Consider the following 111,492-nt stretch of genomic DNA (forward strand, 5'->3'; position numbering starts at 1 on the left):
GAGCCGAGGGCATCATCCTGGGCTGCACCGAGATCGAACTGCTCATCTCGGCCGCGGACGCACCTGTTCCGGTGTTCCCGACGACGGCGCTGCACGTCGACGCCGCGGTCGATCTCGCCCTCGGGAACTCGTCCACGCCGTGAGTGCCCGGCGGAGGCGACGCGGCTCGGCCCCGTCACCCCCGCCGGACGGGAGTTCACTCAGCCCTTCGCACCTTTGCGGGGCTTCAGGAACTCGTCTGGTGCACTCTTCTCGCGCTTGGCCGCACGCTTCTCCTTGAGCGTGAGCTGCGGCGCCTTCTTGCTTCCTCGACCCTGGATGGACTTGCCTGACATGGTTGCTCGCTTCCCCTTCTGTGGCTGGCGTAACCTCTGACCATAGCCCGTTGCCTGTGGAAGTCAAATTACTTTCTGACCGGGTTGTTTTTGCTACACTGGACACCGCTGAGAACGACGTGGACACAGCGCTGCGACGGGGACGACCCCGGGCCGCGGTCACCAGTCGGGGACGACCCCACCTCGAAGGAGTCCAGCGATGTCACGCACAGAGCTCAGACAGTTGATCAGCGGCACGGACGTCGTCCGCATCGTCCTCGGATGGGGTGCCTTCGCGGCTCTCCTCCTGCTGCACCCGGTGTTGGCCGCCCCCGTGGCCGCCCCGGTCCTCGTGATCGCCCTGGGCGCGATCATCGCCGTGATCCTCGTGTGCGCGTTCGGTGTGGTGAAGCAGGCCGAGGCCCTCGCCCATCGACTCGGCGACCCCTACGGCTCGCTCGTCCTGACGCTGTCGATCGTCCTCATCGAAGTCATCCTGATCTCGGCGGTCATGCTCGGCCCGGGAGAGCACGCCACCATCGCGCGCGACTCCGTCATGGCGGTCGCGATGATCATCCTGAACCTCGTGATCGGGCTCGCCCTCCTGCTCGGCGGTCTCCGCCACCGCGGCATGGCGCACAACCGCACCGGCACGTCGGCGTACCTGTCGATGCTCATCGTCCTCATCGCGCTGGCCTTCGGCCTCCCGGCCCTCATCGGCACGGACGGATCGTTCACGACCGCGCAGGAGATCCCGATCATCATCCTCACCGTCCTGCTGTACGCGTTCTTCCTGTACCTGCAGATGGGTGCGCAGGCGAGCGACTTCACCGAGGTCGACCCGCGCCTGCCGCAGAGCCCGCAGCACCCGGAAGAGTCCGAAGCCGGCGGGGGCATCCGACAGGTCGTGGCCGAGCACCGCACCGAGGTCCTCGTCCGCCTCGCGCTGCTGGTGGTCACCGTCATCCCGATCGTGCTGCTGTCGCACGACATGGCGGCACTCCTCGATGACGGTCTGGGTCGCCTGGGCGCCCCGGTCGCCCTCGCCGGAGTGCTCATCGCGGGCATCGTCTTCCTCCCCGAGTCCATCACCGCCGTGCGAGCGGCCCTCGGCGGTGAAGCCCAGCGGGTGAACAACCTCTGCCACGGCGCCCTGGTGTCCACGGTGGGACTCACCATCCCCGCGGTGCTGATCATCGGCATGTTCACCGGCCAGACCGTGGTCCTCGCTGAGTCGCCGGCGAACCTGCTGATGCTCGCCGTCACCCTGCTGCTCTCGGTGACGACCTTCGCTGCCCGGCGCGTGACCGCGATGCACGGTGCCGCACACCTGGTGACGTTCGCCGTCTACCTCGTCGTGCTGTTCAGCTGAGGCGTCGACCACCGATCGAACGGACCTTCCACCTAGACTGGCCGCTGTGAGGGCGACCCAACCACCATCGGCGTCTGCCACGATCGGCGCCGTGACGTGGGGACGCCTCTACTTCGCCGTCCAAGCCGCCGCCGGCGCCGCCTGGTGGGTCGCGGTGTTCGCCCTTCCGGCCGTCCGCACCGCGACACTGGGCACGCTCGACTTCCGGATCGTCGCCGCACTGGACATCCCGTTCTTCGTGATCGCGTCGGCCCTGGTCGCGTGCGGTGTCCGGAAGGCCGTCTGGATCGCGGCACCGTGGACCGTGCTGGTCGCGATCGGAATGGTCGGGTACGCCACGGTGACGGCGACCGCGGGCTGGGGTGCCCTCCTGATGGTGGCGGCCGCGGCGGGATCGACCGCTGCCGCGGTCGTCCTCTTGCTGGGGCGCGTGCCCTCGGAATGGCTGCTCATCGGGCCGTTCCGGTTCCGCCCGGCGGCGGAGGCCAGTGCCAGGACGCTCGTGTCGAAGACCACGCTCCAGACCCTCGTCTTCTCGGCGACGTTCCTCGTGGCTCTACCCGCGATCATCGTGGGCCTGGAGTGGCGCTGGGGACTGCATCTCGCCCTCCCCCCTGCCGTCCGCGTCGGCGGAGCCGTACTGTTCGTCGCGGCGTTCGCGCTCTCGACCTGGTCCTCCACCGCGATGGCTGTGCAGGGAGCGGGCACGCCGTTGCCGTCGTCGACGCCCCGCCGGCTCGTGATCACGGGCCCGTACCGCTTCGTCCGCAATCCGATGGCGATCGGCGGGATCGCGCAGGGCGTGGCCATCGGTCTGATGGTCGGCTCCTGGCTCGTGATCGTCTATGCGCTCAGCGGCTCCCTCGTGTGGAACGCGCTGGTCCGCCCGCTGGAGGAGGCCGACCTCGAGGAACGATTCGGATCGGCGTTCCGCACCTACCGCGACCGGGTCTCCTGTTGGATCCCGCGACGACCGCTCATCGCGTCCGCGGGCTGAGCGGTACCGAAGCGCCGCCGACCGATCAGAAGTCCGCCCGCGAGGAGGAGCAACAGCCCGATCCCGGCGAACAGAGTCGCGGAAGGCCCATCGAGACCCGTCGACGGCAAGCCGCCGCCACCTCCCTGATCCGGATCCGGAGGCAGGACCGGATACACGTTCGTGATCGCGGCGATCTGCGAGAACGGCGGTTCCGCTCCCTCCGTGGCGGGCGTGGTGATCGTCACAGTCTGCCCGTCGTTGATCCGGGAATCCTCTCCGAACGCGCCGACCGCTCCGGTCTCGGAGACCTGACACACCGACCCGAGAGGAAGTCCGTCCAGACGCGTGCGCAGGTCGCTCGCGCTCGAGACGCTGAGGACGCCGTCGTCCGGCAGCACGAGCGGGACCCCGGCGACCGTGCACTCGACCAGGAACTCGAAGACATCCGGCGCGCGGTCGGCGTCACCGGCCACGACCTTCTGCACCGCGAGGTCGCCGTCCAACAGCGTCACCCCGGCCTGCACAGGGGCCACGGAGTACTCGCGCCCGCCCGCATCCGTCCCCACGGCGCCCATCTGGTTCCACGCGAAACCGCCGGCGTCGGGAACGGTGATCGGAGCGAGGTCCGGGTACGCGGTCGACTCCGGGACGTTCTGCGTCTCGTAGTGCAGCGCAAGCACCTGACCCGGCGCGAACGCCCCCTGGGCGGTGCCCGTGAAGTCGATCGTGACCCGGATACCGGTGACCTCCTCCCACGCTCCCGTGTACGAGAGCACCGGCACCCAGGTGGCGGTGGTCTCACAGAGCAGATCGCCGAACCACGCAGAGCTCGAGCCGGTCCCCACGCACGGCGACGCGGACGTCGTGACGTCGAGCGTCAGGGTCGCTCCGCTGGGGAGGACGTTCGCGGCGAGCGACTCCGGAAGGAGCACCGGGTCGAACGTGCTGTTGCGTGCGCCACCCGTCGCGAGCATCCGGTCGCCGATGCGCGGCAGGGGATCCACGATCGACACGGTCTCGAAGCCGACGGTCCCGCTGTTCACGACGGACAGCCGCCAGTCGTCGGTCGCGCCGACCGCCGTGTAGGCAGCGCACGGCGTGCGGGTGTATCCGTCGGGGTCCAGCGGGCAGGCCGCGTCGGGGTTGTTCAGGTTGACCTGACCGTCGACCAGATCACCGTAGATCTCACCCTTGACGTACTTGTACGCGGCGAGGGATCCGCCCGGCGACGGCTGCACGTAGTTGGTCGTGCCGCACTGATCGGGGTCCAGGTCGGGCACCGTGCCCTCGCCGTTCCCGGACGTGTTGGTGCACGCGGTGAGCTCTTCCTCGGTGGTGACGACGAACGTGTTGGTCGTGAAACCGTCGAGAGCGAGTCCCGGAGCGAGCACGAGGTTCACGGTGATCGTGAAGACCTCACCGGGCGACATCCGGTTCCCGCCGTCCGGCCAGGTGAACGTCACGTTCTTCCCGGTGTCGTCGATCAACGCGGACACGTCGGTCGACAGCGTTCCGCCTGCCGAGGTCTGGTAGATCGGAGGCGAGAAGTCCCAATCGAGGTACTCGGGGAGCGTGTCCTCGAGCTGGTCGATCGTGAGGAACCCCGTCCCGGTGTTCGTGAACTGCAGCGTCCACGGGAGGCTCGCGCCGATGGAGACGACGTGACTCGATCCGGGCTGCGACTTGACGACGTCGATCTCGTGCGTACCGGGGTCGATCGCCAGTTCGGCGTCGGCGTCGGCATCTGCGTCGGCGAACAGCCCATCGAGCCTCTCGCTCACGACCGTCGCCGCGTTCGGCAATGCGGACGGAAGAACGAGCGCGGATCCGTCGCGCTGGGTCGCCAGCACGACGACGTCGAAGGCGAGCTGCGCGGTCCAGTCCTCCGGAGGGGCCGTTCGCGAGAAGACCTCGCCGGCGGCGTTGCGGAACACCGCCCGGAGACCGATGATCTGCGCCGGGTCCGTGCCCGCGGGGAGTGCCGCGGTCGCCGCGAACGCCCCTTCCACCCAGGTGGCGCCCACGAGCGCATCGACCCGCACCTGATCGGCGCCGGCGGGCAGCACGGTGCTCAGCGCCGGGTCGGGCGCGAGCTGCACGCCGTTCCAGAAGTCCGCGTCGGCGTCCGTGATGGTCACCTGCTGGGTGGCCGCGGTCGACGCGCCATCCGTCGCCTCCAGCGCCACGGTGACGGGGTCGTCGAGCTCGGTCTCGAGGATCGCATCCGGATCGATGGTCTTCGCCAGGGTCGCGTCGAGCAGACCGCTGATGAGGACCACCGTGTCGTTCGCCGTGTCGCTCGGAGTCGAGGCGTTGCCGGAAGGCGTCAGCACGGGGTCGTAGGACTGGGCGATGACGTCGTTGGCGACGGTGCCGGGCTCGACGAGCTGATCCGCATCCGAGCGCTCGAACTGCCGCACCTTGGTGACGATCTCGATACCCAGATCCTCGCCGGCACGGATGCTGCCGCCCTCGGTCGCCGGATCGATGCCGTGGAAGACGACGCTGACCCCGACCACCGTCGCGAGCGCATCCGTGGCGAGCGCTCCCGCGTCGGTGAGGGAGAGCGTGCGGGTGCTGAGCGTACCGTTCGCCGCGCGGTCCCACAGGGTGACGGTCGAGGCGTCCGGATCGACCTGCTCCGCCGGGTAGGTGAAGGAGAGCGACTGCACGTCGACCCGCTCGTACGGGTTGGTGTCCGGGTCGTAGTCCGCACCGTCGAACGGATCGTCCGCCCAGGCATCCGGTGCGCTCACACACTGGTCCGCTGCACCGGCGACACAGGGGATCGGATCGGTCACCCGCAGGTAGGAGGCGCGCGCCGTGCTGTCGTTCCTCGCCTCGATGTCGAAGGTCACGTTCGGATAGTTCGCGGGATCCACGTCGGCGGACTCGGGAATCGTCACGGTCGCGGGGGTGACCGTCTTGTCCACCGAGACGAGGGGAGGCTGGTCGATGAGGGTGATGTTGTCCTGCTCGATGTCGCTACCGTTCCCCGCCGCCGACGTCCAGTCGCCGCGCAGGCTGTTCCAGATGATCCCGGGGTCGGGGTCGTTGAAGTTCTCGTCGGCGCTGACCCAGCGGTCGGTCGTCACGCTGTCGTCGCGCACGACGTTGCGCAGCTCCCAGGTGAGGAAGGTCGTCCGGTACTGCCCGACGGCGGAGGTCGCGAGACCGGATCCGGGCTCCGGTCTCGTCGGGTCCGTGCTCGCGGCGCGCGCGGCGTCGTCGGGTGCATAGACCAGGCGCACTCCCGTCGTGCCGGCGGACTGCTCGGGGGAGAGCGTGTAGCCGAGGAAGCCGTCCGGCCCCATCCACGATCCGCCAGGAGCGGCGATAGGGGTCCACACGCCGTCGACGAACAGGGAGACCTCGGTGATGTCATCCCAGGCCAGCAGGGGGTCGTCGGCGAGGGTGACGGGGTCGATGCTCAACAGGTCGAAAGCCTGGAACACCGTCGTGGCCACGCCGGGCGGGTCATCGCCGGGGGCCGTCGCCGGATCGGACAGGGTGAGGCTCTCGATGCCCGGAGTGCCGGTGCGCCATTCATTGCGTGTCGAGACGATCGCCCCCGATTGGGCGTCGAGGAAGTCGACGTCGGTGGTCCTGTCGCCGCTCTCGACCCACCGCTTCTGGACGTCGATGCCCTCTCCCTCACCCGTGGCGGGGATCTGCACGCCGATCGTGTCCTGATCGGTGACGACGTCACTTTCGATGCCGTCCGGAAGGCCGTCGACCTCTCCCCGGCTCTGCGCGCTCGCCTCGTTCTCGTAGACGGTCGGCTCCTGCGCCGACTGCTCGTCCTCGGGATCGTCGCGCAGGTCCGTGGGACCGGTGCCGTCGCGGAGATCGGCTCGCGCCTCGAACACGATGTTCGGCACGACGCTGAACCCCTGGGGGAAACCGTCCGGATTGTCGAAGGTGAAGCGGATACCCGTGACGTCGGACGGCACATCGGGCGGGGTGAGCGCGGCGGCGAACTCGGCACGACTCATCTGGAACGTCTCCGCCGTCGCGCCCGTGCTCACGGTCGCGAGCGTGACCCACGAGCCGTCCGGACGCTGATACTCGACCGTGGCGGTGGTGTTGGGCGGAACCTGGGTCGGCGCGATCGCGACGATGTCGAAAGCATTCCAGAAGTCGTCGGACTGACCCTCGCGCCACGTGTCCTCGACCACGATCTGCGTCGGGTCGACCTGGGCGACACCCGTCTGCGTGGTCGCGGTCAGGCCCGCGACGACGCTGTTCCCCGGTTCGACCGCACCGCCGGGAGTGATCTGCTTGTCGAGGATGACGTCGATCTGGGGGTAGTAGACAGTGATGTCGTCGGAGGCGTCGTCCTCCGCCGTTCCGACATCGTTCGAGGCGGTGACGTCGATCGTGTTCGTCCGCTGATTCGTCGGCGTCGCCTCGCTCACGAGCGACAGGGACGGCTCGATCGCCACGTCGACCGTCGCCACTGCGTCGGCGGGGATCTGACCCGTGAACTCGATCTCGAAGCCGGTGACGGTTCCCGCCGGTGGGGCGGGCGTCTCACCGTCCGCGAAGGGAACGGGCGCCTGCGCCGCGCCGTCGATGTACCAGACGATCGTGGCCCCGGTGGCGCCCGTCGGATAGTCGATACCGGAGGGGAAGCCGCCGAAGACCATGTCGGCGTCGAAGAAGTCGAGGTCCGAGATCGTCAGGCTCTGCACCGGGCCGTTCGAGGTGTTCGTCGCGGTGAGTTGGGCCGTAGCCTCTCCGCCTGCCGGGAGCTCAGCCGGGGTGATCGTCTTCCCGGCGACGACGTCCACGGTCAGGGGACCGATCTCGTACGGAGCCGTCGCGTTGTCGCTGGCCGTCGCGTCGCCGGGGGCGTTCACGGTCGAGGTGATGTCGTTCGTGACCGTGTCGCCGGTGGCGAGCGAGCTCGCGTCGTTGCGGTCGGTCTCGCGCTGTTCCACGGTGAAGCCGGTCGAGGCGGCGGCATCGGATGCGATCGTGCCGCCGGCGTAGGTCATCCGGATCCCGCCGACGTCCTCGGGCGCGACCCCTGCGGGCAACTCGGGGTTCGCTCCCGGAGTGCCCGTCTGCCAGCCCCACGTTCCGGTTCCTTCGTCGTAGACATAGACGTCGACCTGGACGGTGGTGGCATCCGGGGGCAGTGTCGTGGACCCGAACCCCTGGAAGTCGACGATGCGGAACGGGTTGTCGGTGCCGAGCGTCGCCGCCCCGTCGACCGCGCTCGTCGGCTCCTGGATCACGAGGGAGTCACCACCGATGTTCGACTGGTTCTGCGCACCCACTGTGATGGTCGATGTCGCGCCGGGATCGAACTGCTGCGACGCGGGGGTCCAGCTCTTGCTGGCTTCGACGCCGATGACGGTCTCGACCGTGACGACGGCGTCCGCACTGTCCTGGATCGTCGCCGGGAGGTCTCCTGGTCCGTTGTCCCAGTCCGCCGTTGCGGTGTTGGTGACGGTGTCGCCGTTGTAGGCCCAGTCGGCCGGAAGATCCAGTGGCGCACGCAGCACGACGCTCAGCTTCAAAGTCCCGCCAGCTTCGAGTCCGATCCCGCCGTCCACCGGCTGCTGGAAGACGACCTGGACCGTGCAGTCGTCGCTGACCTCGACCGGCACGCCGCCTTCTTCGACGCACCCGGCGGTCGTCGCGGTCAACGGGAGCGTGGAGGGCGTGTACGAGGAGCCGACGAACTCGAAGCCCGCGAATTCGGCGGGGAGCGTGTCCGTGAGGACGACGTTGAGGCAATCCACGTCGTCACAGACCAGGTCGACCGTGTACGTGAACTCGTCGCCTGGTTGGAGAGTGTCCTGCGTTTCCAGGTCGTCGACGCGCTTGTCGATCCGCAAGGACGATTCCGCGGCCTGTGCGGCGAGGGGAACGGCGAGCCCGGCCCCGATGAGACCGAAGACCGCGACGAGAGCGAGCAGGAGGCGGCGCAGTCGGTGTTCAGCGGGTCGAGACGTCGTGGACATGGTGCTCGATTCGTGGGGAAGCCCCGCAGGGGCGACGAAGGAGTGCGTGTCGTCTGGAGTTTAGGAGCAGAAATGGTTCTCTACCAGGGGTTGTGGACGCTCTCTCACCCGGCAGGGGTGAGGGCGCCTTGAAGCGCGAGAAACAGTTGCCTCAAGCAACTGAACTGATATCGTGCAATTGTGGCCGTCCACGACGAGAACAGTGAGATCGACGACATCCGCGACGCCCTCGTACGTGTGGTCGCCGAATGGACCAGTGGCGAGCTGCAGGTCAAGGTCGCCGCGACGGTCGACGATTCGCTCGACGCCGCCGAGACCCGCGCCCTGTACCTGGTCGGCATGAACGGCGGAGCGCTGGGCTTCGGCCAACTCGCCGAGCGCGCCGCCCTGTCCAACCCGACCACGTCGAAGCTGATCTCGCGCCTGTCGGCGCACGGTCTGGTGGACCGGGTCCGATCCGGTCGCACGGTCGAGGTGCTGCTGACGGCCGCCGGCGCCGAAACCTATGCGCGACTCGTCGCCGCGGGCCAGCAGATGGTCGGCGGCGCTCTCTCCGGCTGGGAGCCGGAAGAGATCACGCAGTTCCATCTGCACCTGAGCCGCTTCGTCGCCGCTCTGCCCCGGGCGACCCGCGCGGCCGCGTCACCTACCCCGCCCGAGCCCGTCTCACCCCTACAGGAGGAATCATGACCCGCACCTTTGTCGTCACCGGCGCCGCATCCGGCATCGGAGCTGCGACCGCCGAACTGCTCCGCTCGCACGGGCACACCGTGATCGGTGTCGACCTGGCCGGCGTAGAGGTCTCCGGTGATCTGTCTACCCCCGAGGGCCGTGTCGCAGCAGCCGAAGCCGCGATCGATCAGAGCGGAGGCAGCATCGATGCCGTCATCGCGTGCGCGGGAGTCGCGGCACCGATCGCGAAGACCATGGCGATCAACTACTTCGGCGTCACCGAGTTCCTCACCGCACTGCTGCCGAAGCTCAGTCTCGCCGACCAGCCGCGTGCTGCGGTGGTCTCTTCGATGGCATCGCTGCAGCCCGTGTCGGCCGAGCTCGTCGATGCCGCCCTCAGCGGTGATGAGGCACTGGCGCTGGAGATCGGCGGTCAGCTCGCGGCGACTCCGGAGGCCGGATTCCTCAACTACTCGTCGAGCAAGCGTGCCCTGTCCCGCTGGGTTCGCCGTGAATCCGTCTCGGCGGCCTGGGCCGGAGCCGGCATCCCCCTCAACGCCGTCGCACCCGGCACCGTCACGACGCCCATGACCTCAGGCCTGCTCGCGAGCCCCGAGGGCCTCGCCCAGGTCGACGCCGCGGTGCCGATGCCGCTCAACTACCACCAGCCGGCTTCGTCGATCGCCGAGCTCCTGGTGTGGCTGACGAGCCCGGCGAACACACACATGGCCGGCCAGACGATCTACTGCGACGGCGGGGCTGATGCCGTCCTGCGTGGAGACGACATCTGGTCCTGGAACGACACCCCGCGCGGGTGATGTCGCTTGATCGATCCTGGGTCAGCGACACGAGGTGGCTGTGGGTGAAGTGAAGATCGAAGTGGTCGATCCGCAGGACGACGCTCGACTCCTCCGATGGAACGCTCTCCTGCGCGAAGGCTACGCGAGCGGCCGTCGGCACGTGTGGTCCCGCAGTGACGATGCGACGCGACTGCAGTTCCAGAACCCGCATCCGACCCGCCGATCGGTGCTGTTGCTCGCAGGCATCGACGGGGTCGCGGTCGGCGCGGCCGAAGCGCACGTGCACCCTGGCGATCCCGCCTAGGTCGAGATCGCTGTCCGCGATGACCGCCGGCGGCGCGGGGTCGGCCGGGCACTGCTTCGCGCCGTGAGCGAAGCGCTGCGATCCTCGGCCACGGTGATCCGCGCCGAGACGTATTCCGATGACGGAGTCTCTTTCGCCTTGTCCGCTGGACTGAGGGCCGGCAGCCGCGAAAGCCGGCAGATCGTCGGCCTTCCGATATCCGAGGGAACACTTGCCGAACAGGACGAACGTCCTGACGACATCGACATCCGCTCGTGGTCCGGGCCCTGTCCCGATGAGTTGCTCGAAGGGTGGGCGCGACTCCGATCACGCATGTCGGACGAGGTGCCGATGGGCACTCTCACCCGCTCGACGATGCGCCCTGATGTCCAAGCCGTCCGCCGCAACGAGCAACGTATGTCCGAACAGGGATACATCCTGGTGCGGAGTCTGGCGCGTGCGGGCGAGGAAGCCGTCGGGTACACGGAGATCCTGCTCTCCCGCTCTGATCCCGAGATCGTGCATCAGGACGACACCTTCGTCGAAGAGCGGGTTCGCGGTCGCGGCGTCGGACGCGCGTTGAAAGTCGCCAACGCCCGTCTGCTCATGAGCCTTCCGGAAAGCGCCGGATCACGGATCCTGCAGACCTACACCGAGCCGACGAACACACCGATGCTCGCACTCAATCGCTCCTTCGGCTTCGAGGAGGCGGATGTGCTGACCGTGCTCGAGGGCCCGCTCGCCTGAGACCTCGTCGCCCGTTGCAACCTGCTGACGTTCCGCGGGTTGCGGGGATCTGGAGCGCGTACGCCAGACCGCGGTGACCTCTAGCGCCAGAACGAAGCACCGTACCCCGTCAAGGCGACGAGGAAGAGCAATGCCGCCAGTGTGAACAGAACACGGCGAGCAGCTGCGTTCCGGGCCAGAAGCGTCACGACCGGCGACAGAACGACGACGGCCGGCAGGAGGAAACCGAGTGTCGTGACGACCGTGAGCAGCCCGGATCCCGACGAATCGTGGATGGCGCCCACCGCCAGCACGACCGCTGCGCCGATGAGGATCGCTCCCACATCACCGAGCAGAATGACCGCGACGCGACGCGAAAATCGCGTGATCAGCCCACCCAATGCTCGTATGCCTGCTCCGGCAGCGAACGCGGACATAGCCGCAGTCGCTGCCGACGAGTAGGCGGTCAACGGGGCCCCGGCCGCCGCCCAGCTGACGAGGCTGATCACGCCCGCAAAGATGGCGACGGTCGCCCCCGCGGTGAGAACATGCTCCGCATTCGAGAGCTGTGGATGTGGCCGGAGTTCACTCACGCTCATCAAACAGTGCCCTCATTCCCCTCTGCCACCATCAACTTGCTCCGGAGCCAGAGACCAAGACTCGCGCCAAGACTATGCACCCGATGCTTACCGCGACCGCGACGAGAACGAGCACCGTCGTCAGCCGCAATAGGGTCCGACGCGTCCATTCCGCGTTCCGCCACGAGACGCGGCCACCGGCGAAAACCATCACGAGCGGAACCACAGCGGCGATGAACGCTGCCAGGAGCCCTGCCACTTGTGCGTCCGTCTCCACCCCGATTCCTGCGAAACCGAAGTACAACCATGCGACGGGCAACGTCAACACGCCCAGCACACCCGCGCTCACGGTGATAACGGCATGGCTTTTCGACGTGCGAGGCTGCGACGCGCTGAGCAAGGTACCTGCCGCCGCGAGCGCGAACCCGACAATGTATGGCCACGCCGCCAACGGGTTGATCCCGGAAAGCGCGAGAGACGCTGTTCCGCCGAGCACAAGGTGCACGGAGACAAGGATGCACCCGAGGAGCGCCGCGGTGGGGGCGGATTCCGAGACCATGGTCCAGCTTTCGCGGGGGTGTTCAGGTGAGGAGTCCATCATCGGCGTCCTCTCTGTCAACCTCCCCTCGCGCGCGAGGGCATCACGACTGCGCTACTGGAAAGCTCCCGGCATACCGCATGGATCATCGGAAACCTCGCCCGAGGAATAAACATAGGCACCGGGCACCAGGTCACTTACCTGCACAGACGGGAAGCTCTGCTCCACCCGCTCTTGCTCTCCGGCGATCTTTAGAAACACCGAAAGTTCACCCTTGAGCGTGGAAACCTTAACACGCTCCTCATTTGTTCGGTGGAACTCGCCTTCCAGCGTTTCCGCAGTGACCGGCTGCTTCGCAGGTATGGTCGCAGCGGGGGTGCCACCTGAGTCGGCCGAGATCAGACGCCAAGTTTCGCCGTCGGACACCGTTTCATCATGGATTGTCAGATTCACTGCGTATACGTCTAGATCTGCTTCAACACACTGCACGAATGCGAGCGAATCATCAACAACCGTTAATGACACTGGTCCGGATAAGTCTGGCCGCGACGGCACCAGTCCACACGAAGTTAATCCGACCAACAGGACGACGAGACCAACCGGGACAACGAGTACGCGCCCCGCTTTACGCCTAGCCACCGCAATATGCACTATAGCCACCCTCTAGCATCCCTGCATCATGTTCGAAGAAGTTCCCACACGCTACGTCTCCCGTCGTGATCTGGGAGAAAAGCATTTCGCCAGAATAAGCCAGCGCGAACGAAAGGTTCCCGTAGCCCGCCCATTGGGATGCGTGCCGACTTTCATGTGCGAGCGTCGCTTCATCATCTGCTTCGCCATCCAGCACAGACTCGAGCGCTGCCTCACCACCGGTCACGAGGAAAACGCTCCCTAGTGTCGTCCCACCACGAGCTGGGATCTTGCTACCCGAGCAGACGAGGAGTGCGGCAGTGTCGCTGTACCCGCACTTCCCTCCGGCTAGCACTGCACTCCAATAGGCCACCGAGGAAGCTGGGAGATTGGCAATGTCTCGGAGGCCCTTGTTCTGCCCCATGAAATCGGTCATGAGAGTACCGAACCACGCGTAAATCCTCAGCCCAGGCCGAACGAGATCGTCCCTTGCCTCACAAACGCGGGGATTGAAGGCTCGGCAGGGATCGACTTGCCCGTTGATGATTCCGTCTTTAGCCAACGGCGAGGACGCTCCACGACAATCTGGAGACCCCCACTTACACCCGGTGCCTGTCGTCGTGACCGTTCTAGCGGGTTTCTGCGCGGCAGGTGGACGGATCCAGTTTCCGTGGTCGTCTGTGATCATCGGCCTCAAGCCACTGGGGTCGGACAGTGTGACTGGGTTGTTTGCGGAGTACGTGTACCCCGTGTTCTGCTGCGGAAGGTTCGCGTCGATGACAGGGTCGACCGAGAGGAACTTGCCGAGCACCGGGTCGTAGGTGCGTGCCCCGACCGTAGTGAGCGCCGAAGACGCAGTGACCGGCTTGTTCATGTAGCCGTTTCCATCCGCCCACATACCGCCCGCCATCGTGATGGGAGCACCGTAGGGATCACGGTAGTTGCGCTCGGTGACGCCGGTGTTGGCGACGGTCTGCGTGTCCACGCTGCCCTCCAGGTTGGTGAACAACCAGGTCATGGTGGTCCCTGTGGTTCCGGTCTTCGCTGAGCGCTGGGCGATGGGCTTGCCCTCCGCACCAGAATAGGTCCGGTAGCCGGCGACCACACTTGAACCGACAGCTTGAGACAGAACCGTGTCCCCGACGGTGAGCGAAGCGCCCTCAGTACTGCTCACGCGCAGCAGCAGCGACCCGTCTGCGTGATAGATGTTCGTCTGCGTGGCGCTGCCGGTGGCGACCTTGCTGACCTTGCCGACCTCGCTGAACGTCGCCTGCTGGCCAGGCCGTGTGGTCATGTTCCCGGCATCGTCGTACCCGTAGGTGCCCGGGTTGAAGCTGGCAGGCCCGGTGACCCCCGTGACCGCGTGTGGCCGAGCGGCTCCAGCTGCCGGGTACGTGTACGAAGCCGTGGAGACCGAACCTGTGCTCGAGTGTGTCGTGACGCCGGTCCGGTTTCCGGTCTGAGTGTCGTAGGCGTAGTCGATCCACATCGGAGCCAGGCCGCCCATCTTCGTTGCCATCGGAGCGGCATCGCAGGCTGTGGACGCGTTCGGTGTCCATGCTCGCGTGAGTTGACGGAGCCCGTCGTAGGTGTAGCAGGTCTTCTGTGTGGCCGTCGTCGGCAGCAGGGAGTCAATCGTGGAAGAGGTCACGTTGCCCGCCTTGTCACGCGTGTAGGTGCGGTCCGCGACGTAGTGTCCGGTGCCTCCGAACACCGCGTTGTCCTTGATTGCCATGACCTGGCCAGTCGCCTGGTCATAGCCGTAGGTGGAGTAGCCGCTGTTGCTGCCGTTGAGCCTATTGAACTGCGTCAGCTGACCGACGGGCGAGTACACCGTATTTGCGAGCACGATGGACGAGCCACGAACGCCGCTGAGCTGACCCAGAGAGGTATAGCTGTAGCGGATAACCTCTGAAGGGAGTCCGCCCATTGCCGGCACGGTCTTCGCCTGAAGAGTCGAGTCGGGGAAGTAGTAGAAATCGGTCTTGTAACTAGTACCCGCGAAGGCGGGTGCCCCTGCAGGGATCGACAGATTCGTGTTGAGCGGATTGCCGGCGGCGTCGTAGGCCCCGACTGTCGTCGTGTAGGCCTTGCCCGGTGTTCCAGGTGTGGAATCGGTGTACGAGGACGTGGTGGTGACGAGTCCTTTACTAACGGTGTCGTAGGTCCATGAGGCGAGCTTCGAGCCCGATGCGGTCCCGGCGTACGTGGCCGTCTTTCGATTGAGCTCGTCGTACGTCGTGGTGACGGTGACTCCGCGGGCGTCGATCGTCGATGTCATGTTGCCGACAAGGTCGTACGTCGCTGTGGACACTCCCGAATCCGCATCGTCTTGCTCGATCCGGTTGCCGAGCAGATCGTATGTCCAGGCCCATTCGTTGCCGGCTGGGTCGGTCATGCTCTCCATGTGTCCTGCGCCATCGTATGTGTAGGTGGTTGCCTGTCCGGTTCCGGAGATCGCACCGGAGAGGTACTGCACAAGTTTCGTCTTCTGCCCCAGCGAGTTGGTGAAGGTGCTGGTCGCAGTTCCGCCCGCCGGCGGAAAGGTGTCAACCCGGTCGGCACCGGAGTACGTGTTGACGGTCTGAGAGTGCAGACTTCCCACGTTGTTGAGCTTCGACGTCAGCGCGCGACCAACGGCGTCATAGGTCGTGATGACCTGCGACGGGATGTTGTTCTCACTGGTCGGAGTGAAAAACGCGGTGCCGGGCGTGATGGAATCGGTCCAGTAGTCGTTGTCGACGAAGTACTCGCGGCCTTGATGGTCGTAGTTCGTGGTCTTGATTACCGAGCCGCCACCCGAAGCTGCGGATTGGGTCTGGGTGGGGCGTGCGAGACCGTCGAATAGCTCGTACTTTGTGACAATGCCGCCACCGGTGAGGGTGTCAGTCTTAATCGCGTTCGGCGCAGTCTGTGACAGCGTGTACGTGAACGAGAGAGACGGCGTGGATGCACCCGTTTGCAGCGGCAACCACACCCTGCTGGTACGACCTAGCGCGTCGACCGTGATGGTCGTAGTGGAGCCGTTGGGGTCGACGATGGAGGTCTTCGCCCCGGTTGTCGGTTCGTAGGTGGTGGTCGTGTTCCACGAGAACGGGGCCGTGTTCGTCTCGACGGTGCTGAGCATGGGCGTCTTGGCTGCCGGCGTGTATGCAGTCGTGTTCGTGCGACCGAGAGCGTCCGTTGTCACCAGCGGGCGCCCGAGGGCGTCATAGGTGACGGTGCCGGTTATAGCCCAGTGAGGCTGGCCATTGTCGTAACGGTCCACCTTCTGCGTGTTGGTGGGCAGGCCACGGCTGGCCGCAGTTCCCCACGCGGCACCGTCGTACGTTGTCTTCTCGTCAGTTATCAAGTCCTGTGGGAACTGAGCCGAGCTAGCGTCGGCGCACGTCTTCGCGACAGAGCGGACCTGGCTGGGCAGCCCGAGCAGCCACTTCGTGGTGTTAGCGGCGGCGTAGGTCGTGGTCGTACATGTGCCGGGTGCGTCAGACGGGATGGTTGAGACGGTCAGCGGGTACCCGTACGTGTTGTCGAAGGTCGTGCGAGTTTCGAGGGTGCGGTTGCCACCTGTGGAGACCGGTTCGGTGGTGACCGTCTTCTGCACATTCGTCATCCGCGCGTTGCGGCTTCCGTCGTTCGATGTGATGGCGGACGCCCCGCCTCGCCCGCGGCGGAAAAGGCCGCGGTGACGGCGCCGGCAACGCCTTCGAAACCCTCCTCGCCACCCTCGGCATCACCCAGAAGAACGGCAAACCGTTCAAACCCACCACCCAAGGCAAAATCGAACGCTTCTGGCAGACACTGAAGAAGCACCTCGACGCACACCCGGCCACCTCACTGACCGAACTCCAAACCACCCTCGACCGGTTCCGCGACTACTACAACCACACCCGCCCCCACCGCGCACTCGGACGGAGAACACCCGCGTTCGCCTACCAACTCATCCCGAAAGCCGCCCCCACACCCACCAACGACCCGAACATCTGGCGCGTTCGCTACGACACCATCGACAACGACGGCAAAATCACCCTCCGCCACCACGGCAGACTCCTCCGCCTCGGCATCGGACGCGCCCACACCCGCACCGAGATCATCTGCCTCGTCCACAACGACGACGCCACCATCATCACCCTCGACACCGGCATCACCCTCGACACCGGCGAACTCCTCGCAGAATTCACCCTCAACCCCACCAAGAACTACCAACGCAAAAACGGCTGAACCCCCGAAACCGGGGGTTCAGCCGTTCACGATGTCCTGAGACATCGCACTGTGCGCGAGGGGGGACTTGAACCCCCACGTCCTTACGGACACTGGCACCTGAAGCCAGCGCGTCTACCATTCCGCCACTCGCGCGAGTGTCTCGTTCCGAAGAACTCAACTTCCCGAGGATATCACGCGATTTCACCCCCTGTTGCACACCCCGGAAGGCGGATCGGCGGCGTTCCCCCAGGACACCTGGCTACGATGTCCCTACCGGTCGGCATGCCAGAGGAGCCCAGTGGGACTACTTGACAGCTTTGAGAAGGGTCTCGAGCGCGCAGTGAACAGCGCGTTCGCGAAGACCTTCCGCAGCGGCATTCAGCCCGTGGAGATCGCTTCTGCGCTGCGGCGCGAAGCCGATACGAAGGCGGCTGTCGTGAGCCGCGATCGCATCATCGCGCCCAACAGCTACGTCGTGCGCCTGAGCGCGGACGATGCGGAGCGGATGCGCGGGCTCGGCGGCGCCCTGACCGATGAGCTGCTCGCGCTGCTGACCAAGCACGCCACCTCGCAGGGTTACAGCTTCGCCGGGCCGCTCGCGATCAACCTCGAAGCCGACGAGAAGGTCGCCACCGGTACCGTGCGCGTGAACTCGGGTTCGGTCGAGGGACGCGTCAGCTGGCAGGCCGTGATCGACGTCGATGGTCGCCGCCACGCGATCACCCGCGCCCGGACGGTCATCGGTCGCGGCTCGGATGCCGACATCACCATCGCGGATGCCGGGTCGAGCCGTAAGCACGTCGAGATCCTGTGGGACGGCGAGCGCGCCATGATGCGCGACCTCGGGTCCACCAACGGCACGAAGGTCAACGGCCAGAAGCTGCGCGAGGCCGCCCTCCCCACCGACACCACCATCACGATCGGACGCACCGACCTGGTGTTCCGCATCGTCCCCGTGGCCGCCCCGTCGCGCCCTGCGCCTCGCGGTGACGACGCCACCCGAGCGTTCGGAGCCCTCGGTTGAGTGAACTGATCCTCCTTCTCCTCCGCATCGGGTTCCTGGTCCTGATGTGGTTCTTCGTGTTCGGGGTCGTGTACTCGCTCCGGGCCGACCTGTTCGGGGTGCGCGTGCGCAAGCTCCCGGCCGAGGCGACCGCGGGAGCATCCGCCCCCGCACCGACACCCGCACCCACGTCGAAGCCGGCATCGTCGCGGGCCTCGACCGGTCCCGCCACGGTCGCGACGGCCAAGCGCCTCGTGATCACCTCAGGACCGAAGGCGGGCCTCGAGCTTCCGCTGAGCGCCGACTCCCTCACGATCGGTCGTTCCAGCGAATCCGCCCTGGTGATCCGCGACGACTACACGTCCAGCCACCACGCCCGGCTCATGCTCCGCGGCGACGCCTGGGCGATCCAGGACCTCGACTCCACCAACGGCACCTACGTCGCGGGCCAGCGCGTGAGCGGATCGCCCGTCGCCCTCTCGCTCGGCACACCCATCAAGGTGGGCGCCACGACCTTCGAGCTGCGAGCCTGACGCCGGCATGGTCTTCGAAGGCTCGAGCGTCGCGATCTCCCACACCGGGAAGGTCCGCTCCAACAACCAGGACTCCGGATACTCCGGGGCGAACCTGTTCGTCGTCGCCGACGGCATGGGCGGCCACGCGGGCGGAGACGTCGCCTCGAGCATCGCGATCCAACGCCTGGAGCCCCTCGACCAGCCGTACGAGTCGGCCGAGGACGCCCAGGCCTCGCTGCAGGCCGCTGCGACCACCGCGGCAGGCGACCTGATCCGCGCCGCGAAGGATCGTCCGGAACTGGCCGGCCTCGGCACGACCCTCAGCGCAATCATCATGGTCGACGAGTACGCGGTCATCGGCCACATCGGCGACTCCCGCATCTATCTGTACCGCGACGACGCACTCACGCAGATCACCGCAGACCACACGTTCGTGCAGCGCCTCGTCGACTCGGGCCGCATCACCCCGGAGGAGGCGCGCTACCACCCGCGTCGCTCGGTCCTCATGCGGGTGCTCAGCGACATGGACTCCGATCCCGAGCTCGACATGTTCGTCATGCACACGCAGCCCGGTGACCGCTGGCTGCTCTGCTCCGACGGACTCTCCGGCGTGGTCGACGAACCCCACATCCTCAAGGCGATGCAGCTCGGCCTCGCGCCCGGTCGCACCGCAGACAACCTCCTCAAGCAGGCCCTCGACGGAGGCGCGCCCGACAACGTCACGATCGTGCTGGTCGACGTGGGCGGACAGCATCCGATCCACTCGGGCACGCCCACGATCGTCGGCTCGGCGTCGAACCCCGACGGCGTCTATGTGCCTCCGGTACGCCCTCCGCGCAGCAACTGGCTGCACCCGGTGCGCCAGGCCGCGAACGAGCCCAGCCACTTCGAACCGGCCCCGGAGTACCTCGAGGAACTCATCGAAGAAGACCGTCGGCGCGCGAAACGTCGACGTGTCGGATGGATCGCGGCCGCGCTGCTGGTCGTCGCGATGCTCGCCTTCGCTGCGTTCGCGGCCTACAGCTGGACGCAGACGCGCTACTTCATCGGCGCCGACGAAGACAGCGTCGTGATCTTCCAGGGCGTGCAGCAGAACATCGGCCCGATCACCCTGTCGACACCGATCGAAGACACGGACATCCTCCTCGCCGACCTCCCGCCCTACCAGCGCGCCTCGGTCGAGCGCACCATCACCGCCCGCTCCCTGTCCGACGCCATGGCGATCGTCGACCGCCTCCGCACGGGCGCCGAAGCGAACGTCATCCAGCAGACCCCTCTGCCCACACCGATGCCCACACCGAGCGAGACGCCCGCCGGAGGTGAGGGATGAGCACCGACGTCCAGGCGGACACCACCGTCATCAAGGCCCTCAAGCGCCTCCGCATGCCCCAGACGCAACGCAATCGCGAGTTCTGGCTGCTGCTCTTCGCCTGCGCGATCAGCGGCGGCGCCCTGACGCTCGTGCAACTGGGCGCCCTGGGTGTGATCGACCCGATGATCCTCGCGATCGGCGGTGGCCTCGCCGCCCTCGCCTTCGCGCTCCACATCGTGCTGCGTTTCGTGGCCTCGGACGCCGACCCGTTCGTGGTCCCGATCGCCACGCTCCTCACCGGCCTCGGCATCGCGATGATCTACCGGATCGACATCGCGTTCAAGAACACCGGCTGGGACGCCTACTCCACCAAGCAGCTCGCGTGGACGGCGATCTCACTCGCCGGCGCGATCGCGGTCGTGATCCTGCTGCGCAACTACCGGATCCTGTTCCGGTACACGTACATCTTCGGTCTGGCCGGAATCCTCCTCCTGCTGCTGCCGTTCGTCCCGGGGCTGCGGATCGCCGATGCCAACGCGGCCGTGTGGGTCTCGCTCGGCGGCATCTTCGCCTTCCAGCCCGGAGAGCTCGCCAAGATCTGCCTGGCGATCTTCTTCGCCGGGTACCTGGTGCGCACTCGCGAGAGTCTGACCTCGGTCGGCAAGCGGGTCCTCGGCATCACCTGGCCCCGCATGCGCGAGCTCGGGCCGGTCCTGGTGGTCTGGCTGATCTCGCTCGGCATCATCGTCTTCCAGCGGGACCTCGGCACCGGAACCCTGATCTTCGGGATGTTCGTCGCGATGCTCTACGTCGCGACCGGCAAGACGAGCTGGGTGCTCATCGGCCTCGGCCTGGTGGTCGCGGGCGTCGCACTCGCGACGCAGATCCTCAGCTACGTCCAGGGCCGCTTCACCAACTGGCTGTTCCTCTTCGATGCCGGCCGCGTCGACCCGGACGGCGCCGGCTACCAGCCGATGCAGGGCCTGTTCGGTCTCGCGCGCGGTGGACTCATCGGCACCGGATGGGGGCAGGGACGCCCCGAGGTCACTCCGCTCGCCCACAGCGACTACATCATCACCAGCCTGGGTGAAGAGCTCGGCCTGATCGGGCTGTTCGCGATCCTCTGCCTGTACATGGTGTTCGTCAGTCGGGGCATGCGCATCGGCCTCGCCGGCCAGGACGACTTCGGCAAGCTGCTCGCCACCGGGTTGTCGTTCACGATCGCGCTGCAGGTGTTCATCATGGTCGGCGGCGTCACCCGGCTCATCCCGCTGACCGGCCTCACCACGCCGTTCCTCGCCGCGGGCGGATCCTCGCTCGTGGCCAACTGGCTCATCGTCGCGCTGTTGCTGCGCATCTCCGACGGCGTCCGCCGCCAGCCGAGGGTGGTGATCGGATGACCAAGGAATTGCGCCGACTCAGCATCCTGATGCTGTTCATGTTCGTCGCGCTGTTCGCCGCGACGAGTTGGATCCAGGTCGTCGAGGCCGACAGCCTCGCTCAGAACAGCCACAACAAACGCACCCGGCTCGACAGCTACGAGATCCAGCGGGGCGCGATCATCGTCGACGGTGCCACCATCGCCAACTCGGTGCCCAGCGACGACCAGTACCAATTCCAGCGGGTCTACACGGATGCGCCGATGTGGGAGCCGGTGACCGGCTACTTCAATGCGGCACTCGATTCACGAACGGGCATCGAGCAGGCGATGAACGCCGACCTCTCCGGCACCGGGGCGAACGCATTCCTCGGTGAGGTCGAGCGCATCCTCTCGGGCCAGCCGCAGCGCGGCTACAGCGTGGAACTGTCGCTGAACACGGCGGCGCAGAAGGCCGCTTTCGACGCACTGGGCGATCTCCAGGGTGCCGTCGTCGCGATCGAGCCGAAGACCGGCCGGATCCTCGCGATGGTCTCGAGCCCGGGGTTCGACACCAACCTGATGGCGACCCATGATGCGGACTCGGCGAACGCCACGTACGAGCAGCTCAAGGCGGACCCGTCGAAGCCGTTGTCGAACCGGGCCATCGCGGGCGACCTCAACCCTCCCGGCTCGACGTTCAAGGTCGTCGTCGCCGCGGCGGCCTACGCGAGCGGGGACTGGACCCCGACCTCGACCCTCCCCAACCCCGTGTCCTACACGCTCCCCGGATCCTCGAACCGGGTGTCCAACGCGTGGGGCGGAAAGTGCGGCCCGGGGACGACGGTCACGATCGCAGAGGCGATCCGACTCAGCTGCAACATCCCGATGGCGGAACTCGCGGTCGAGCTCGGCGACGACACGATCCGCGAGATGGCGGAGAAGCTCGGGTTCAACAAGTCCTTCGAGACACCGCTGGAGTCGACGCCGTCGAGCTACCCGCGGGCGCTCGACGACGCGCAGACCGCACTGACCGGATTCGGCCAGGGCCAGGTCACCGCGACGCCGCTCCAGATGGCGATGGTCTCGGCCGGCCTCGCCAACGATGGTGTCGTGATGAACCCGCGGATGGTGGATGCCGTCATCGGTAACGACCTCTCGGTCATCAAGGCTTTCGAGAACAGCGAGTTCGGCCAGGCGATGGATGCCGACGTGGCGAACGACGTCACCGCAGCGATGGTCGCGAGCGTCGCTACGGGCGCGGCCCAGGGTGCAAGAATAGACGGGATCGACGTGGCCGGTAAGACGGGCACCGCAGAGAACGGAAACAGGCCGCACACGTTGTGGTTCACCGGTTTCGCACCGGCGAACGACCCCGCGGTCGCAGTAGCGGTCGTCGTCGAAGACGGCGGCGGACAGGGACAATCAGGAAGTGGCGACACCATCGCCGCTCCGATTGCGAAGAAGGTCATAGAGGCGGTGCTGGGCAGATGAGGCCGACGCAGGGTGTGTCGTTCGGTGGTCGTTACGAGCTGCAGTCGCGTATCGCGATCGGTGGCATGGGCGAGGTGTGGGAAGCGACGGATCACGTCATCGGACGTACCGTCGCCATCAAGATCCTCAAGGACGAGTACATGGGGGACCCCGGGTTCCTCGAGCGCTTCCGCGCTGAGGCTCGGCATGCCGCCCTTGTCAACCACGAGGGAATCGCCAGCGTCTTCGACTACGGCGAGGAGAACGGCAGCGCCTACCTCGTCATGGAGCTCGTGCCCGGCGAGGCGCTCTCGACCGTGCTCGAACGCGACGGCGCGCTGAGTGCCGACAAGACGCTCGACATCGTCGCCCAGACGGCATCCGCTCTGCAGGCGGCCCACGCGGCCGGCCTCGTGCACCGTGACATCAAGCCGGGAAACCTGCTCATCACGCCCGACGGCCGCGTCAAGATCACCGACTTCGGCATCGCGCGCATCGCCGACCAGGTCCCGCTCACCGCGACGGGCCAGGTCATGGGCACCGTGCAGTACCTGTCGCCCGAGCAGGCGTCGGGTCACCCGGCCTCTCCGGCGACCGACACCTATTCACTGGGTATCGTCGCCTACGAGTGCCTGGCGGGCAAGCGTCCGTTCACGGGTGAGTCGCAGGTGGCGATCGCCATGGCGCAGATCAACGAGCAGCCTCCGCCGTTGCCGCCGACCGTTCCGATCCCGGTGCAGAACCTGGTCATGGCGATGATCGCCAAGAAGCCCAGCGACCGCCCGTCCTCCTCCGCGACGGTGGCGCGTGCTGCCCAGGCGCTGCGTCGCGGTGACCTGAACTCCGCCGCGATCGCCGTCCCGGCCATCGCGACCGGTGGCATCGCCGGAGACGACGACGCCACCCGGATGCTGACGGCTTCCGGCGACGACGGCACCACCCGCATCCTTCCCACCACCGCTCAGCTCCCCACCGAGGAAGCCGCGGAGGAGGAGAAGAAGAAGCGCAGCCCCTGGACCTGGCCGCTGATCGCGCTGATCGCGCTGCTGGTGATCGTCCTCGGCGGCACGGTGTGGGCGATGCTGGCGAATCAGCAGGGCGAGGCGGATCCCACGGGCTCACCGACGCAGAGCTCCACCCCGCCGAACACGCCGTCGGAGTCTCCGACGCCCGAGGTGACGCGCGTCAACGTGACCGCACTGAACCTCGTCGGCATGGACTGCGCGACGGCGACGTCCACGCTCACCGAGGCCGGTTTCGACAAGGTCACCTGCCCGGAAGGCGACGCGGCTCCCACCGACGCCGAGGTCGGCAAGGTCTACGACGTCTCCCCCCGGGGGAACGTCGAGACCACGCAGCCGATCACGCTCACGATCTACGCCGGTCGCGCCGCCCTGCCGACCCCGACCGACGCTCCCACCATCACCGGTGATCCGATCGCCGGCAGCACCGTGACGATCGCCTGGGGCACCGGCTTCACCTGCCCCAGCGGCACGACGCTCTCGGGCTACGTGGTCTCCCTCCAGAACGGCACGTTCGTGTCGGGCGGGCCGAACTTCCAGCCCACGCAGCGCAACACCCAGGTGAAGGTCGCGGACGCCGTGGGCCAGCAGCTCATCGTCACGTACCAGGGGTTGTGCTCCGGCGGCGACCAGCGCACGTCGGCCGCATCGCCCCCGCTCTCGGTCCCGATCGTCGCGGCACCCGATCCGGGCGACGGTGATGAGGGCGGCGATTCCGCCGAGTAATCTGTAGTTCAGCGCAGTAGCAGTCGTTTCCAGGGGGGTAGTACGTGTCCACAGAGCCACGAGTCATCGCGGGACGTTACCGCGTCGACGAGCTCATCGGGCATGGCGGTATGGCCAAGGTCTACCGCGGCTACGACCTCACCCTCGGGCGCGAGGTCGCGATCAAGATCCTCGACGCCGAGCTGGCCCGCGACACCACGTTCCGCACACGCTTCCGCCTGGAGGCGCAGGCGGCATCGAGGATGTCCCACCCCTCCATCGTGCGCGTGTACGACGCCGGGGATCCGTCCGCGACCGACTCCTCGTCCGACGAGCCGCCGTACATCGTGATGGAACTCGTCAAGGGCACCCTCCTCAAGGACATCATCTCCGCCGGCCCCGTGCCGGTGGAGGACGCGGTCCGCTACGTCGACGGCATCCTCGAAGCTCTGGACTATTCGCACCGAGCAGGAGTCGTCCACCGCGACATCAAGCCGGGCAATGTGATGGTGACCGACAAGGGTCAGGTCAAGGTGATGGACTTCGGTATCGCCCGAGCCGTCTCCGACTCGTCGTCCACCGTGGCCGAGACCACCCAGATCATCGGGACCGCCGCCTACTTCTCGCCGGAGCAGGCCAAGGGCGAGCCCGTCGACGCGCGTGCCGACCTCTACTCGACCGGCGTCGTCCTGTACGAGTTGCTCACGGGACGCCAGCCGTTCCGCGGAGAGTCGCCGGTGGCGGTCGCCTACCAGCACGTCAGCGAGACACCGGTCCCGCCGACCGAGGTGAACGAAGACGCCCCCGGCGCCCTCGACCCGATCGTCCTCCGTGCCCTCGCGAAGGATCCCTACCAGCGCTACCCGGATGCCGCGCACTTCCGCGCCGCCCTCGACGCCGCCGTCGCCGGAGACGCACCGACGCGCAAGCAGCTCGGAGCGCTCACCAGCGAGCTGTACGGCCCGAGCCCGCGACAGGCACAGGAGACGGCTCGATCCCTGCGCCAGCTCAGCTCCGACACCACGATGACCCGTACCCAGTCCGGCCCTCCGGTGGCGTGGATCTGGGCGGGGGTCGCCCTCCTCGCGGTGCTGCTGGCGTCCGTGCTGTTCTGGGTCGTCACGATCAGCATGCGACCGCCCGAGGTGCCCAGCACTTCGCGCATCATCCCCAACCTCGAGAACGTCTCCGCGGAGCGCGCACAGGATGAGCTGGCGAAACTCGACCTGACCTCGAAGATCGTGATCGAGTCGAGTCCCGAGATCAGCGAAGGCAACGTCATCCGCACCGACCCCGAAGCCGGCGTCTCGGTGGAGGAGGGCACCACTGTGACCCTCCACGTGTCCTCCGGCGTCGAGACGGTCACCGTCCCGAAGATCGAGGGCATGGGATTGGACGACGCCACGAAGGCGTTGACGGCGGCGGGCCTCGAACTCGGTACCGTGGTCCAGCGCAACGACAAAGCCCTGGCCGAGGGCACCGTCATCTCCGCCAGCGAGAAGGCCGAGACCGAAGTTTCTCCGGGCACAGTGGTGAACCTGGTCGTGGCGAGCGGGAAGGTCACGCTGACCGATGTCGTCGGCTGGACCGTCGACGCCGCCACGACGAACCTCACCGACCTCGGTCTCAACCCGGTGGCGGTGGAAGACGCGGAGTGCCCCGCCACCGAACCGACGACCGTGAATTCGATGTCGGCGGCTCCGGGCGATGTCCCGGTCGGCTCCACCGTCGAACTGCGTTACTGCAGCGGCAGCTGATCGGGTTCCGAGGCGTCGGCGCGCCGACCTCAGCGTGAGAGCGGGTGCAGGCGCTCCGATCGGGCGACCGCGTTCGTCGCACCGCACAGCTCCAGCCAGTTCGCCAGAAGCCGGTAGCCGCCTTCTGTCAGCACGCTCTCGGGGTGGAACTGCACGCCGTACAGCGGCAGCTCGCGATGTGCGAGCCCCATCACGGTGCCGTCCTCGGTCCATGCGGTGACCGTGACCTCCGGAGGAAGGTCGGCCTCCGCGAGCGTCAACGAGTGATAGCGGCCGGCGGAGAACGGTGAGGGGATGCCGGCGAACAAGGCGGATCCGTCGTGCCTGACGGCCGAGACCATCCCGTGCATGAGCTCCGGCGCCGCACTGACCGTCGTGCCGAGGGCTTCGCCGATCGCCTGGTGCCCCAGGCACACGCCGAGCGTCGGTACTCCGAGCCGAGCGGCGATGCGGACCGCGGCGATCGATGCCCCGGCATCGGCCGGCGCTCCGGGTCCGGGCGAGAGCAGCAGGGCGTCGTGCGAGAGGAGCATCGACTCGAGGGCCTCGGAGTCCAGGGAATCGGACTCGACCATCAGGGTCTCCGCCCCCAGCTCGTGCAGATAGCCGACGAGGGTGTGCACGAAGCTGTCGTGGTTGTCGACCACGAGCACTCGGGTCATTCGACGTCGACCTCGCCGGGGGCGACGATCGGGCTCACCCACGGGAAGACGTACCAGAACAGGCCGTACAGGACGGCGGCGATGACGACGAGCAGGATGAGCACGCGCAGCCACCACGGGCCGGGCAGCAGGCGCCAGAGTGCGGCGTACATCAGTCTTCTCCCTCGAGGATGTCCATGATCACACCGACGGTGCGGCCGGCGGAGGCGGCGGGTCGGTCAGAGCCTGGGGAGGCCCCTCGGCACGAGGCTGGAAGCTCTCGAACACCCCGTAGGCGACGATGCGCTCGGCGAGCGAGTACAGCGGGGAACAGGCGGTGAGCGTGATGTACTGCTCTCCGGTCTGCTGCTCGGGCATCTGCGGCACGTCGGCGAGCACGTCGGTCTGCGTCGGCTTGACGTACTCCAGCGTCCGGAAGCGGTAGGTGTACCAGCCGTCGGGCGTCTCGACGACGATCGCATCGTTCAATTGCAGCTTGTCGAGCTGATTGAAGGGCTTGCCCCATGTCGTGCGGTGCCCGGCCATCGAGAAGTTGCCGACCTCGCCCGGCATCTTGGAGTCGGTGTAGACGCCGATCCCCTTCTGGTCGAGGGTGCGTGCACGGGACGTGCCCCCGTAGATTCCGAAGTTGTAGTCGGCGCCGAATCGCGGGATGTGCATCTGCCCGAACCACTCCGCGTCGGCGGGCGCCGCCGGCACCGGCGGAACGTAGGTCGTGGTGCCGTCCTCCGCCTCGACGACCGGGGGCAGCGCGGGGGCTTCGGCCTGCGCGAGCTCTCTCGAGATCTCCGCGCCCTCTTCGTTCTTCTGCGCACTGATGATGATGTCGCCGATCCACATCTGCCAGGCGACGAACAGCAGGACGATGACTCCTGCGGTCAGCAGCAGCTCGCCGAGCACACTCGCGAACGTCGCGCGAGAACGTGGTCTCGCGCGACGCGGGCGTCGCCCCCCAGGCACGACGGAAGCAGTCATGGCGCGATCATATCCGGGATCGCTGAACGCATGCCGGTGATCGAGCGATGTGGGCTCGGCAGCTCATGGGTGTCCCGGGTACAATGACGGCATGGCACGTGACCGCAAGACCGAAGAACCCGCCGTCGAGCGCGCCGAAGGCGAAGCCGCTCCCAACGCCGTCTGGTTCAAGCCGGTGATGATCGGCTTCATGCTGCTCGGTCTCGCCTGGATCCTGGTCTTCTACATCTCGGGTATGCAGTTCCCGATCCCGGGACTCGACAACTGGAACCTGGCGATCGGTCTGGGCATCGCGCTCATCGGCTTCCTGATGACCACGCGCTGGCGCTGACGCCCCCGACTTTCGACGAAGGCCCCCTCGCATCGCGAGGGGGCCTTCGTCATGTCCGGAGCGAAAGGCGAGCTGTGCCGCGAGGGACGGGGTTGTTCCCGGAGCGAGCATCGGGAGGGACCCGCGAAGCGGGAGGGCACCCGTTCTGCGAGCGAAGGGAACAACCCCGCCCCGACCCGACCCCACAAGGTCACCGAGAGCGAAAGTTATCCACAGCCCCCTCCACAGCCTGGGGAGAATTACACCGGTGTTATTCACAGGGGTTAGCAACCCTGTTAACAACTTCGGATCAGGACAAAAGGATCAGCGGTGGTACGAAAGCCACGACCACGATCAACAGCACGACCAGCGCGGACAGCAGGATGATCTGCAGGGTCCGCTGCTCTCGACGCTTCGTCTTGACGTAGATCAGAGCGACCAGCGCTCCGACGACGGCACCGCCGAGGTGCGCCTGCCAGGAGATTCCCCCGACGAAGAGACCGAACGCGAAGTTGATTCCGAGGATGACGAGGATTCCCGTCACGTTGGCGCCGATGTGGCGACCGATGATCAGCAGCGACGCCAGGAGCCCGAAGATCGCCCCGGATGCTCCGACCGTCCACGAACCGGGCGCGAGGATGGCGACCATAACCGATCCCCCGAGGCCGCTGATCAGATACAGGGCGAGGTAGCGGGTGCGGCCGAGCATGGGCTCGAGGCTCTGCCCCAGCATCCACAGCGCGAGCATGTTGAGTGCCAGGTGGATGAAGCTCCCGTGCACGAGCAGCACGGTGAGAAGACGCCAGGGCTCGAAGGGCACGGCGAAGAGATTCGGGTACAGGAAGGGGGCGAAGAACCCCAGAGCCTGGATGAGCGGGTCTTTGAACCCGGGGATCAGCTGCACCAGCCCGATGAAAGACGTGATGGCGAGCAGCGCGTAGGTGACGACGGGTCGCCCGCCGCGGGTCACGGCCAGGGCACCGCCCCGACCACCGCGCCAACGACGTTCGGCCTTCTTTTGCGCGGGCGTCCTGTTCTTCCGCTCGGCGTTCATGCACTCCGGGCAGATGACGCCGACGGGTGCCTGGGTCTGGCACTCGGGACAGATGGTGCGCATGCACCGCTGGCAGAGCACGAAGCTCTGCCGATCCGGATGGCGATAGCAGAAGTTGTCGCGATTGCTCGTGAACTCAGGCGTGGTCATCCGGATCGGCCGCAGCTGTCGTCAGGCCGCGACGATGTCGATCGACTGCAGCACGACCGGCTCGACCGGGCGGTCGCCGGGGCCCGTCTGCACGGCGCCGATCGCGTCGACGACAGCCTTGGAGGCGTCATCGGCGACCTCGCCGAAGATGGTGTGCTTGCCCTGCAGCCACGGCGTCGGGTCGGTGGTGATGAAGAACTGCGAGCCGTTGGTGCCCTCAGGCTTGCCGGTGATGGCGTTGCGGCGGAGGCCGGCGTTGGCCATCGCGAGGATGTAGGGCTCGTTGAAGTTGAGCTCCATGTTGATCTCGTCGTCGAAGTTGTAGCCGGGGCCTCCGACGCCCTGTCCGAGCGGGTCGCCGCCCTGGATCATGAAGTTCGGGATGATGCGGTGGAAGATGACGTCCTTGTAGAGAGGACCCTCGCCAGGCTTGCCGGTGGCGGGATCGGTCCACTCCTGAGTACCGTCGGCGAGGCCGACGAAGTTCTTGACCGTCTTGGGGGCGTGGTCGCCGAAGAGGTTGATGACGATGTCACCGTGGTTGGTGTGCAGGGTTGCGACGTGGGAAGCGTGAGCCATGTCCCCATTCTCGCAGAGCTTCCGGTGAGTTCGCCCGGTGTACCGCGGATCCGATGATGGCGCAAGGGTCCGGTGATTCCCGCCCGGCATCCAGGCTCTCGTGGCAAGATGGGGAACCCGTACTCCAATGGACAGGAGAGCATCGTGAGCCTCAGCCGCAAGCGGAAGAAGGAACTGCGTCGTCTTCAGAAAGACGCGAACCAGCTCTGGGAGAACCAGCAGGTGCTCGTCGGCCACGCCGCCGAGGTTGCACGCGAAGCCGGCCGTCAGCTCGGCAGCATCAATCGCGAGCAGGTCGTGCCTGTCATCCAGGACACGTACAACCGTCGTGTCGCACCGGTCGTCGACCGTGGCGTCAAGATGGGTCGGCACGTCGTCGACGACAAGGTCGTCCCGATCGTGGGTGGAGTCGTCGGCTCCGCGCTGACCGCCTGGGACGTCGCGAACGCCAAGCGCTACGGCGTCACGCCTCCCGCTCCGCGCGGCGCCTTCGGCAAGAAGCAGAAGTCGGGCCCCGGCCTCGGATCGGTCATCGCGATCGTCCTCGGTGCCGCTGCCGCCATCGGTGTCCTCTACGCCGCATGGCAGACGCTGCGTGCCGATGACGAGCTCTGGGTCGCGGACGACCCGCTCGCAGCCCCCGACGCGTGAACACTTCGGCTCCCGCCTCCGTCGCCTCCGGTGGCGGAGGCGGTCCGCATGCGCGGGTGCGTGAGGCCGCGCAAGCCCGCGGTCTCGACATCGAGATCCGCGAGCGTCCGGCCGCCGGCAGCCTGTTCGAGGCGGCGGAGCTGCTCGGCATCCCCGCGTCCGGCATCGTGAAGACCCTCGTGGTGAAGCGCTCGGACGATACCTTCTTGTTCGCCCTCGTGCCGGGCGGACGTTCGATCTCGTGGCCGAAGCTGCGTGCGCTGGTCGGAGTCAACAAACTACGGCTCCCGGAACCAGAACTCGCCCTCGCGGCGACCGGCTACGAACGAGGCACCATCGTGCCGATCGGCAGCACCACCGACTGGCCCATCTACGCCGACGAGTCCATCGTCGGACAGCGCATCGCGATGGGCGCGGGGACGCACGGATTCAGCCTGTTCGTCGAAGCCGACGACCTCATCGCCGCATACGGGGCGACCGTCGCCGACATCTCCGTCCCCGAAGAGCGCTGACGCTCGGCCTCGGCTCAGAGGAGGCCGGCCATGCGCATCGCGATGTCGACCAGCTTGACGCGCTGCAGCTCGGCGACGGAGGTCAGCGGGAACCACTCCGCCATGTCGGTCGAACCGTCGGTCTCGAACCGGAGCTTGCCGCCGGTGACCGCGCCGCGATAGACGATGCGCAGGGTGTGCAGCGGCTCGGCGGCCTTGTGCACACGCCGGCCGGCCGGGATCACACGGGAGTGGATCCCCAGGAGTTCGCCGACTTTGATGCTGTAGCCCGTCTCCTCACGGAGTTCGCGCCGCACCGCGTCTTCCGGCGACTCCCCGGGCTCGAGCCCGCCACCGGGCATCGTCCACGCCACGCGCCGTCCTTCGGTCCAGCGCGCCAGGAGCAGGCGGCCGTCGTCATCGGTGACGACCGCATACGCCGCGACACGCAGGTCCATGCGTCACACACTATCCGCCGACGAGGGCGGTCGATGACCGCGTGTCAGACGACCCGCGCACCCGCCAAGTAGGTGGACGTCACCTGCGTCGCGGCGAGGTCTTCAGCGGAAACGGTGACCGGGTCGCGATCCACGACGATGAAGTCCGCGAAGAGTCCGGGGGCGAGGACGCCCACCTCCCGCTCGCTGAAGAGCTGCCAGGCGGCGTTCGCCGTGTGCGCGAGGAGCGCCTGATCCCTGGTGACCGGTGTACCGCCGGGCATCCGATACCCGTTGCGGGTGGTGCGGGTCTCGGCGACCGCCATGTTGCGGAATGGCTCATTCGGGGTGACCCACCCGTCGTTGTGGAACGTCACGCGATGTCCGGCTGCGAACGCGGCGCCGGCATCCGCCCAGGCACCCCCGTGCTCCGGACCGAAGAGATCATCGACGAGCACTTCGCCCCAGTACGTGATGTGGTCGACGAACAGGCTCACCGTGACCCCCAGCGATGCGGCGCGCTCGAACTGCACCGACGTCATCGCGCCGCAGTGCTCCAGCCGGAACCGGTGATCGGTGAGCCCGTGCCGCGCGATGATCTGCGCGAAGACATCGAGGGTCGCGTCGATCGCCAGATCGCCGTGCGCGTGACACGCCAGCTGCCACCCCGCACCGGCATAGGGCTCGGCGATGGCCGACAGCTCGTCCGAGGTGTAGTTCGCCCGGCCGATGTGGTGCGGCTCGAGTCCGAGCGCACGGGTCGCCGGGGTGTCGAGGTACGGGAAGGAGGTGGCGATGTTGCCGACCCAGGGAGAGCCGTCCGACCACGTCTTCACTCCCGTCTGCCGGAAGAACGGGTCGTCGCCGCCTCGTGCGGAGGGGATCCCGCCCGGACGGGACATCTCGTACCACCGGAGGCGCACCGGCATCTCACCCTTCGCACGCAGGGCGTCGATGAGCGGACCGAGTCCGGGGTTCCACGACAGGTCGGCCACGGTGGTGATGCCCCGCGAAGCCAAATCGCGCAGGTGTGCAGGAAGGATGCGGGGGAGCTGCTCCTGTGCCTTCGCGAGCATCGGAGCGACGACCATCTCGACCGCGGCAGCCTCGAGGGCGACACCGGTGAGCTCCCCGTCGGCGTCCCGTCCGAACGAGGCACCGGCGGGGTCGGGGGTGGTCCGGTCGAGGCCTGCGGCGAGCGAGGCAGCGGTGTTGAAGTAGACGGAGTGGCCGGAGTTGTGGATCACGACGAGAGGAACGCCACCGGCCAGCTCGTCGAGGAAGTGGATGTCGGGATCAGGGAGTCCGCGCTGCAGCAGCGAGTCCCAGCCGTTCGCGAAGACGGCTTCCCCGTCGGCCTCCGCGACCGCCGTGCGCAGAGCTGCCAGCACGCCCTCGGCCTGGGGAACGACCACGGGCCGGAGGTCGACGACCAGGTCGGACAGCAGGATCGCCGCGAATCCGGGATGCCCGTGCGGCTCGATCAGCCCGGGCATGACCCATCCGTCGAGCGCGATCACGTCGGCGTCGGGGTGGTCGCGGCGAACCTCTTCCGCCGAGCCGATGGCCACGATGGTGGCGTCGTCGACGGCCATGGCTTCGACCTGGATGTCGGTGCTCGGCGCGAAGGGACGTATGCGGCCGGTGAAGACTGTCGTCATGGCGTCAGTCTGTCAGGCGTCTGCGCCACGGCGAGGATCGATCAGGAATCGAGAAGCACGCCCGCGTCTCTCCTCCGTAGTGTGAAGTCCATACCGGCAGCACACCGAGAGGACCGAAGATGGCCGAGAAAGAGAAGAACTTCAGCGCCGAAGAACGCGAGGCGATGCAGGCCGCCGCGAAGGAGGCCCGCACCCGACGTTCCCGGGCGAAGAAGTCACCGGAAGAGCTGCGGGCAGCCGGGGAGGCCGACATCACGGAGGCCATCGAGAAGCTCACCGCCGAGGATCAGGCTCTGGCGAAGAAGCTGCACGCCCTCGTGTCGGAGGTCGCCCCGGAGCTGGTGCCGCGCACGTACTACGGGATGCCGGCGTGGGGTCGTGACGGGAAGGTGCTCTGCTTCTTCCAGCCCGCGAGCAAGTTCAAGGTGCGCTACGGCACCTTCGGCTTCGAACCGATCTCGAACCTCGACGACGGCACGGTCTGGCCGACCGCGTACGCCGTGACCGCACTCACCGACGCCGATCTGGAGTTCCTCGCGGAACGCATCCGCGTCGCGATCAGCTGACCGTCGACCCGGCGGCGACCGCGCAGTAGCGTGGATGTCGTGAGCACACTCCCGTTCCCCGCCTCCGTCTACTCCGCCCGGCTCAGCCGCGCCGCCTCCCTCGCCGCCGACGCGGGGCTCGACGCCATCGTGGTCGGTCCCGGGCCGGATCTGCAGTATCTGGTGGGAGTGGAAGGCGACACGATCGAACGGCTGACGGCCCTCGTGATCGCCCCCGGCGCGGCGCCGACGGTCGTGGTGCCGCGCATGGAACTCGCGAAGGTACGCAGCACGGCCGTCGGCGAGCTGGGTCTCGCGGTCGCCGACTGGGTCGATGGAGAAGACCCGTATGCGCTGGTGACTTCGGCGGTGGGCGACGCCGCCCGTGTGGGTGTCTCCGATGCCCTCCCCGCGCTGCACGTCCTCCCGATCGGGGATCGTCTCGGGGTGCGCCTCGAGCTCGCGACTCCGGTGCTGCGCGAAGGACGGATGATCAAGGACGCCGAGGAGATCGCCGAACTGCGCCGGGCCGGAGAAGCCATCGACGCGGTGCATCGACGGGTGCACGAGTGGCTTCGGGCAGGACGCACCGAGCGCGAAGTGGCAGCCGACATCGCCGAAGCCATCGTCGCGGAGGGCCATCGCACGGTCGAGTTCGTGATCGTCGGGTCGGGTCCGAACGGCGCCGACCCGCACCACGAGGTGTCGGATCGGGTGATCGAGGAGGGCGACATCGTCGTGGTCGACATCGGCGGTGCGGTCCCGAGCGGATACAACTCGGACAGCACGCGGACCTACGTGGTGGGGACTCCCGCCCCCGCAGCCGCCGAACGGATCGCGGTGCTCGTGCGGGCGCAGCAGGCAGCGGTCGAAGCCGTGCGTCCGGGTGCCACCGCGGCCGAGGTGGATGCCGCCGCCCGGAGCGTGCTCACCGACGCGGGTCTGGGGGAGGCGTTCCTGCATCGGACCGGCCACGGCATCGGCGTCTCGGTGCACGAGGAGCCGTACATCGCTCCGGGCAACGACCTGGTCCTGCGCGAAGGCATGGCGTTCAGCATCGAGCCCGGCATCTACTTCGCCGGCGAGTGGGGTGCCCGCATCGAGGACATCGTCGTCGTCACGGCGGAGGGTGGAGAGCGGCTCAACGTCGCGCCGCACGGTCTCACCGCGGTCGGCCTCCGCTGACCTCACGCGCTGACCGAGCGCGCGCACTTCCCGCGATACGATCAGCGCATGCGTCGCCGCCGCAAGGTCTCTTCCGCCACCGCATCACCGGCGACCCGAGCACGGTACGCGAAACGCCGCCAGAATCGACTCGCCCGCGTCGACAACGACCTCACCGACGAGCAGTGGTACGACCTCATGGAAGCCTGGGGCGGATGCGCCTACTGCGGCGGTGACGGCGCAGCTCTACAGCGCGACTGCATCCAGCCCGTGTCGCGCGGTGGTCGCTACACCCTCGAGAACGTGGTCCCGGCGTGCGCGTCCTGCAATGCCAGCAAGCACAATGACGAGGTCACCGGCTGGCTGCGGCGGAAGAAGCTCGACGAGCGGACGTTCCTCGTCCGTCATGCCACCATCCTGCGCGCGCTGCGCCCCTCTCCGGACGGCACCGCCCTCTCCTGATCACTAGTCTCGACTCATGACGACGATCGCGCCTCTCACCGCCGCGGACCAGCCCGACTGGCTCGCCCTCTGGAAGGGCTATCTAGCCTTCTACGAGACCGGCCTCGACGAGACGATCACCGCATCCACGTTCGAGCGACTGGTCGACGCCGACAGCGGTATCCAGGGGGCCATCGCCCGCGACGAGACGGGTGCGGCCGTCGGTATCGTCCACTGGTTGACGCACGCAGCCACGTGGACGACCACCGACTACTGCTACCTCGAAGACCTGTTCGTCGCGCCAGACGTCCGCGGAGGCGGTGTCGGGCGGGAACTCATCGCGCATGTGCGAGCGTGGGCCGAACAGCACGGCTCGGCGAAGGTCTACTGGCTCACCGCCGAATCGAACGCCACCGCACGCGGGCTCTACGATCGCGTCGCCTCCCGGTCGGGGATGATCCATTACCAGATAGATCTGACCTGACGCGGCGATGATGAGAAGCATGCGCGTCGAGAGAGTGGTTCCCAATCTCACTGTGACCGATCTTCCTTCCGCGGTCGCCGAGCACCGCGCGGTGCTCGGTCTTCGGGTGCTGATGGACCACGGGTGGATCGTGACGCTCGGCGACGACGAGGGGCACCAGCTCAGCCTGCTGACCCGAGACGCGACGGCAGAGGTCAATCCCGACGTGTCGGTGTTCGTCGACGACGTCCACGTCGCTCTCGCCCGCGCCGGGGCTGCGGGCCTGGACATCGTGCATCCACTCACCGAGGAGCCCTGGGGCGTCACGCGCTTCTTCTACCGCGACTCCGACGGTCGCGTCATCAACGTCGGGATGCACTCTCCGGCATCAGCCTCCGCCCCAGAACCTGACACGGCCATCCCCGCACATCCAACTCCTCCTGCCTGACGAAACCGTGCGCCTCGTAGTACCGCACGAGATCGCCCGTTCCGCCGGCATAGCAGTCGACCCGTAGGAGCGGCACGCCGCGTTGCTCCGCGCGAAGGACAGCGTGCTGGAGAAGCCTCGCCCCGGCGCCGCGCGCACGTCGCGACCCGACCAGGAGCCGCACATAGAGCTCGGGCTCGTCGACGGCAGGAACATACTCGGTCCGGTCGCCGAGCACGAGGACCGCGACGGCACGGGCATCCCGTTCGAGCACCCAGCCTTCATCTTCCTCGCACCACTTCTGCGCGCGCTCCACTGCGGCCGGCCGGGAGGAGAAAGGCTCCGCGCCCGACTGGCCGGTGTTGCCGATCGATACGAACCACTCCACCGCTTCATCGAGCAGACGCAGCACCAGCCCCGGCTCATCCGCACGCAGCCGCCGGATCGTCTCGCGAGGCTCACTCATCGCGCGGAATCGCCGACCGCCGCGAGCACCCGGATCTGGCGTTCGGCAGCGTCCCCCAGAACCTCGAGCGCCCGCTGATAAGCCGGCGATGCATAGGCCGCGATCGCCGCATCCCGGTCGGGGAAGGCAATGATGGTGGACCGGAGATCGGCACCTTCGAGCACCGCGACGGGATCGCCCTTGGCGAGGAAGACACCGCCCGCCGCCTCCATGGCCGGCCCTGCGAGGCTCGCGTATTCTCTCACACGCTGCGGATCGCGGATCGCGGTGAAGGTGTTCACCCAGTAGACGGTCATTAATGCGGCCTCCTCGTCGGTTCCCGCACCGATGCGGGGAACCCTCTCCGGGACGAACGCGCTCGCCGGCGACGGAATTCCTCGACCTCGGATCAGGGAATGCGGCAACCGCCAGAAGACACACGCCTACCGTGCCCGAAAGCGCGAAGACCAGCAGTCCTGATCATTCCGATGCAGGAGACCGAGCACGAAGTGTGGAGCCTAGGAGATTCGAACTCCTGACATCCTGCTTGCAAAGCAGGCGCTCTACCAACTGAGCTAAGGCCCCGTGAGGGATTTCTTGAGTTGAGGAGTGGGGCTACCAGGACTTGAACCTGGGACCTCTTCATTATCAGTGAAGCGCTCTAACCGCCTGAGCTATAGCCCCGTCAACCTCCAAGACTTTACCGGAGAAAGACGGAATTTCCGAATCGAGGGCGACGACCCGGGAGTGTCCTCGCCCTCGACCGTGTTCAGCGACCCGGGCGGATCGTCGCCGTGCCCGCGGAGAGCGATACCTCGATGGTCCGCCGCGCGCTCGATGCCTCCTGCACCTTCGAGTTGAGGGTGCCGGCGCTGATGTCCTGGCTCACGGCGTACTCGACATCGGGCAGGGTCAGATCGAGCGACCCGGCACTGACATCGATCGTGGTCTGCGACGGCGGTGTACCGGTCAGCTCGACCGTGAGGTCACCCGCGGACACACCCAGATCGGCCACGGTCACGCCATCGAGGAGAATGTCGGCGCGACCGGCGCTCATCTCCACGTCGAGTTCCGTGGCGGAGCCGGTGACGTCGAGTGCGCCGGCGCTCACGGTGGCGTCGAGCACCCCGAAGTCGCCGTCCACGTCGAGGCTGCCGGCATCCAGTGTGAGGTCGGCATCGAGCTCCGCGTCCCGCAGGCTCTCCGGCAACGTGAGCACGGCGATCTGCTCGTCCCCGAACCAGCTGCCGAACCACCACCCGAACACGCTGTCCGGGCTCCGCACGATCAGTTCGTCGCCGTCACGTTCGAACGTCCACGCGGGTCCTCGCCCGTTGGTGATCGCCAGCTCTGCCTGATCCACGTCGCCGAATTCGACGCGCATGCTGCTGGCATCCGCATCCAGGTCGATGCCCTCGATGCCTTGTGCGTTCGCGGTCTGCACGGAATCCGGCCGGCTCGCGGAGATGACGGAACCTGCTGCAGCGGCGACCGCTGTGCCGCCGGTTCCGAGAAGGGCGATCCCGCCCACCACCGCTGTCACGACCAGGACGGCCGTGGCTCCGGACGAACGCCCTCCCGTGGGGCTGGGCGGCGGAGGTGTCGGTGCCCCCTGCACCGCCGATGGCGGCGGCGGAGAGGCGGGCGGGGAAGCGGGCGGCGGGGTGAGCGGGGTGTGCTCGCCCGGGAAGCCGTTGTTGTCGGTGGTCATCGTGCCACTCCTGTCTGGCCGGTCGGCGGCGTCGGGCCGCCCGTGTTCTCGATGTGGGCGAGCGCGGCGAGCACGCGGCGATTGCCGGACTCGTCCGGGTCGAAGCCCAGTTTCTGGAAGATGGAGGTGATGTGCTTCTCGACGCTGGCCTCCGAGAGGAACAGCAGACCGGCGATCGCCTGGTTCGACTTCCCCTCGGCGATCAGCGCGAGCACGGTGCGTTCCCGCTCGGTGAGTCGCATCATCTTGTCGTCGCGATTGCGGCGCGTGAGGAGCTGAGCGACGACCTCGGGGTCGAGAACGGTCGCACCCTCCGAGATGCGCTGCACCGAGCCGAGGAACTCCTCGACATCGGCGACCCTGTCCTTGAGCAGGTATCCGAGCGGACCGCCCTGCGCCGCGATCAGATCCGAGGCGTATCGCTCCTCGACGTACTGCGAGAGGACGAGGATCGCGAGCGACGGGCGCGAGGCCCGCAGACCGAGCGCGGCGCGGATGCCCTCGTCGGTGAAGGTCGGAGGCAACCGCACGTCGAGGATGCAAAGATCCGGTGCACTACCGGCCACCGTCTGCTCGAGCTCCACCGTGTCGGCGAGAGCGGCGACCACCTCGTGCCCTGCGTCCTCCAACAGGCGAACGAGGCCTTCTCTCAGCAGGACCGAATCCTCGCAGATCAGGATGCGCATGGGACGTTCACCTCCAGGCTGGTCGGTCCGCCCTGCGGACTGTCGAGGCGGAAGGTCCCTCCCGCGGCGAGGATGCGGTTGGCGATGCCGTCCAGACCCCCACCGGGCTGCACCTGAGCGCCTCCGATGCCGTTGTCCTCCACGCGGGCCCAGAGGGTGTTGCCCTCACGCACGCGCACGGTGACCCGGGCTTCACTGGCCCGCGAGTGCTTGGCTGCGTTTGTCAGGGACTCCGCGATCGAGAAGTACACGGCGGCCTCGGCCTCGCGGCTGCACCGGCCGTCCATCCGGACATCGAGGTGCACGGGAATGTGCGACCTCCCGGCCAGAGCGGAAAGGGCGGCGTCGAGACCACGGTCATCGAGCACCGAGGCGTGAATGCCGCGAGCGAGTTGGCGGAGTTCGGTGATCGCTGCCTTGGTCGAGGTGTGAGCCTCGTTGATCAGCTCCTTGGCGGCCTCCGGATCGTTGTCGATCTTCTGCTGCGCGAGTCCGAGCGTCATCCCGACCGAGACCAGCCGCGGCTGTACCCCGTCGTGCAGATCGCGCTCGATCCGGGTGCGCTCCACATCGGCGGCGCGCACCGCGCCCTCACGCTGGGCGGTCGACGTGCGGACGCGCTCGGTGAGCTCGGTCTCCTTGCTGCGGATCACGATCGCGAGGGAGAGGGTTCGATGCAGCAGTGCCAACCCGATCATCCCGACGACGCAGGCGGCGAGGCCGAGGACGCCGATCAGCGGAGCCCAGGCCACGGGGATTCCCCCGCCACCGAACGGTCCGATCACGGAGTCCGCGGCCGTGAGCGGGGCGAACGAGATGATGATCGACCACACCAGTCCCCAGAACAGTCGGAGGACGACGAAACCGAGCACGGCGGAGATGGCGAAGTTCGCCACTGCCCGCCACATCCGGCCGTCGATGGCCTGCCGTCCGAGGGACCGCAACCACCCGCCGAATCCGGGACGATCACGTGGCTGTACGCGCAGCGGCGCGATCGGCGTGCGGTAGAGCGCGCCGACACGAGCGACTTCGAACCAGCCGAGTCCGTAAAGGGCGTAGACGAGTCCGACCAAGAGGACGACGCCGATGCCGGCGGCGAAGAAGAGGCCGATGCCGGTGCCGAGAAGGCCGCCGAGCATGCCGAAGATGACGCCGCCGAGGACGCCGACGCCTGCCAGATGCAGGATCGTGAGGAAGATGCGCAACGGCGGCTTCACCGCGGTTGCGGAAGCCGGGGTCGCAGTCTGAGTGGTCATGCTTCCAAGGTACGGCGGGGCCGTTGCGCGCGGCACCGAGTCACCCGGACACTCTGTTTCGGGTTTTCCGTAACGCGTGCTCCGGATCTCCCGCATGCGGCACGCTGCTCGGCACCACCGGCGTCGTGTAGCAACCGCTCGATGGAACGACGAAGGGCGGATGCCGCAGCATCCGCCCTTCGTATGTCCGTGTGAGGGATCAGTTCGACATGAACCCGACGAGCAATCCGCCCGTCACCTTCACGGCGAGGTTGTAGATGCCGGCGACCACGGCGCCGAGCACCGTGAAGACGATGAGGTTCAGGATGGCGACGACCGCTGCAAAGGCCATGACCTGCGGCAGTCCGACGACCTCGGACAGCACGAAAGCGTTGTCGGTGATACCGACCAGGAAGCTCTCGGCCGTCGTCATGACGTTCGTCGCCTGGAGCACCAGGAAGATGAGGAAGAACGACACCATCGTGACGACCGCGAGGGCCACGGCTCCGAGGAACGACAGCTTCACCGCCGACCAGAAGTCGACGTAGACCAGACGAAGCCGGACCTGCTTGCCGCCTGTCTTGCGTGTCGACTTCTTCGCCAGCTTGTCGGCCACTGTACTCATGCGTCTGTATCCTCGGGGGTTTCTGTCGTCTCAGGTGCCTGGATCTCGGCATCCTCCGCTTCGGCCTCTTCTTCGGCGAGGCCACGCTCACCGTTACGGGCGATGGCGAGGATGCGATCGGCCTCCGTCGTCCGGGCGAACACCACTCCCATGGTGTCGCGACCCTTGGCGGGGACCTCGGCCACGGCAGAGCGTACCACCTTGCCGCTGGACAGAACCACCAAGACCTCGTCGTCCTCTGCGACGATCAGACCGCCCGCGAGAGTGCCCCGATCGTCGTTCAACTTGGCGACCTTGATGCCTGTCCCGCCGCGTCCCTGGACCCGGTATTCCTCGATCGCGGTGCGCTTCGCGTAGCCGCCGTCGGTGACGACGAAGACGAACTTCCCCGGGGCGGCGACGGAGGCCGAGAGCAGGGAGTCGTCGTCGATCTTGAACTTCATGCCCCGAACACCGGCCGTCGCGCGACCCATCGGACGCAGCGCCTCATCGGTGGCCTCGAAGCGCACCGACATCCCGTGCCGGCTGATGAGGAGGATGTCGTCTTCCGCGTTCACGAGGAGCGCGCTGACCAGCTCGTCCTCGTCGTTCAGACGGATCGCGATGACGCCGCCCTGACGGTTGGTGTCGTACGTGTCGAGCCGGGTCTTCTTGACGAGGCCCTCCCGTGTGGCGAGCACGAGGTAGTCCGCCACCCCATAGTCACGGATGTCGAGCACCTGGGCGATGCTCTCGTCGGGCTGCAGTGCGAGGAGGTTCGCGACGTGCATGCCCTTGGCGTCGCGTCCGGCCTCCGGCACCTCGTAGGTCTTCGCGCGGTAGACCCGGCCCTTGTCGGTGAAGAACAGCAGCCAGTGGTGCGTGGTCGTCACGAAGAAGTGCTCGACGATGTCGTTCGCCCGCAACTGCGCACCCTTGACGCCCTTGCCGCCACGGTGCTGGGAGCGGTAGTTGTCACTGCGCGTGCGCTTGATGTAGCCCTCGCGCGTGACGGTCACCACCATCTCTTCTTCGGCGATGAGGTCTTCCATCGACACATCGCCGTCGAAGCCGTGCAGGATGTGCGTGCGACGCTCGTCACCGAAGCGGTCGACGATGCCGGTCAGCTCTTCGCGGATGATCACACGCTGACGACCCTCGTCGGCGAGGATCGCCTTGTAGTCCGCGATCTGGGCCTCGAGCTCGTTCGCCTGATCGATGATCCGCTGACGCTCGAGAGCTGCGAGGCGACGCAGCTGCATCTGCAGGATCGCATCGGCCTGGATCTCGTCGATGTCGAGGAGCTTCTGGAGACCCTCGTTCGCATCCGCCGTGGTCTGCGACCGTCGGATGAGCGCGATGACCTCGTCGAGCGCGTCGAGCGCCTTCAGATATCCGCGCAGGATGTGCATCCGCTTCTCGGCCTCGCGCAGCCGGAACTCGGTGCGCCGCACGATGACATCGATCTGGTGGGAGATCCAGTGCGTGATGAACCCGTCGATCGCGAGCGTGCGCGGCACACCGTCCACGATCGCGAGCATGTTCGCGCCGAAGTTCTCCTGCAACTGCGTGTGCTTGTACAGGTTGTTGAGCACGACCTTCGCGACGGCGTCGCGCTTGAGCACGACGACCAGACGCTGACCCGTGCGGTCCGAGGACTCGTCACGGATGTCGGCGATGCCGGTGATCTTGCCGTCACGGGCCAGGTCGCCGATCTTTACCGCGACGTTGTCGGGGTTGACCTGATAAGGCAGCTCGGTGATGACGAGGCAGGTACGACCCTGGATCTCCTCGACGTTGACGACCGCGCGCATCGTGATCGAGCCGCGACCGGTCCGATACGCCTCGTGGATGCCCTTCGTCCCGAGGATCTGCGCGCCGGTCGGGAAGTCGGGGCCGGGAACGCGCTGGATCAGACCGTCGAGCAGCTCCTCGCGGGGGATGCCGGGGTTGTCCAGCGCCCAGAGCGCCGCATCCGCCACCTCGCGCAGGTTGTGCGGCGGGATGTTGGTGGCCATTCCGACCGCGATACCGACGGAACCGTTGACGAGGAGGTTCGGGAACCGGGCGGGGAGAACCGTCGGCTCCTGCGTCTGGCCGTCGTAGTTGTCGGCGAAGTCGACGGTCTCCTCTTCGATGTCGCGCACCATCTCGAGCGCGAGCGGAGCCATCTTCGTCTCGGTGTATCGCGGAGCCGCGGCGCCCATGTTCCCGGGGGAACCGAAGTTGCCCTGCCCGAGAGCGAGCGGATAGCGGAGGGACCACGGCTGAACCAGTCGCACGAGGGCGTCGTAGATCGCCGAGTCGCCGTGCGGGTGGTACTGGCCCATGACCTCGCCGACCACACGCGCGCACTTCGAGAACGACTTGTCCGGGCGGAAACCTCCGTCGTACATGCCGTAGATCACACGGCGGTGCACCGGCTTGAGTCCGTCGCGCACGTCGGGGAGGGCGCGCCCCACGATGACGGCCATGGCGTAGTCGAGGTAGCTGCGCTGCATCTCCGACTGCAGGTCGACCTGGTCGATCTTGCCGTGATCGTGTTCCGGTTCGGTGCGTTCTTCGTCAGTCATGAATCAATCTCTCTGTCACACATCTGGTTTGAGCCCGCGGGCATCAGATGTCGAGGAAGCGGACGTCCTTGGCGTTGCGCTGGATGAAGCTGCGTCGGGACTCGACGTCTTCGCCCATCAGCACACTGAAGATCTCGTCGGCCGCGGCCGCATCCTCGATGGTGATCTGCTGCAGGGTGCGCGTGGTGTGGTCCATCGTCGTCTCCCACAGCTCCTTGGGGTTCATCTCTCCGAGACCCTTGTAGCGCTGGATGCCGGCATCCTTCGGGATCCGCTTGCCGTTTTCGAGACCGTGCGCGAGCAGGGCGTCGCGCTCGGCGTCGCTGAACACGTACTCGTGAGCGGAGTTCGACCACTTCAGGCGGTACAGCGGCGGCATCGCGAGGTAGACGAAGCCGGCCTCGATGAGTCCGCGCATGTAGCGGAACAGCAGGGTGAGCAGCAGAGTCGTGATGTGCTGGCCGTCGACATCGGCATCCGCCATCAGGACGATCTTGTGGTAGCGAGCCTTCTCGATGTCGAACTCTTCGCCGATCCCCGTGCCGAAGGCCTGGATCATCGCCTGGACTTCCTTGTTGCCCAGCGCCTTGTCGAGACGTGCACGCTCGACGTTGAGGATCTTCCCCCGGAGCGCCAGGATCGCCTGCGTGTGCGGGTCGCGACCCTGCACCGCGGAACCACCGGCCGAGTCACCCTCGACGAGGAAGATCTCGCTGATGGAGGGATCCTTGCTGGTGCAGTCCTTGAGCTTGTCCGGCATAGCCGCAGACTCGAACACGCTCTTGCGGCGAGCGGTCTCGCGGGCCTTGCGAGCGGCGAGACGAGCGGTCGCGGCATCGATCGCCTTGCGGACGACGTTCTTCGCCTGGTTCGGGTTGCGCTCGAGCCAGTCGCCGAGCTGATCGCCGACGACCTTCTGCACGAATGCCTTCGCCTCGGTGTTGCCGAGCTTGGTCTTGGTCTGACCTTCGAACTGCGGCTCGCCGAGCTTGATCGAGATGACCGCGGTCAGTCCCTCACGCACGTCGTCACCGGAGAGGTTGTCATCCTTCTCCTTGAGCAGGTTGTTCGCTCGGGCGTACTTGTTGACCAGTGTGGTCAGAGCTGCCCGGAAGCCCTCCTCGTGCGTCCCACCTTCGTGGGTGTTGATCGTGTTCGCATAGGTGAAGACGTTCTCGGTGTAGGACGTCGTCCACTGCATCGCGACCTCGAGCGAGATCTTGCGCTCGGTGTCCTCCGATTCGAAGGCGATGATCTCGTCGTTCACGACTTCGGCGTGACGCACCTTGTTGAGGTACTCGACGTAGTCGACGAGTCCGCGCTCGTAGTAGAACACGTCGCCAGGCTGCTTGGTGAGGGTCGCGCCGTCTTCCTCGACCTCGTACGCAGACGACTCCCGCTCGTCACGCAGCTCGATGCGCAGTCCCTTGTTGAGGAACGCCATCTGCTGGAATCGTGTGCGCAGCGTGTCGTAGTCGAACTCGATCGTCTCGGTGAAGATCGAGGCATCCGGCCAGAACGTGATGCTGGTTCCGGTCTCCTCGGTCGCCTCGCCCTTCTCGAGCTTCTGCTGCGGGATGCCGCCGTCGGCGAAGCTGTGCCGCCAGACGAAGCCCTTCTGCTTGACCTCGACGTCGAACCGCGTCGAGAGCGCGTTCACGACCGAGGATCCGACACCGTGCAGACCACCGGAGACTGCGTAGGCGCCCCCTCCGAACTTTCCGCCGGCGTGCAGGATCGTGAGCACGACCTCGACCGTCGACTTGTTCGGGTCGGAAGAGTGCGGGTCCACCGGGATGCCTCGACCGTTGTCGACCACACGCACGCCACCGTCGGCGAGCATCGTCACGAAGATCGTGTCGGCGTATCCGGCGAGGGCCTCATCGACCGAGTTGTCGACGATTTCGTAGACGAGGTGGTGCAGACCGCGCGGTCCCGTGGAACCGATGTACATACCGGGACGCTTGCGGACGGCTTCGAGGCCTTCGAGAATCTGGATCGAGTCGGCGCCGTAGTCCCCAGGCTGCTTCGCCTTGGGTGCAATGGTGCCCTGGGCCTCGGGGGTTCCCCCGATGTTCGATTCCGTCTCGTCAGCGGGGGATTCAGGCGTCATCAGAGGGCATTCTCCACATCGATATCACGAACTGCCATTCTAGCGGAGTTTCGTGGGGAAACACCGCTCTACGGCCGTGTGTGGCCCTCTGAGCGTTTCGGACCCCTTGCGTGGTGTCCTACCCGTAGGTATCGCGCGGGCCCCGCCCTGGAACGGCTCTGGGACCCCATTTCCACGAGGGGACGTCCGGTCCGATGAAGCGCAGGTTCTCCACGCCGGCCTCCGGATAGCGGCGGCCGATCTCGGTGAGAATCGTCGCGCGCATGAACTGCAGGTTCTTCGCCCACGCCGTCGAGTCGCACTTCACGGTGAGCAATCCTCGCTCCAGGGAGACGGGTTCGGAGTGCTTCGCCGTGTCGGCGCCCGCGAGATCCGCCCACTGACGGACGAGGTCTTCCCTGGCCAGAGTGATCTGCCACCCCGAGTCGCGGCTCAGCTTGTCCAGGACCGCGCCGAGGGTCCCGGGGTCCCGCCCGGGTGTGAACGGTGCGTTGTCGTCATCGGTCGTGATGCGACGCTTGCGCTTCCAGCTCTTCGAGCTCGGCTGCAGACCGCGCAGACGCAGGTAGGTGCCTACCGTCTCGGGGACATCGGCAGCGGGAGTCGGTGCGGCGTCAGTCATCGACTGCCTCCCGTTCATCACTGATCGTCCCGGCGCTGATGCGCACCACATGCGCGTGCAGCACCTCAGGGATATCTTCCTCCACCGCCGCGGTCACCACGACCTGTTCGTACCCTGCGGTCAGGGCTGCGAGTCGTCGACGCCGGTCCGCATCGAGCTCGGCGAACACGTCGTCGAGGATCAGGACCGGATCGCCGGCGGGGGATTCACTGCGCAACAGCTCCGCCGATGCCAGCCGGAGCGCGAGCGCGACCGACCAAGACTCCCCGTGCGAGGCGTACCCCTTCACCGGAAGGTCGCGGACACGGAGCACGAGATCGTCCCGATGCGGTCCGGTGAGCGTGAGGCCGCGGTCGAGTTCGTGGGAACGCTTCGCCGCGAGAGAGGCCCGGAAGAGGTCCGCGATGCGGTTCGGATCGCTGAGCCTGTCGGCGGGGGAGACCTCTTCGGGTCCGCCCTCATCCTCTTCGGGGTCGCCGCCACCGACCGAGAGCGCCCACTCCAGCTGCGGACGATGATCTGCACCGGCGATCGCTTCATACGCATCGGCGACGGGTTGTTGGAGATCGACGGCCAACCGCTGTCGAGCCGTGATGATCTCGGACCCCAGGGAGACCAGCTTGTCGTCCCACACATCGAGGGTGCTCAGACCTTCGCCCCGGATGCCGCGGGCACGCGCCGACTTCAGCAGGGCATTGCGCTGCTTGAGCACACGGTCGTAGTCGGCGAGCACGCCCGCCATCCGTGGAGTGCGCTGGATGAGGAGCTGGTCGCTGAACCGGCGGCGGGCGGACGGGTCGCCCCGGACGATCTGCAGGTCCTCCGGCGCGAAGAGGACGACGTGCGCGTAGCGAGGCAGCTCGTTCGGCTTGGACGGAGAGCCGTTGATGCGTGCCTTGTTCGACCCCTGCCTGTTCACCTGCACTTCGGCGAGCACTCGACGCTCGCCGTGCGAGAGCCGCGCCCGGATGACCGCGAACTCCTGCCCGTCACGCACCATGGGTGCATCGGACGACACGCGATGTGAACCGAGGGTGGCCAGGAACACGACCGCTTCCGCCAGGTTCGTCTTTCCCTGCCCGTTTCGTCCGACGAGCACGTTCGGACCCCGGTGGAGAGTGAGTTCCGCGGTCGCGTAGTTGCGGAAATCGACCAGGCTCAGGTGCTCCACAATCACGGAGTCAGCCTACCTTCGAGGTCTGACAACGAATGCGGGGCGAGGTGCGGGATCAGCGAAGGAGGAGGTTCGGCTGCAGCAGGTACTTGAAGGAGTCGAGGCCCGCCTGGTCGACCGAGGTCTGGCTCGTGATCAGCACGGGGCTGAGCTTGTTGGCGTTGTCGCTCGACGTGAACGTCACGCGGACGAACTCGCTCTTGACCGCTCCGAGAGCCTCGATCAGGTACTGGGGGTTGAGGCCGAGCGTGACCTCGTCGCCGCCGGACAGGATCGCGTCGACCGACTCGGATGCGCGCGCGTGGTCTCCACCGGAGGCATCCATGGTCACGCTGTCGCTCGAGAACGTGAATCGCAGCGGCGCCGCACGATCGAGGACGAGCGAGACACGGCGGACGGCTTCGACGAGGTCGGCCGTGTTGACGACCGCGTAGTGATCGGTCTGCTCGGGGAAAAGGCGTCGGACCGGGGGAAAGTTGCCCTTGATGAGCAGCGAGGTCACGGTCTTGTTGCCGGCGGTGAAGGCGATGATCTCGCGATCGCCCGCGCCGGAGAAGGCCACCTGGATGTTACCGGCGTGACCGAAGGTCTTCCCGACCTCGAGCAGGGTGCGTGCCGGCACCAGCGCTGTCGCCTCGACGGACTCGCCGTCCCACGGCACATCGCGGAGCGATACCCGATACCGGTCCGTGGCGACCAGGCTCAGAGTGTGACCGGAGACTTCGAGCTGCACACCGGTGAGGACGGGAGTGACGTCGTCGCGTGATGCGGCGAAGCCGACCTGTGCGATCGCCGTGCCGAATTCCTCAGCCGGAACGACGCCGGAGGATCCGTTCACCTCGGGGATGGACGGATATTCCTCGACCGGCATGGCGGCGAGTGTGAATCGAGCCGAACCACAGGTGACGGCGATCCCACCGTCTTCCTCGACGGCGATCTCGATCGGAGCGTTCGGGAGGCGGCTGGCGATGTCGGAGAGAAGACGGCCGTGGACGAGGATCGTGCCGGGGGTCTCGACTGTGGCTTCGATGGTCGTCCGAGCGGAGGCCTCGTAGTCGAAAGCGGAGAGCGTGAGGCTGGATCCGTCCGCTTCGATCAAGACTCCGGCGAGGATCGGCTGCGGATTGCGCTGCGGCAGAAGCTTGACGACGAACGAGACAGCCTCGCTGAAGACATCGCGGTTGACCTGAAACCTCACGGGTGCTCCCTTGTCGTCGAACTGTGACGCGTCGTCGTCGGCCCTGCCGGTGCAGGGCTTCCCATGCTAGCCCCACAGTCCTGCGTATCCCTACGCCGAGGTTTCCTGTCATCCGTTCGCCGGTTCTCCCCACCGTCTGGTGATCGGATCGCGCCTTGAATGACTTAACTCCTTAACGGTGTTAACAGCTGTGGATACTGTGGATAAGTCGGTGGATATCAGGAGCGAGTAGGGAACTACACGCTTGTCAGTTGTGGAAACCCTGAGGAATCCGCGGGATCCCGGTCCTGGGGACAACCGAGGTGTTGTCCGAGTTATCCACAGGTTTGGGTGTTCAGCTCACATTCGTCCCGATGGAATCCACGATCATCCACAAGTTATCCACATGTGCATAGAGGCATCTATCGAGAGATCAGAATCCCTGTCGGGCACACAAAAAAGTGGAGGACCGCATCCGTTCCGGTGCGGTCCTCCACTTTTTCGGAGGTGCGGCGTGTCAGCGTCGGCCGAGCTGCGTCGTGATCTCGGTGACCTGGTTGTAGATGGAGCGACGCTCCTTCATGAGCTCACTGATCTTCTTGTAGGCGTACATGACCGTGGTGTGGTCGCGGTTGCCGAACAGCTGACCGATCTTCGGCAGCGACAGGCTCGTTCGCTCCCTGCACAGATACATGGCGATCTGTCGTGACGTGGCGATCTGCTGCGATCTGCTCGAACCGTAGAGATCGTCCACGGTGAGCTTGAAGTACTGCGCTGTGGCCGTGATGATGTCGGTCGGCGAGATGATGTTGTCCTCCGCCGTGTCGATGATGTCGCGGAGCACGGTCTGCGCGAGGGAGATGTCGAGGGCAGAGCGGTTCAGGCTCGCGAACGCGGAGACGCGGATGAGTGCACCCTCCAGCTCGCGGATGTTCGAGGAGACGACGGTCGCGATGTACTCGAGCACCTCGTCGGGGATGTGGAGTGCCTCGCTCTGCGCCTTCTTGCGGAGGATCGCGATGCGGGTTTCGAGGTCCGGTGCCTGCACATCGGTGATGAGGCCCCACTCGAAGCGGCTCCGCATCCGATCCTCGAAGCCCGTCAAGTGCTTCGGCGCGACATCACTGGTGATGACGACCTGCTTGTTGTGATCGTGCAGCGTGTTGAACGTGTGGAAGAACGCTTCCTGGGTCTCGGCGCGACCCTGCAGGAACTGGATGTCGTCGATGAGGAGGATGTCGACGTCGCGGTACCTGGCCTGGAACGCGGCACCGCGGTTGTTCGCGATCGAGTTGATGAAGTCGTTGGTGAACTCCTCGCTCGAGACGTAGCGGACTTTGACTCCGGCGTAGAGCGACTGCGCGTAGTCACCGATCGCGTGGAGGAGGTGCGTCTTGCCGAGTCCGGAGTCACCGTAGATGAACAACGGGTTGTACGCCTTGGCCGGCGCCTCGGCCACGGCGACCGCCGCAGCGTGGGCGAATCGGTTGGACTGGCCGATGACGAAGTTGTCGAAGGTGTACTTCGGGTTCAGCCGGGATTCGTGACGCAGCTGTGTGGGCTGTTCCATCGGAGACTCGACCCGGCTCTGCTCGGTGCGTCCGAAGTCTCCGACGGCGATGGGGGCCGTCTGCTGCTCCGCCAGTTCGTGGTTCACGACGACGCGGTAGGACGTGACCTCTTCCCCGATGTGCGAAAGGGCCTCCATGATCGGGAGTCGGAGACGCTTGTTGATCTGCGCTGCGGTCAGATCGTTCGGGACTTCGAGGTACAGCGTCGCGGACATGACGCCGGCCGGGACGGCGAGGCTGAGGAAGCCCTGCAGCTGGGGGGTGACGCGATCGTCGTCGGCCAGCAGCTCCTGCACCGTGGTCCAGATCGGGACGTCGGGCTGGGCAGGTGATGTCATGACGCTCCGGACGAGGAATCGAGGCGGGGTCGACGTGCCGTGCCCCCTGTGGATAACTTAGGATGCCACGGTAGTCATCCCGGCTGTGAACGGCAACCTGCCCTTGAAAACACGCGCGCGTGTTGTGCCTGCCGGGCGCGCCACGGTTGTGGATAATGGCTGTGCGGTGCCCGCCGGGCCGCCCTCGCGGAAGCGCGTAGATTTGCTCTGCGCGCCGGTAGGACGTACCCTAAGTCGGTTGACTTATGCCATTTTTGGCAGTTCCCCATGTCTCCGGTCGAAGTGAATCCGGTGGCAGCATTCCCGGAGTGATTCCATGAGCAAGCGCACTTTCCAGCCCAACAACCGTCGTCGCGCCAAGAAGCACGGCTTCCGTGCCCGCATGCGTACGCGTGCCGGCCGCGGCATCCTCGCTGCACGCCGCGCGAAGGGCCGCACCGAGCTCTCTGCGTAGTCCGCTGTGCTCGCCCGCCCGTATCGACTGACCCGCGGGAGCGACTACCGTCTGGTCGTTCGACGCGGATCCCGTTGTGGTGGGGCGCGCGTCATCACCTCGGTGCTGGCGACGGGCGAGAACAGGGCCGCGAGGTTCGGATTCATCATCAGCAAGCAGGTGGGCACCGCTGTGGTGCGCAATACCGTGCGTCGGCGACTCAAAGCCGTGTGCGCGGAGGCGCTCCCGCGCGTCCCCGAGGGCACGGATGTCGTCATCCGTGCCCTTCCTGCGTCCTCCAGCGCGACTTTCGCGGATCTCCGCGCCGACGTCGATCGCTGCTTGAGCAGACTCGCGCCGGCCACGGTGTCGGCATGACCGCGCTACCGGCATCTTCTGTGGGAACGGCGCGATGGCGTGCGCGTGACCTGGTGCGGACCATCCCGGTGATCCCGCGGAACCTCGTGCTGGGGTTCCTCACGGCATACCGCAAGGTGATCTCCCCGATGTATGGAGATGTCTGTGCGTACTACCCCAGCTGTTCGGCTTACGCTGTAGGTGCGGTGCAGCAGCATGGTGCAGTGAAGGGAGCGGCGCTCTCGGCGTGGCGCATCCTCCGCTGCAATCCCTGGACCAGCGGCGGCGTCGATGACGTCCGGCCGCACGACCACTTCCGTTACGACTTGACCACACACGGTTTCGTCGTCCCTTCCCGAAAGGACTGATCGGTGGGTCTTGACCTTCTGCTCGCCAGCGCGACTCCCAGCCCCGAACCTGCGGCGGGGGGATTCGACCTGCTCGGCACCATCCTCTGGCCGCTGAAGTGGGTCGTCGAGCTGATCCTCGTCGCCTGGCATTGGCTTCTGACCACCGTCGGTCTTCCTTCCGCATCGGGTCTGACCTGGGTGCTGTCTATCGTCGGCCTCGTCGTCGTCGTCCGCGCTGCGCTGATCCCGCTCTTCGTGAAGCAGATCAAGAGCCAGCGAAAGATGATGGAAATCGCACCTGAACTGCGGAAAGTTCAGGAGAAGTACAAGGGCAAGAAGGATCAGCTCTCTCGTGAGGCCATGAGCCGCGAGACGATGGCGCTCTACAAGAAGCACGGCACGACACCGATGTCGAGCTGCCTGCCCCTTCTGGTGCAGATGCCGATCTTCTTCTCGCTGTACAGCGTGCTGAGCGATGTCAAGAAGCATGCGGAGCAAAGCCTCGGCGGTGTGGGATTGCTCAACCCCGAGCTCACCAAGGAGTTCTACGACGCCAAGCTCTTCGGGGTCGCGTCCCTGCATGAGACCCTCGGCGACGCGGTCGACGCCAACAACACCACGGCGATCATCATCCTGGTCACGCTCGTCGTGCTCATGATCGCCTCGCAGTTCTTCACGCAGCTGCAGATCATCTCGAAGAACCTGTCGCCGGAGGCCAAGACCGGCCAGGCGTACCAGATGCAGAAGATCATGCTCTACGTGCTGCCGCTGGGATTCATCTTCTCCGGTGTCTTCTTCCCGCTCGGCGTGGTCGTGTACTGGTTCATCTCCAACCTCTGGACCATGGGACAGCAGTTCCTCGTCATCCGAGAGATGCCGACTCCCGGCTCGGAAGCCGCCAAGGCCCGGGAAGAGCGACTCGCTCGCAAGGGGAAGGCGATCGACTCCTCCGGCAAGGTCGTTCCGATGGCTGCGTATGAGGCCGAGCAGCAGCGTCTGCTCGAGGAGGCGGAGAAGGCGAAGGCCCAGGCGCCCAAGCGTCAGCAGCCCGTGGGCAAGAAGCGTGCGAAGAAGAAGGGGAACGGTTCATGAGTGAAACCATGACCGAGAGCTCCGAGCCCACCGTGGCTCAGCTCGAGAACGAAGGCGACGTCGCTGCGGACTACCTCGAGGAACTCCTTGACATCGCGGACATCGACGGTGACCTGAACCTCGACGTGCGGCAGGGGCGCGCGTACGTCTCGGTGGAGGCGGAGGGCGATGGCCTCGCTCTTCTCTCCGCCCCGGACACGGTGCAGGCGCTCCAGGAGCTCACCCGCCTCGCGGTGCAGAGCAAGACGGGGTCATTCTCCCGTTTGATCCTCGACATCGCCGGCTCGCGTGACACGCGCCGTCGGCAGCTCGAGACACTGGTCGATGCAGCGGCCGCTAAGCTCGATGAAGGCTCCTCGCAGGCTTCTCTGCCGTCGATGTCGAGCTATGAGCGCAAGCTGGTGCACGATATCGCGGCTGAGCGTGGCTTGGTGTCGGAGTCGTACGGCGAGGGCGCTGACCGTCACACGGTCCTCCGTCGCCGTTGATGTTTCACGTGAAACATCGTTCGGGAACTGCCGATGACTGAGACCGAAGACGAGCCTGCGGTTGCCGCGGAGCTTTTCGGTGACCGCATCGATCTCGCTCGAGCGTTCACGGCTTCCCTTGCGCGTGAGGGTGAGGAGCGGGGTCTGATCGGACCGCTCGAGCTTCCGCGCCTGTGGACGCGGCACATCCTCAACAGTGTGATCGCTGCTCCGCTCTTCCATGGTTCGGTCGCTGACATCGGATCCGGGGCCGGCCTCCCGGGCATCGTGCTCGCGATCGCGCGTCCTGATGTGAAGTGGACTCTCATCGAACCGATGGAGCGTCGGGTCACGTGGCTCACCGAGCAGGTGGAGGCGCTGGGACTGACCAATGTCGTGGTGCAGCGTGCGCGCGCCGAGGATGTCCATCCCACCGAGGGTTTCGATGTCGTCACGGCGAGGGCTGTCAGCGCTTTGCGTACGCTCATCCCTCTCACTGCCCCGCTCGTGCGCGACGGCGGAGAGCTTGCCTTGCTCAAGGGGATGAACGCCGCGAACGAGATCGAAGCGGCCCAGAAGCAGATCAAGAAGTTCCGTCTGTCGGACGTGCGAGTGGAAGTGCTGGGGGAGGGTGTTCTCACCGAGACGACCCGCGTGGTTCGCGCCCGCGTTCGGTAGTTCCTCCTGACATCAACGCGGGGTGTTTCACGTGAAACACCCCGCCTTCGTCTGCGGTGGAGTTCGCCGTCACGAGGCCTTGAGCCTTCTGGTGCCGGTGGAGGTCTCTCGGATAGAGCACCGATCGGCGCTTGAGGCATCGGCGTCGTCGCGGCATCGCGGAGGAGCGGACGGTCTGAGTATCGCGTTCAGCCGTCGGCACCTCACGCGCGCCCGCACACGCCGCGAAGGAGAACTCACGCTTTGAAGGAGGCTTTGACGCATCTCCTCCTCCGCAGCGTGAGTTCTCCTTCATACAGTGCGTCGGCTACGCGAGCCGCTTCTCGCAGGGCATCGTCATGCATGCTCCGGTCTCGTTGCCTTCGAACCGCTGGGAGGGGGACGAAGGAGTCCTTGCATTCCGACGATGTTTCACGTGAAACGGAGACGTTAGTCCCTCTGTCCTGGGTGCTGTGGTGACGGCGCCCGTCTTAGAGGAGAGCACGAGAGCGGAGCGTGACGTGTGCATACGGGGGTCGTCTGGTCCAAGCCACGCAAAACTGCGGCGACTTTTGCGAGGAGTCGCCGATGTTCAGCTCCCACAGCCTTCCCGCCCGATGACGTTTCACGTGAAAAGGCGCCCGGCAGAGCTGCTCGTCTCTGAGAGCACCGACCAGAAGGGAATCGGGCGGGCGCACGACGCTTCGATACGCGCCTCCCTGCGGCCGGTGACGCCCGACCCGAGTTGCCTGGTCCGTCGGGAGACTCGCCCTGCCGAACGCTCAGAGGCTTCTGCTGCATGACGACGCGATGCTTTCTTGTAGGTGTCCGTTGTTCCCGTGTGCGGTGTCCCTGAGCGGCGGAATGATGTTTCACGTGAAACGGTGCCTGACGGGGCTGTGTGCGTGTCGTCTACGGCTGGTCGGAAGTAGGCGCATCCCGCCCGCTGCACTGTCTGTGCTGCGTTTCTGTACCGCTCGGGAAGACTGTTCGGGGCAACTGTGTTCGCCGTGTGCCATCCCCGGGGTGGGATTGGTGCGCACGCGGTCGCTTTCACCTAGACCTCCCATCCCTCGTAGACATCGGGGTGCGCGCCTGTAGGTGGCCTCCCTCCTCTGAGCACGTGTCTCACGTGAAACAACCACGGTTGCGACTGTCAGAACGCTGATGCTGTCGGCGGGCCCAACCGAGAGGGGTGAGAAGCGAACTCGATCGGACGAAGATGGGTAGTGGGTGGGTGGTCGTCAGTGCGCGGAATGAGGGTGAAGCTGGGATGATCGAGGAGCTTGACCCCAGGGGAGTGGCGTTCGTATAGATGCCCCCAGGCGTGATGTTTCACGTGAAACGACCGTCGGGACCTTCTCCGAAGAACCGTGACGAGCGCGGGAGAGCCTCGTCGTCATCCAACGTCGCCCCGTGCGATTAGAGTGGAACGCGGCCCCGAAAGGAGTGGATGTTTCACGTGAAACAGTCCGAGAAGACATCGGCGAACGAATCGTTCGGGATGGACACACCGCTCGCGCGGGAACTCGCCGACCTCTCTGCCCGGAGGCGCGCGCTTGAGGCAGCGAAGGTGGAGTTCGCGGGGGATACCCGAGTTCTGACCGTCTCCAACCAGAAGGGCGGCGTCGGCAAGACCACGTCGGCAGTGAACATCGCCTCGGCGCTTGCTGGCTTGGGGGCGAAGGTGCTGGTCATCGACCTCGACCCGCAGGGAAACGCATCCACGGCCCTGGGAGTTCCCCATAGCGCGGACACCCCCAGTGTCTATGACGTCCTGATCGACGAGTTCCCTCTCGCGGAGATCGTGCAGCCGAGCCCGGAAGACCCCAACCTCTTCTGCGCCCCCAGCACCATCCACCTGGCGGGCGCGGAGATCGAGTTGGTCGCCCAGGTGGCGAGGGAGCACCGCCTCCGTCGAGCACTGGAGGACTACCTCGTCGACAACGCGATGGATTTCGTCATCATCGACTGCCCTCCTTCGCTCGGACTGCTCACCATCAATGCGTTCACGGCCGCATCTGAGGTCTTCATCCCGATCCAATGCGAGTACTACGCACTGGAGGGTCTGAGTCAGCTCCTCGGGAGCATCCAGATGATCCAGAAGCACCTGAACCCGGCTCTTCACCTCTCGACGATCCTGCTGACCATGTTCGACGGACGTACGCGCCTCGCGCAGCAGGTCGCGGAAGAAGTGCGTACGCACTTCCCGGATCAGGTGCTGGAGACGGTGATCCCTCGATCCGTCCGAGTGTCGGAGGCCCCGAGTTTCGGCCAAACGGTGATCGCCTACGATGGGCAGTCCGCCGGCGCGATCGCCTACCGCGAAGCTGCCGTCGAGATCGCGTCGCGCATGGCGACGCAGAGCAAGGAGAAATGATGGCGAAGCGCACAGGGCTCGGTCGGGGAATCGGGGCGCTGATCCCCACCGCAGATCAGGCGGAGCGTCCCGTCGACGTCTTCTTCCCCGGATCCAGTCTGCGACCGGCGGAGACGGAGGCGACGATCGGTCCGGATTCCGAGACTCCTGAGCTTGAAGAGGTGCCCGGAATCCACCTGATCCAGGTGGATCCGAACTCGATCGTCGCGAACCCCCGACAGCCGCGTACGCATTTCGATGCCGATGACCTGGCGGAACTCGTGCACAGCGTCCGCGAGTTCGGTGTGCTGCAGCCCGTGGTCGTCCGCAAGAACGCGACGGGCGACTACGAGCTCATCATGGGGGAGCGGCGTACCCGTGCCGCACGTGAGGCCGGTCTCGACGTCATCCCCGCGATCGTCCGCGACACCGCCGATGAAGACCTTCTGCGCGACGCCCTCCTGGAGAACCTGCACCGCTCCGAGCTGAATCCGCTGGAAGAAGCGTCGGCGTACCAGCAACTGCTCGATGACTTCGGCATCACCCAGGAAGAGCTCGCGACAAGGATCGGTCGCTCGCGTCCGCAGATCAGCAACACAATCCGTCTGCTCAAGCTGCCGGTCCCGGTGCAGCAGCGGGTCGCAGCCGGAGTGCTCACGGCTGGACATGCCCGCGCGATCCTCAGCCTCGAGACTCCGGAGTCGATGCAGCGCCTCGCCGACAAGGTCGTGAACGAAGATCTTTCCGTGCGCGCGACGGAGGAGGCGGCGAAGGCGCAGCCGGCCGCCGGCAAGTCGGCGAAGGCGACCCCGGGGGCGCGCCGCGCGTATCTCGACGAGGTGGCAGGCAAACTCGGCGACCGACTGAACACGCGGGTCAAGATCGCCCTCGGTGCTCGTAAAGGCCAGGTCACAATTGATTTCGCTTCCATTCAGGACCTCAATCGGATCCTCGAGGAGCTTGGCGAAAGCGGCTACGGCTCGGCGCGATGACATCCTCGGGACCGTTTCGGTCCCTTAGACTCGCGTCATCTCGACGACGAGGGGGGAATGTCATGTCCGCAGCAGAGGGTCCCAGAAGCGTCCAACGCCGCGTGATCGCGGTCAGTATCGCCGCGGCGTTGGGCGGATTCCTGTTCGGCTTCGATACCGCGGTGATCAACGGCGCCGTCGACGCGCTCGCGGGTGACGTCTCTGGGTTCGATCTCGGAACGGCTCTCAAGGGCTTCGCGGTGTCGTCGGCGTTGATCGGCTGTGCGGTCGGTGCATGGTTCGCCGGACCGGTGTCCAACAAGTACGGACGCATCCCGGTGATGGTGGGCGCTGCGACGCTGTTCTTCGTCTCCGCGATCGGTTCCGGGCTCGCGTTCAGTGTCGTCGACCTCATCGTCTGGCGTGTGATCGGCGGACTCGGGGTGGGTGCGGCGTCCGTCATCGCCCCTGCCTACATCGCCGAGGTATCGCCGGCCGCGATACGTGGTCGTCTGGGTTCACTGCAGCAACTCGCGATCGTGACCGGTATCTTCGCCGCGCTGCTCTCCGATGCTCTGCTCGCGGGCATCGCCGGTGCCGCCGATCAGCCGCTGTGGGGACTCACCGCGTGGCGCTGGATGTTCATCGTCGAGGCCATCCCCGCGCTGGTCTACGGCATCATGTCGCTGCGCTTGCCGGAATCACCGCGCTACCTGGTGCGCAAGGGCGAGTTGAAGCGTGCCGCAGAGGTGCTGGAGACCGTCACGGGGACGATCGACGTCGATGCGAAGATCACGGAGATCACCGGCACGATCGACACCGAACGCTCGGAGTCGCTGCGCGACCTGCGCGGAAGCCGTCTCGGCCTCAAGCCGATCGTCTGGGTGGGGATCTTGCTCTCGGTGTTCCAGCAATTCGTGGGCATCAACGTGATCTTCTACTACTCGACCACCCTGTGGCAGTCGGTCGGCTTCGACGAATCCAGCGCATTGCTCACGTCGGTGATCACGTCGGTCACGAACATCGTGGTGACCATCGTCGCCATCCTGCTCGTTGACAGGGTCGGCCGACGCATCATGCTGCTCGTCGGCTCGGTGGGTATGACGGTGACGCTGGGACTCATGGCGCTCGCGTTCTCGTTCGGGACACTCGATGCGCAGGGGACGGCGACCCTTCCCGATCCCTGGGCGACCATCGCCTTGATCTGCGCGAACGGTTTCGTGGTCTTCTTCGGGGCGAGCTGGGGTCCGTTGGTGTGGGTCCTCCTCGGCGAGATCTTCCCCAATTCGATCCGCGCGGGAGCTCTCGCCGTCGCCGCCGCGGCCCAGTGGGTGGCCAACTTCTTCATCTCGACGACGTTCCCCGCGTTTGCGGAGATCGGTCTCACGTTCGCCTACGGGTTCTATGCGTTCTTCGCTCTCCTCTCGTTCTTCTTCGTGTTCTTCAAGGTGCCGGAGACGAAGGGCAAGGAGCTCGAGGAGATGAGCGATGAACTGGCCGTACGGCGCCGGAAGGTCGTACGGGAGACGTAGGCTTGACGTATGTCCGAGTCCGTACAGCGCCGCGCCAGCCTGGAAGTGCTGCGCGCCGAGGCGGCTGACGAACTCGCGGTGCTCATCCAGGAGCGTCTTCTCGGGGGCGAAGACCCCTGGGAGTTCATGGAAGACCTGCCGAGCATCGACGAGCTCGTCGTGTACCTCCTCCGGGCCGACAACATCAACGCGAACGACGGCGTGCGACCCAATGCCGCCCGGCACTATCGGGTGCTGCGACAGATCGCCCTGGAGTACCCCGAACTGACCTCTGCCGTGTGGGGCCTGCTGGACGAGACCCAGCGCCACCGTCGCTGGGACCCCACCGTCGCCGACGCCTCCTGAGCACGGGGTGGTGACGGGTGGCTTGACGTCACCAGATTCTGAACATAATCTTCACCCCGTGTGACAGACTGGTAAAAAGATACCAACTTGTCGACACGAGGGAGTTCGCCATGGCACGACGCACGCGTATCGGAGCCGAGCGTGCGAGCAGCGACTTGCAACTCCTCGCCGGGTCGCGAAACTCACTCGACTAACGTTGGGCACAGCAATATCCTTCCAGGCCACCCTCCCGGACAAGCCAGATCAGATGTCACCCACCCGTGCAGCAGACCCCTCGGGGTCTTCAAGAGCTTCTTTGAGCGCGTGAACCAGCGGGGCGTCAAGGCCGAGGAGCGTAAGGGCTTGCATCAGGGTGCTTAGCCTCGGGTTCGCCAGGCGGTCCTGATGCGGATCCGCGTGTTCAAGGGTCCGGTAGGTCGGGATCGAACAGCCGATCAAATGGGCCGCCTCTTCCTGAGAGACGTTTCGATCAACCCGGTACGCGATCAAGCCACGCGCAAGCAGGTGTGTGATGCGTGACGGCATGAATCCCCCTCCGCCTCCGAACGCACAACACTATGGCCCATAGCCGCATAACCCATAACGCTGTATTCCTGTATGCCTGTATTCCGGTACAAGTCTCGGCGAGGGCTGATGATTATGGCCTGGCCACCAGGTGATTTCCAGAAAACATACTTTCTGGATACCACCCGTAGTGCCGGCTGAATATTGATCCGGGATGCTCAGTCCTTCTCAGTCCAGTCTCAGTAGGTCTCGACTCCGACAAGGAGCGGGGCAAGCACAAGGACCGCTTGTCTCGATATCGAGTTTCTTGACCAATGGTTGGAGGTGATTTTATGTCCGTGATGACTGTGATCGAACCGACGCTGCTGAAGCGTCGAGTGCACGACGCTCTCGATGAAGCGCTCCTGCGCTTCGACGGCTGGTGGCTCGTCTTTCTCGCAGCGCTTCTCGTGTTCGGGGTGGCCTTCCTCGCGTCGATGGCCGCGTGGTGCTTCCTCGCGAATGGAGGCAGGCGTTTCAGTGGGAACTGGTCGTGGAGCGACAAAGGTACGTCCCTCTGGCTTGAGTGCATCTAGCGCACTCGTCCTCGGCGGACTCTCGGCGCATCCGCGAGGGTCCGCCGAGGGTCCGCCGCACGCGAAGAAAGGAACCGAATGCTGCTCGATGTCTCCGCCGTGGAGTTCGCCTATGCGAGGCGGACCCCGGTGCTGCGCGACCTCTCACTGAAGATCGCGCCCGGGGAGCGCGTCGGCCTCGTCGGCCCGAACGGCTCGGGGAAGTCGACGCTCATCCGTCTGATCGCCGATCTCCTGCAGCTGCGACGCGGTAACATCCGCATCGCGGGCCGCTCGCACCAGGAACGCGTCTCGCGCGAGAGCCTCGTCTACGTCGCGAGCAACGACTACCTGCCGCAGTTCCTCACCGGACGCGAGTACGTCGACCTCATGCACCGCTTCTACGGCCAGGAGGTCGACGCGTCGCGGCTGGACGACCTGTTCGCCCGTTACCAGATGGAGGCGCGGCAGCTCGATCTCATCGAGGACTACTCGCACGGCATGCGCAAGAAGGTGCAGCTCATCTCGAGCCTGCTGCTGCGGCGCCCGTTGACGATCATCGACGAGACCCTGAACGGCGTCGACGTCGATGCGCTGTTTGAGTTCGAGCGCGACGCACGAGACTTGGGAGAGGCCGACGCTCTGCTGCTGTGCAGCCACGACTTCCGACTGCTCGAAGCGGTATGCGACCGCATCGTCGTGCTGTGTCGCGGCGAACTTGCCTACGATCTGCCGATGCGACAAGTGCAGGACGAGTTCGGCTCCGTCGACGACCTCGTCAAGCGCGCCATGAGCTCGTCCCGGGGCATGGCGTGAAGCCCGTCCTGACGCTGACAGGCTTCCTGTCGCTCTTCCTCGTCCGCCGCATACTCCGCCGAGGGGTGCTCCGGCTCGCCGCGGTCCGCTACGGACTCGCCGCCGCCGCGCTCCTCGCGTTCGCGGCGTTCTGCGCGTTCGGCATCGTTACCCTCCGCCAGCTCATCGCCGATCCGGCACTGCTCGTGCCCCTGCTGCGCGTCGCAGGCACGGCCGTCCCGATGTGGGTGCTCGCGATCTTCACGTTCGTGCGCGTCCTCTTCATGAAATCGAGCGACCTCGTCGAGCTCACATTCGGCTTCCCGCTCACCAACCGGGCACGCACTCTCGGGTTCATGCTCTTCGAGGCGATGCTCGTGGGCATCGGGGTCACGGTGATCCTCGGGGCGCTCGTCGCCGGTACGCTCGCGATCGGCGGCTTCGGGGTGCTCGACGACGTTGTGACATGCCTCGTGCTGCCGACGTGCGTCTCCTACCTTCTGGCGAGTGTCTACTACCTGCTCCTCGAGAGGGCTCTCCTGCAATTCCGGCTCGCCCGACTGCGGGCTTTCCTCGTACCGATCGTCCTCGCCGGCACGCTCATCGCTCTCGCGGTCGCCGTCTCCAGCCAATCGGAGCGCGTGCTCTTCGCCGCCATCGGAGAAGGCGAGTACTTCGCGCCCCAACTGATCTTCGCCGACCTCGCCGCCGCGCACGGCCTCCTCGCCGCAGTCGGCGCGTGGCTTGCCGCGGTCGCGCTGCTCGTCACCCTCGTCTGCTCGGCGACTCCGCGCCAGTTCGACCCGACCCGGCGCTTCGCACGCATCCCGCGGGTGCTCGGGTCGTCGGAGTTCGGTGCCTACTTCCTCGCGCATGTCCGTGCCATCGAGACCATCACGGTCTACGGCCTCGTCTTGGCCGGATCCTACGCGCTGTTCGTCGCCGACGTCCGCCTCCCGCCCTTCCTCCTCATCGCGGTTACGATCCAGGGCGCATACGCCTTCGTGTCGACCGAGCCTCTCCGGGCGTGCGGTCCCCGTCGGCACGGCACGGTCCGGCGCTACCTGCTCGTGCTTGGCCCGCAGCTGTTCGCTCTCTTCGTCTGCGCCGTGCCGGTCGGCATCCTGTCCGCCCTCACCGGGATCGGATGGAGCGAGATCATCATGGTCGTCGGGTTCTGCGCCTCGAACACGGTCGTCCTGACCCTCGCGGGGATCGCCTTCCCGCCCGAGAAGGGCAACCCGTTCTCCGTGATCGTCGGCGTCGCGGTGGCCGCCCTGGTCACCGGAACCCTTCTCTTCGGCACGAGCGTGCTCGGGCTGCCGACATGGTTCAGCACGGTGGTGCTCGCGGCCGTGACCGCGTGCGCCGGAATTCTCTCCGTCATCGGGATGCAGAAGATCGAAAGGATCGAACGTCATGAAGTGGTTGTTTAGGTTCATCGGGAGTCTCGTGGCCGCCCTCGTCGCCACCGTCGGTGCCGCTGTCGTCACGGCGATCTGGCTCATGTTCTCGGCGGGTTCATCGGAAGGCCAACGCCTCGGATTCTTCGGCGCCGTGTTCGTCGATGTGAGGCAGACTCCTCGCGACACCATTGAACTCGGAGTGGGTCTCGCCGACCCGATCCCGCTCGTGCTGTCGGTCGGCGTGATCACTGTGCTCCTCGTCGCGGTGATGGTCGTGCACGATCAGCTCCGCGAGCGGAAGAGGCAGCTCCTCGCTGAAGCCGAGTGATGTGGTCAACCACGGTCACCGGACTCCGCCCGCGCACGGTGATCCGCTGGCTGTCCCTCGCCGTCTGGCCGGTGAACCTTGTCTTCGGCACGTCGATGGCCGCGGCCTCGGCCGCGGCGATCGTGTTCGACCAGCCCGGCATCCTCGGTGCGCTGCTCGTGGTAGGGATGCACTACGTCTGCGGGCTGTGCGCATCGTTCGCGATTCACGAATTGGGGCACGCCATACTCCTGTCGTGGTCGCCCGGGGTGACCACGATCACCCTGGAGCGCACGCTGCTGCGGATCTCTGTGCGTCCGCACGGCTCGATCCGCGGACGCGACGCCTTCCTCACCGCCGTCGCCGGACCATCGCTCTGCGTCGTGATCGGGATGCTGCTGTGGCTAGCCGTGCCCCACGTACAGCTTCAGGGGTGGTTCCTCTTTCACGCCCTCTTCCTCACCCCGGCATTCAACGACGGGCGCATCATGCTCATCGGCGCCCGATCATGGAACCGGGTATAGACGCTTCGCATTCCGCGCTGATCATCAGCGGACGCACGGGGCCGACAGAGGGCTACGCGGGTGCTGTCTAGATGTTTTCAACACGAAACAGTCCTGTCACCAGGAGGGAACGCCGGACAACGTCGGGGCAGCCGTCCATCAACGCCTGTCGCGACTGATCGCGACAGCGGCGCGCGCACCGCCGATCACGTGCGACTCACACGCAGAAAACGAGAAAGGCCGCACCTCCCCGGGAGGTGCGGCCCTTTCGGCTCAGAACGTCAGCCGATGAACGCGGCGAGGTCCTTCTCGAGCGCGGGCTTCGGCTTGGCGCCGATGATGGTCGTCTTGACCTCTCCGCCCTGGAAGACCTTCATCGCCGGGATCGACGTGATCTGGTACTTCATGGCCAGCTGGGGGTTCTCGTCGACGTTGAGCTTGAGGATGGTGATCTTGTCGGGGTTGTCCGCCTGGATCGCGTCCAGGACCGGCGAGACCATACGACACGGTCCACACCACTCGGCCCAGAAGTCCACCAGCACGGGACCGTCGGCCTGCAGAACGTCCTGCTCCCAGGTCGCCTGGCTCGTAGCCTTTGCACTCATCAGAGTTCTCCTTGATTCGAGGTTCGTCTGCTACAACAGCCGACGAGGGGAAAGTGTTCCCGGACTATGCCGAGGCGGTGAGGATCTCGGCGGCCTCCGCAGCCGGGACCTCGACGGATGCGTCCTCGAGGTCCGCGAGGAAGTGCTCCGCGTCGAGGGCCGCGACCGTGCCCGTGCCGGCAGCGGTGATGGCCTGACGGTACGTGGGGTCGATGACGTCGCCCGCGGCGAACACGCCGGGCACGGAGGTCTTCGACGAGCGGCCGTCGACCCAGATCGTGCCCTCGGGCGTCAACTCGAGCTTGTCGTGCACGAGGTGGGTGCGCGGGTCGTTGCCGATCGCGATGAACAGACCATCGATCGGCAGGTCGCGCAGGGTGCCGTCGACCGTCGAGCGCAGCTGCACGCCGCTGACGGAGTCGCCACCGAGGACTTCGGCGACCTCGCTGTTCCACACGAACTCGATCTTCTCGTTCGCGAACGCGCGCTCCTGCATGATCTTCGAGGCACGCAGCGTGTCCTTGCGGTGGATGACGTAGACCTTCTCCGCGAAACGAGTGAGGAAGGTCGCCTCCTCCATCGCCGAGTCGCCGCCGCCGACGACAGCGATCGTCTTCTCACGGAAGAAGAAGCCGTCGCACGTGGCGCACCAGGACACGCCGTAGCCGGACAGGCGTTCTTCTCCCTCGATGCCGAGCTTGCGGTACGCCGAGCCCGTCGCATAGATCACGGACTGAGCTTCGTGCTCGACACCGCTGCCGAGGATGACCTTCTTGACGGGTCCGTCGAGCTGCAGCTCGGTGACGTCGTCGTAGACGACCTCGGTGCCGAACTTCTCCGCCTGCTCCTGGAACTTCGCCATCAGCTCCGGACCCTGGATGCCCTCGGGGAACCCGGGATAGTTCTCGACTTCGGTGGTGTTCATCAGCTCGCCGCCGACCTCGACCGAGCTCGCGATGAGCAGCGGCTTGAGGTTCGCTCGGGCCGCGTAGATGGCAGCCGTGAATCCGGCGGGGCCGGAGCCGATGATGATGACCTGACGCATGTGCTCTCCGTCTTAGAAACTGCAGTCGAATGACCTTCGAGTGCTTCAACCCATGGTAACCGCGAGGCATTCCCCCGCCCAGTGCGGGAGGCTCAGCGTCCGGGAAGGAACCTGCGCACCAGACCACCGGCAGCCTTGAGTTCCGGGGCCCGCATGGCGGCGAGGATGGCGACGTAGACCACGACCACGGCGAGGCCGATGATCGCGGTGCCGAAGATGCCCGGAATGACGCCCGACGTGGCCCAGCCGTCCACTCCTCCCAGCAGCAGGAAGGTCCCCCACCCGGCAAGACCGGCGGGCACGCCCGCGATCGCGAAACGGAGGATGGCGAGCATCCACGAGCGGACGTGCAGGCCACCGATCTTTCGATGCAGCAGCCAGGTGGCGATGATCATCTGCAGGGTGCTTGCGAGTGACTGCCCGAGTGCGACAGCGGCGGCGAGGGAAGTCAGCGGGATGATGTCCGCTTCCCGCAAGCCGAGGGCGATGAGAGCGGTTCCCACGATGAGGGCGCACTGGATGATCGTGAACCAGAACGGAGTGCGCGTGTCGTCATACGCATAGAAGGTGCGCTGCACGATGAACAGGATCGTGAGCGGGATGAGACCGAAGAGGTACGCGATCAGCACCAGAGCGGCGGCTTGTGCGTCCGCCGCCGATTCGGTGAAGACACGTGACGCGGGTATCGCCGCGGCAGCGACCGCCGCCGTCGCCGCGACGATGAAGAAGAGCAACGTGCGGATACTCCTCGCGATGTCCGAGCGGACCTCGTCGTGGCGGCCGGCCGCGGCGTGCCCGCTGATCTGCGTGAAGTAGGGCGTGCCGATCGAGAGCACGATCACCGAGTACGGGAGCATGAAGATCAACCAGGCGTTCGCGGTCACCGTCGCAGATGCGCCGAGTCCCGCGACTTCGCTGACGATGTATCCCTGCAGGACCCCGGCGGAAAGGCTGGCGAAGGCCATCAGGAACGTCCACCCGGCGAGTCGTCCGACATTGCCGAGACCCACGCCTCGCCAGTGGAAGTCGGGCTTCAAGGCGAGTCCCGTGCGTCTCCAGAACACCAGCAGCACGACGGCCTGGAGCGCGATGCCGAGGGTGGCCGTGCCGCCGAGCAGGGTGATCATCGAGGGCGTCCAGTCGGTGGCCTTCGTGGACACGGGAGCGAACAGCGCACCGAGGGCGATGAACCCGGCGATTGAGACGATGTTGTTGATCACGGGGGCCCAGGTGAACGGACCGAAGATCTTGCGCGCGTTGAGAGCTTCGCCCAGCATCGCGTACAGGCCGTAGAGGAGGATCTGCGGGAGACACCAGTACGCGAGCGCGGTGGCGAGGGCGAGCGTGGCCTCGTTGGCCTTGCCGGCCACGAGATGCACGAGCCACGGAGCGGCAGCTGTCGCGATGGCCGTCACCACCACCAGGACCACGGTGCCCAGGGTGAAGAGCTTCGAGATGAACGCATTGCCGCCGTCGGCATCGGCTGTCGCCTTGACGATCTGCGGCACGATGACGGCGGTGAGCACCCCGACCGAGATCAGGGAGAACACGCTGTTGGGCAGTTGGTTCGCGTAGGTGAAGGCGTCTGCTGCTTCGGAGGCCACCGAGCCGATCACACCGACCAGCACGATGCTGCGCAGCAGCCCCGTGACGCGGGAGACCATGGTGCCGGCTCCGATGATGGCGCTCGCGCGTCCGAGACTAGTCACGCTTCTCCTCGGGCTCCGTGGCCACGGCTTCCTCGTCTTCCGCCGCTGTCTCACGGCGCTTGCGGCGGATGGTGCGGATCACGCCGAGGGCGATCAGGAGGACCGCGAGACCTCCGAAGATCACGAGGCCGATCGTCTCCCACTCGGCACGGACCGCGACCCGGACGGTCTGATCCCCTTGGATCTGCACACCCGTGGGGCTGTAGAGACTGAGGCGCAGATCGACCTCGCCGCTGCCCACCCGTGCCGACACCGGAACCTTCACCCGCGTCGTCGAGTTGGGCTGCACGACCGTCTCGGTCATGGGCTTCACGTCGAGACGGGGGTCAGTGGGCGAGACGAAGAGCTGCACGGTCACCGGCCACGGCAGGTCGTTGCGGACCGCGATCGGGAGGTCGGCGTTGGCCGCGAGCAGCTGGATGGTGCTGGACGGCGGGATGTTCACGGCGTTCAGCGTCGCGCGCGTCTGTGCCTGATGATCGGCGAGGTCCTCCGTGAACGCGTTCGCCGAGGTCCCGACGGCGAGTGTGCGGAGGATCCTGATGCGCTCCGGACTCAGCAGCACCTGCGGGTCCTCGAGGATGGACGAGAAGGCGGTGAGCTTGCCCTCGTCGGCCAGGAGCGTCGTCACGGCGGCCGAGCGCGCGGTGTCGGGTTCTGCGGTCAGAGTCGCCGCGACGGGTGTCGTCGCCCGGAGCGCGGAGAACTCGAATCCGAGGGAGTCCGCCGCGGAGATCGCGTCGCGGAGAGCGTCCGCGCGGCGATTCTCATCGCGGTCCAAGCCGATGAGCAGGGGAGCGCCGGCGGAACGAGCTTGAGCGAACTGGAGTCGCGCCGTCGCTTCGGCGAGCAGGCGCTGGCGGTCGACACTGTCACCCTCGGCGGCCACTTCTGACAGCACCTCGGACGTGGTGGCATCGGTGACGAGGAGATCATGGCCCGACGCGGTCGCGTGGGCAGCGCTCTGTCCACCGACCGCCGACGAGGGAACGATCGTGGTCGTCCCCTCTCCGAGGTACCCGGTGAACGCGGCCAGGTCGGTCTCGGTCAGCGCATCGTGCGGCCAGAGGATTCGCGGCAGCGCACCCTCGACCGCGGTGAGCTCCTCATCCGTCGGGAGCGCGGTGGAGTCCGTGGGACCGGGAGTCGGGCCGGGTGTTGCGCCCGTGCCGTCCGTGGGGGCGACCGTCTCCGGCGTCTGCGGGAAGTCCGCGGCGTTCAAGAAGGGGGCGAACGTCGTCGGCTGGAGCAGCTCGGGCAACCCCGCCTGTGCCTGCGCCGTAGCATCCGCATCCCCGAACTGCACGGCGAACCGCGCGTTCGGAAGCCCATCGAGCCGTGTGAGCCACTCCCGTGCGCTGTCAGGAGCGGCCGTGCCGAGCACCCGGATCGCCGTGAGGATCGACGGGTCGACCGCGATCACGGCCGTCGTTCCCGCGATCCCGTCGAGCTGGGCGGTAAGCGCGCCGTCGGCGGCGGTGAGTTCTGCGAGCTCTTCGGCGTTCAGCAGCGCACCGCCTTCCGGCGTCGCCGTGAGGGGAACGATCACGCCGATCTGCGTGGTCTGCGAGTCCGCCACGATCAGGACGGTCGTCGCGGTCGTGTCCGCTTCGGCCGCCGCGTCTTCGCCGGTCTTCGCCCCGGTGAGCTCCGCGCGCAGCGGGTACACGCCGGGGGCGAGGTCGCCGAGGGTGTCTTCGGGCACGAAGATCGTGGTCGTCGCGGAGGCGCCCGCATCGATCGGCTCGGTGTCGTCGGCCCCGATCGCAGCGAACTCGCCGGGAGCCTCACCGTCGTCGAGCCAGCTCGTCACCGCCGCATCGTCAGGCAGGGGTGTGCGGTTGAGCTCGACCTCGACCTGTCCACCGCTGAGCCTCGTGTCCGTGCCGTTGTCGAGAGTGAGCGTCGCCGAGGTCGACGACCCCGGAGCGATGAGTCCGCGCATGCCGGCGGAGACGTGCAGCTCGACGGTCTGATCGTCGTCCTTCGGGGCCTGGTCCGCGGCGAAAGCGGCGCCCGGCGCACCCAGGGCACAGGTGCCCGCTGCGATCGCGAAAACCGCGGCCCTGCCTGCGAGCCGATGCAGGCGCGCACGGAGGCCGGTTTCGGGGGTGATCGCGGTCATGGAGGTCTTCCTCGGGCGCCGGAGAGAGCTGCCCGTGAGTACTGACCTCCTGATTCTAGGAGGCCACATGAAGGAGAAGCCTGAAGACGCGTAGAGTGACGGCCGTGTCCGACACCCTCGCACCTGTTCCCGACCCGCTCCACAGCGCCGCTCTCGCAGCGGATCTCGATGCTGCGGACCTCCGTTCCGAGCCGCTTCGGCGACTCTGGGGAGAAGAGGCGGACGATGCCCTGGCGCGAGGGATAAGGGAGCCGATCCTGCGCGCGATCGCCGACGACACCGGTGCGCTCGCCACCCTGGGACGCCTCTTCGTGCTCGGGATGGCCCAGCCGCGGGAGCCCGTGGCCGCCGCGCTCCCGCACCTCGGGGTGGATGGGCTCGTCGCCCTCCGCCTCGCGACCGTCGATGCCGACACCGTGACGCCCACGGCACTGTTGCGACCGCAGTCGTTCGTCGATGCGGACGGTGTCGGGGAGTGGTGGATCGCGAGCGACCTCGACGAGGTGGCACTCGACGGAGCGCTGCCTGACGATCACGTCCTCGGTGTCGGCGGCGCATCGCGCACCCTCGCCGAGACCATCGTCCCGATCGAGGTGGATCGCGCGCTCGACCTCGGGACCGGGTGCGGTATCCAGGCGCTCCTGGTCGCGCGTCGGGCGGGCAGGGTCATCGCGACCGACATCTCCGCGCGTGCGCTCGCCTTCGCCGAGCTCAACGCGCACCTCAACGGAGTCGCCAACATCGAGTTCCGCCAGGGGAGCATGTTCGAGCCGGTCGCGGGGGAGGCGTTCGACCTGATCGTCTCGAATCCGCCGTTCGTGATCACCCCGCGCGTCGAAGGGGTTCCCGCGTACGAATACCGCGACGGCGGACTGGTCGGAGACGCGCTGGTCGAGCAGTTCGTGCGCACGGCCCCGACATTCCTCACGGAGAACGGCATCGTCCAGCTGTTGGGGAACTGGGAGTCCAAGGCGGGAGTCGGGGGCCTCGCCCGCCTGGAGGCATGGGTACCGGCCGAGCTCGACCTGTGGGTGATCGAACGCGAAGAGCTCTCGCCCCTCGGGTACGCCGAGCTGTGGATCCGTGACGGTGGCACCACCCCGCGCGATCCTGGGTTCACCCCGCTGCTCACCGCGTGGCTCGATGACTTCGCCGCCCGCGGTGTGACCTCCATCGGCTTCGGCTACGTCCTGATGCGCCGGGGGTCATCGGGCGACGCGCTGCGACGGACCGAGAAGATCGGCCAGCATGTCTCGAACGTCGGTGCGGCACTGGCGACGGGGCTCGCCGCCCATGACGTGCTCACCCAGGGGATGCCGGCGACGCTGACGGTCGCTGCCGACGTCACCGAGGCGCGACACCTGCTGCCCGGCAACGACGACCCGAGCGTGATCGAGCTGCGTCAGGGCGGAGGATTCAGCCGCACCATCGCGGTCGACTCCGCGCTCGGCGGCTTCGTCGGGGCCTGTGACGGTGAACTCACCGTGGGACAGATCGTGGCGGCGCTGGCGGACCTGTTCGACGTGCCTTTGGCCGAGCTGTGGGTGGACCTCGAACCCCGCATCCGTGCCCTGATCCTCGACGGCATCCTGCTGCCGGGGGAATAGACCCCCAATACATGCGTTGGAATAGATCATGAAGGCTTTCGGATTCCTCTCTTTCGGTCACTACGCTGATGTCCCCGGATCGGCGACCCGCACAGCGGGCGACATGCTCAAGCAGACGATCGAGATCGCCGAAGGCGCCGACGAGATCGGAGTGAACGGTGCCTCGGTGCGCGTGCACCACTGGGCGCGCCAGGCCGCGTCCCCCATGCCGTTGCTCTCCGCGATGGCGGCGCGCACGAAGCGCATCGAGGTCGGCACCGGTGTGATCGACATGCGCTACGAGAACCCGTTTCAGTTCGCCGAGGAAGCGGCAGCGCTCGACCTGATCGCCGATGGACGGATCGCGCTCGGAGTGAGCCGAGGTTCACCCGAGACCGCGCTTCGCGGCTACGAGACGTTCGGCTACGTCGACGAGGAGGACACGGAGCGCGGCAGCGTGCTGGCGCGGGAGAAGTTCGACCTCTTCCTTCGGGCGATCGATGGCGAGGGTCTCGCCCCCGGTGACCCCAGGATGGTGGGAGCGGGTCGGTATCTGCAGATCGAACCGCAGTCGCCGACGCTCCGTGACCACATCTGGTGGGGATCGGGCTCTCGTTCGACCGCCGTGGAGACGGGTCGCAAGGGGCTCAACATGATGAGTTCGACCCTCGTGACCGAAGCGACGGGCCAACCCTTCCACGAACTGCAGCGCGAACAGATCGAGCTGTTCCGTTCGGCCTACAAGGAAGCCGGTCACACCGGGCGACCGCGGGTCTCCGTGAGCCGCAGCGTGTTCCCGCTCGTGTCCGACATGGATCGGGCCTACTTCGGGCTGCGCAGCGAGGAGAACGCCGACCAGATCGGTGTGATCGACGGATTCCGCTCGACCTTCGGGAAGACCTATGCCGCCGAGCCGGACGTGCTCATCGCCCAGCTGAAGCAGGACGAGGCCGTGATGGCCGCCGACACCCTGCTGCTCACGATCCCCAACCAGCTCGGCCCGGAGTACAACCTGCACGTGCTGGAAGCCTTCGCGACGCACGTGGCGCCGGCACTCGGGTGGAGGCCGAACACCGACGGGCCGGTGCAGGGCGACCCGGTCTGACAGTCGGTTTCGCGGCGGATGTCCGTCGTGCGAGGGATGCGGATGAGAGCTTGCGGGGGCAAGCTCTCATCCATGAGCGAATCCGTTTTCTCAGCGGGAACCGATGTGATCGTCGGCCGCGAACCGGGCACCGTCATCGACGTCCGGGCAACTCCCGCCGGCAAGTGGGTGTTCGGCGTCGAGAACTCCGCAGGTGAAGTGAGGTACTTCACCGAGAAGGCGTTACGGCTCCCCGAGGGCTAGTGTCGTGACCATCTCGCCCCCTGGTGGTCGACTACTTGTTGCGTTGCGGAGCCGGCCAGCGGCGAGTGGTATTCGCTCCGATCAGGAAGGCCAGGAGGCCGACCACGAGGCAAGCGGCGAGGGGCTGCACCATGGAATCGAGGTCGCCCGACACGGAGAACCATGCCAGGGCAAGAAGCCATGACAGCACAAGGACCGCGGCGAGGACAGTACCTGCTTTAGCGCTGAGCTTCCCAGCGATACCGCCCAATGCAAGCAGGGCAATTCCCACGATTGCATAGATCATTGCTCTCCTAACACTTGTGAATCCACGGCCACCATATGCCGGCCGGCCCGCCGACGCCGACGACGTAGTGGATCGAGACGCAGTTCCCACCGGCCAGCTGTGTACCGCTGATCGCGACAACGGTGGCGCAAGCAACCTGGAGCAACTTCGCGTAGGAAACCTTCGATTTGTTGAGAACCGCGGCGCAGGCCGAGAACCCACTGATGGCGGCCAGGCTCTCAGACCGGTTCAGATGGACCTGGATATATGGCCCGTAGAAGTTGACCGTCGGGTCTGCAACGACGGGGAAGGTTGCGCCTGTGGTGTCAACGACCTGTCTGAGAGTCGAACCAGCGATCTCGTAGTGCGTGGAGAGAGTACGGCCCTCGGCGTCGACCGCCCAGGGGGCATCAATGCCGCCGATGAAGTTCTCGCCGTCAGAAATGTTCACCGTCCCGTTATCGAGCAGTAGCAGCTGTGTGCCCTCATCGAATGTCCACTGGGGCTGTTCCTTCACCGGGGCGTCGAGGATCGCGGCGAACCGCGTCGAACCCTCCTCTGGGTGACTGACTGCGTATGTGACCGAAGCATCCTCAACGGTTGCGTACTGGCCGGATTCAGAGATCGTGACGTCCGTCGAACTGCCCAGCGCGACGCCTACGTCACTCGCGGCTAGCTCAACGGTTACAGCGCTACCCTCAACCGTGGGGGTGGGCACTTCAGCGTCCGCTGGGACTTCCTAGGCTCGTCGCGGAGGCGGAAAACGGGGTCAAGAGCATCGTCACGATGGCCAACGTCGTGGCGGCTCCGATGTGGGTCTTTCGTGTGTAGTTCACGGCACAACCTTTCTCGTGTTCTCGGAAACGTAGGAAACGTTGTGATACCTGTCCATATCCCCCATGTGAGGGGTAGACGAACTTCCACCCTCTCACCACCCCGATTCACTGGGGCGTACTTCTAGATTCCGGAATCGTTCTGGTGCAACCCGAGACCAAAGAATTCTGGCTTGGGTACTAAAGATGGGCGGTGTCCACGTTCACCATCGGGACCGACGGCAGCATCACCGCACGGGCCCGGCCGGCCTCTCCGCACGGAGCACGGCTTCATGCCAGTGTCTCGCGGGCGACGGCATCGGGGTCGGGGCGTCCGGCGACGAGCTTGACGATCGGGCCCAGTACGGCTCGCACGCTCAGGCGCCGGAGCGTGGTCTCACGCAGCCACGCGAGCACACGCCCGCGGCGGAACATGAGCCGCGCGAGCATCCGTGAGTTCGACTGCGCTGCCTCGACGCGAGGGCGCTCGACCCGCTCCCATGCCTCAAGCAGTACCGGCAGTGTTTGCCGGTCGGCGTACGCGAGCATGCGTCCCAGCATCCAGGCCGATTCGATCGCCATTCCCGCCCCGATCCCTGCGGTCGGCAGGAAGCCCGCGGCGGCGTCCCCGAGCAGAACGCCGCCGCGTAGCACCCATCGAGGGGCACGGGCGTCGGCGAGTCGCCACAGGTACGGATCCGGTGCCGTCTCGATCGCGCGCAACGATGCCTCCAGGCGAGGGCCGAGGGAATCGACCCGCTCGCGGACGGATGCGGCGAACGCGACGGGACCGTCCGCAAGGTCGGCGTCCGGGCCGCCGAGGAACACACCTAGCCGGTTCTTCACGGGGTAGGCCCCGAGGAAGAACCCATTGCCCCAGATCTCCTCGCCGAGCGTCGGATCGCTGAGATCATCCGCCCATCCCACCCAGCCCGACCACCCCGTCTCGACGACCTGCGGTGCGGCCGAACCCAGCACGGAGCGCATGCGTGAGTTCATGCCGTCGGCACCGACGATCAGATCGAACCGACCTTCGCCGGCGGGCGCCCCGTCACGGTCGACGAACAGCGCTGTGCGATCGGTCACCTGTTGCACGGTGGTGCCGAACGTCACCGGGCACCCGCTCTCGGTGAGAACCTCGATCAGAGCGCCACGCGAGATGCCGTTGTAGTCGCCGTAGACGCGCAGCAGATCGCTCATCGACTCGGAGCGCAGCATCTTGCCGCGGTGGGATCGGAACGCATAGCGCTGCATGGGTGTGCCCGCGGCGAGGTAGTCCTCGTGCACGCCGAGATCGACCAGAGCCTGATCGACGGTCGGCATGAGCGCGAGCATGTAGCCCGGGTGGTCCATCTCGGGCATCCGATCGACGAGAACCGGGTGCAGTCCGTCGCGACGCAGCAGTTGCGTGAGAGTGATGCCGGCGATGCCGGCACCGACGATGAGCACTCTCAGACGATCGTCGTGTTGTGCGGCGATCTGGGAGTCGAGTGGTGTGTCGGTGAGCATGTTCCTCCTCTGGACCACCTGGTCCAATGCCCACACTACGCCTACTGGACCGACTGGTCCAGTAGGGTGGATGCATGGCAGCGCTCACGGGGAATCACCGCGACCGACTCATCGAGGCGACGGTGGCGGAGTTCGCCTCGGTCGGATATGAGCGCGCGTCGCTGAACCGCATCATCCAGGCGGCCGGCATCAGCAAGAGCTCCTTCTATCACGCGGTCGGTTCCAAGGCGGAGCTGTTGGACGCGGTGGTCGAGACCCTGATCGCCGACGTGCGCGCGCACTGGGTCGCCCCGGAACCCGCGCAGTTCGCCGGCGATGACTTCTGGCCGCGCCTCGACGGAGTGCTCACGGATCTCGGCCGACTGGCCGCGGTCGATCCTGCTCTCGGTCTGCTCGGGCGCATCTTCTACCTGCCCGCAGCGGGAGGCGTCGACGCGAGGACCACTCTGCTCGATGCCGTGCACGCGTGGGTCGCCGAGGTGCTGCAGGTGGGTGTGCGCACCGGAGCCGTGCGCGATGACGTGCCCGTGGCGGCGCTCGCCGCGGCGACGTTCGGCATGCTCCGCGGCGTGGACGAGTGGGCTCTCGACGCGACCGCTGAGGAGGCGTCGCGACGCGCTCGGGATCAGGCCGCGGTTCCGGGGATGCTCCTGCGCGGCATGCTGGGGCGTCCCTCCTCCGCTGCGTGACACCACGCGCACGTCGCGCGCAGCCTCCGTCAGCCGCCCCGGGGCGGACCGAACAGCTCCTCGCCGTGCTCGTGGAGCAGCCTGTACGCATCCGCGAACGTCTCCGGCTCGGGCTCTCCCGGCTTGCCGTAGCGCGCGATCAGCAGGCCGAGAAGCCCGCGAGCTGGCGGGGTCAACGGCCTCAGCTGATCCTTCTCACCGGGTCGCGGCGCCGACTCTTCGGGGTTCGGCGGCGTGTACGCGGGGGTCGTCACGGGCCAGTCGGCGGGGTGGCGGGGTTTGTCGAGATTGACGACGTTCAGCAGGGTGTTGGCGGACTGGTCGCGATCGTTGAGCGGCTTCAACCCGTGCAGACGGGAGAGCGTCGCGATGACCGAGCCGTGGTGCATCTCGTCATGGATGATCGAGCCGCGCTTCGTGTACGCCGAGACCGCGATCGCCGGGACGCGGCATCCGAGCCGGTCGAACGTGAAGCCCATCTCGCCGGCCTCGGTGTCGGGCGTCGGCGTGGTGGCGGCGGGCGGGGGCACGTGGTCGTAGCAGCCGCCGTGCTCATCGAAGGTGATGAGCAGCAGGGTGTTGACCGCGTTCGAACCCGTCGCGGACGCACTCGTGCGCACGGCCTCGTAGATGTCATGGATGAGTCGGTCTCCGGCGCGCACGTCCGAGATCGCGCTGTCGAAGACGGCTTCACCCTCGACCTCGCCCTCGCGGGGGCGGCCGAACGGCGGATGGAAGTCGTTGTGATCGTAGACCATGCGGGGCTCGATGAACGCGTAGGCGGGGAGCTTCCCGTCCTTCGCCTCGGCGTAGAAGTCCTCCATGGTGCCGAAGTGCTCGGTGCGCCAGTACTTCTCGAGCACCTGGGCATGCAGCATCCCGGTGAACGACACGAGCTGGAGCTTGTCGATGTAGATCTTCCAGCTCACCTTCTCGTCTTCGAGCCGATTGAACACCGTCGGGGCTGCCGGAGCATCGAGCCACTTCTTGTATCCGCCGCCGGCCTGGTTCGTCACGAAGCCGTGTGACGTCGAGGCGTGGAAGAAGGAACGGTTGCAGAAGGTCTGCGACGGGACCCCGGCGTACCAGTGGTCGAACACGGCGAACTCCGAGGCGAGCGTCGACAGCACCGGGAGCATCTCCGGAGAGAAGGAACCCATGATGTGTCTGGCCTCCTCGGGCTTCGGGTCGACCCCCTTGCGCAATCGCCGGAAGTTGATGATGTAGTCCTCCAGGAACCCTGACATCGTGGGCTTCTCACCGTGCGTCGGGGCGTTGAACGGCGCGGTCATCTCGTCGACGAAGAGTCTGGCGTTGCTCGCGGGATCCACGGTGCCGAAGATCTGCGTGTTGACGTGCGGGTACTCCTCGCCGGGGTCCGGGTCGGGAAGGCTCATGATCCGGTCGGTGTCGCCCTCGTACACGTGCGCATGGACGACCGTTCCGTCGGAAGAGGTGTTGCTGTACGAGCCGAAGTCCAGGCCCTCGAACGTCTCGCCTGCCGGCAGATTCTCCCGGGAGTACAGGTATCCGAGCAGGTTGTCGAAGGAGCGGTTCTCACCCATCACGACGACGAGGTGATCGAACCCCGGCTCACTGCGCGGAGTGAGGGCCGCGAACGGATCCGGGTCGTCTGCGAAGCCGTCGCGCGGGTTGCCGGCCATCGACGCGCCGATCGCCGCCCCGCCCGCACCCCCGACCGCCGCGCCCGCGAGCGCGGCGCCCCCGATCTTGAAGAAACCGCGGCGCGAGGTGGCACGGGTGGAGGAGTCGTCTGTCACGCCCCGATCCTATGACCGTGCCCGTGTCGAGCGCAGGGGCGAAAACAGAGACGGAATGCGCGCGACCCGGCGTGTCGGGGTGGGACACGCCGGGCGTGCGAGGGGTCGTCTGGGTTTCAGCGCCGGGGCCGAGGGCGAGGGGCGAGGGAGGGGGAGGTCAGGCGGCGGCGATCCAGAGCACCGCGCCGTCGCGCCAGCCGAGGCCGGCTGCGCCTTCCGGGATGGGTGCTTCGTGCCGCGGGCGCACCACGCGCATCCGCTTCCCCGCGAGCTCGACGATGTACACGATGTCGGCCCCGCGGTAGACGTGGGCGACGACGTCGACGTTCACCGGAGTCTCCGCGCCGACCGTCGGCGAGAGCCGCAGGTCCTCCTGGCGGAGCACGACCTCACCGGTGCCATCGGGGCCCGCCCCCGTCAGCGGCACCTGGATCGCGGTGCCGTCGAGCGTCGCGACCGCTCCGGAACGTGTGGCCGGGAGCAGGTTGGCCGCGCCAATGAAGTCTGCCGCGAACGGGGTGCGCGGTGCGCCGTAGAGTTCGGCCGGCGCACCTTCCTGTTCGATCACTCCCGCGTTCATCAGGACGATGCGGTCGGAGAGGCTCATCGCCTCCTCCTGGTCGTGCGTGACGAACACGGTGGTGAGTCCGAGAGTGCGGTGCAGCTCCTTGAGCTCCACCTGCATGTCCTCCCGCAGCCGGGCATCGAGGTTCGACAGCGGCTCGTCCAGCAGGAGCACACGCGGCTCGAACGCGATCGCGCGGGCCAGGGCGACACGCTGCTGCTGGCCGCCCGACAGCTGCGCCGGCATCCGGTCGGCGAGGTGACCCATCTGCACGCGCTCCAGAGCCCGCACGGCGAGTTCCTTCTGCTCGGTCTTGGACTTCTCGCCCGACATCCGCAGCCCGAAGCGCACGTTCTCGACCACGCTCATGTGCGGGAAGAGGGCATAGCTCTGGAACATCATGCCGAGGTGACGCTTCTCGGGCGGGAGCTTCGTCACATCCTGGCCGGCGATCTCGATGGTGCCGCTGCTGGGTGACTCGAGCCCCGCGATGCAGCGCAGGAGCGTCGTCTTGCCGCACCCCGACGGGCCGAGCAGGGAGACGAACTCCCCGGACCGCATCGAGAGATCGATGCCCTTGAGCACCGATGTCCCCTTGAAGTCCTTGGTGAGAGCAGTGATGGTGAGTGTTGTCATCAGACGAACAACCTTCCCAGGCCGATGATGCGTTCGAGCACGATCATGAGGACGACGGTGAGCAGGACCATGAGAGTCGATACCGCCGCCACGGTGGGCGAGGTGCTGAACTCCAGCTGGCCGTAGATGGCGATGGGGAGCGTCTCGAGCTGCGGTGTGCGCAGGAAGAGGGCGATCACCGCATCGTCGAACGAGATGTTGAAGGCGAAGAACGCACCAGCCGCGATGCCGGGGCGGGCGATGGGCAGCACGACGAGGCGGTAGCGGTTCCAGGCGCTGGCGCCGAGGGTGCGTGCGGCTTCTTCCGTGAAGTGGTCTGCCCGCGCCATCACGCCGGTGACGGTGCGCATCACGTACGGGATCGCGATCACGACGTGGACGGCGATCAGGACACCGACGTTCGGTGCGCCGATCGTGAGCGACGAGATCGACAGGGCACCGATCGCCAGGATGATCGTCGGGATGGTCAGCGGCGACATCAGCAGGGCTTGGATGGCGGCGCCGCCGGGGATGTTGAAGCGGGTCAGCGCGAGGGCGGCAGCGGTGCCGATCGACGCGGCCACGACGGCCACGGTGACGCCGACCACGAGGCTCAGACGGAACGGTTCGAGGTAGGTGTCCGAGGTGAGCGCCTCGACGTACCAGTCGAGGGTGAACCCCTGGCCGGGGAAGGTGAGGAAGCGGTTCTCGCCGACGGACGCACCAGCGACGACCAGGAGCGGGACGAGCATGTAGAGCGTCACGATGACGCCGAGGACGATGGCGAGGACCCTGCCGAGGATCGGAACGGAACGGACCATGGTCACACCTTCTGCTTCCCGAGTCGGGACGTCGCTGCGAGCACGAGCATGACCCCGGCGAAGAGCAGCACGGCCTGTGCGGCCGCGAACGACCAGTCGAGGTTGGTGGTTGCGTCGACGTAGATGGTCTGCGCGAACACGGGGATCTGCGCCCCGCCGATGAAGCGCGGCGTGATGAACGAGCTCACCGAGAGGACGAAGACGAGCGAGGCACCGGCGACGATGCCGGGGATCGCGAGCGGGAGGACGACGTGCCACAGCGTGCGCCAGAATCCGGCGCCGAGCGTGCGCGACGCCTCTTCGAGCTGAGGCTTGATGCCGGAGATCACACCCAGGATGCTGAGCACCGCGAACGGCAGGAGCACCTGCACCATCGCGATCACGACCCCGGTCTCGGTGCCGAGGAAGCCCTGCGTGCCGCCGACGAGGAACTCCACGCCGGGAATCTGCATCATCAGCCCGGCCGGTCCCATCAGGACGACCCAGCCGAAGGTGCGGACCACGACGCTCGTCATGAGGGGGAGGATCACCACGATGAGCAGGAAGGAGCGCACCAGGGAGCCGGCGCGAGCCATCACGTACGACAGCGGGATGGCGATGACGAGCGTGATGATCGTCTGGATCACCCCCAGGCGGAGCGAACGCAGCGCCGCCTGGAGGTGATATTCACTCGTGAACAACCGGGTGAAGTTGTCGAGGGTGAACCCGCCTGCCGACGATTGCACGCTCATGAGGAGCATGCCAGCCACCGGGGTGATGAAGGCGAGCGCGAGCAGCACGATCGCCGGCAGGAGCAGGAGCCAGGGCTCCCTACGGGTTCGGACACTCATTTGGTGATCAGCGCATTCCACTCATCGGTCCAGGACTGCCGCGAAGCTGCGACATCGCCCGGAGCGTAGACGACGACCGTCTCCAGCTCGTCGCCGGTGAGCACGGCTTCCGCGGCGTCGCCGGAGAGTTCGGTCTGGGTGTTGACCGGCGAGTACCGCATGTTCTCCGCGAAGACGGCCTGCGCTTCGGGGCGCAGTTCGAAATCGATGAAGAGCTTCGCGAGGTCGGGGTTGTCCCGGCCCTCGACGACGTTCGCCGTGATGAGGGAGGCGGTGACGCCCTCCTCCGGGACGATGAACTCTACCGGAAGGCCCGCGTCCTGCAGCGTGCCGGCGTAGTCCATCGCGTACGGGGCGAGCCAGGTGTCGCGCTGTGCGAAGGCGGTCTGCAGGTCGGGCGAGGTGGGTACGACGATCGCGTCGCCCGACGAAGCCAGCTCCCCGAGGTCGGTGATGGCCTGCGAGGGGTCCTCGATGCCGCCGCCGAGCGCATCGGAGACACGGAGCATCGAGAGCACGCCGTACGTGTTCGAGAAGTCCGTGAGGGCGATGTGGCCGGCGTAGGCCTCGTCGAACAGGTCGAGCCACGAGGTCGGTGCCGGAGCATCGGCCTCGGTGTTGTAGACGAGTCCGATCGGTGCGAGCTGGATCACGGGGCCCTCCCCGCGCTCGAGGCCCGCCGTGGCGAGATCGATCAGGTCACCGGATTCGGACAGCTCGTCGGCGGTGATCGGCGCGATGAGACCGTCCGCGGCGGCGGTGAACTCCTGCCCGCCGGAGAAGTGCACGACATCGATCTGCGGGCTGGCCTTCTGGGCGGTGACCTGGGCGAGGGCGTCGGCGCTGTACAGCGTGATCAGCTCGACCTTGGCGCCGGTCTCCTCCTCGAAAGGATCGACGACGGCCTCGATGAAGGCCTTCTCCCAGTCGCCGCCGAACGACGTGACGACGAGGGTCTCGCCGGCGAACTCCTTGTCGCCGGACGATGCGGTGTCATCGCCGGCCGCACAGCCGGCGAGGACGAGGGCGCCGGTGGCGACGAGCGCTCCGGTGGTGAGGATTCTTCGGGTATTCATGCACTGCTCCTTCGGGATGGGTCCAGCACTGAGTAGACGCCTTAGACCAGGCGTCCGATGGTGAGCTGCTTCGCTCCGTCGATGCGGATCGCCGCGCTTTCCCTGGCGAACTCCGCGAGTCCTTCGGTGATGCCGCCCCAGATGTTGACGGGTGTCCATCCGAGCGGGCCGAGAGTACGGGCACCACGATCGTAGAAGACGCCGATCTCGTACCACTCGAATGGCAGGCCGCCCATCTGCATGGGACGCTGCCAGTACCACTGCAGGTCACCCGGTGCGGGTACGACCTGCTGGTTCTCGAACGGCACCTTCTCCGGGTCGAAGTTCTGCGCCTCTTCGGGGAGGCCCACCATGACCTCGGGGCCGGCGTACATCGCGTGCATCGCCTGCATGGTGACCGGCTTCTCCAGTGCACCCCACATGGCCTCGCAGGTGCGAGGGGCGAGGTCCTCGAACAGGGTGGCGACGGCGCGGACGCCGTTCTCGTACTCGAGGAAGACCTGCTTGGTCATCGTGTTCCTTTCTCCGCAGCGGGTTGTTCCGCTGCTCGTTCGCGGGCGGCCGAGACGAACGCCGCGAACAGCGGCATCTCCTCCGCGGCCTCATCGGGGTCGATCATCTTCTCGGGGTGCCACTGCACGGCCCAGAAGGGCCAGTCGCCGTCTGCTTCGACGGCTTCGACGATCCCGTCCGGGGCCCACGCGACCGGGTGCAGGTCGGGGGCGGGGACGGCGATGGACTGGTGGTGGATGGTGTTCACGATCCGGTGCCGCGTGCCGTACAGGTCGGCGAGACGGCTGCCGTCGGCGAGTCTGATCGGATGCCGGGCGGCGAGCTGCTGGTCTGCTCCGCGCACGGGCTGGTGATCCTCGGTGTGCGGGATGTCGACGAGGAGGGTGCCACCGAAGGCGACGTTGGACACCTGCAGCCCGCGACAGACGGCGAGGAGCGGGATGCCGCGTCGGCGGGCGCCCCGCGCGAGGGCGATCTCGAACCCGTCGCGGGACGGATCGTAGGTCTTGCCCTCCTGCGGTTCCGCGCCGTAGCGGGACGGGTGTACGTCTTCTCCGCCCGAGAGGAGCAGTCCGTCGAGGCGGTCGAGAACGTCGTCGACGCCCGCCGTCGGGGGCAGCAGGACGACGGCGCCACCGGCGGCTTCGACGGGTGCGGCGTACTCGGCGCCCAGGGTGTGCGCGGGGCGGCCCGCCCCGAGATCGGTGTCGATGAAGCGACGCCAGGTCGTGATGCCGATGAGCGGACGGGTCATGACAGCTCGATCCAGGTGGTCTTGAGATCGGTGAACTTGTCGATCGCATGCAGGCTCTTGTCGCGGCCGAAGCCCGACCCCTTGACCCCACCGAAGGGGATCGTCATGTCGCCCTCCTCGAAGCAGTTCACCCAGACGACGCCGGCACGCAGACGACGCGATAGGGTGTGCACCGCGTTGAGGTCGGTGCTCCACAGCGCGGCCGCGAGTCCGTACTCGGTGCCGTTGGCGATCTCGAGGGCGTCCTCCACGTCGTCATAGGCGATGACCGAGAGGACGGGGCCGAAGACCTCGCGCTGGGCGACTTCGTGCTGCGGTGTGACTCCGAGCACCACGGGGGCGAGGTAACTGCCGCCGTCGACGGCCTCGAAACGCTCCGGGGTTCCGGCCGCGAGCTCACCGCCTTCCGCCTGGGCGCGCTCCACGAAACCGGCGATGCCGGCGAGCTGCTTCTCGCTGACGATCGCTCCCATCGAGGTGGTGACGTCGAACGGGTCGGCGGGCAGACTCGTCCGCGCGACTTCGGCGGCGATCTCCAGCGCACGGTCATGCTGCGCTCGGGGCACGAGCAGGCGGGACGACGCCGTGCACATCTGTCCCTGGTTGTAGAAGCATCCGTCGGCCGTGGCACGCACCGCGCGCTCCAGGTCGGCGTCGGGCAGCACCAGGCTCGCGGTCTTCCCTCCGAGCTCGGGCCAGACCCGCTTGCCGTTGGATACCGCCGAGTAGCCCAGGAAGCGCCGTCCGACCTCCGGGGATCCCGTGAAGGTGACGATGTCGACGTCAGGGTGCTCGCCGAGGGCGCGACCGGCGACGTGTCCGGCGCCGGGGAGGACGTTGAGCACGCCGGAGGGGATGCCGGCCTCGTGCGCGAGCTCGGCCAGTCGCAGCGCCGAGTAGGTCGTGTGCTCGGCGGGCTTGAGCACCACGCTGTTGCCGACCGCGAGGGCCGGGGCGAGCTTCCAGGCGGTCATGGTCAGCGGGAAGTTCCACGGCACCACGGCCGCGACGACGCCTGCGGGCTCCCGGGTGACGAGCGCGAGACTGTTCGGCGCGGTGACGGGAGCCTCGTCGAGGACCTTGTCGGCGGCCTCCCCGTACCAGCGGAAACAGGTGACGACGGCGCGAAGCTCGGTCTGCAGAGCCTCACGGACGGGCTTTCCCATCTCGAGCGAGATCGTGAGGGCGAGCTCTTCGGCGTTGTCGTGGATCTTCTGCGCGAAGGCGATCAGCCGCTGTCCGCGCTCACGAGGGGCGATCCGCGACCAGACCCCGGAATCGAAGGCGGTGCGCGCGGAGCGGACGGCCCGGTCCACATCGGCCGGCGAGGCGGCGCTGATCTGCGGAAGTGCGCGACCGTCGCGGGGGCTCACGGGAGACAGGGGCTCGGCCGAGCCCTCCTCCCACGCGCCGTCGATGAACATGCGCGTGTGCAGGGGCAGCGTCGCCGCGCGATCCGCCCAGTCGTCTCCAGTAGCCGTGAACACGGTCGTCCTCTCCAGGGGTGATGGCCCTGGAGAGGATACTCGCCCTATTTCGCCACTAGGTCAAGCGATAGAGACCGATCTCGCCATTTCGTTACATGCCAGTAACAGAATCAGCCTATAGGCGAATCGCGCCCGTGGGCAGGTCATTGGCCAGCGCGGCGGGCGCCTCGTCGACGATCAGAGACCCGCGCAGCACCGGAGTGATCACCACCAGCGACTCGACGACCTCGAGTCCGTCGTGCCCCGCCACGGCCGGCCCGGTCAGGAACTCGTAGAACGCATCCGCATCCTTGACGAGCACATTGGCGAGCAGCTGCGAGGTCCCCGTGGTGGCGGCGATGAACTTCACCTCCGGCGCGGCGGCGAGAGCCGCTCCCACCTTCTCGAGGCGCGCCATCGGGACGCGGAGCCACACCAGAGCCTCCAAACCGAGGCCGAACAGGCTCGGCACCACCTCGGTGCGCGGATGCATGAGGCCGCGACGACTCAGGGACTCCATCCGCCTCCGGGTGGTGGTGACGTTCAGTCCCAGTGACCGGGCGAGCTGCGCGACCGGCATGCGACCGTCTTTCAGCAGCAGCCGGATCAGCGCCTCCTCGTCCGCGCTGAGGGAATCGGCGGGGTCGACCTCGGAGCCGGACGACTCGTCGAGCATGCGGGCCTGTTCGTCGGTGAGCACTCCCGCGCGCCAATCGTGCCCCGAGCGGAAGAACTTCAGCACCGTCGTCACGTTGATCGAGTCGATGCCCTCGAGCTCGGGGAAGTCGGTGAAGAGCAGCTCACGGATGGAGGCGTCGTCGCGGGGGAGCAGCATTCCGGCGATGTCGCTGCTGCCTTCGAGCACCGAGACCGAGGAGGCGTCCGACCGTCGTGCCAGCGTGCGTGCCACATGCCAGAGCGCGTGCGGCTCGGTCGTGATGCGGAACAGCACCGCGCGGGCGTGGAGCACTCTGGCGGGGTCGACATAGGTGGAGACCCGCACCAGTCCGCGGTCGAGCAGTCGCTGTCCACGGCGGGCGACGGTGCGTTCCGGCAGATCGACCACGCGGCCGATCTCCCCCCACGACGCACGGCCGTTCACCTGCAGGGCCGCGGCGACGATCCGATCGGTTTCGTCGGCCATCACATCGTTCGTGGGCACGGGCTCTCCTTCACCGGGGACGGACTCGGGTGAAGGTTATCCCAGTGCGCCGAGCCGCCGGGACCAAAACGGAGACCGGACGCGGTCGTCGCGGCGTGTCTCGAGCCGACCTGCCGCCGGAGCGCGAGACGGTCCCGGTTTCGGCATCCGCGGCGATGGCGTCAGATGTCGGAGAAGTCGTTGCCGCCGCTGTTGATGCGCGTCACGACGTCGTCGGTGATCTTCAGGGTGATGTACTCGACACCGACCTCTCCGGGATTCACGAGAGACGAGGTGCCGGGAACCTCTCGCATGCCGATCTTGAGGTAGTCGGAGACGCCGTCGCCGTCTTCATCCCACTCATCCTCTGCGCCGGCGGCGATCGCCTCGGCGCGGGTGGAACCGAGGCCGAGCCCCTCCGGGGTGCGGAAGATCACGCCGGGGGCATCCGCCGACACGACCAGGGTAATGCGGGTCTCGTAGGCCGTCGCCTTCGTCCCCGTCCACTCGAACCCGTCGTACACCGAGTCGTACGGGCCTTCGACCGGTCCCTCCGTCGGCGCGGATCCGAAGGCATCGGTGAGGGCGGCGACGACACCATCCGGGTCGTCGTATGCGATCACGGGCCCCTCGTCGATCGACAGGCCCGCGACGGAGATCTCGACGACACGGTCTGCGGGCGTGGCGGAGGCCGAGGTGCTCGGCGTGGATGACGGTGTCGAGGTCGCGGAGCCGTCCGGTGACTGCCCGGGAGCGCAGGCGGTGAGCGCGAGGCCCAGGAGCGCGGCGGTGACGGAGGCGAGGACGAGGTGACGACGGCTTGGCATGACCCGAGCCTAGGCCGTTCGCATGGACGTTCTTCGGTCAGACCCGTGACCGAAACGAATCGTTATGTGCGGAGGCCTGTACCACGAACGAGGACGCCGTCCAGGCCGAAGCCCGGACGGCGTCCCGTGACGACGATCGCGGATCAGTCCGCTTCGGTCGTATCCGCCGGGGCGTGCTGCCGACGACGGCGCATCGCGAACAGACCGAAGCCTGCTGCCAGGAGCACCACGGCTGCGACGATGTACGGCGTGCTGTCGGCACCGGTCGCGGCCAGGTCGTCCGCGGTCGAGCTTCCCGCGCCCGGGGTCACTGCCCCTCCGCCGGAGACCGCAGCGACGGTGAGTGCCGCGGTGACCTCGGTGCCATCGGGCAGGATGACGGCAAGGGTGTGTGCGCCCGCCGGAGTGTTCGCGGGGATCGTGACCGTCCGCTGGAACGAGCCGTTCGCACCGGCGGTCGCGGTGCCCAGCTGCACCGGGTCCGAGCGGAGCTCGAGGCGAAGCTCGGCGCCCTCCGCGAAGCCGCTGCCCGAGACCGTGACGGTGCCACCGGCCTTCACCGCGGCCGCGCCGAGCTCGATCTTGGCCGGAACCTCGGGCTCCGGCGTGACCGGGGGTGTGACGCCCTCCTCGGTGACCCACTTCTCGCCGGCGTCCGACTTCGTCACGGTGAACGTGTCGTAGACGGCGCCGACGGGGAGGTCGGTCGTGGCTCCCGGCTGCTTCTCCGCGAGGTAGGAGCGGTAGACGAGCTGGTTCTTCGAGACGTCGATCACCTGGTACGTCGTCACGTCCTGACCACGCAGCACCTGGGTGGCGCCGTTGTTGGTCCAGACGTTCTTCTCGGCGGATTCCAGGTCGTAGTGCTTCGCGCCCGAGTTCGACACGACGTAGACGGGACCCGTGGTGAGGCCGGGGGTCTCGGTCGCGTCCGTGTTCACATAGCCGCGGGCGTAGGTGTGGTCGTGGCCCATGAGCACCAGGTCGATGTCGTTGCGCTGGAAGACCGGCAGCCACTCCGCGCGCAGCACCGGCTCGTCACGGCCTGCCGATGCGGAGAAAACCGGCTGGTGGAAGGTGACGACGTTCCACTTCGACGGGCTGTTCTGCAGCAGCAGGTCGAGCCATGCGCCCTGGAAGCGGGTCCAGAGCACACCGATCTGCGTGGATGGGCACTCCGCGCCGGTGCAGGAGGGGAGTCCGGCCGGCGTGAGGAAAGTGGTGTCGCGTGTCGCGTTCAGCGTGATGAAGCGCACGCCCTGGTAGTCGGTGTAGTACGCGGTCTCGGCAGCGAATGAGCTCCAGTGGTCGAAGAACGCGCGGTACTGTTGCGCGACCTCCGAGTCGCCCTTCGCGAGGTCCGCCAGCTCACCGATCGAGCTGGTCGACGGGTTGTTGTGCGGGTACTCGAAGGCTGCCTTCCAGGCGGTGAGCAGCTTGTCGCCGGAGTACTCGTGGTTGCCGGGGGCTGCCATCACGTTGGTGCGGACCGCCGAGTCCTTCATGCCCTTGAACCAGTTGACCCACTCGTTCTCGTTGCTCGAGGTGTTGATCAGGTCGCCTGCGTGCACCGAGCCGATCGACCGGGGAGCGTTGGCCTCGGCCTGCTTCACGACACTCGGCCACGTGGTGTCGAGGCCGATCTGCGCGTCGCCGTAGTAGATGAACTGGAAGTCGGTCGCCGAAGGATCCGCGGTACGGAAGGTGAACCACTCGCTCCAGCTGCCGGGAAGACCGACGCGGTAGCGGTACTCGGTGGCGGCGGTGAGGCCGGTCACGGTCGCCGAGAAGTGCTTGTTCGGGTTGCCGTTCACGACGCCGGCGTCGTACGCGTCGATCGTGCGGGTCTCGCCGCCGGCGGCCGGGGCGATCTCTACCTGCCCGACCGTGTGCGAGGCATCGCCCGCCAGCCACGAGAAGGCCTGGGAGACCTCGGGCTGCTCGGTCGGTGTCAGGATAACGCGGGTCGGCGGGGCGAGCACGGGCGTGCCGGGGTCGGACGCCTCCACGAGCGTGAGCGACGACATGTCGAAGTAGATGTCGGAGCTGGTCTCGCGATCCTGGAAGAGGGAGACGGCGATGGTGTTGGTGCCGTCGTGGAGCAGGTCGCCTTCGGCGCTGAACGTGCTCGTCAGCGGGTCGCCGTTGCTGTCGCCGGCATACTCGACGTTGGTCGTGTCGGTGATGCGGCCGTCGACGTAGCGCGCGACCTCCTCGCCGTTGATCCAGACGATGATCGCATCGTCGTAGGTGATCGTGCTCTGCAGGACGGCGACCTTCTCCGCCACACCCGTCTCGAGCTCGAAGGTCGTGCGGAAGAAGTACGTCGGCACGGTCGGAGCCTGGGTGCCGTCGAGATAGTGGTTCAGGAGCGTTCGGGGCGTCTGCGGGCCGACCGGGGCGAGCTCCCCGCGTTTTGCGCCGAAGGAGCCCGGGGCCGTCTTCCACGCGCTGTCGTCATAGGCGGGCAGCGTCCAGTCGCGGAGCGCGGCGGGAGCGGGCGAGGGGTCGGAGCCATCGTCGAGATAGTGCCAGGCGGTGTCGCCGGTGATCAGCGAGCCGGTCGGAACCTCGGGATCGGGTGCGGCGAGGGCCGCGGGGGCGACGACGGCGCCGCCGAGCAGGGCGAGGAGCGCGACGGATGTGAGTCCGTGACGTCGCCACCGCACGGCAGGGGTGGGGGAGGTCATGTGAGTCCTTCGTGGAGGGGGGTTCCGTGCTCAGCCGCACGGGGCTCATCCACTCCACCGAAGACGGATGGCCGGAGCCTGACCCCGCGGAGACCGGGAGGTGAACGATGTGATGCGGGCCACGTCACCCGGGCCATAACGGAGACCGATCGGTCGCGGGCCCGCGTGTCGAGGGGCGGCGCGCCGTGGGGCGAGCGGTTGGTCTGCGTTTTGGCAGACGAGGGGCGCAGAGCCCAGGCGCAGTCGGCTCACCCCGGTACGCTGGAACCCATGCTCAACATGGCTGACGGCCTCGCTCGTCTCGGTGCGCTCGCCGAGAATCCGGTCGTCGGCACCCTCGCGAGGGCGTTCGAGGGCGCGGGCTACGAATTGGCCGTGGTCGGTGGTCCGGTGCGCGATGCGCTGCTCGGTCGGGAGACGCACGATCTCGACTTCACCACGAACGCGTCACCCGACGACATCCTGGCGATCGTCACGCCGATCTCGACCGCTCGCTGGGACATCGGTCGCGAGTTCGGCACGATCGGTGCGCGCGTGCAGGGCGAGCAGGTCGAGATCACGACGTATCGCGCCGACAGCTACGACGGCGTGACCCGCAAGCCCACGGTCGAGTTCGGCGACACGATCGACGGCGACCTCGTGCGCCGCGACTTCACGGTCAACTCGATGGCGCTCCAGGTGCCGGCTGTGAAGCTCGTCGACCCGACCGGCGGAGTGGAAGACCTCATCGCCGGTGTTCTGCGCACCCCCGCCGACCCGAAGATCTCGTTCGGCGACGACCCGTTGCGGATGCTGCGGGCGGCTCGTTTCAGCGCCCAGCTCGGCTTCCGCGTCGACGAGGCCACCACCGCGGCGATCGCCGCGCTGCGCGAGACCCTGACGATCGTGAGCCCCGAGCGCATCCAGTCCGAGCTCGTGCGCCTCATGCAGACAGACGATCCGGTGCGCGGCATCCGCGTGCTGGTCGACACCGGCCTGATCGACGAGTTCCTCCCCGAGGTCACCGCGCTGCGCCTCGAGGTCGATGAGCACCATCATCACAAGGACGTCTACGAGCACTCGCTCACCGTGCTCCGTCAGGCGATCGAGCTCGAGCACTCCCGGCACCCCGGTGCCGCCCCCGATGTGCCCCTGCGCATCGCCGCCCTGCTGCACGACATCGGCAAGCCTCGCACCCGCAAGCTCGAGGCCGGGGGAGTGGTGACCTTCCATCACCACGACGTGGTCGGGGCGCGCATGGCCCGCAAGCGGCTGCAGGCTCTGCGCTTCGACACCGCCACGACCGACGCCGTCGCCACCCTCATCGAGCTGCACCTGCGCTTCTTCGGTTATGCCGAGGGGACCTGGACGGATGCCGCGGTGCGACGCTACGTGCGCGACGCGGGCGACCTGCTCGAGCGGTTGCACATCCTGACCCGGGCCGATGTGACCACGCGCAACAAGCGCAAGGCCGGTCGTCTCGCCGCTGCGTACGACGACATCGAATCGCGCATCGTCGCCCTCCGTGAGCAGGAGGAGCTCGACTCGATCCGTCCGGAACTCGACGGAAACCGCATCCAGGAGGTGCTCGGCATCTCACCGGGGCGTGAGGTGGGCGAGGCGTACCGGTTCCTGCTCGACCTGCGCTTGGACGAGGGGGTGCTCGGTCCCGACGTCGCGGAGCAGCGCCTCCGCGAGTGGTGGGCCTCGCGCGGCTGACTCCGGCCCACCTATTCCGCGCGTGGCCCCACGCTCGTACACTGAATCCACGAAGCCTCTTCGATGATCGGAGATCGCTGTGTCTGCGCCGTGGCAGGTATCCCGCGAGTCCCTTCCGGCGACATCGCGCCTTCTCGTCGAGCGCGCGCACGAGGAACTGCTCGCCGGCAATCTCGACGACCGGCGGCTGCAGGGGGTGCGTCCGCTCGTCCGCGAGTCGTGGGAACGCTCGTGGCGCCGCCGCGTCGGACCCGAAGACACACCGCCGCTGGAGCTGATCAGCGACGAACTGGAAGAATATCGGCTCGCTCACCCGCTCGCCTCCGCGATGGACATGATCCGCGCCCTGCTGTTGCCGGGCTCGAGCGAGGACACCGGAGTGATCATCGCCGTCGGTGACCAGGCGGGTCGGTTGCTGTGGATCGAAGGCGACGAACAGCTGCGCTCGCTCACGGACGACATGGGCTTCGTCGCCGGTGCGAACTGGTCGGAGGATGCGGTCGGGACGAGTGCGCCCGGCACGGCTCTCGCCTTGGAGCAGTCGGTGCAGATCGGCGGTGCCGAGCACTACAACCGGCTCGTGCATCCGTGGTCGTGCACGGCCGCACCTGTGCGCGACCCGGAGACGAAGCGTGTGCTCGGAGTGATCGACATCACCGGCGGACCCGAGGTCGTGTCCGCGCAGGCACGGTTGCTGGTCGATGCGACGGCACGGGCCGTGGAGTCCGAGCTGATGGTCGCACGCCTCCGGGCGAGGGGTGAGACGCCGCGTTTGCGGTCGACCCCGTCGAAGGCGCGTATCCCGGCGACCGCCCGGGCGACGCTGCACGTTCTCGGACGCGACCGTGCGCGCTTGGAGACCGAGTCGGCGCACGGCGAGGCCATGATCGACCTGAGCGCGCGACATGCCGCCATCCTCCTGATGCTCGCGGTCCACCGTCAGGGGCTCTCGGCAGAGCGCCTGTGCGAGCTGGTCTACGGCGAAGGGGTCTCGCCCGACACGCTCCGCCCGGAGATGGTGCGTCTGCGCAAGGTGCTCGAGCGCACGGCCCCCGACCTCGTGCCGGAGTCCCGTCCCTATCGGCTGCCCGTCGCCATCGACACCGACGCGCATGACGTGCTCTCGCTGCTCGACCGCGGTGCTCACCGTGTCGCACTGACGGCGTACCGCGGGCCCGTGCTGCCCGAGTCGACCTCGCCCGGGGTGGAGGAGTTCCGCGAGACGGTGCGCGGGGCGTTGCGTGAGGTGATGCTCTCGGAGGCCAGCCTCGACGTTCTGCTCTCCTACGCCGAGATCCCCGAGGGGCAGAGAGACGCCGAGGTGCTGCGCCTGGCCCTGGAGATGCTCCCCGCACGGTCGCCGAAGCGCGCGGCACTGGTCACCCGGATCGAGCGCCTCGCCGACTGATCCCCCCGGTTTGCGGGATCGAAAACGCCCCTCCCGGGCACCTCTCCGGTGCGTTTCTGATCCCGCACGAGGGTCAATCCCGCGACTGCAACCCGCTGCAACGTTGCGCATCGGGGTGCAACCTCCCGAGACCTACCTTCGGAACACAGCCGCGCACGAAGCGCGGCCCGTCGAAGGAGACTCCATGAGCATCGTCGAAGAAGACGTGTCCCTCGCCTACGCGGCCCCGGGCCGGCCGGGCGCCCTCGCGAACTATCGTCCCCGATACGGCCACTACATCGGCGGAGAGTTCGTCGAACCCGTGAAGGGCCAGTACTTCGAGAACATCAGCCCCGTCAACGGCAAGCCCTTCACGGAGGTCGGCCGCGGCACGAGCGAAGACATCGACCGCGCCGTGGACGTGGCCTGGAAGGCGTTCACCGGATGGGGGAAGACGAGTCCGGCCGAGCGGTCGGTCATCCTGAATCGCATCGCGGATCGGATCGAGCAGCACCTCGAGGAGATCGCGGTCGCGGAGACGTGGGAGAACGGCAAGCCCGTGCGCGAGACCCTCGCCGCCGACATCCCTCTCGCCGTCGACCACTTCCGCTACTTCGCCGGTGTGCTGCGGGCACAGGAGGGCGGGATCAGCCAGCTCGACGAGAACACCGTCGCGTACCACTTCCATGAGCCGCTCGGCGTGGTCGGACAGATCATCCCCTGGAACTTCCCGATCCTGATGGCCGTGTGGAAGCTCGCGCCCGCGCTCGCCGCAGGCAACTGCGTCGTGATCAAGCCGGCCGAGCAGACGCCGGCATCCCTGCTGTTCCTGTTCGACATCATCGGTGACCTGCTCCCGGCGGGTGTCGTGAACATCGTCAACGGGTTCGGCATCGAGGCGGGCGCTCCGCTCGCGCAGCACAAGCGCATCCGCAAGGTCGCCTTCACGGGAGAGACCACGACCGGTCGTCTGATCATGCAGTACGCCTCGCAGAACCTGATCCCGGTCACGCTGGAGCTCGGAGGCAAGAGCCCGAACGTGTTCTTCGACGACGTCGCCCGCTCGACCAGCGACCCGTTCTACGACAAGGCACTCGAGGGCTTCACGATGTTCGCGCTGAACCAGGGCGAGGTCTGCACCTGCCCCTCGCGTGCACTCATCCAGCGGTCGATCTACGACGGATTCCTCGCCGACGGACTTCAGCGCGTCGGCAAGGTCGTGCAGGGCAACCCGCTCGACCCCGCCACGATGATCGGTGCACAGGCATCGAACGACCAGCTGGAGAAGATCCTCAGCTACATCGACATCGGCACGCAGGGCGGTGCGCGACTGCTGGCCGGAGGGGAGCGGGTCGACCTCGGCGGTGATCTCAGCGAGGGGTTCTACGTCGCCCCGACCGTGTTCGAGGGCACGAACGACATGCGCATCTTCCAGGAGGAGATCTTCGGTCCGGTGCTCTCGGTCACGTCGTTCGATGACTTCGACGACGCGATCTCCATCGCGAACGACACGCTCTACGGACTGGGTGCGGGTGTGTGGAGCCGCAGTGGCGACACGGCCTATCGCGCGGGCCGGGCGATCGAGGCTGGACGCGTGTGGACGAACACCTACCACCAGTACCCGGCCCACGCCGCGTTCGGCGGATACAAGCAGTCGGGTGTGGGGCGCGAGAACCACAAGATGATGCTCGACCACTACCAGCAGACGAAGAACCTCCTCGTCTCGTACGCGGAAGGGCCGATGAGCTTCTTCTGAGCTCGACCCCGGGCGGGCGCTGCTCCCTCAGCGTCCGTCCGGACCATCTCTGGAAGGGGGAACCGTGGCCATCAGCGGCACACAGCAGCGGGTCGATGTGACGGAGGCCGCGGCCTCGCTCGTGCGCGAGCTCACCGTGCAGCACGGTCCGCTCATGTTCCATCAGTCGGGCGGATGCTGCGACGGCTCCGCGCCCATGTGCTTCCCCGTCGGCATGTTCCTCATCGGCGAGGGCGACGTGCTGCTCGGCGCACTCGACGTCGGACTCGCAGACCCCGTCGAGGTCTACATGTCGCAGTCGCAGTTCGAGTACTGGAAGTACACGCACCTGACGATCGACGTGGTGCCGGGGCGCGGTGCCGGGTTCAGCGTCGAAGGATCGACGGGTATGCGATTCCTCATCCGCTCCCGGATGCTGGACGACGCGGAGCTCGCGTACTTCGGATTGGCGACGCCGGCAGGCTGAGTCGCCCCGCCTCAGCGCGGCAGCCGCGGAACCGCGTCGACGAGCGCTCGCGTGTACGGGTCCTGCGGGTCGTGCAGCACGGCCGAAGTGGCACCCTGCTCGACGACGCGGCCGTTCTGCAGCACGAGCGTGCGGTCGCAGGCCGAGGCGATCGCGGTGAGGTCGTGCGACACCATCACGAGCGACAGGCCGTTCTCGCGGCGCAAGCGATCGAGTAGCTCGAGCACCTGCACGCGCGTCGTCACGTCGAGCGCGCTGACGGGCTCATCGGCGAGAAGCACGCGCGGGCGGGAGACCACGGCGCGGGCGATCGCGATGCGCTGACGCTGCCCACCGGAGAACTCGTGCGGATAGCGGCGGGCGGTGTCAGCGGGAAGCCCGACGGAGTCCAGGGCCTCGGCGATGCGGCGTTGCGCGTCGGCGCCGGATGCCAGGCCGAGCGAGCGGAGTGGTTCGCCGACGATCCGGTCGATGCGCTGGCGAGGATCGAGCGACGAGTACGGGTCTTGGAACACCGGCTGCACGCTCGCGCGGAACCGTCGCATCTGTGCGCGGTCGCGCAGGGCGAGCGGGGCGCCCTCGAACAGCACCCGTCCGTCGCGCGGAGCATCGAGCCCGAGCATCAGCCGCAGGATCGTGGACTTGCCCGCCCCCGATTCTCCGACGAGGCCCAACGAGTCGCCCTCGTCGATGCGCAGTGACACGTCGTGGAGAACGCGGCGCGATCCATAGGCGAAGCCGGCTCCGCGCACTTCGAGCAGCGTCATCGTCCGACCTCCCCGGCATCGAGGAAAGCATCGAGCGCGCGGGCGCTGTCGACCAGCATCCGCGTGTACGGCTCGGCCGGCTCCTGCAGCACCTGCGCCACCGCGCCCGCTTCCACGACGAGTCCGTCGCGCAGCACCACGATCCGGTCCACCATGCGCGAGACCACGGCCAGGTCATGGCTGATGAACAGCAGCGCCATGCCCCGCTCGTCGACCAGGCGTTCGAGCAGCGTGAGCACGCCGTCCTGCACGGTCACGTCGAGTGCGGTGGTCGGCTCGTCGGCGATCAGCAGTTGCGGGCGGGCCGCGAGGGCGATGGCGATGGCGACACGCTGACGCTGACCACCCGAGAGTTCATGCGGGTAGGCGCGCGCGATGCGGGCGTCGGGCAGGGAGACCTCGTCGAGGGCCGTGGCGACGGCGCTCTTCAGCTCCGCCCCGCGCAGACCGAGGTGGCGCCGCAGCGGTTCGGCGATCTGCCGGCCCACCCGCATCAGGGGGTCGAGCGCGGTGAGCGGTTCCTGGAACACGATCTGCGCGACGGATCCGCGCAGCGGGCGGAGGTCGGCGTCCCGAGCGTCGATCACCTGGTGCCCGTCGAGCATCACCGAGCCCGACGCGCGGAGGGCATCCGGCAGCAGGCCGGTCACGGCCGTCGAGGTCAGCGACTTGCCCGAGCCGGACTCGCCGATCAGCCCCAGGCGCTCCCCCGCTCCGAGGGAGAACGAGACATCGCGCACGAGCGCGCCGGCGCCGGAGCGGACCGTGAGGCCGGAGACGTCGAGGAGGCTCATCGGCTCCTCCTTCGGGTCGGGTCGGCGAGGTCGCGCAGACCATCGGCGAGGAAGTTCACACCGAGCACGAGCGCGATGATCGCGATTCCGGGAGCGATGGCACCGACGGGTGCGGTGAGCACGGTGCCCTGCGCCTCCTGCAGCATCCGTCCCCACGAAGCGTTGGGCGGCGGTGCGCCGAGCCCGAGGTACGACAGGCTCGCCTCGGCCAGCACGGCGGCACCGAACTGCAGCGCCAGGCTCACGGCGAGGGTGGGTGCGATGTTCGGCAGCACGTGTTGGAACACGATCCCGAGCACGCCGGTGCCGCTCGTGCGCGCGGCGGTGATGTACTGCTCCTGCAGCACGCGGCGCGCGAGGATACGCGTGAGTCGCGCCACGACCGCCGACATCGCCAGGCCGATCGCGAGTACCGCAGACCACAGCGATGCTCCCTGCACCGCGACGACGAGCATCGCCAGCAGCAGCACGGGGAACGCGATCACCACGTCGAGACCAGCCGAGAGGGTGTCGTCGACCCAGGGGCGGGCGAACGCGGCGAGCAGGCCGATGATCGTTCCGAGGACCGCGGCGATCGCGACGGCGCCCGTGCCGACGATGAGCGCGATCCGTGCGCCCCACATCAACTGCGAGAACAGGTCGCGGCCGAGTCGATCGGTGCCGAGGAGGTGCTGTGCGCTCGGGCCTTCGAGTCGGCCTCCACTGGTGTCGGCGAGCGGATAGGGCAGCCAGAACAGGGAGACCAGCGCGATCAGCACGATGACGCCGGTGAGGACGATCCCGATCACCAGGGTCGCCTTCGGCCGTCGGCGCACGGGTACGGAGGCGGTGATCAGCTGTTCGGCGACGCGGCTCATCGGTTCCCCGAAACGCTCGTGCGCAGGCGCGGATCGATCAGACGCTGCACGATGTCGGCGGCGAACCCGACCAGCAGCACGAAGAGCGTGCTGACGACGAGGACGCCCTGGATCACCTGGAAATCGTGCTGCTCGATGGCCGAGAGCAGCAGGCTGCCGAGCCCGGGAAGTGTGAACACGCTCTCGACGACCACCGCGCCGAGGAGCGTGGTCGACAGTTCGATGCCGAGCACCGCGACCACGGGCACCGCCCCGTTGCGCACCCCGTGCCGCAGCAGCGCTTCTCCCATGCCGGAACCGCCGGCGCGCGCGGTGCGCAGGTAGTCGCTTCCGAGCACGTCGAGTGTCGCCGAGCGGACGTAGCGGCTGAGAGAGGCGCTCATGACGATCACGATGGTGAGAATGGGCAGCGCGAGCGAACGGAGCGCATCCGCCGGATCCTCCCAGTCCTTCCGGGGGAATCCGCCGGAAGGCAGTACGCCGAGACCGAGCGCGAACACCCAGACGAGCACGACGCCAACCCAGAACACGGGGACGGCGACGCCGAGCTGCGCGAACCCCGACAGCGCGATCCCGTACCAGCGGTCGGACTTGACGGCCGCGGTGATACCGATCACGAGTGAGACGAGGAGCGCGATGGTGAAGGCGATGAGCGTGAGCGGGAGGGTCACGGCGAGCCGATCGGCGATGTCAGGTCCGACCGGACGGGAGCTCAGGAACGATTCGCCGAGATCGAAGCGGAGCAGCTGACCCGCCCAGGTGGTGAACTGCTGCAGCAGGGGCTGGTCCGAGCCGACCTGAGCGCGCGCGGCGGCGATCTGCTCGGGGGTGGCGTTCACCGAGAGCAGCGCGTTGGCCGGGTCGCCGGGGAGCAGTCGCAGCAGCACGAAGATCGCGACCATCGCGACGACGAGCGACACCGCGAGGAACGCGAGGCGGCGCAGGAGGTAGGCGAGCATGGCTTCTCAGGATGACGTGGGGGATGCCGACGCGCGGCATCCCCCACGCACGTCAGGACTTGACGATGTCGTAGGCGAAGAACTGCGAGTTCAGGCCGTTGACCGGGTACCCGCTGAGGTCGCTCGAGGCGACCACGATCTGCGGGTACAGGTACAACCATACGCTCGCGGCATCGGCGGCGATCTTCTCGTTGACCTTCTTGAGAAGAGCGGTCTGCTCGTCGGTCGTCGCGGCCTGCTCGGCGTCGGCGACCCACTGCTGCACGTCGGCGTCGTCGTAGCCCCAGTAGAAGTCGGGGTTGCCGTACCAGACCACGTCGCGGTCGTTCACGTGCTCCTGCAGTGTGGCCTCGAAGTCCTGCTCCTTGAAGACCTTCGTGTACCACTCGTCGGCGCTGATCGTGTTGATCTCGACCGTGATGCCGACCTCGGCGAGCTGCGACTGCAGGAACTCCGCCACCGCGGGGTGAGGGTCGTAGCTCGGGGTGTCGAGCGTGAACGTGAAACCGTCGGCGTAGCCCGCCTCCGCGAGCAGCTTCTTCGAGAGGTCGACGTCGTAGGGGTTGACCTGCGTGAGGTCCTCGTACCAGGGATCGGTGGGCGGCACCATCGAGCCGATCAGCGTGCCGTAGTCACCCCAGATCGATTCGAGCAGCTTCTTCGTGTCGATCGCGGAGTAGACCGCCTTGCGCACGCGCGTGTCGTCGAAGGGCGCGACGCGGTCGTTGAAGGCGAGCAGCTCCTTCGTGGTGGAGGTGCCCTCGCTCACGACATAGTCGTCGGAGTCGAACTGCGTCAGCGAGTCCGGGTTCTGCACGCTGGTGATGACGTCGATCTCACCCGTGAGGAGCGCGTTGTTCTCGGCCGTCGCGTCGGTGAAGTACGTGTAGACGACCTCGCCGTTCTTGGCGGTCTCGCCCCAGTAGTCGTCCCAGCGCTGGAGGGTGAGGGTCGAGCCCTTCTTCCACTCGTCGAGCGTGTAGGGGCCGGTGCCGTCCTCCGTGCTCGTGATGTCGCCGGCCTCGTCGTTCACGATCCAGACGTAGCTGAGGTTGTACAGGAACGAGATCGACCGCTGCGACAGCGTGAACACGACGGTGCTGTCGTCGGGGGTGGCGATGTCGGCGATCGTCGTGAAGCTCGACTTGCGGGCCGACACGGAGTCTTCGGCGGTGACGGCCTCGATGCTCGACTTCACGTCGGCGGAGGTGAGCGGGTCGCCCGAGTGGAAGGTCACGTCGTCGCGGAGCGTGATCGTGTAGGTCAGGCCGTCGTCGGACACCTGGGCGTCTTCGGCGAGAAGAGGTTCGACCTCACCGTCATCCGTGAGCCGGTACAGGCCCTCGTAGACGTTGCCGGTCAGCGCTTCGGTCACGCCTTGCCCGCCGCCCTGGGTGTTGCTCAGGTTGGTCGGCTCGTACAGCGACCCGATGAAGATCGTGGCGTCTTCGCTCGCGGTGGCGTCGTCGCTCGTGCCCGACGCGCAGCCGGCCACGAGCGCGAGCGTGGCGACGGCGCCGAGCGCGCCGAGGATGCGGGTTCTTCTCATGAGTGCTCCAGGGTGAGAGTGTGCGGCGTCACGCCGCGTAGATGTCGAAGCCGTCGCGGAAAACGACGTTCTTCTCGCCTGCTCGGATGGGCAGGGGGAAGCGGTTGGATGCCGGCGGCAGCGGGCAGTTGTACTGGGCGCTGAAACCGCACGGTGGCACGAACGCGCGGTTGAAGTCGAGGACCACCGAGCCCTCGTCATCCCGCAGCTGCACGAACAGGAAGCGTCCGGATCCGTAGGTCTCCGCGCCGTTCGTCTCGTCGCCGAAGACGAGCAGCAGCGTGCCGCCGTCGTCGAACGCGGCGAGGGTGTACTCCTGGCCCGCGAGCTCGAGGCGGATGTCGCCCGGCACGACCAGGTCGCGGGTTCCACCGTTGTCGCGGATGTGCTCGAACGACACGCGGCGGTCCCCGGCGACCGGAGTGAAGTGCCCTTCGAGCACCCAGGCCGGGTCGTACTCGTAGGTGTCGATGCGGTCGAAAGCGCGGATGGCGGGGGCATCCGCGTCCCAGACGCGCAGCCCATGCTCGGCCTCACCGGTCTCGATGTTCGTGCGCTCGATCGGTGTCACCGTGACCGTGTCGGCCGCGGCGCGCTGTTCGGCCTCAAGGTCGGGGCGCTCGCCGGTCCAACGGGTCTCGATCAGGGCGAGGTTCCCGGTCGCCGAGGTGACGGCGGCGCGGCGCTCGGCCTGCCAGTGGGTGTGTTCTTCGCGTTCAGGCATCACTTTCAATTCTCTTGCATGGAGAAGGCGGCGGGGTCGGCCTCGTCACCCGGGGTAACGCTGGGGGACGCACTCTCCATTCCGAGGACCCCTGTACGGGTATCTGCCGTACGCTGTCCTCATGAATACTTCCACCACGCCGCTGAAGAGCGCCCGCCTGGAATTCCGTGTCACGGCCGACCAGAAGGAGACGATCGAAGAGGCAGCCGCTATCGAGGGCCGCAGCGTGACGGACTTCTCGGCATCGGTGCTGGTGGAGCGGGCGCAGGAGGTCATCGAACGCGAACGTCGATTGCGCGTCGATGCCGTCCGGTTCGATGCCTTCATCGGGGTCATGGAACGCTCGCCTCGTACTGTCGAGGGTCTGCGAGAGCTGCTGAGACGGGAATCCGTCTTCGTTGACTGAGTTCCGCACCCCGCGGCCTCTCGCGGCCGGCGACAAGCTGTCCGATTTCCGCTGCGGGGAGGAGAGTCTCGACAGCTGGTTGCGAGGACGGCCCCGCTCGAACGAGAAGAGCGGTGCTTCCCGCACGATGGTCTCGGTGACGCGGGAGGGGAGGGTCGCGGGGTACTACTGCCTCTCGTCGAGTGCGCTGGACCGTGGCGACGGACCTCCGCCCCTCGCGGTCGGAATGCCCGTCTCCGTTCCCATCGTGCTGCTCGGGCGTCTCGCCGTCGACCGCGAGTACGCAGGACGCGGCCTCGGCGTCTCCCTCCTGCAGCACGCGACCATGCGCGCGCTCGAAGCCGCAGACGCCATCGGAGTGCGTGCCATCCTGGTGCACGCGATCAACGATGAGGTCGTGCCGTTCTACGAGCGCTTCGGTTTCGAACGGTTCCCCGGAGCGGAGCGCTCGCTGTTCCTCCTCGCCCAGGATGCCAGGGCGACGCTGTCGGCGTGACCGACCTCAGCCGCTCACGCCGTCGAGCATCGCTTTCGACGCGTGCGTTTGGGCGCGCTAGAGCTCCGTCGTCGGGTCGGATCAGCTCCTGGCGGCGATCTCGGCGTGCACCGCGCGGCGGAGCCACTCGGCGTAGCGCTCACTCGTCCACCCCGACTGCGTGACCAGCTGCTGGTAGCTCTCGGGGGAGAGCAGGAACGACAGGGCATCGGCGACTGCGGAGTCGTCGATGCCTGGTGAGGCGAGGTCGCGGCGGCGCAGTTCCGAAACCAGCCCCCGGTAGTCCGCGCTGCGGTGCTCGAGGATCCGGCGGAGCGCCTCATCGACGACGGGATCCGACAGCGCAGCCCCCAGCAGCACCGTCCACAAGCCGTGTCCACGCGCGTTCGCGGTCGTGATCTGCGTCAGCACGGTATCGAGGAAGACGTCGTCCGGGAGGTCCAAGAGTCCGTTCGCGACTTCGGTGTCGGCGAGCGTCTCCGCTCCTTCCGAGCCGGAGAAGGTGACCTCGAAAGCGGCGATGAGCAGCTCGGCTTTCGATGCCGTCGTCTTCACGGTCTCGGCCGAGACCCCTGCCTCACGAGCGATCGCGGCGATCGTGGTCGCCTGGTAGCCCTGCGTGGCGAACAGGCGTGCGGATGCGGAGACGATGCGCTCGCGGGTCTCCAGCGCCTGGCGTGCGCGCAACTCGGATCGATAGGCGCGGGGAGCGATCTCAACCATTGACTTTCCTGTTGGTGTTATGAATACTACGACGGTACATTCAATCTTAGCGAAAGGGCTCGACATGTCCAGCTACCTCCTCACCTGCACACCGGCTCACGGTCATGTCCTGTCGCTGCTGCAGGTCGCGCGCCACCTCCTCTCCCGCGGCCACGAGGTGAGCTTCCTCACGAGCAGCCGCTACGCCGAGCGGGTGGCCGATGCAGGCGCACGCTTCCTCGCTCTGCCTGCCGAGGCGGACGTCGACCTCGACGACGCCGACGGGTCGTTCCCGGAGCGTGCGGGGCTCACCGGCCCCGCCGCGCTGCGGTTCGACATGAGCACTCTCTTCGTGCGTCCTGGCGCGGCGCAGCTCGCTGCCGTCCAGGCCGAGCTCGACGCCCACCCGGTCGATGCCGTCCTCACGGAGCCGCTCTTCGTCGGGGGTGCTCTCCTGCAGCTGATGCCCGTCCACGAACGGCCGCCGGTCGTCGTCCTCGGCATCTTCCCGCTCGGAGTGCGCAGCAGGGACGCGGCGCCGTTCGGCCTCGGAGCCATGCCCATCCCGGGGCCGTTCGGCCGCCTCCGCAACGCCGCCCTGCGTGTGATCGCCGAGAGAGCGATCTTCGGGGGCGTGCAGAAGGAGGCCGACGAGATGGCGCGCCGCACGGTCGGCCGTGAGCTCGGCGGTTTCGTGCTCGACTGGGCTGGCCGCGCAGACGCCTACGTGCAGTTCACCGTGCCCGAGTTCGAGTACCCGCGCACCGACCTGCCCGCGACCGTGCACTTCGCGGGACCGTTGCCGGCCGTGACGTCGACGGCGGGCGTGCCGGAGTGGTGGCCCGATCTCGATGGATCCCGTCCCGTGGTGCATGTCACCCAGGGCACGATCGCGAACTCGGACTTCGGGCAGCTGGTCCTCCCGACGATCACGGCGCTCGCGGGCTCCGATGTCCTCGTGGTGGTGACCACGGGCGGACGACCGGTCGACGCCCTGGGGGTCACGCTGCCGGACAACGTGCGCGTGGCGGAGTATCTGCCCTACGACCGCTTGCTCCCGCTGGTCGACGTACTGGTCACCAACGGTGGCTACGGCGGTGTCCAGCAGGCGCTCGCCCACGGGATCCCGCTCGTGGTCGCGGGCCAGACCGAAGACAAGGTCGAGGTGTCGGCGCGCGTCGGGTGGTCGGGTGCCGGAGTGAACCTGCGCACGACCAACGCGACGCCGGTTCAGGTCTCCCGTGCCGTGGAGCGTGTCCTGTCGGAGCCCGCGTTCCGTGCGAACGCGGAACGCATCGGCGCCGCCATGCGCGAGGCCGATGCAGGACGCGCGCTCGATCGCGTCCTGGACGAGGTCTCGGCGCAGTGGGGCCGCACTCGCTCCCGCGCCGGTGGAGCGGAGGGCGTGTGAAAGCGCATTCCGACGCATGGATGCAACGTGTTGCAACCTCTCGCGGTATACCATTTCGGTATACGCCCAGCAGCGTCAGTCCCCAGCTGACCGTGGGCGGGGCGGCTCAGCCGCCATGCGGAGGGAGAGTCGATCTTCTTTCGATCCCGAGGGGGGATGGGGTGGGAGTTCGGTCCCCAGCCGGCACCCACCCCCACACTCGGTTCTGCGTCAGATGATCCGGCTCACGATCCAGAACGCGATGAACCCGATCACGATGATGATCGGCACCCAGGTTCCGCCGCGCTTCAGACGACGCCCCTGCGGTGCGACGCCCGGCGGCGGTGTGAGCAGGCCCGCGGGTGGTGCGAAGGGGAGTGCGTGGTTCGGCGGAGCGGCGGATGCCGTGGCCCCCGGATTCTCCGCGATCAGCCGGTCATCACGCCACCGCGCCCACTGATCGAACTTGGTCAGCAGCGCGCCGACCACGCCGAACAGCCAGGCCCAGGTGGCGGGATCGAGGGTCGATACCTTCCGCTGCGTGTAGAGGAACAGCCAGTCGTCGACGATCTCGACGTCGAGCTGGGCGGCGTTGTCGATGAACCGCGCCATGATGTCGGGCGTGAACAGGTACAGGGCGTCGCGCTCGTACCCGGCGGGGCAGTACAGGGTGAAGTGCTGGTCGAAGTCGCCCTCGAGCGACAAGCGTTGCGCCTTCTGGAACGACGCGGGCAGGTTCGACCCGAAACCGTTGTTCCCCTTGGCGTCGAGGACGATGTTCGGCAGTGGCACGTCGAGCTTCACGGCGACGTAGCCCCAGCGGTAGGTCGTCGAGTTCTTCCCCGACTGCACCGTGTACTGGTAGTTGCCGAACTCGACGAAACGTGGCCGGGTGCCCCGGATCAGATCGGTCGACTGGCGCGCGCGGCCGAGACTGAAGATCATGCCGGGAAGAGGCGGATCGACGATCTTCGGCTCGTACGACATGCCGTTCGCCCGGGCGAAGCGATCGAGTCGGTACCGCGTCGCCTGGGCGTTGCGCACGCTCAGCCAGATCATGACCCCCACTGCCGCGAGCAGGAGCAGGATGAGCACCAGCGGGATGGCGGCGGTAGCGGGAGAGCCGCCGAAGGACGTGAGCGCCAGCACCACGCTCACGAAGATCGGGATCATCACGACCGCGGCGATCACCGCCACCGCGATGCCGATGACGGTGGACGCCGACATGCCCGCGGTCCGGCGGGAACGGAGCTCCGCGGCGAAAGCGCGCACCGATGCTGCGTCGACCGGCTCGGTGAGCGGCCGCGGGTCGAAGCTCAGCTGCGGCGAGGTCACCGGTTCACCGTGTCGGCATCCCACGTGAGCGCGGCACCCTCGGGGATCGGCAGGGCCTCCAGGCGTTCGTCCGCGCAGATCGCGTCGATCAAGGCGGACGAGCCGGCCACGATCGTCGAATCGAAGTCGACCTCGCTCACCAGGACCCACGAGCGGTCTTCCGGCCACAGCATGCTCGGACTCTGCGCCGACGGCAGGAACCCGTGCTCCTCGGCCACGTGATCGCGCCAGGGAACGTGCAGGATCCAGTCCGGGTCGGCGAAGGCGCTCGGGGCGACGGAGAACAGCACGTGGGCGCGGTCGGTCAGCTGAAGGCGTGGCCCCTCGGAGATCTCGCGAGACAGGATGCCCTCCTGCCACGTGGGTTTGCGGAAGACGTTGTTGAACGGGTCCTTCGTACTGCGATCGAGCATCGCCTGATGGTTCGGGTCATCCGAGAAGGTCAGGAACGCCCGAGAAGGCGACATGCCGACGAACCCGAGCAGGCCGCCTCGTCCCTCCCAGAGCGCTGCGACCCCGGCGTCAGGGGTCTGCGTGTGGTCGGCGAGATGTTCGGCGACGGCCGCCAGGAGATCCGGGTGGAGCTCCCCGTCGATCGGGGCCGAGAACTCGCGGCCGTCGGGGGCGATCCTGACGCCCCAGTCGCCATCCGCGGGCGTGCGCACGATCCGTTGCCACTGCGCGAGCGGATGCAGGACCGTGCCGAATGCGGCTGCCGTCTGCGCCCAGGTGACGGGCTCATCCACGAACCGGGCGACGAGGGCCTGATGCTCCGCCTCGGGCATCCGCACCAGTTCCTCGGCCGTCGGCACCGCGCGATCCGGCAGGGTCCGGGCGACGGCGGGATGCAGCACCCGGGCGTAGGCGGCATAGCCGCGGGGGACCACCCCGTGCATCGTCTCGTGACCTGCGTCGAGCCGCTCGCGCAGCCATGCCCCCGCCGAGGGATCGGAAATCCACTCCATGCCACCACGCTACCCGGGGGCGGTGCCTCCGAAGCTCGCACGGACGACTCGTGGCGGGATCCCCCATAATCGAGGGTGTGACTGCGACTGCAACCCTCCCCTCCCTCGACGGCCGCCGCTTCCGGATGATCTCGTCCACCACCTCGGCGGTCGATCCGGAATCCCCGAGCATCTTCGAGTACTTCGAGCGCGACGGCGCGATCTGGGGCGGGTACGAGGGTGACACGGTCACCTTCGGCAAGTTCGTGGGCACCCGCACCGGTGACACGATCTGGGTGTCGTTCGTGCACGTGCTCAAGGCCGACGGCACGGTCGTGACCGGAGACGGCGAGAGCGAGCTCGAGCTCACCGACGACGGTGGCATTCGTCTGGTCGAGCACTACGAGATGCACGGACTCCCGCAGCTGAGCGTGTGCGAGGAGATCGCAGCCTGACGTCGAGCCGGCCTCAGCGCGGCGGCAACGTGTCGCGTCCGGGTGAGGCCGGTGTCCAGCGCGTCATCCCGAGCGGGATCTCGGTGTCGCGCTCGGGCAGGTCTCCCGGCAGCAGATAGGGCCGGCGGATCACTTCGTCGAGCACCACGACGCTGACGACCGTTCGCACCTCGGGAAGCTGCGCGATCACCCCGGTCGAGAATTCGTGCACGCCGCTGACGTCGACCGCGCGGATCAGCAGCATGGCATCGTGCTCGCCGGTCGTGATGGCGCACCACTCCACATCGGGCATCTCGAGCACCCGCTCGCGGAACGACGCCCAGGCCTGGGGCATCACGGTGACGAACACCAGCGCTCCGATCGAGAGCCCCGCCTTCGCCTGATCGACCCGCGCCGTGAATCCCGTGATCACGCCGTCGTGCACCAGCGACTCGACCCGGGTGTAGGCGTTCGCGCGCGATATTCCGATCTTCTCGGCGAGCGCCGCGATCGAGACGCGACCGTTATCCCGGAGGACTTCGAGGATTCTGTATGCCGTCTCGTCCAAAGGGGCAGCACTTCGTCCAGAATGCTTCGAGTGTTCCGCATCCTTGCTGGACATATTGTTCCTCACGGTCGAGGTTCTGGACAGAGCGTGTCGAGGTGACCCACTCTTGCTGGACACATCGTCGCATATGATGCGAATCTGATCCACGGTCGTCCACATCGGTGGCGACTCACCCGAATGTACTCCTCGCCTCTGGAGGCCCTCATGTCGTCACGCCGTATCACGCCGGTCATCGCGCTCGGAGCCGTCGCGCTCCTCGCGCTCGCAGGATGCTCGGGAGGGAACTCCGCCAACAACGGCGACAACTCCTCCGGCTCCGACTCCCTCGTCATCGACACCGCGTTCTCGATCGAGACCACCGACCCGGGTCACACCTACGACCCGACCGGCAACATGATCGCGAAGGCACTGTACGAGACCCTCGTGGACTTCGAGGGCTCCGATGTCTCGACCCCCGTCCCCGGGCTCGCCTCGTGGGAGCAGAACGACGAGGCCACCGAGTTCACGTTCACGCTCGACGGCGACCGCGTCTTCTCCGACGGTTCGCCGATCGAGGCCAAGGACGTCGTCTTCTCGCTGCAGCGCATCCAGGGCATGGAAGACGCCAAGCCGAACTTCCTCCTCGGCGGCCTGACCATCACCGAGGTCGACGACAAGACGATCCGCTTCACCTCCGAGACCCCGCTGCTGCAGCTGCCCGCGATCCTCGCGAACCCCGCCCTGGGCATCGTCAACTCCGATGTCGTGCTCGAGAACGGCGGCGCCACCGATGGCACCGACTCGGCGCAGAAGTTCCTTGACGGCGCTTCCGCGGGCTCCGGCCCCTTCGTGCTCGACACGCTCGACCTCAGCTCGCAGGTCGTGCTGACCAAGAACGACGAGTACAACGGCGACGAGGCATCGGACTACAAGCGCGTGGTCGTGCGCAACGTCTCGGAGAGCGCCACCCAGCTCGCCAACCTCAAGGGCGGCGACTCGATGGTCGCGATGGACCTGAACGGCGACCAGGTGGCGGGTCTCGGCGACGGCATCACGGTCGACTCGGTCCCCTCCGGCCAGACGATCTTCCTGCTGCTGAACCAGTCCGAAGCGGTCGCCGGCGACCTGGCGAACGTCAAGATCGCCGAGGCCATCCGCTACGCACTCGACTACGACGCGCTGCTGGAGCTGGCCGGCGCCGGATCCGTGCAGGCGACCGGCGTCATCCCGCCCGGATTCGAGGGCGCGCTCGACAGCGGCGTGGAGCAGGACCTCGACAAGACCGCGGCCGCACTCGAAGAAGCCGGCTACACCGGCCAGACGCTGAAGCTGCAGTTCCCGAACGACTACCCGGTCGGCGGCGTGGAGTTCACCCCGCTCGCCGAGCGCATCCAGGCGCAGCTCAAGGACGCCGGCATCACGGTCGACCTGGCTCCCGCGCCGTTCGCGACCGAGCTCGACGCCTACGTCAACGGCACCGAGGGCTTCGGCCTCTGGTTCTGGGGCCCCGACTACGCGGACTCCGCGAACTTCCTGCCGTTCGGTCCGGGGCTTAAGGTCGGCCTGCGTGCCGGCTGGGCCGCAGAGGCCAACCCGGAGATCGCCGGGATCGCCGCCGGTGCCGCTGCCGCGACCGACGCCGACCAGCGCACGGCCGCCTTCACGGAGTTCGCCGAGGCCATGCAGGCCGAGGGGCCGTTCGTCCCGATGATCGTCCCCGGTCGCAACATCTCCTCCGCCGACAGCGTGAAGGGCGCCGTGTACAACTCCGTGTGGGAGATGGACATCGCCGAGATCACGCCGGCCGGCTGAGCGGACATCTCATGACGACAGTGGCGGTGCAGAGGCAGGCGCAGCGGCGTCGATCGCCTCTGGTCGGATACCTGCTGCGGCGGGCCGGCACCTCCCTGCTCCTGTTGGTGGGCGTGACGATCGTCACGTTCGCGCTCACCAACCTGGTGCCGGGGGACCCGGTCTCGGCTGCGCTCGGTGAGGGCGCGTCGCAGAACCCTGCGACGCGCGAAGCATTCATCAAGGAGCAGGGTCTCGACCAGCCACTGTTCGTGCAGTACTTCATCTACATGGGGAATCTGCTCCGCGGAGACCTCGGCACGTCGCTGGTGACCGGACGCCCGGTCACCAGCGACCTCGCCACCGCGGTGCCGGCGACCATCGAGATCGCGATCGGTGCGATCATCGTCAGTCTCGCTGTGAGCATCGTGCTCGGCACCCTCGCCGCCTACCGTCGTGGACTGGTCACCGACCAGGTCATCCGCGTGGTCACGCTGGTGGGCCTGAGTGTGCCGACGTTCTGGCTGGCGCTCGTCAGCTTCTACGTCTTCTTCCTGGAGCTGCGGATCGCTCCGGGCTCCGGGCGCATCTCGCCGTCGATCACCCCGCCGCCGCGCGTGACCGGGCTCTACACGGTCGACTATCTCCTGAACGGAGACGCGGTCGGGTTCTTCGACGCCCTCGCGCACCTCGCCCTCCCCGTCATGGTGCTCTCGCTCGTGACGATCGGCCTGCTGACCCGCTTCATCCGCACTTCGGTGCTCGAGGTACTGGGGAGCGACTACGTGCGCGCCGCCCGGGCCAAGGGGCTCCCGGCCATGCGCGTGATCGTCGGCTACGTCCTGCGGGGCGCCTCGCTGCCGATCCTCACGGTCGTGGGTGTCGCGTTCGGAGCCCTGCTCTCGGGCACGGTGCTCGTCGAGTCCGTGTTCGCCTGGCCCGGACTGGGTACCTACGCGTACAACTCGGCGGCGAACCTCGATCTGCCCGGCATCATGGGGGTCGGTCTCGTGGTCGGCATCATCTACCTCCTCATCAACTTCATCGTCGACATCCTCTACGGCGTGCTCGACCCGAGAGTGAGGATCGCATGAGCCGCATCGCCGCCGCCACCCCGGCCGGTCGCTTCCGCTTCCGCTGGCCCCGAGCCTGGCGCACCCCGCTCGGCATCATCGGCACCGTGATCGCGGGCGCCTGGGTCATCGTGGCCTTCACCGCCCAGTGGTGGGTGCCGTATCCGCCGAACGCGCAGGTGCTGCCCCGTCTGCAGGCGCCGGGGATCGACACGCTCCTCGGCACCGACGGCAACGGCCGCGACATCTTCTCCCGGCTGATGACGGGCGCGACGGTGAGCCTTCCGCTCGCGCTCATGCTCGTGATCGCCGCCATGATCATCGGCACGGTCATCGGCGCCGTCGCCGGGTACTTCGGCGGCTGGGTCGACGAGACCCTGATGCGCATCACCGATCTGTTCATGGCGTTCCCGACCGTGATCCTGGCCATGGTGGTCGCGGCTTCGCTCGGACCTTCCCTCTTCAACGCGGTGATCGCCGCGATCGTCGTGTCCTGGCCGCAGTACTCGCGTGTCACACGGAGCATCGTGCTGGGGCTGCGCGGGCAGAACTACGTGATCGCGGGCCGGCTCCTCGGACACTCGCCGGTGCGCACGCTGTTCGTCGACATCCTGCCGAACATCGCCGGCCCGATCCTGGTCCTCGCCACGCTCGACATCGGCGCGGCCATCCTCCTCCTCTCCGGACTCTCCTTCCTCGGTCTCGGTGCACAGCCGCCGACGGCGGAGTGGGGGTCGATGATCTCCGCAGCGATGCAGAACTTCGACGCCTGGTGGCTCGGGGTGTTCCCGGGCCTCGCGATCCTCACGGTCGTGCTGGCGTTCAACTTCCTCGGTGACGCGATGCGCGACGTGCTCGACCCGACCGCGGAGATCACGCACGAGAAGGCCGACGAGCACGCGGCATCGGCGACGGGGGCGACGGCATGAGCGCCCAGGGAGCCACGGTCCTGCGCATCCGCGACCTCACGATCGATATCGGCCGTCCGCTGGTGAAGGGCGTCTCGCTCGAACTCGAGGCGGGTCGTGTGCAGGGGCTCGCGGGGGAATCCGGATCCGGCAAGACCCTCACCTCGCTCGCCGTGCTGGGGCTGCTGCCGCGGCAGGCGCGCACCGGTGGATCGATCCTGCTCGGGGACGAAGAGCTCGTCGGCCTGCGTCGACGTGCGCTCAACCGCGTGCGGGGCAAGCGGATCGCCATGGTGTTCCAGGATCCGTCCGCCTCGCTGCATCCGCAGCTTCCGGTCGGCCGTCAGCTCACCGATCACATGCGTGTGCATCTCGGGCTCACGGGCGCCGCCGCACGGGCGCGGGCGGTGGAGCTGCTCGAGACCGTGCAGGTGCCGAATCCCGCCGAGGCGCTGAAACGCTATCCGCATCAGTTCTCCGGCGGTCAGCGCCAGCGCATCGCGATCGCGTGCGCCCTCGCGTGCGACCCCGAGGTGCTGCTGGCCGACGAGCCCACGACGGCCCTCGACGTCACGGTGCAGGCCGGCATCCTGAAGCTGCTGCGCGACCTCGCGGTCGAGCGGAACCTCGCGGTGCTGCTCGTGACGCATGACCTGGGCGTGATGAGCGCGATCGCCGACAGGGTCGCCGTCATGAAGGACGGGCGGATCGTCGAGCTCGCCGACCGGGAGACGCTCTTCCTCGATCCTCAACACGACTACACGCGCATGCTGCTCGCGGCCCTGCCGGGCTCGCGGGTCGACGAGGCACCGGAACAGGAGTCCGCAGATGAGTGAGGTCGCCGTCCTCGACGCGCAGGACGTGGTCGTGCGCTACCCGGGAAATCCGCCCGTCGTCGCCGTGAACGGCGTGTCGATCAGCGTGGCCGCGGGGGAGACCGTGGCTCTGGTCGGCGAGTCCGGAAGCGGGAAGTCGAGCCTCGCTCGCGCCGTCGTCGGCATCGAGAAGATCGCGGGCGGTGCCGTCCGTTTCCGCGATGTGCCCGTCGCACCGCTCGGCATCCGTCGTCGACCCACCGCGATGACCGGTATCCAGATGGTGTTCCAGGACCCGTCCACGTCGCTGAACCCCCGACGGCGTGTGGGCGACCAGATCGCGGACGGCATCGCGACGGCACGGGCCCGCGGCGAGGCCGGATCGACCGTCGACGAATGGCTCGACCGCGTCGGGCTGCCGACCGAGGTCAGCACGCGCTTCCCCCACCAGTTCTCGGGCGGGCAGAAGCAGCGCCTCGCGATCGCGCGGGCGTTGGCTGCGCGGCCGTCGCTCCTCGTGGCCGACGAGCCGATCTCCGCCCTCGACGCCTCGACGCAGACGAGTGTCGCCCGGCTCATGCGCGACCTGGTCGCGGAGTCGGGAGCGGGGATGCTGTTCATCTCGCACGATCTCGCGGTGGTGCGACGCATCGCCGACCGGACCCACGTGATGTTCGGTGGTCGGGTGCTGGAGTCTGGGCCGACGGCGCCACTGTGGGCCGCACCGCAGCATCCCTACACGCAGGCGCTGCTGGCGGCGATCCCGGAACCGGACGGGGCCGGCCGCATCCCCGCAGCGCCCTCGGTCGACGACCGCACCGTGTGGGCGGAAGTGCCGCCGGTCATGTACTGATCCTTTGAGGACGGGGTGGGGACGGGGCGGCCGAAACGGAGACGAACCGCGGGCGGGGCGGCGTGCCTCGCCCGGACACGCCGCTCCACGCGCGGATGCTCTCCGTTTTCGCACAGCGGCCGCCGTTCAGCAGCCCGGGGCGCAATCCGCTAGACTGTCCAGGTTGTCTGCCTTCCGGACTCCAATCGGGAATCCTGGGGCAGACACGTGCACACACCCTCCTGCTCCCGGGAAAGTCCCGAGAGCCGTTCTAGTCCGAAGGAGGTGGGTAAGTGACGCACCAGTACGAACTCATGGTCATTCTGACCCCCGAGATCGACGAGCGCCAGGTCGCCCCGACGCTCGACAAGTTCCTGAAGGTCATCACCAACGATGGTGGCTCTATCGAGAACGTCGACATCTGGGGCAAGCGCCGTCTCGCTTACGAGATCCAGAAGAAGAACGAGGGCATCTACGCCGTCGTCAACTTCACCGCGACCAGCGCCGCCACGCAGGAGCTCGACCGTCAGCTGAAGCTGAACGAGCAGATCATGCGCACCAAGGTCCTCCGCGCTGAAGAGGCTCAGGCGATGATCGCTTCCGAGGCCAAGCGCAGCGAAGAGAAGGCTGCTCGCAAGGCCGCCAAGGCTGCGAAGGCCTGACGTCCATGGCTGGCGAAACCGTCATCACCGTGGTGGGAAACCTCACGGCCGACCCCGAGCTGCGCTACACGCAGAACGGGCTGCCGGTGGCGAACTTCACCATCGCTTCGACGCCTCGGAACTTCGACCGCGCTGCGAATGAGTGGAAGGACGGCGATGCGCTGTTCCTCCGTGCATCCGTGTGGCGCGAGTTCGCCGAGCACGTGGCGGGCTCGCTGACGAAGGGCATGCGCGTCATCGCGCAGGGCCGTCTGCGTCAGCGCTCCTACCAGGACCGCGAGGGCAACCAGCGCACCGCGATCGAGCTGGAGGTCGACGAGATC

The 111,492-nt window shown here is 67.1% G+C and carries 111 protein-coding genes and 3 tRNA genes (2 of these 114 cut by a window edge); 57 read left to right on the forward strand and 57 right to left on the reverse strand.

Translation table 11 applies throughout. The annotated features are described in order from the left end of the window. Positions 1-143, forward strand: partial view of an aspartate/glutamate racemase family protein gene (locus LVJ59_RS10830; RefSeq protein WP_232763015.1) — the 3' portion only. Its footprint begins 562 nt before the window's first position; the window shows 143 of its 705 coding nt (coding positions 563-705); its start codon lies off the left edge, out of view; its stop codon occupies positions 141-143. Positions 144-200: 57 nt separating this feature from the next. Here the strand turns inward: LVJ59_RS10830 and LVJ59_RS17920 are convergent, their stop codons facing one another. Then, positions 201-335 carry a hypothetical protein gene (locus LVJ59_RS17920; protein WP_269406747.1) on the reverse strand — a complete coding sequence of 45 codons (135 nt, stop codon included), beginning with the start codon at positions 333-335 and terminating at the stop codon, positions 201-203. Between the two features lie 199 nt (positions 336-534). On the opposite strand from LVJ59_RS17920, the gene LVJ59_RS10835 reads away from it, so the two are divergent. Further along, positions 535-1,686: a calcium:proton antiporter gene (locus LVJ59_RS10835; RefSeq protein ID WP_232763016.1), complete on the forward strand. Its 1,152-nt coding sequence runs from the start codon at positions 535-537 to the stop codon at positions 1,684-1,686. A 46-nt stretch (positions 1,687-1,732) separates the two neighbouring features. Continuing rightward, the gene (locus tag LVJ59_RS10840) at positions 1,733-2,683 is read left to right on the forward strand and encodes an isoprenylcysteine carboxylmethyltransferase family protein (RefSeq protein ID WP_232763017.1); all 951 of its coding nucleotides are present in this window, start codon (positions 1,733-1,735) and stop codon (positions 2,681-2,683) included. On the opposite strand, the gene LVJ59_RS10845 is transcribed toward LVJ59_RS10840, so the two are convergent. Then, entirely contained in the window at positions 2,623-8,640 is a 6,018-nt protein-coding gene (locus LVJ59_RS10845) for a DUF5979 domain-containing protein (protein ID WP_232763018.1), read from the reverse strand. The genes LVJ59_RS10840 and LVJ59_RS10845 overlap by 61 nt on opposite strands. A 180-nt stretch (positions 8,641-8,820) precedes the next feature. Between LVJ59_RS10845 and LVJ59_RS10850 the strand changes: the two genes are divergently transcribed. The 4 genes from LVJ59_RS10850 to LVJ59_RS10865 all read left to right on the forward strand — a co-directional run bounded on the left by LVJ59_RS10850 (position 8,821) and on the right by LVJ59_RS10865 (position 11,142). Beyond that, positions 8,821-9,330 carry a MarR family winged helix-turn-helix transcriptional regulator gene (locus LVJ59_RS10850; protein WP_232763019.1) on the forward strand — a complete coding sequence of 170 codons (510 nt, stop codon included), beginning with the start codon at positions 8,821-8,823 and terminating at the stop codon, positions 9,328-9,330. Next, positions 9,327-10,130 (forward strand): SDR family oxidoreductase, encoded by an 804-nt coding sequence (locus tag LVJ59_RS10855; RefSeq protein ID WP_232763020.1) that lies wholly within the window; start codon positions 9,327-9,329, stop codon positions 10,128-10,130. Before LVJ59_RS10850 ends, LVJ59_RS10855 begins: the two co-directional genes overlap by 4 nt. 40 nt (positions 10,131-10,170) lie before the next feature. Continuing rightward, complete coding sequence (locus tag LVJ59_RS10860) at positions 10,171-10,416, forward strand: hypothetical protein (protein ID WP_232763021.1); 246 nt, start codon at positions 10,171-10,173, stop codon at positions 10,414-10,416. Positions 10,417-10,812: 396 nt separating this feature from the next. Beyond that, positions 10,813-11,142, forward strand: coding sequence for a GNAT family N-acetyltransferase (locus LVJ59_RS10865; protein ID WP_232763022.1), 330 nt, complete (start codon positions 10,813-10,815; stop codon positions 11,140-11,142). Between the two features lie 80 nt (positions 11,143-11,222). Here LVJ59_RS10865 and LVJ59_RS10870 read toward each other — a convergent pair whose 3' ends face one another. The 4 genes from LVJ59_RS10870 to LVJ59_RS10885 form a co-directional block, all read right to left on the reverse strand. Then, entirely contained in the window at positions 11,223-11,720 is a 498-nt protein-coding gene (locus tag LVJ59_RS10870; protein WP_232763023.1) for a hypothetical protein, read from the reverse strand. A gap of 31 nt (positions 11,721-11,751) precedes the next feature. Beyond that, positions 11,752-12,258, reverse strand: coding sequence for a hypothetical protein (locus tag LVJ59_RS10875; protein ID WP_232763024.1), 507 nt, complete (start codon positions 12,256-12,258; stop codon positions 11,752-11,754). A gap of 93 nt (positions 12,259-12,351) precedes the next feature. Further along, positions 12,352-12,690 carry a hypothetical protein gene (locus tag LVJ59_RS10880; RefSeq protein ID WP_232763025.1) on the reverse strand — a complete coding sequence of 113 codons (339 nt, stop codon included), beginning with the start codon at positions 12,688-12,690 and terminating at the stop codon, positions 12,352-12,354. A gap of 178 nt (positions 12,691-12,868) precedes the next feature. Further along, positions 12,869-16,480, reverse strand: a complete 3,612-nt coding sequence (locus LVJ59_RS10885; RefSeq protein WP_232763026.1) for an RHS repeat domain-containing protein — start codon at positions 16,478-16,480, stop codon at positions 12,869-12,871. Between the two features lie 167 nt (positions 16,481-16,647). On the opposite strand from LVJ59_RS10885, the gene LVJ59_RS18175 reads away from it, so the two are divergent. After that, on the forward strand, positions 16,648-17,088 hold the full coding sequence (locus LVJ59_RS18175) for an integrase core domain-containing protein (RefSeq protein WP_374199072.1): 441 nt from the start codon (positions 16,648-16,650) through the stop codon (positions 17,086-17,088). A 52-nt stretch (positions 17,089-17,140) separates the two neighbouring features. Here LVJ59_RS18175 and LVJ59_RS10895 read toward each other — a convergent pair. Beyond that, positions 17,141-17,223, reverse strand: a tRNA-Leu gene (locus LVJ59_RS10895). Between the two features lie 145 nt (positions 17,224-17,368). On the opposite strand from LVJ59_RS10895, the gene LVJ59_RS10900 reads away from it, so the two are divergent. Genes LVJ59_RS10900 through pknB form a run of 7 tightly spaced genes read left to right on the forward strand, consistent with a single transcriptional unit; the run spans position 17,369 to position 26,214 of the window. Then, positions 17,369-18,094: a DUF3662 and FHA domain-containing protein gene (locus LVJ59_RS10900; RefSeq protein WP_232763028.1), complete on the forward strand. Its 726-nt coding sequence runs from the start codon at positions 17,369-17,371 to the stop codon at positions 18,092-18,094. After that, on the forward strand, positions 18,091-18,606 hold the full coding sequence (locus tag LVJ59_RS10905) for an FHA domain-containing protein (protein ID WP_232763029.1): 516 nt from the start codon (positions 18,091-18,093) through the stop codon (positions 18,604-18,606). Before LVJ59_RS10900 ends, LVJ59_RS10905 begins: the two co-directional genes overlap by 4 nt. Before the next feature lie 7 nt (positions 18,607-18,613). Then, a complete protein-coding gene (locus LVJ59_RS10910) occupies positions 18,614-19,918 on the forward strand; it encodes a PP2C family serine/threonine-protein phosphatase (RefSeq protein WP_232763030.1) in 1,305 nt (434 codons plus the stop codon). Further along, positions 19,915-21,300 (forward strand): FtsW/RodA/SpoVE family cell cycle protein, encoded by a 1,386-nt coding sequence (locus LVJ59_RS10915; RefSeq protein WP_047522058.1) that lies wholly within the window; start codon positions 19,915-19,917, stop codon positions 21,298-21,300. The genes LVJ59_RS10910 and LVJ59_RS10915 overlap by 4 nt, the downstream gene beginning before the upstream one ends. Beyond that, positions 21,297-22,751, forward strand: a complete 1,455-nt coding sequence (locus tag LVJ59_RS10920) for a penicillin-binding transpeptidase domain-containing protein (protein ID WP_232763031.1) — start codon at positions 21,297-21,299, stop codon at positions 22,749-22,751. The genes LVJ59_RS10915 and LVJ59_RS10920 overlap by 4 nt, the downstream gene beginning before the upstream one ends. Continuing rightward, positions 22,748-24,478 carry a protein kinase gene (locus LVJ59_RS10925; RefSeq protein WP_232763032.1) on the forward strand — a complete coding sequence of 577 codons (1,731 nt, stop codon included), beginning with the start codon at positions 22,748-22,750 and terminating at the stop codon, positions 24,476-24,478. Before LVJ59_RS10920 ends, LVJ59_RS10925 begins: the two co-directional genes overlap by 4 nt. Positions 24,479-24,522: 44 nt before the next feature. Further along, complete coding sequence (gene pknB / locus LVJ59_RS10930; protein ID WP_308191507.1) at positions 24,523-26,214, forward strand: Stk1 family PASTA domain-containing Ser/Thr kinase; 1,692 nt, start codon at positions 24,523-24,525, stop codon at positions 26,212-26,214. 29 nt (positions 26,215-26,243) lie between these two features. Here the strand turns inward: pknB and LVJ59_RS10935 are convergent, their stop codons facing one another. The 3 genes from LVJ59_RS10935 to LVJ59_RS10945 are packed head-to-tail and all read right to left on the reverse strand — an operon-like array spanning position 26,244 to position 27,851. Continuing rightward, on the reverse strand, positions 26,244-26,876 hold the full coding sequence (locus LVJ59_RS10935) for an aminodeoxychorismate/anthranilate synthase component II (RefSeq protein ID WP_232763033.1): 633 nt from the start codon (positions 26,874-26,876) through the stop codon (positions 26,244-26,246). Then, positions 26,873-27,028, reverse strand: coding sequence for a hypothetical protein (locus LVJ59_RS10940; RefSeq protein ID WP_165875400.1), 156 nt, complete (start codon positions 27,026-27,028; stop codon positions 26,873-26,875). The genes LVJ59_RS10935 and LVJ59_RS10940 overlap by 4 nt, the downstream gene beginning before the upstream one ends. A gap of 28 nt (positions 27,029-27,056) precedes the next feature. Next, positions 27,057-27,851, reverse strand: a complete 795-nt coding sequence (locus LVJ59_RS10945; RefSeq protein WP_232763034.1) for a class E sortase — start codon at positions 27,849-27,851, stop codon at positions 27,057-27,059. Positions 27,852-27,942: 91 nt separating this feature from the next. On the opposite strand from LVJ59_RS10945, the gene LVJ59_RS10950 reads away from it, so the two are divergent. Beyond that, positions 27,943-28,182 (forward strand): cell division protein CrgA, encoded by a 240-nt coding sequence (locus tag LVJ59_RS10950; RefSeq protein ID WP_047522075.1) that lies wholly within the window; start codon positions 27,943-27,945, stop codon positions 28,180-28,182. 289 nt (positions 28,183-28,471) lie between these two features. Here the strand turns inward: LVJ59_RS10950 and LVJ59_RS10955 are convergent, their stop codons facing one another. Together LVJ59_RS10955 and LVJ59_RS10960 are read right to left on the reverse strand one after the other, a co-directional pair. Further along, positions 28,472-29,365 carry a rhomboid family intramembrane serine protease gene (locus LVJ59_RS10955; RefSeq protein WP_131491636.1) on the reverse strand — a complete coding sequence of 298 codons (894 nt, stop codon included), beginning with the start codon at positions 29,363-29,365 and terminating at the stop codon, positions 28,472-28,474. A 21-nt stretch (positions 29,366-29,386) separates the two neighbouring features. Then, positions 29,387-29,944 carry a peptidylprolyl isomerase gene (locus LVJ59_RS10960; protein ID WP_047519733.1) on the reverse strand — a complete coding sequence of 186 codons (558 nt, stop codon included), beginning with the start codon at positions 29,942-29,944 and terminating at the stop codon, positions 29,387-29,389. Between the two features lie 144 nt (positions 29,945-30,088). Here LVJ59_RS10960 and LVJ59_RS10965 point away from each other — a divergent pair, with 144 nt between their 5' ends. Further along, positions 30,089-30,595, forward strand: a complete 507-nt coding sequence (locus LVJ59_RS10965; RefSeq protein ID WP_047519770.1) for a hypothetical protein — start codon at positions 30,089-30,091, stop codon at positions 30,593-30,595. A 56-nt stretch (positions 30,596-30,651) separates the two neighbouring features. Continuing rightward, positions 30,652-31,107 (forward strand): aminoacyl-tRNA deacylase, encoded by a 456-nt coding sequence (locus LVJ59_RS10970; protein ID WP_047519772.1) that lies wholly within the window; start codon positions 30,652-30,654, stop codon positions 31,105-31,107. Between the two features lie 14 nt (positions 31,108-31,121). Here the strand turns inward: LVJ59_RS10970 and LVJ59_RS10975 are convergent, their stop codons facing one another. Both LVJ59_RS10975 and LVJ59_RS10980 read right to left on the reverse strand, forming a co-directional pair. After that, positions 31,122-31,544, reverse strand: coding sequence for an NUDIX hydrolase (locus tag LVJ59_RS10975; RefSeq protein WP_047519735.1), 423 nt, complete (start codon positions 31,542-31,544; stop codon positions 31,122-31,124). Positions 31,545-31,588: 44 nt separating this feature from the next. Further along, positions 31,589-33,184, reverse strand: a complete 1,596-nt coding sequence (locus LVJ59_RS10980; protein ID WP_232763035.1) for an amidohydrolase — start codon at positions 33,182-33,184, stop codon at positions 31,589-31,591. 119 nt (positions 33,185-33,303) lie between these two features. Here LVJ59_RS10980 and LVJ59_RS10985 point away from each other — a divergent pair, with 119 nt between their 5' ends. Genes LVJ59_RS10985 through LVJ59_RS11005 form a run of 5 tightly spaced genes read left to right on the forward strand, consistent with a single transcriptional unit; the run spans position 33,304 to position 36,245 of the window. Further along, positions 33,304-33,750, forward strand: a complete 447-nt coding sequence (locus LVJ59_RS10985; protein ID WP_047519736.1) for an iron chaperone — start codon at positions 33,304-33,306, stop codon at positions 33,748-33,750. Between the two features lie 39 nt (positions 33,751-33,789). Further along, a complete protein-coding gene (locus LVJ59_RS18105; RefSeq protein ID WP_232763036.1) occupies positions 33,790-34,914 on the forward strand; it encodes a Xaa-Pro peptidase family protein in 1,125 nt (374 codons plus the stop codon). Between the two features lie 48 nt (positions 34,915-34,962). Continuing rightward, complete coding sequence (locus LVJ59_RS10995) at positions 34,963-35,355, forward strand: HNH endonuclease (RefSeq protein ID WP_232763037.1); 393 nt, start codon at positions 34,963-34,965, stop codon at positions 35,353-35,355. A gap of 16 nt (positions 35,356-35,371) precedes the next feature. Continuing rightward, positions 35,372-35,818, forward strand: a complete 447-nt coding sequence (locus tag LVJ59_RS11000; RefSeq protein WP_232763038.1) for a GNAT family N-acetyltransferase — start codon at positions 35,372-35,374, stop codon at positions 35,816-35,818. A 52-nt stretch (positions 35,819-35,870) separates the two neighbouring features. Continuing rightward, complete coding sequence (locus tag LVJ59_RS11005) at positions 35,871-36,245, forward strand: VOC family protein (RefSeq protein ID WP_232763039.1); 375 nt, start codon at positions 35,871-35,873, stop codon at positions 36,243-36,245. Here LVJ59_RS11005 and LVJ59_RS11010 read toward each other — a convergent pair. The 14 genes from LVJ59_RS11010 to dnaA form a co-directional block, all read right to left on the reverse strand. Beyond that, positions 36,160-36,690 (reverse strand): GNAT family N-acetyltransferase, encoded by a 531-nt coding sequence (locus LVJ59_RS11010; protein ID WP_232763040.1) that lies wholly within the window; start codon positions 36,688-36,690, stop codon positions 36,160-36,162. The genes LVJ59_RS11005 and LVJ59_RS11010 overlap by 86 nt on opposite strands. Further along, positions 36,687-36,986 (reverse strand): DUF1330 domain-containing protein, encoded by a 300-nt coding sequence (locus tag LVJ59_RS11015; protein WP_232763041.1) that lies wholly within the window; start codon positions 36,984-36,986, stop codon positions 36,687-36,689. The genes LVJ59_RS11010 and LVJ59_RS11015 overlap by 4 nt, the downstream gene beginning before the upstream one ends. Positions 36,987-37,181: 195 nt before the next feature. Further along, positions 37,182-37,254, reverse strand: a tRNA-Ala gene (locus LVJ59_RS11020). Positions 37,255-37,279: 25 nt separating this feature from the next. After that, positions 37,280-37,353 (reverse strand) — tRNA-Ile (locus tag LVJ59_RS11025). Positions 37,354-37,438: 85 nt separating this feature from the next. After that, entirely contained in the window at positions 37,439-38,380 is a 942-nt protein-coding gene (locus LVJ59_RS11030) for a DUF4097 family beta strand repeat-containing protein (RefSeq protein WP_232763042.1), read from the reverse strand. Further along, a complete protein-coding gene (locus tag LVJ59_RS11035; protein ID WP_134352586.1) occupies positions 38,377-39,066 on the reverse strand; it encodes a response regulator transcription factor in 690 nt (229 codons plus the stop codon). The genes LVJ59_RS11030 and LVJ59_RS11035 overlap by 4 nt, the downstream gene beginning before the upstream one ends. Next, on the reverse strand, positions 39,054-40,322 hold the full coding sequence (locus tag LVJ59_RS11040; protein WP_232763043.1) for a histidine kinase: 1,269 nt from the start codon (positions 40,320-40,322) through the stop codon (positions 39,054-39,056). The genes LVJ59_RS11035 and LVJ59_RS11040 overlap by 13 nt, the downstream gene beginning before the upstream one ends. A 199-nt stretch (positions 40,323-40,521) precedes the next feature. Then, on the reverse strand, positions 40,522-40,926 hold the full coding sequence (locus tag LVJ59_RS11045; RefSeq protein ID WP_047519752.1) for a DUF3566 domain-containing protein: 405 nt from the start codon (positions 40,924-40,926) through the stop codon (positions 40,522-40,524). Next, positions 40,923-43,478 (reverse strand): DNA gyrase subunit A, encoded by a 2,556-nt coding sequence (gyrA, locus tag LVJ59_RS11050; RefSeq protein ID WP_232763044.1) that lies wholly within the window; start codon positions 43,476-43,478, stop codon positions 40,923-40,925. The genes LVJ59_RS11045 and gyrA overlap by 4 nt, the downstream gene beginning before the upstream one ends. 43 nt (positions 43,479-43,521) lie before the next feature. Further along, entirely contained in the window at positions 43,522-45,591 is a 2,070-nt protein-coding gene (gyrB, locus tag LVJ59_RS11055) for a DNA topoisomerase (ATP-hydrolyzing) subunit B (RefSeq protein WP_232763045.1), read from the reverse strand. A 118-nt stretch (positions 45,592-45,709) separates the two neighbouring features. After that, positions 45,710-46,213: a DUF721 domain-containing protein gene (locus LVJ59_RS11060; RefSeq protein ID WP_131491648.1), complete on the reverse strand. Its 504-nt coding sequence runs from the start codon at positions 46,211-46,213 to the stop codon at positions 45,710-45,712. Beyond that, the gene (gene recF / locus LVJ59_RS11065; RefSeq protein WP_232763046.1) at positions 46,206-47,390 is read right to left on the reverse strand and encodes a DNA replication/repair protein RecF; all 1,185 of its coding nucleotides are present in this window, start codon (positions 47,388-47,390) and stop codon (positions 46,206-46,208) included. Before recF ends, LVJ59_RS11060 begins: the two co-directional genes overlap by 8 nt. 52 nt (positions 47,391-47,442) lie before the next feature. Further along, on the reverse strand, positions 47,443-48,585 hold the full coding sequence (dnaN, locus tag LVJ59_RS11070) for a DNA polymerase III subunit beta (RefSeq protein WP_047519758.1): 1,143 nt from the start codon (positions 48,583-48,585) through the stop codon (positions 47,443-47,445). A 496-nt stretch (positions 48,586-49,081) separates the two neighbouring features. Next, positions 49,082-50,473 (reverse strand): chromosomal replication initiator protein DnaA, encoded by a 1,392-nt coding sequence (gene dnaA, locus LVJ59_RS11075; protein ID WP_131491650.1) that lies wholly within the window; start codon positions 50,471-50,473, stop codon positions 49,082-49,084. A 316-nt stretch (positions 50,474-50,789) separates the two neighbouring features. On the opposite strand from dnaA, the gene rpmH reads away from it, so the two are divergent. From rpmH to LVJ59_RS11125, 10 genes are all read left to right on the forward strand, one after another. Beyond that, positions 50,790-50,927, forward strand: a complete 138-nt coding sequence (gene rpmH / locus LVJ59_RS11080) for a 50S ribosomal protein L34 (protein ID WP_013584598.1) — start codon at positions 50,790-50,792, stop codon at positions 50,925-50,927. Positions 50,928-50,933: 6 nt separating this feature from the next. Further along, complete coding sequence (rnpA, locus tag LVJ59_RS11085; protein WP_131491651.1) at positions 50,934-51,284, forward strand: ribonuclease P protein component; 351 nt, start codon at positions 50,934-50,936, stop codon at positions 51,282-51,284. Continuing rightward, on the forward strand, positions 51,281-51,631 hold the full coding sequence (gene yidD / locus LVJ59_RS11090) for a membrane protein insertion efficiency factor YidD (RefSeq protein WP_232763047.1): 351 nt from the start codon (positions 51,281-51,283) through the stop codon (positions 51,629-51,631). The genes rnpA and yidD overlap by 4 nt, the downstream gene beginning before the upstream one ends. Positions 51,632-51,634: 3 nt before the next feature. Beyond that, positions 51,635-52,705, forward strand: coding sequence for a membrane protein insertase YidC (gene yidC / locus LVJ59_RS11095; RefSeq protein WP_047519766.1), 1,071 nt, complete (start codon positions 51,635-51,637; stop codon positions 52,703-52,705). Then, a complete protein-coding gene (locus LVJ59_RS11100; RefSeq protein WP_131491652.1) occupies positions 52,702-53,193 on the forward strand; it encodes a R3H domain-containing nucleic acid-binding protein in 492 nt (163 codons plus the stop codon). The genes yidC and LVJ59_RS11100 overlap by 4 nt, the downstream gene beginning before the upstream one ends. A 33-nt stretch (positions 53,194-53,226) precedes the next feature. Continuing rightward, positions 53,227-53,850, forward strand: coding sequence for a 16S rRNA (guanine(527)-N(7))-methyltransferase RsmG (rsmG, locus tag LVJ59_RS11105; RefSeq protein WP_374199063.1), 624 nt, complete (start codon positions 53,227-53,229; stop codon positions 53,848-53,850). Between the two features lie 1,483 nt (positions 53,851-55,333). Then, positions 55,334-56,209 (forward strand): ParA family protein, encoded by an 876-nt coding sequence (locus tag LVJ59_RS11110; protein ID WP_232763048.1) that lies wholly within the window; start codon positions 55,334-55,336, stop codon positions 56,207-56,209. Then, positions 56,209-57,180, forward strand: a complete 972-nt coding sequence (locus LVJ59_RS11115; protein ID WP_131491655.1) for a ParB/RepB/Spo0J family partition protein — start codon at positions 56,209-56,211, stop codon at positions 57,178-57,180. Before LVJ59_RS11110 ends, LVJ59_RS11115 begins: the two co-directional genes overlap by 1 nt. Positions 57,181-57,242: 62 nt before the next feature. Continuing rightward, a complete protein-coding gene (locus tag LVJ59_RS11120; RefSeq protein ID WP_232763049.1) occupies positions 57,243-58,691 on the forward strand; it encodes a sugar porter family MFS transporter in 1,449 nt (482 codons plus the stop codon). Positions 58,692-58,700: 9 nt separating this feature from the next. After that, complete coding sequence (locus tag LVJ59_RS11125) at positions 58,701-59,036, forward strand: tryptophan synthase subunit alpha (protein ID WP_131491656.1); 336 nt, start codon at positions 58,701-58,703, stop codon at positions 59,034-59,036. Positions 59,037-59,279: 243 nt separating this feature from the next. Here LVJ59_RS11125 and LVJ59_RS11130 read toward each other — a convergent pair whose 3' ends face one another. Then, on the reverse strand, positions 59,280-59,561 hold the full coding sequence (locus LVJ59_RS11130; RefSeq protein ID WP_232763050.1) for a helix-turn-helix transcriptional regulator: 282 nt from the start codon (positions 59,559-59,561) through the stop codon (positions 59,280-59,282). Positions 59,562-59,881: 320 nt separating this feature from the next. Here LVJ59_RS11130 and LVJ59_RS11135 point away from each other — a divergent pair, with 320 nt between their 5' ends. The 5 genes from LVJ59_RS11135 (at position 59,882) to LVJ59_RS11155 (ending at position 63,126) form a co-directional block, all read left to right on the forward strand. Next, positions 59,882-60,115: a hypothetical protein gene (locus LVJ59_RS11135; RefSeq protein WP_232763051.1), complete on the forward strand. Its 234-nt coding sequence runs from the start codon at positions 59,882-59,884 to the stop codon at positions 60,113-60,115. Positions 60,116-60,193: 78 nt separating this feature from the next. Beyond that, positions 60,194-60,910, forward strand: a complete 717-nt coding sequence (locus LVJ59_RS11140) for an ABC transporter ATP-binding protein (protein ID WP_232763052.1) — start codon at positions 60,194-60,196, stop codon at positions 60,908-60,910. Continuing rightward, complete coding sequence (locus tag LVJ59_RS11145; protein ID WP_232763053.1) at positions 60,907-62,325, forward strand: hypothetical protein; 1,419 nt, start codon at positions 60,907-60,909, stop codon at positions 62,323-62,325. The genes LVJ59_RS11140 and LVJ59_RS11145 overlap by 4 nt, the downstream gene beginning before the upstream one ends. After that, on the forward strand, positions 62,309-62,623 hold the full coding sequence (locus tag LVJ59_RS11150) for a hypothetical protein (RefSeq protein WP_232763054.1): 315 nt from the start codon (positions 62,309-62,311) through the stop codon (positions 62,621-62,623). Before LVJ59_RS11145 ends, LVJ59_RS11150 begins: the two co-directional genes overlap by 17 nt. Next, a complete protein-coding gene (locus tag LVJ59_RS11155; RefSeq protein WP_232763055.1) occupies positions 62,623-63,126 on the forward strand; it encodes a hypothetical protein in 504 nt (167 codons plus the stop codon). The genes LVJ59_RS11150 and LVJ59_RS11155 overlap by 1 nt, the downstream gene beginning before the upstream one ends. A gap of 260 nt (positions 63,127-63,386) precedes the next feature. Here LVJ59_RS11155 and trxA read toward each other — a convergent pair whose 3' ends face one another. From trxA to LVJ59_RS11175, 4 genes are all read right to left on the reverse strand, one after another. Continuing rightward, positions 63,387-63,710 carry a thioredoxin gene (gene trxA, locus LVJ59_RS11160; protein ID WP_232763056.1) on the reverse strand — a complete coding sequence of 108 codons (324 nt, stop codon included), beginning with the start codon at positions 63,708-63,710 and terminating at the stop codon, positions 63,387-63,389. A 64-nt stretch (positions 63,711-63,774) separates the two neighbouring features. Next, complete coding sequence (trxB, locus tag LVJ59_RS11165) at positions 63,775-64,755, reverse strand: thioredoxin-disulfide reductase (protein ID WP_047522317.1); 981 nt, start codon at positions 64,753-64,755, stop codon at positions 63,775-63,777. Between the two features lie 92 nt (positions 64,756-64,847). Next, entirely contained in the window at positions 64,848-66,464 is a 1,617-nt protein-coding gene (gene murJ / locus LVJ59_RS11170; protein WP_232763057.1) for a murein biosynthesis integral membrane protein MurJ, read from the reverse strand. Next, the gene (locus tag LVJ59_RS11175; protein ID WP_232763058.1) at positions 66,457-68,589 is read right to left on the reverse strand and encodes a DUF6049 family protein; all 2,133 of its coding nucleotides are present in this window, start codon (positions 68,587-68,589) and stop codon (positions 66,457-66,459) included. The genes murJ and LVJ59_RS11175 overlap by 8 nt, the downstream gene beginning before the upstream one ends. A 95-nt stretch (positions 68,590-68,684) precedes the next feature. Between LVJ59_RS11175 and LVJ59_RS11180 the strand changes: the two genes are divergently transcribed. The 3 genes from LVJ59_RS11180 (at position 68,685) to LVJ59_RS11190 (ending at position 71,523) form a co-directional block, all read left to right on the forward strand. Continuing rightward, the gene (locus LVJ59_RS11180) at positions 68,685-70,196 is read left to right on the forward strand and encodes a methyltransferase (protein WP_232763059.1); all 1,512 of its coding nucleotides are present in this window, start codon (positions 68,685-68,687) and stop codon (positions 70,194-70,196) included. 28 nt (positions 70,197-70,224) lie between these two features. Further along, the gene (locus LVJ59_RS11185; protein ID WP_131491663.1) at positions 70,225-71,280 is read left to right on the forward strand and encodes an LLM class flavin-dependent oxidoreductase; all 1,056 of its coding nucleotides are present in this window, start codon (positions 70,225-70,227) and stop codon (positions 71,278-71,280) included. Positions 71,281-71,352: 72 nt separating this feature from the next. Beyond that, positions 71,353-71,523, forward strand: coding sequence for a hypothetical protein (locus tag LVJ59_RS11190; protein WP_232763060.1), 171 nt, complete (start codon positions 71,353-71,355; stop codon positions 71,521-71,523). A gap of 31 nt (positions 71,524-71,554) precedes the next feature. Here the strand turns inward: LVJ59_RS11190 and LVJ59_RS11195 are convergent, their stop codons facing one another. The 3 genes from LVJ59_RS11195 to LVJ59_RS11205 all read right to left on the reverse strand — a co-directional run bounded on the left by LVJ59_RS11195 (position 71,555) and on the right by LVJ59_RS11205 (position 74,109). After that, positions 71,555-71,809 carry a hypothetical protein gene (locus LVJ59_RS11195; RefSeq protein WP_232763061.1) on the reverse strand — a complete coding sequence of 85 codons (255 nt, stop codon included), beginning with the start codon at positions 71,807-71,809 and terminating at the stop codon, positions 71,555-71,557. A 7-nt stretch (positions 71,810-71,816) separates the two neighbouring features. Beyond that, entirely contained in the window at positions 71,817-72,506 is a 690-nt protein-coding gene (locus tag LVJ59_RS11200; protein WP_232763062.1) for a hypothetical protein, read from the reverse strand. Between the two features lie 385 nt (positions 72,507-72,891). Beyond that, positions 72,892-74,109: an NAD(P)/FAD-dependent oxidoreductase gene (locus tag LVJ59_RS11205; protein WP_232763063.1), complete on the reverse strand. Its 1,218-nt coding sequence runs from the start codon at positions 74,107-74,109 to the stop codon at positions 72,892-72,894. 74 nt (positions 74,110-74,183) lie between these two features. Between LVJ59_RS11205 and LVJ59_RS11210 the strand changes: the two genes are divergently transcribed. Beyond that, positions 74,184-74,798 (forward strand): TetR/AcrR family transcriptional regulator, encoded by a 615-nt coding sequence (locus LVJ59_RS11210; RefSeq protein ID WP_232763064.1) that lies wholly within the window; start codon positions 74,184-74,186, stop codon positions 74,796-74,798. 29 nt (positions 74,799-74,827) lie between these two features. Here LVJ59_RS11210 and LVJ59_RS11215 read toward each other — a convergent pair whose 3' ends face one another. The 11 genes from LVJ59_RS11215 to LVJ59_RS11265 all read right to left on the reverse strand — a co-directional run bounded on the left by LVJ59_RS11215 (position 74,828) and on the right by LVJ59_RS11265 (position 87,877). Further along, positions 74,828-76,579, reverse strand: a complete 1,752-nt coding sequence (locus LVJ59_RS11215) for an alkaline phosphatase family protein (protein ID WP_232763065.1) — start codon at positions 76,577-76,579, stop codon at positions 74,828-74,830. 157 nt (positions 76,580-76,736) lie between these two features. Then, complete coding sequence (locus LVJ59_RS11220) at positions 76,737-77,780, reverse strand: ABC transporter ATP-binding protein (protein WP_047521395.1); 1,044 nt, start codon at positions 77,778-77,780, stop codon at positions 76,737-76,739. Beyond that, positions 77,780-78,580, reverse strand: coding sequence for an ABC transporter permease (locus tag LVJ59_RS11225; RefSeq protein WP_232763066.1), 801 nt, complete (start codon positions 78,578-78,580; stop codon positions 77,780-77,782). The genes LVJ59_RS11220 and LVJ59_RS11225 overlap by 1 nt, the downstream gene beginning before the upstream one ends. Positions 78,581-78,582: 2 nt before the next feature. Then, positions 78,583-79,410 carry an ABC transporter permease gene (locus tag LVJ59_RS11230; RefSeq protein WP_047521401.1) on the reverse strand — a complete coding sequence of 276 codons (828 nt, stop codon included), beginning with the start codon at positions 79,408-79,410 and terminating at the stop codon, positions 78,583-78,585. Next, the gene (locus tag LVJ59_RS11235; protein WP_232763067.1) at positions 79,407-80,486 is read right to left on the reverse strand and encodes an ABC transporter substrate-binding protein; all 1,080 of its coding nucleotides are present in this window, start codon (positions 80,484-80,486) and stop codon (positions 79,407-79,409) included. Before LVJ59_RS11235 ends, LVJ59_RS11230 begins: the two co-directional genes overlap by 4 nt. Positions 80,487-80,527: 41 nt before the next feature. Beyond that, on the reverse strand, positions 80,528-80,998 hold the full coding sequence (locus LVJ59_RS11240) for a DUF3830 family protein (protein ID WP_232763068.1): 471 nt from the start codon (positions 80,996-80,998) through the stop codon (positions 80,528-80,530). Beyond that, on the reverse strand, positions 80,995-81,753 hold the full coding sequence (locus LVJ59_RS11245; RefSeq protein ID WP_232763069.1) for a gamma-glutamyl-gamma-aminobutyrate hydrolase family protein: 759 nt from the start codon (positions 81,751-81,753) through the stop codon (positions 80,995-80,997). The genes LVJ59_RS11240 and LVJ59_RS11245 overlap by 4 nt, the downstream gene beginning before the upstream one ends. Further along, positions 81,750-83,240 carry an aldehyde dehydrogenase family protein gene (locus LVJ59_RS11250; protein WP_232763070.1) on the reverse strand — a complete coding sequence of 497 codons (1,491 nt, stop codon included), beginning with the start codon at positions 83,238-83,240 and terminating at the stop codon, positions 81,750-81,752. Before LVJ59_RS11250 ends, LVJ59_RS11245 begins: the two co-directional genes overlap by 4 nt. A gap of 115 nt (positions 83,241-83,355) precedes the next feature. After that, entirely contained in the window at positions 83,356-84,381 is a 1,026-nt protein-coding gene (locus LVJ59_RS11255; protein ID WP_232763071.1) for an Lrp/AsnC family transcriptional regulator, read from the reverse strand. 161 nt (positions 84,382-84,542) lie between these two features. Further along, positions 84,543-85,187, reverse strand: a complete 645-nt coding sequence (locus tag LVJ59_RS11260) for a hypothetical protein (RefSeq protein ID WP_232763072.1) — start codon at positions 85,185-85,187, stop codon at positions 84,543-84,545. Between the two features lie 143 nt (positions 85,188-85,330). Continuing rightward, the gene (locus LVJ59_RS11265) at positions 85,331-87,877 is read right to left on the reverse strand and encodes a fibronectin type III domain-containing protein (protein ID WP_232763073.1); all 2,547 of its coding nucleotides are present in this window, start codon (positions 87,875-87,877) and stop codon (positions 85,331-85,333) included. A 270-nt stretch (positions 87,878-88,147) separates the two neighbouring features. On the opposite strand from LVJ59_RS11265, the gene LVJ59_RS11270 reads away from it, so the two are divergent. The 4 genes from LVJ59_RS11270 to LVJ59_RS11285 all read left to right on the forward strand — a co-directional run bounded on the left by LVJ59_RS11270 (position 88,148) and on the right by LVJ59_RS11285 (position 93,184). After that, the gene (locus LVJ59_RS11270; RefSeq protein ID WP_232763074.1) at positions 88,148-89,575 is read left to right on the forward strand and encodes a CCA tRNA nucleotidyltransferase; all 1,428 of its coding nucleotides are present in this window, start codon (positions 88,148-88,150) and stop codon (positions 89,573-89,575) included. Between the two features lie 79 nt (positions 89,576-89,654). Then, on the forward strand, positions 89,655-90,983 hold the full coding sequence (locus LVJ59_RS11275; protein WP_232763075.1) for a transcriptional regulator: 1,329 nt from the start codon (positions 89,655-89,657) through the stop codon (positions 90,981-90,983). Between the two features lie 184 nt (positions 90,984-91,167). After that, positions 91,168-92,718 carry an aldehyde dehydrogenase family protein gene (locus LVJ59_RS11280; RefSeq protein WP_232763076.1) on the forward strand — a complete coding sequence of 517 codons (1,551 nt, stop codon included), beginning with the start codon at positions 91,168-91,170 and terminating at the stop codon, positions 92,716-92,718. Positions 92,719-92,782: 64 nt separating this feature from the next. Then, positions 92,783-93,184 (forward strand): DUF779 domain-containing protein, encoded by a 402-nt coding sequence (locus tag LVJ59_RS11285; RefSeq protein ID WP_232763077.1) that lies wholly within the window; start codon positions 92,783-92,785, stop codon positions 93,182-93,184. Positions 93,185-93,195: 11 nt separating this feature from the next. Here the strand turns inward: LVJ59_RS11285 and LVJ59_RS11290 are convergent, their stop codons facing one another. The 6 genes from LVJ59_RS11290 to LVJ59_RS11315 are packed head-to-tail and all read right to left on the reverse strand — an operon-like array spanning position 93,196 to position 98,834. Further along, a complete protein-coding gene (locus LVJ59_RS11290) occupies positions 93,196-93,951 on the reverse strand; it encodes an ABC transporter ATP-binding protein (protein WP_047521428.1) in 756 nt (251 codons plus the stop codon). Continuing rightward, positions 93,948-94,745 (reverse strand): ABC transporter ATP-binding protein, encoded by a 798-nt coding sequence (locus LVJ59_RS11295; protein WP_232763078.1) that lies wholly within the window; start codon positions 94,743-94,745, stop codon positions 93,948-93,950. Before LVJ59_RS11295 ends, LVJ59_RS11290 begins: the two co-directional genes overlap by 4 nt. Next, entirely contained in the window at positions 94,742-95,602 is an 861-nt protein-coding gene (locus tag LVJ59_RS11300) for an ABC transporter permease (RefSeq protein WP_134352565.1), read from the reverse strand. Before LVJ59_RS11300 ends, LVJ59_RS11295 begins: the two co-directional genes overlap by 4 nt. Continuing rightward, the gene (locus LVJ59_RS11305) at positions 95,599-96,561 is read right to left on the reverse strand and encodes an ABC transporter permease (protein WP_232763079.1); all 963 of its coding nucleotides are present in this window, start codon (positions 96,559-96,561) and stop codon (positions 95,599-95,601) included. Before LVJ59_RS11305 ends, LVJ59_RS11300 begins: the two co-directional genes overlap by 4 nt. A gap of 52 nt (positions 96,562-96,613) precedes the next feature. After that, positions 96,614-98,110, reverse strand: coding sequence for an ABC transporter substrate-binding protein (locus LVJ59_RS11310; RefSeq protein ID WP_232763080.1), 1,497 nt, complete (start codon positions 98,108-98,110; stop codon positions 96,614-96,616). Positions 98,111-98,138: 28 nt separating this feature from the next. After that, complete coding sequence (locus tag LVJ59_RS11315) at positions 98,139-98,834, reverse strand: DUF1684 domain-containing protein (protein WP_047521448.1); 696 nt, start codon at positions 98,832-98,834, stop codon at positions 98,139-98,141. Positions 98,835-98,955: 121 nt separating this feature from the next. Here LVJ59_RS11315 and LVJ59_RS11320 point away from each other — a divergent pair, with 121 nt between their 5' ends. Next, positions 98,956-99,240, forward strand: a complete 285-nt coding sequence (locus LVJ59_RS11320; protein WP_232763081.1) for a DUF1778 domain-containing protein — start codon at positions 98,956-98,958, stop codon at positions 99,238-99,240. Continuing rightward, positions 99,233-99,736 (forward strand): GNAT family N-acetyltransferase, encoded by a 504-nt coding sequence (locus LVJ59_RS11325; protein ID WP_232763082.1) that lies wholly within the window; start codon positions 99,233-99,235, stop codon positions 99,734-99,736. The genes LVJ59_RS11320 and LVJ59_RS11325 overlap by 8 nt, the downstream gene beginning before the upstream one ends. Before the next feature lie 81 nt (positions 99,737-99,817). On the opposite strand, the gene LVJ59_RS11330 is transcribed toward LVJ59_RS11325, so the two are convergent. Further along, complete coding sequence (locus LVJ59_RS11330; RefSeq protein ID WP_232763083.1) at positions 99,818-100,459, reverse strand: TetR/AcrR family transcriptional regulator; 642 nt, start codon at positions 100,457-100,459, stop codon at positions 99,818-99,820. Between the two features lie 64 nt (positions 100,460-100,523). Between LVJ59_RS11330 and LVJ59_RS11335 the strand changes: the two genes are divergently transcribed. Beyond that, a complete protein-coding gene (locus tag LVJ59_RS11335) occupies positions 100,524-101,849 on the forward strand; it encodes a nucleotide disphospho-sugar-binding domain-containing protein (RefSeq protein WP_232763084.1) in 1,326 nt (441 codons plus the stop codon). 210 nt (positions 101,850-102,059) lie between these two features. Here LVJ59_RS11335 and LVJ59_RS11340 read toward each other — a convergent pair whose 3' ends face one another. Continuing rightward, on the reverse strand, positions 102,060-103,163 hold the full coding sequence (locus LVJ59_RS11340; RefSeq protein ID WP_232763085.1) for a DUF3137 domain-containing protein: 1,104 nt from the start codon (positions 103,161-103,163) through the stop codon (positions 102,060-102,062). After that, positions 103,160-104,128, reverse strand: coding sequence for a hypothetical protein (locus tag LVJ59_RS11345; RefSeq protein WP_232763086.1), 969 nt, complete (start codon positions 104,126-104,128; stop codon positions 103,160-103,162). Before LVJ59_RS11345 ends, LVJ59_RS11340 begins: the two co-directional genes overlap by 4 nt. 77 nt (positions 104,129-104,205) lie before the next feature. Between LVJ59_RS11345 and LVJ59_RS11350 the strand changes: the two genes are divergently transcribed. Further along, positions 104,206-104,562, forward strand: coding sequence for a hypothetical protein (locus LVJ59_RS11350; protein WP_226533924.1), 357 nt, complete (start codon positions 104,206-104,208; stop codon positions 104,560-104,562). A gap of 13 nt (positions 104,563-104,575) precedes the next feature. Here LVJ59_RS11350 and LVJ59_RS11355 read toward each other — a convergent pair whose 3' ends face one another. Further along, a complete protein-coding gene (locus LVJ59_RS11355) occupies positions 104,576-105,109 on the reverse strand; it encodes an Lrp/AsnC family transcriptional regulator (RefSeq protein WP_047523975.1) in 534 nt (177 codons plus the stop codon). Positions 105,110-105,313: 204 nt separating this feature from the next. Between LVJ59_RS11355 and LVJ59_RS11360 the strand changes: the two genes are divergently transcribed. The 7 genes from LVJ59_RS11360 to LVJ59_RS11390 form a co-directional block, all read left to right on the forward strand. Then, on the forward strand, positions 105,314-106,900 hold the full coding sequence (locus LVJ59_RS11360; RefSeq protein ID WP_232763087.1) for an ABC transporter substrate-binding protein: 1,587 nt from the start codon (positions 105,314-105,316) through the stop codon (positions 106,898-106,900). Positions 106,901-106,911: 11 nt separating this feature from the next. Beyond that, positions 106,912-107,973, forward strand: coding sequence for an ABC transporter permease (locus LVJ59_RS11365; RefSeq protein WP_153243187.1), 1,062 nt, complete (start codon positions 106,912-106,914; stop codon positions 107,971-107,973). Next, positions 107,970-108,881, forward strand: a complete 912-nt coding sequence (locus LVJ59_RS11370) for an ABC transporter permease (RefSeq protein WP_232763088.1) — start codon at positions 107,970-107,972, stop codon at positions 108,879-108,881. Before LVJ59_RS11365 ends, LVJ59_RS11370 begins: the two co-directional genes overlap by 4 nt. Continuing rightward, positions 108,878-109,696 (forward strand): ABC transporter ATP-binding protein, encoded by an 819-nt coding sequence (locus tag LVJ59_RS11375; RefSeq protein WP_153243186.1) that lies wholly within the window; start codon positions 108,878-108,880, stop codon positions 109,694-109,696. Before LVJ59_RS11370 ends, LVJ59_RS11375 begins: the two co-directional genes overlap by 4 nt. Further along, positions 109,689-110,528, forward strand: coding sequence for an ABC transporter ATP-binding protein (locus LVJ59_RS11380; RefSeq protein ID WP_232763089.1), 840 nt, complete (start codon positions 109,689-109,691; stop codon positions 110,526-110,528). Before LVJ59_RS11375 ends, LVJ59_RS11380 begins: the two co-directional genes overlap by 8 nt. Before the next feature lie 272 nt (positions 110,529-110,800). Next, a complete protein-coding gene (gene rpsF / locus LVJ59_RS11385) occupies positions 110,801-111,169 on the forward strand; it encodes a 30S ribosomal protein S6 (RefSeq protein WP_047523969.1) in 369 nt (122 codons plus the stop codon). A 5-nt stretch (positions 111,170-111,174) separates the two neighbouring features. Beyond that, positions 111,175-111,492, forward strand: the 5' portion of a protein-coding gene (locus LVJ59_RS11390; RefSeq protein WP_045262453.1) for a single-stranded DNA-binding protein. Its footprint extends 195 nt past the window's final position; the window shows 318 of its 513 coding nt (coding positions 1-318); the start codon lies at positions 111,175-111,177; its stop codon lies beyond the right edge, outside the window.

The organism is Microbacterium sp. KKR3/1 (assembly GCF_021272365.1).
Lineage (GTDB): Bacteria > Actinomycetota > Actinomycetes > Actinomycetales > Microbacteriaceae > Microbacterium > Microbacterium aurugineum.

Bases quoted from the DNA above. Each gene is read 5' to 3' on its own strand.
- LVJ59_RS17920 (WP_269406747.1), bottom strand. From the start codon at position 335: ATGTCAGGCAAGTCCATCCAGGGTCGAGGAAGCAAGAAGGCGCCGCAG.
- LVJ59_RS10835 (WP_232763016.1), top strand. From the start codon at position 535: ATGTCACGCACAGAGCTCAGACAGTTGATCAGCGGCACGGACGTCGTC.
- LVJ59_RS10845 (WP_232763018.1), bottom strand. From the start codon at position 8,640: ATGTCCACGACGTCTCGACCCGCTGAACACCGACTGCGCCGCCTCCTG.
- LVJ59_RS10855 (WP_232763020.1), top strand. From the start codon at position 9,327: ATGACCCGCACCTTTGTCGTCACCGGCGCCGCATCCGGCATCGGAGCT.
- LVJ59_RS10865 (WP_232763022.1), top strand. From the start codon at position 10,813: ATGTCCGAACAGGGATACATCCTGGTGCGGAGTCTGGCGCGTGCGGGC.
- LVJ59_RS10870 (WP_232763023.1), bottom strand. From the start codon at position 11,720: ATGAGCGTGAGTGAACTCCGGCCACATCCACAGCTCTCGAATGCGGAG.
- LVJ59_RS10875 (WP_232763024.1), bottom strand. From the start codon at position 12,258: ATGGTCTCGGAATCCGCCCCCACCGCGGCGCTCCTCGGGTGCATCCTT.
- LVJ59_RS10885 (WP_232763026.1), bottom strand. From the start codon at position 16,480: ATGACGAATGTGCAGAAGACGGTCACCACCGAACCGGTCTCCACAGGT.
- LVJ59_RS10910 (WP_232763030.1), top strand. From the start codon at position 18,614: ATGGTCTTCGAAGGCTCGAGCGTCGCGATCTCCCACACCGGGAAGGTC.
- LVJ59_RS10915 (WP_047522058.1), top strand. From the start codon at position 19,915: ATGAGCACCGACGTCCAGGCGGACACCACCGTCATCAAGGCCCTCAAG.
- LVJ59_RS10920 (WP_232763031.1), top strand. From the start codon at position 21,297: ATGACCAAGGAATTGCGCCGACTCAGCATCCTGATGCTGTTCATGTTC.
- LVJ59_RS10925 (WP_232763032.1), top strand. From the start codon at position 22,748: ATGAGGCCGACGCAGGGTGTGTCGTTCGGTGGTCGTTACGAGCTGCAG.
- LVJ59_RS10935 (WP_232763033.1), bottom strand. From the start codon at position 26,876: ATGACCCGAGTGCTCGTGGTCGACAACCACGACAGCTTCGTGCACACC.
- LVJ59_RS10940 (WP_165875400.1), bottom strand. From the start codon at position 27,028: ATGTACGCCGCACTCTGGCGCCTGCTGCCCGGCCCGTGGTGGCTGCGC.
- LVJ59_RS10945 (WP_232763034.1), bottom strand. From the start codon at position 27,851: ATGACTGCTTCCGTCGTGCCTGGGGGGCGACGCCCGCGTCGCGCGAGA.
- LVJ59_RS10950 (WP_047522075.1), top strand. From the start codon at position 27,943: ATGGCACGTGACCGCAAGACCGAAGAACCCGCCGTCGAGCGCGCCGAA.
- LVJ59_RS10955 (WP_131491636.1), bottom strand. From the start codon at position 29,365: ATGACCACGCCTGAGTTCACGAGCAATCGCGACAACTTCTGCTATCGC.
- LVJ59_RS10960 (WP_047519733.1), bottom strand. From the start codon at position 29,944: ATGGCTCACGCTTCCCACGTCGCAACCCTGCACACCAACCACGGTGAC.
- LVJ59_RS10975 (WP_047519735.1), bottom strand. From the start codon at position 31,544: ATGGACCTGCGTGTCGCGGCGTATGCGGTCGTCACCGATGACGACGGC.
- LVJ59_RS10980 (WP_232763035.1), bottom strand. From the start codon at position 33,184: ATGACGACAGTCTTCACCGGCCGCATACGTCCCTTCGCGCCGAGCACC.
- LVJ59_RS10985 (WP_047519736.1), top strand. From the start codon at position 33,304: ATGGCCGAGAAAGAGAAGAACTTCAGCGCCGAAGAACGCGAGGCGATG.
- LVJ59_RS10995 (WP_232763037.1), top strand. From the start codon at position 34,963: ATGCGTCGCCGCCGCAAGGTCTCTTCCGCCACCGCATCACCGGCGACC.
- LVJ59_RS11000 (WP_232763038.1), top strand. From the start codon at position 35,372: ATGACGACGATCGCGCCTCTCACCGCCGCGGACCAGCCCGACTGGCTC.
- LVJ59_RS11010 (WP_232763040.1), bottom strand. From the start codon at position 36,690: ATGAGTGAGCCTCGCGAGACGATCCGGCGGCTGCGTGCGGATGAGCCG.
- LVJ59_RS11015 (WP_232763041.1), bottom strand. From the start codon at position 36,986: ATGACCGTCTACTGGGTGAACACCTTCACCGCGATCCGCGATCCGCAG.
- LVJ59_RS11030 (WP_232763042.1), bottom strand. From the start codon at position 38,380: ATGACCACCGACAACAACGGCTTCCCGGGCGAGCACACCCCGCTCACC.
- LVJ59_RS11035 (WP_134352586.1), bottom strand. From the start codon at position 39,066: ATGCGCATCCTGATCTGCGAGGATTCGGTCCTGCTGAGAGAAGGCCTC.
- LVJ59_RS11040 (WP_232763043.1), bottom strand. From the start codon at position 40,322: ATGACCACTCAGACTGCGACCCCGGCTTCCGCAACCGCGGTGAAGCCG.
- LVJ59_RS11045 (WP_047519752.1), bottom strand. From the start codon at position 40,926: ATGAGTACAGTGGCCGACAAGCTGGCGAAGAAGTCGACACGCAAGACA.
- gyrA (WP_232763044.1), bottom strand. From the start codon at position 43,478: ATGACTGACGAAGAACGCACCGAACCGGAACACGATCACGGCAAGATC.
- gyrB (WP_232763045.1), bottom strand. From the start codon at position 45,591: ATGACGCCTGAATCCCCCGCTGACGAGACGGAATCGAACATCGGGGGA.
- LVJ59_RS11060 (WP_131491648.1), bottom strand. From the start codon at position 46,213: ATGACTGACGCCGCACCGACTCCCGCTGCCGATGTCCCCGAGACGGTA.
- dnaA (WP_131491650.1), bottom strand. From the start codon at position 50,473: ATGACATCACCTGCCCAGCCCGACGTCCCGATCTGGACCACGGTGCAG.
- rpmH (WP_013584598.1), top strand. From the start codon at position 50,790: ATGAGCAAGCGCACTTTCCAGCCCAACAACCGTCGTCGCGCCAAGAAG.
- yidD (WP_232763047.1), top strand. From the start codon at position 51,281: ATGACCGCGCTACCGGCATCTTCTGTGGGAACGGCGCGATGGCGTGCG.
- LVJ59_RS11100 (WP_131491652.1), top strand. From the start codon at position 52,702: ATGAGTGAAACCATGACCGAGAGCTCCGAGCCCACCGTGGCTCAGCTC.
- rsmG (WP_374199063.1), top strand. From the start codon at position 53,227: ATGACTGAGACCGAAGACGAGCCTGCGGTTGCCGCGGAGCTTTTCGGT.
- LVJ59_RS11110 (WP_232763048.1), top strand. From the start codon at position 55,334: ATGGACACACCGCTCGCGCGGGAACTCGCCGACCTCTCTGCCCGGAGG.
- LVJ59_RS11115 (WP_131491655.1), top strand. From the start codon at position 56,209: ATGGCGAAGCGCACAGGGCTCGGTCGGGGAATCGGGGCGCTGATCCCC.
- LVJ59_RS11120 (WP_232763049.1), top strand. From the start codon at position 57,243: ATGTCCGCAGCAGAGGGTCCCAGAAGCGTCCAACGCCGCGTGATCGCG.
- LVJ59_RS11125 (WP_131491656.1), top strand. From the start codon at position 58,701: ATGTCCGAGTCCGTACAGCGCCGCGCCAGCCTGGAAGTGCTGCGCGCC.
- LVJ59_RS11130 (WP_232763050.1), bottom strand. From the start codon at position 59,561: ATGCCGTCACGCATCACACACCTGCTTGCGCGTGGCTTGATCGCGTAC.
- LVJ59_RS11135 (WP_232763051.1), top strand. From the start codon at position 59,882: ATGACTGTGATCGAACCGACGCTGCTGAAGCGTCGAGTGCACGACGCT.
- LVJ59_RS11140 (WP_232763052.1), top strand. From the start codon at position 60,194: ATGCTGCTCGATGTCTCCGCCGTGGAGTTCGCCTATGCGAGGCGGACC.
- LVJ59_RS11150 (WP_232763054.1), top strand. From the start codon at position 62,309: ATGAAGTGGTTGTTTAGGTTCATCGGGAGTCTCGTGGCCGCCCTCGTC.
- LVJ59_RS11155 (WP_232763055.1), top strand. From the start codon at position 62,623: ATGTGGTCAACCACGGTCACCGGACTCCGCCCGCGCACGGTGATCCGC.
- trxA (WP_232763056.1), bottom strand. From the start codon at position 63,710: ATGAGTGCAAAGGCTACGAGCCAGGCGACCTGGGAGCAGGACGTTCTG.
- trxB (WP_047522317.1), bottom strand. From the start codon at position 64,755: ATGCGTCAGGTCATCATCATCGGCTCCGGCCCCGCCGGATTCACGGCT.
- LVJ59_RS11175 (WP_232763058.1), bottom strand. From the start codon at position 68,589: ATGACCGCGATCACCCCCGAAACCGGCCTCCGTGCGCGCCTGCATCGG.
- LVJ59_RS11185 (WP_131491663.1), top strand. From the start codon at position 70,225: ATGAAGGCTTTCGGATTCCTCTCTTTCGGTCACTACGCTGATGTCCCC.
- LVJ59_RS11190 (WP_232763060.1), top strand. From the start codon at position 71,353: ATGAGCGAATCCGTTTTCTCAGCGGGAACCGATGTGATCGTCGGCCGC.
- LVJ59_RS11195 (WP_232763061.1), bottom strand. From the start codon at position 71,809: ATGATCTATGCAATCGTGGGAATTGCCCTGCTTGCATTGGGCGGTATC.
- LVJ59_RS11205 (WP_232763063.1), bottom strand. From the start codon at position 74,109: ATGCTCACCGACACACCACTCGACTCCCAGATCGCCGCACAACACGAC.
- LVJ59_RS11210 (WP_232763064.1), top strand. From the start codon at position 74,184: ATGGCAGCGCTCACGGGGAATCACCGCGACCGACTCATCGAGGCGACG.
- LVJ59_RS11220 (WP_047521395.1), bottom strand. From the start codon at position 77,780: ATGACAACACTCACCATCACTGCTCTCACCAAGGACTTCAAGGGGACA.
- LVJ59_RS11225 (WP_232763066.1), bottom strand. From the start codon at position 78,580: ATGGTCCGTTCCGTTCCGATCCTCGGCAGGGTCCTCGCCATCGTCCTC.
- LVJ59_RS11230 (WP_047521401.1), bottom strand. From the start codon at position 79,410: ATGAGTGTCCGAACCCGTAGGGAGCCCTGGCTCCTGCTCCTGCCGGCG.
- LVJ59_RS11235 (WP_232763067.1), bottom strand. From the start codon at position 80,486: ATGAATACCCGAAGAATCCTCACCACCGGAGCGCTCGTCGCCACCGGC.
- LVJ59_RS11240 (WP_232763068.1), bottom strand. From the start codon at position 80,998: ATGACCAAGCAGGTCTTCCTCGAGTACGAGAACGGCGTCCGCGCCGTC.
- LVJ59_RS11245 (WP_232763069.1), bottom strand. From the start codon at position 81,753: ATGACCCGTCCGCTCATCGGCATCACGACCTGGCGTCGCTTCATCGAC.
- LVJ59_RS11260 (WP_232763072.1), bottom strand. From the start codon at position 85,187: ATGCCAAGCCGTCGTCACCTCGTCCTCGCCTCCGTCACCGCCGCGCTC.
- LVJ59_RS11265 (WP_232763073.1), bottom strand. From the start codon at position 87,877: ATGACCTCCCCCACCCCTGCCGTGCGGTGGCGACGTCACGGACTCACA.
- LVJ59_RS11270 (WP_232763074.1), top strand. From the start codon at position 88,148: ATGCTCAACATGGCTGACGGCCTCGCTCGTCTCGGTGCGCTCGCCGAG.
- LVJ59_RS11280 (WP_232763076.1), top strand. From the start codon at position 91,168: ATGAGCATCGTCGAAGAAGACGTGTCCCTCGCCTACGCGGCCCCGGGC.
- LVJ59_RS11290 (WP_047521428.1), bottom strand. From the start codon at position 93,951: ATGACGCTGCTCGAAGTGCGCGGAGCCGGCTTCGCCTATGGATCGCGC.
- LVJ59_RS11295 (WP_232763078.1), bottom strand. From the start codon at position 94,745: ATGAGCCTCCTCGACGTCTCCGGCCTCACGGTCCGCTCCGGCGCCGGC.
- LVJ59_RS11300 (WP_134352565.1), bottom strand. From the start codon at position 95,602: ATGAGCCGCGTCGCCGAACAGCTGATCACCGCCTCCGTACCCGTGCGC.
- LVJ59_RS11305 (WP_232763079.1), bottom strand. From the start codon at position 96,561: ATGCTCGCCTACCTCCTGCGCCGCCTCGCGTTCCTCGCGGTGTCGCTC.
- LVJ59_RS11310 (WP_232763080.1), bottom strand. From the start codon at position 98,110: ATGAGAAGAACCCGCATCCTCGGCGCGCTCGGCGCCGTCGCCACGCTC.
- LVJ59_RS11315 (WP_047521448.1), bottom strand. From the start codon at position 98,834: ATGCCTGAACGCGAAGAACACACCCACTGGCAGGCCGAGCGCCGCGCC.
- LVJ59_RS11320 (WP_232763081.1), top strand. From the start codon at position 98,956: ATGAATACTTCCACCACGCCGCTGAAGAGCGCCCGCCTGGAATTCCGT.
- LVJ59_RS11330 (WP_232763083.1), bottom strand. From the start codon at position 100,459: ATGGTTGAGATCGCTCCCCGCGCCTATCGATCCGAGTTGCGCGCACGC.
- LVJ59_RS11335 (WP_232763084.1), top strand. From the start codon at position 100,524: ATGTCCAGCTACCTCCTCACCTGCACACCGGCTCACGGTCATGTCCTG.
- LVJ59_RS11345 (WP_232763086.1), bottom strand. From the start codon at position 104,128: ATGGAGTGGATTTCCGATCCCTCGGCGGGGGCATGGCTGCGCGAGCGG.
- LVJ59_RS11360 (WP_232763087.1), top strand. From the start codon at position 105,314: ATGTCGTCACGCCGTATCACGCCGGTCATCGCGCTCGGAGCCGTCGCG.
- LVJ59_RS11365 (WP_153243187.1), top strand. From the start codon at position 106,912: ATGACGACAGTGGCGGTGCAGAGGCAGGCGCAGCGGCGTCGATCGCCT.
- LVJ59_RS11370 (WP_232763088.1), top strand. From the start codon at position 107,970: ATGAGCCGCATCGCCGCCGCCACCCCGGCCGGTCGCTTCCGCTTCCGC.
- LVJ59_RS11375 (WP_153243186.1), top strand. From the start codon at position 108,878: ATGAGCGCCCAGGGAGCCACGGTCCTGCGCATCCGCGACCTCACGATC.
- LVJ59_RS11380 (WP_232763089.1), top strand. From the start codon at position 109,689: ATGAGTGAGGTCGCCGTCCTCGACGCGCAGGACGTGGTCGTGCGCTAC.